Here is a 112786-nt window from a genome sequence, read left to right on the forward strand (position 1 = left end):
AGCGCTCCCAGATCCGCGCCGAGAACCAGGCCGCCCACACCCTGCGCAAAGCCGCCCGCGACGTCGCCCACACCGCCACCGGCCCCGACGGCAGCGCCCTGGCCGCCCTGCTCACCGCCCTCGTCTGGGCCACCATCGTCGCCGCCCGCTGGCACGAGGCGAAGGGCCACGCCCACCAGGTCGAAGCCGCCCGCCAGACCCTCCACCACCTGAAGACCGCAGCCGATGACGCCCTCGCGCCCGTCGTCGACAGCCTCGCGGCCCGTCAGCCGAGCGACCAGGTCTGCCGCACCGTCGCCCACGACGTCCGCGCCGCCATCCCCGACCACGCCGACCGCATCCTGGCCGATTCCGCCTGGCCGGCCCTCGCCACCGTCCTGGCCGATGCCGAGGCCGGCGGCCACAAACCCCACCAGCTACTCAAGGAAGCAGCCGCTCAGCGCGAACTGACCACCGCCCGCCAACCCGCCCGCGTGCTGATCACCCGTATTCAACACACCAGCCGCCACCCCGCCCCCAACCCACGTGCTGAAGCCGCCCGGCGACGCACCACCAGGGGAGGGGCTAGTAGTCAGCAGTCCCCCGTCGCCCAGCTGCCCACCACTCCCGTGGCGTTGCCTAGCCGTCCGCGACGATGACCCCTGAGGGTGGGTAGGCATGAGAGAGCGGGGGCGTGAGTTCAACTCACGCCCCCGCTCAGTTCTTCAAATCAGTCCTGGATGCGGGCCCTCAGCCAGCGCTCGGCGACCGGTGCACTCATCGTGTAGAAGAACTCCGACTTGAGACCCGGCTCGCTGCTAGGGGCCTCAGTCCAGGTCATCGGCCAGTTGCGACGCATGTAGTGCTTGCGTACGGCCCGAGTGAATGCCGCGAGGTTGCCCTGCAGGCTCTTCTTCTCCATGTCCAGGTGGCGCGCGAGCGACGTGTAGCTCACCCGCGTGTCGGGCTCTTTCGCCAGAAGGTCGAGGACACGGGTGACCGCTTGCACCGAACTCAGCGGTTCGATCATCAGGCGGCGGAAGTCATCCACGGTCCATTCGACTACCGGAAGCGGGTCGCCATCCTGCAAGCCAATCGGCGGAACCGTGGAGACAGGGGGAGTAGCAACCGTGGCCCCCGTCAGCTCGGCAAGGTACGCGTACACCTGCGTGACGTACTGGCTCGGTACGGGTACAGAGACGAACTGAGTCTGGGTTTCATGAGCCATGAATCCTCCCCAAGCATGTCCGCTAGTCCTGACGTCTGGCGGTAGAGCCGACTCTGGCACATCAACAGTTCTCACGTCTAGCGGTTACTGTCGGCTTCTCATGCTTCATGTCGGGAGAGGTCCGATTACGGCTGTTCTCTGACGCTCAACGCGACAGAGGAGGCCGGGCCAGTCAGTAGGTTGGCGTCGCACACGATGAGGTCAGTGGTGGAGCGCAGCGTCCAGGTGTTGCTGAACCGGCTCGAAGAGGCCATACGGCACGTACTCCAGGATCTCGCCATGGGCGACCCAAGCCAGTTCGGCCAGCTCCTCGGTGTCCGCGACGTACGCGGTTCCGCCCAGCACCTCGCAGGCCGTGTACGACATCAGCCGGCCCGTCTTCGGGTGGACCCGCTCGCCGAGCAGCTTTACGGCCGCCACGGTCAGTCCGGTCTCTTCCTGGGTCTCCCGCACAGCGGCTTCCTCGCGAGCTTCACCGGGCTCGACCTCTCCAGCCGGGAACTGCCAGGAGAGCTGACCCTCGCTGACCCGGCGGCGCACCATCAGCACACGCCCCTCGTGCACGACGATGGCAGCGGCGATGCCCGGCTGCTCGTCCGTGTTCTGCTGCGTCACGTCTGCTCCTCCAGTGCGGCCAGGATGGGGGTGAAGATCGTATCGACGGGGATGAAGCGGGGCACCGCGTTTCTGGGCACCCACATGACGTCGATGTTCTCGGCCGCGTCGCTGTTCGTGGCCTCTCCGGCGAGGTACTCGCACAGGAAGTACTCGCACAGCACGCCGGTCACGGGGTGGAGCCGGTTCCCCAGGTGCTGCCGGACCGCGCAGTGGACACCCGTCTCGTCCAAGGTCTCCCGTACGGTGGCGGTTTCGGCCTTGCCGCCCGGCTTGATGACCCCGGCCGGGAACTGCCACGTGATTCCAGCAGCGTCGTCGTCCCGCCGGCACACCAGTAGGACATCGCTGTCTCGGACGACCACCGCGATGGCCACCCGCAGCGCCTGCGCGCCTGGCGGCGTCGAGTCGGCTGGGGCCTGATCCTTCGCCAGCAGGAGCGCAAAACGTTGTCGCGCAGCCGGAGGGGCCTGCTCATAAGCAGTGTCGAGGAGCTGCTGCATCTCCCGGCGAGGCACGACGGACGCGTCGGAGTGCCATGCGGCCACAGTCCTAACAGCGATGCCCAGGTGGGCGGCGAACTGTTCGTTGCCGAGCCGTAGGGCGGATTGCAGCAGGCAGGCGTAACGGCCGCTCCAGCGCTCGATCACGTCCACAAGACCGCCCCCTCGTTGCCGCTCCGCTGCAGGAATCCACACGTCGAAAGTGCACTCCCACTGCACTGGCACTTCATGGTCGCGTGAGAAGAGCCCCGGAAGAATCGAAGTCACCAGGAGCCAAGGAACCTGCCGAAGGTTTCAGCCTCTGGGACGCGCATGAGAGGCGCGATAGTGCCAGACGACCACAAGGAGATCCTAGGTGCGCACCCCCAGCAGATAGCGGATAAAGAGAAGTTGGCCGAATCGAGCCTCTCGGTCGGCTGATCAACCACGCCATGGCCAGCAATTGCCCGCCCGAGGCATTGCTCGCACGCCCGAACCGCTCTGCCAGCGCCGGTAACCTCAGCAGATGACGGCTGATTGCTCGTCATGTTCGGTTGCTAGCAAGGCGAAAGGGAGTCAATGGCCGAGGCACAGGCACACACTGTCGAGCGCACGCTCGTCCTGCTCAAGCCCGATGCGCTGGCGCGTGGCCTGGCAGGAAGGATCATCACTCGATTCGAGGATGCCGCACTGAAGATCGTCGGCACCAAGATGAAGTGGATGGACGAGGAGTTCACCCGCCAGCACTACTTCGACCTGGAGGAACGGCTCGGCTCGGAGGTCTACAACCTCACGGCCACCTTCATGCAGCAGGGGCCCGTCATCGCCCTGGTGCTGGAGGGCTACGACGCCATCGCCACCGTCCGCAAGATCGTCGGCAGCACTTACCCGAACCAGGCGCCGGCCGGCACGGTGCGGGGCGACTTCTCGCACTACAGCGCCGCGGCCAGCATCGCCTCGGGCAAGGCGGTCGCAAATCTCGTGCATGCCTCCGGCAACGCGGAGGAGGCGAAGCAGGAGGTGGAGCTGTGGTTCGACAAGGACGAGCTGCAGGACTACAAGACGCTGGCCGAGATCTACACGTATTGACAGCGGGTCGCGGCGTCACCGCAGGGACGCCGGGGCGTTGATCACCACTGGGGCACGACCGTCTGATTCGAGAGGGCACCATGACCAACCCGACCCGCCTGGCCTCCACCGACGAGCTGGAGTCGGTCTTCCAGCGTGAGCTGGCGACCGACCGGTGGGCAGCTACCGAGACCGCCTATGCCCTGGCCGTGCGCCACCGCGACCTGGGCGACTGGCCCGCGTCGCGTGAGTGGGCCCAGCAGTGCCTGCGTCTACTGGAGGGCTTCCCCAGCGAGACGGAGGAGCAGGTCGCCACCAGTCGCACGTCGGTCGGAGGCGTCCAGCTCCCGACCTACCTGCACTCGGGAGTCGTCGAGGAGCGTTTCGGCGCCCTCGGCTGACACCCTGCCGATCCTGCCTGGGTGATGCGGCCCGGCACTCGCATCGGCCGCATCACCCAACGCTCGACCACCCATCCCCATAGCGATCGCCGACCGGACAGCCCCAGCACGGCTGGGTCCGGCTGGCTTCGCCATGCCTGAAACGAGGAGGCAGCAGCCCCGTGGCTGTCGAGATCGAGATGCGCGCCCGCTTCCCCAAGGAGGTCCACGACCAGCTCGTCGCCCGCCTGAAGGCGGACGGGGAGGACCTGGGCCCGGACGACAAGCATATTTACTTCTACGTCCTCCCGGACCAGCTCCTGAAGGTCACCGACAACACCGCCGCCGACACGGCCAAGATCACCCTCAAGGGGAGCAGGATCGGGCAGGGCGCGGCCTTCGAGGAGACCGAGTTCGCCATCGCCCGCGACGACGTCGCGGCCGCGGTGAAGCTGTTCAACGCCCTCGGCTTCGAGGCGGCCATGCACGAGGCGTTCAACTTCCGGCACAACTACCGCTTCGACGGCGTGGAGATCGCGGTCAAGTGGAGCGAGGCATGGGGCTACCACGCCGAGTTCGAGGTCCTGCTGGAGGACGGCGCCTCGGACGCGACCCGCGCCGAGGCCGAAGCCAAGATCACGAACGTCGCCATGGCCCTCGGCGTGGCCCTGATGACGGAGCAGGAACTGGCCGACTTCACCGCCGCCTTCGAGGCCGCCGAGAAGGCGCGCAAGGAGCGCGAACAGCAGGCCGCTCCGATCCGGTAGGGCACATCACCGCGGAGACCACCAAGGGGGTGGGCACGAATGAGCACGACCCCGTTGACCGCAAGTCTGATCGACCTTGCTGCCCGAGGGCAGCTCCCGCTTCACCAGCACATGGACCACGACACCATCGCGTGGATCGACGACAACAGGCCCGACCTCCCGCCGGCGCCGAAGCCGGTCCTGCTCCCGCAGCCGAAGGAGCTGCTCGCGCACGGCGGACTGCCCACCCAGTGGTGGGCCGACCCCCGCCTGTACACGTCGCTCCACGGCGTTCGGCACACCATGAGGACGGCGGCACTCGCCGCCGTCCTCGCCGAGGCAAACGGGCTGGACGACACCGACACCGCCACGGCTATGATCGCCGCCGCCGTACATGACTGCCAGCGGCGCCACGACAAGGACGACCGAGGGCATGGCAACCGCGCGGCTATCTGGCTCGCTGCGAACGCCGATGCCGTCTGGGGTCACTTCGGCCTCACCGCCACTCCACGGCGGATCGTGCAGGCGGCCACCGCCGTCCGGCTGCACGACGTCCCGTACGAGGCGTTCACCGCCGACGACCAGGCCGACCACGCCCGAGCCGAGCGCATCACCGACGTGGTCAAGGCCGCCGACGCCTTGGACCGCTATCGCCTGCCGAAACTCAAGTGGTGGCCGGACGCCCGTTACGTCCGCGAACCCGCCTTCGACCAGATGCGCAGCCTCGCCTTCGACCTGGTCCTCGTCTCGGAGCGTGCCTACCTCGCCGGCGCCAGTGGCACCGCAGCCGTGCGCTACGCCTTCGCTGAGAAGGGTCTGCTCTGACGATGGACTTTCTCGACGCCTACCACCTGTGGGCCGACGCCCACGCCTTCTTCGACTCCACCCTCGTCCGCAGCCCCGCCGCCCACACTGACACGCTCGCCGTCCAGACGGCGGCCTGGGACACGCGGCTCGCCGAGGAGCCCCCGAACGGCTGGCTGCTGCGGCGCAACGCCCTCTTCGAGACCCTGAGCGGCAACGGCAAGCTGCACCTGCTGCACGTCACCCACGCCCTGGAGGAGATCAGCCGTCAGGGGGTCCTCTACCCGTCGGGCGGCTGCCTCGTCGGGAGCATCTACTGCGCACCGCTCACCGCGACCGAGCAGGGCTTCCGGATGCACAACCTGGGCTCATACGTACTGACCAAGGAAGCGCCGGCGTTCTTGGCCCGACTCGGCGTCACCGACCGCGCCCCGACCCCGCTGATCTTCGAGATCGACACCCCGCCGCAGGCATACCGCGGGCTCGCCGGCGTGGACTACCTGCGCCTGGGCCTCATCCACCTGCAGATCTACAGCCATCTCGAATACCTGCTCAGCAAGAACGAGCGCTACCACTTACGTGAGACCGTCGTCGGCAGGGTCAAGAACTCGGCCGCCTTCCTCGCCACGGCGTCGGCTGTGACGTACCAGGGCAGCCGGGTCGACGCCGAGCCATTCCTCCAGCTGCTCGACGAGACGATCCCGCGCCTGCCGATCCTCGGCTACCTGTACTTCGAGGCGCTCGCGGAATACCTCATGCTCCACTCGATGTCGCCCCACACTCAGCGCCTGGCCGAGCTCGGCGAGCTGAACAACTGGCTGTACAAGGAGATGCTGTTCGCAGCCTTCCCCGCCATGGCCGGCAAGTTCGATCTCGCAAGATTCCGGCCCTGCCCGAACGAGCTGGCCGCGCTCATCCACCAGGTTGACCCGACCATCGACACCGACCACGCGAGTGCCTACATGGTCGAACGGATCAGCTACCTCGTCGCTGCCCGCCTCTTCGCGCCCGGCAACGCCCCCGAAGCGTGGCACCACACGCGCTGGGAGTTCGACTCGCTGGCCACTCAGCTCGGCCCCTTGCTGGGCCACCTGATCCACCGGGAACTGCGTTCGTTCGGCCGCTACCCCGACTTCTACTTCTACTTCGACCAGCACAAGGCGCTGCAAGCCTGGAACTACTGGAACCACATGGACATCGTCGCCCCGTTCAACGGCACGATGCCCAAGGGCGAGATCGGCATCAACCCGGCCTACCCCAACCTCGACTACCGCGTCTGGCGCGCCGAGCAGGACGATGTCGGCCACCTCCACCCGGCCGAAGAACTCTCGCTGACCATCGCTCCGCGGCTGGTGGACATCAAGTACACCCTCATGCGCAACAACCAGTGGACCGCCGCCCCCGCGCCCAGCGTCGCCTGATCACCACTGCCGCTATCCGCGGCCCCCCTCACCTCGCAACCTCACACGCAGGAGATCCGTGATGAGTCCCTCCGGCATGCCCTCCGCCGACCTCCTCGGCGAGCAGATCCACGCGATCCTCGCCGACCCTGCCACCACCCACGGGCTCGCCCGCACCCTCCGGGCTGCCGCCAAGGAGATCGAACTCCACCGCTACCACCACGCCAGCCGACGCGCCTGCCCCAACGGCTGGATCGACGACAAGCCCGCCAAGGTCCAGATCGGCGGCGGGGCGCATCGCATCGACGGCTTCTTCAACATCGACCTCGTGCCGCCGGCCGACCTTCTCTGGGACATCCGCGAGGGCATCCCCCTCCAGGACCGCAGCACCCACGAGATCTTCTCCGAGCACTTCCTTGAGCACATCGACTACCCGCGCTCGGCCAAGCACTACGTCCGAGAGGCCCACCGCGTACTCGTGCCGGGCGGACGGATCATCACCGGCGTTCCCGACGCCGCCTTCGCCCTGAACCAGTACCCCGGCCCCCTCGACACCACCGACGAGACGATCGACCGCTGGTACTCCAAGCGCGACTGCCGCCGCGACATCAACACCCGCCTCGACCTCGTCAACCTGGTCTTCCGCGACCAGGACGACGACCCCACGTACACCCCGCACCTGTGGGCCTACGACCACGAGAAGCTCGTCCAGCTCTTCACCGAGGCCGACTTCACCACCGTCGAACCCTGGACGTTCGACCCCACCATGGCCAACCCGAAGCGCCGCTGGGGCAGCGTCTACGTCGTCGCCACGAAGTAGCCCCCTCAAGCAGCCCGCGAGTCCGGGACGCACCGTTGCCTGACTCGGACTCGCGGGCCTCCACCTACGCCACGACGCCCCGCACCCGCCCGGCCATACCGCCGAGGGAGCCACCCACGTGAACCAAGTCCCGTCGCCCGTCAGTGAACTGATCCTCGCCGCCACGCCCAACGCCGTTGCCTGGGCCCGCCGCCACACCGTCGACACCCTCCAACGCTGGCACTTCCCTAATGAGGGCATTGAAGTCGCCCGACTCATCGTCTCGGAGCTGGCCACCAACGCGATTCAGCACGCGCAACCGGCGGATACGTCCGGATTCACCGACCTCGGCGCGATCACGCTCATGCTCTGGCCTACCGACTACGGCTTCATCCTCGCGGTCAGTGACCCCGACCCGCGACCGCCGGCACCTCGCCCACATGACGCCAGCGCCAGCGGGGGCCGCGGGCTCATCCTCATCCAAACCATGGCAAGCCGCTGGGGCTACTCCCCCACCCAGCCATACCCTGGCAAGATCGTCTGGGCAGAGGTTCCCGCTCGCCCCAGCAGCACCCTCGATGAGACCAGCATCGACGGTCGGCAAGCCGCCCCGATGCTCATCGGGCGAGTCCTGACCGGCCTGCGCGAGCTGTAGTTGACACGAGCTCATAAGGTGGAATCCGTCACCAAACGAGGGAGTGCCAGCATGGACCCGATCACCGCGGCGGCCCTCGCCGCGCTGGCTGGCGGTCTCGGCGGCGAAGCCGGACGTCAGGCGTGGCAAGGACTCACCGCGCTAGTACGACGTCCGTTCGGCCGAGCCGCGACACAGGGAGCACAAAACAACGGGATACCCGAGGTCAGCTCCGGCGAACTGGAAGTCTCCGCGCTGGAGGGAGACCCTGCCGACCCCATGCGCGCGCAGGCACTGGCCACCGCCCTCGGCGTACGAGCAGCCCTGGATGGGGAGTTCCGCATACTGCTCGACGAATGGTGGCAGCGAGCACAGACCAACTCGTCGGGCAGCGAGGTGCACAACAGCATCAGCGGCGGCACCCAAAGTGGCCCCGTGCTCCAAGGCCGGGACTTCTCAAGCCTCACCTTCAACATGGCGACACCCACCACGACGGCCTCCTCCGACACGGACTGACCGGAAGAGGTCTCGCCGAAGCTCGCAATCGCACGTCGCCGGGTCGGGTAACCGGGTCGAGTCGGCCGACGCACGTCGCCTGGAGCGCCATGAGCGTGTCAGTTGCTGACTGAAGCTCGGCTTCGCTCTTGTCCGAGACTGCCACAGAGGCCGTGATCACATGCGTGGTTTCGTGCCCAGATGCCCGCGGAAGCACGAAGGTGTCGCCCTTGAAGCCAGTGTCGATGTCGGTGTCGGCTTCCCTCGAATCCCGGAACAAATCGTCATTGAGCGAACCCACCACAGCAGGGTGTTCCTGATTGATCCACCCGGGGGAATCATTCAGGCTGCGCGTTCAGCCAAGCCTCAATAAACATCGCCGCCTCCTTTTGTTCGACCGCAGACCGCTCCAGATCTTCTTCCCATTCAACGCTGCGAAACAACCCGATCTGCCGCCATTCATCCAACGGCGCTTCGAGGTCTTCACCATTCGCCTCATCGAGAGCGCGCTTTGCCGCACTGTAAACCAACCGCAGCTCTGACCCGACGACATGGTATTCATCGTGTTGCGGGAGAAGCCGTTCATGCAAGGGCAAGTTCCTGTCTACCTCGACATATCCGTGGTAACTGGTAACCGATTCACGCATCGCCGCGTGCAGGTCCGCCGCCTGCTCCTCACTGAGCCCAGAAACGGTAGCGGCGGCAAGGTTGCATGATCGAATCAGAGTGGTAAGACCAGGCACCGTGAGAGACTTCCAGAGTGAGGGTTCCCGGGCAAGGAAATGAGCGGCGAAGTCAGCGGGCGCAACACCATCACCGTCGAAGAATAGACTCGCGACGGCCATACCCAGATCACGCCGATACTCGGGGACTACTCTCGAAACCTGAGTCAGCACATCTCGATCAATCTGCCCGGGCAGCACCTCATCTTCATCAAATAGCAGAACGATACTTTTACGGATCACGGTTCCCCTTCCCTGCAATTGATCCCCATAGAGCTGCGACAGCTCCGACTTTGACAGTTCGTTGCGAAAATCTTCCAATGCCAAACCGGGCGGATCCGGCAAAACGGATCTCTTCATATGGTCAAACTGGGCCTGCATCAAGGTCTCCGGCCGCCCAAACACAAGCGCGGAGATTCGAATGTGCCCCTCTTCCGATACCGACGCCACAGTTCCAAGACCAGAGAAGACCAGCGGCCTCCGAGCAGCTTCGTGGAGCGTTGTATTAGCGGTCGACGTCGTCAGCCAACGCGGGTCGAAGGTGATGACTGCCTTCCTTGCGCCAACGGAGAAGATGAGATGGGGATCCTTGGTCAGGACTCCAGTCGGCTCCTTCAGTGGAACCTTGGGCGCGTTTCTGCAGCGCATAGCGCTTTCGAAGGAGACCAGAAGGCCGCGATGCACCTTCTCTGCCGTGCGCTCGCAGAGCGTCACCGCCTCCGCGTCCCACGTCTCGAACAAGGGGCGAACGATCCGGACGAACTCCCCGGGCGCCATCCCCTGCACGCCAAATGGTCTCGTGGTGTCGAGTCCGGCTCTCCTTGCCGCAGCCGCCACCGCGTTGCCCTGCGTGAGCATCGCTATCCGTGGCAAGTTGACCAAGTCGACGCTGGAGAACCGAGCTCGCCAGATCTGTGACGACCTGCGCAGTTCCTCGGCGAGGGCCTCGTCGGTAGCCTCGGCTGCCGACGACGGGCCCGTCATCGTGATGTTCACGTCACCATGGATCGCCCCTGCTTGGATGGCCGGTCCAGCTACCTGCCCAGAGAGGTCGTTTCTGACACTAAACGGTTTCGGGAAGACGCCCTCTCCGCCCCCTACTTGCTCCACCGCTACTACCCCGCTCATTCTCACGCCGCGCGATCAGCCCACCTTGCAGGCAGTAAACACCATCTTCCGCACTCGCAAAGGGTGTTCAAGACGGCCCGAAACGCGGCTGGCCTGGCAGGAGCCAGGCCGCTCGTAGCGGCTGCGGAGCAGCGGGATGCTCCCACCTCGGCGCCGAAGACAAAGCAAGCCAATCTCGTATCCTCCGCCAGCCTCACCAGCCACGATGTCGAAGGGCCCCGCTGCTTTCAGCAGAGCCCTTCGATGTTGAAGGTTGCAGTTGCCGAGATCAGACGGCGGGAGCGGCGCGTCCGGGCGGGTCCAGCGGAGTCGGCTGATCGTGATGGTCTGGCTCCCCGGAGCGCACCCCCGCTCCGTCGCTCCTGATGGCTTTCCAGCCAGTGAGCCTTTTCAGTGTGGCCACTGATCGGGTGACGCGGGTGAGGTGGGCGAGGGCGCAACGCACAGGGCTCCCGTGCCGTTGAGGGAGGTGTTCGAAGTCTCAACCCATCGGCGCAGGAGCCCTGTTGGTTCCGTATCCTGCCGCACTCGACCTGCCTCACGCCCTGGTCGAGTGGGTCACGATGCTCATCGTCACCCGCGAGGGTGACAGACGGTGCAAACTCCCACCGCACCGGCGAGCGCTCGTCGCTCTGGTGTACCTGCGCCATCACGACACCCTCGCCCGCACCGCGGCCGGCTTCGGGATATCCGTCGGCACCGCACACGCCTATGTCACCGCGGTGACCGGCCTCCTCGCCGACAGGGCGCCGGGCCTCCTCAAGGTGCTGCGTGAGCAGGATCCGGACTTCGTCCTGCTGGACGGGACCCTCGCCGAATGCGACCGTGTCGGCGACAGCCGAGGCGACTACTCGGCCAAGCATCGTCGGCACGGCGTGAACGTCCAGGTCGTCACCGATCCGGTCGGCGAGGTGTTGTGGGATCTCGCCCGCGCTGCCGGGCCGCACCCATGACCTGACCGCGGCCCGCAACCACCGCATCATCCGGATCTGTGAGCGACAAGGTGTCCCGATCCTCGCCGACCGCGCCTACACCGGCGCCGGCCCCTGGGTCACCACCGGCCTCAGACGCCCGCCCGGCGGAGAACTCACCCTCACCCAGCGCACCGTCAACCGCGCTCTCGCCCAGGCCCGAGCACCAGTCGAACGCGGCATGGCGCGACTGAAGTCCTGGCAGATCTTCCGCAGATCCCGCATCAGCCCCAACCGCATGACCGTCATCGCCAGAGCCGTCCTCACCCTGGAGAGGCAACGCTGAAAAAGCTCAGTGTCCGTTAGTGCCAACTCGCTCGCTCGTTGCTGTAGACCAACAGGGTGCGATTGATGTTGCTTCGTGGCAGCCGCAAAACCTCCAAAGAGGCATCGACGAATCGGCTGGTATCGATGAACTCCATAAGGAGCTGATAGACAGCGTTGCCGTGCACAGTCATGCTGCTGTGCTCGCCTCTGACGCTGATCACGCCTGTGGTGCCGTCGAAAACGCCACCAGGGACCGGGAGCAGCATCTGGGTGCTGCATCCACGTCGCTGGAATCGCTCTGCCACCTGATCCGCAGACATGAACACTTGAAGTGCCAGGTAGTCGCAGATCAAGGCAGCTCGATGGTTGGCCGGCCACGGATAAATGCCCCAGGGAGCGACTGCCGGGTCACGGGCCGCGGAGTCCGGGCTGCTCGCCGTCAGTCGGTGCAATCCATCCTGCAGACCGATGTGACGGTCCAGGAGAAGATCCCTACGTGCGGCGAATACGTTCCAAAGCGCCTGAGGCGACTGCGCGTTCCTGGCCACGGTCAGCAGGTGGACGATACCAATGATCCGATCGCGGATACGAGCACTTGCGAACCCCTGTCGCTCGGCATGATCAAGGAGCGGCACCAAAGCCCTGGCATCAGTCCGGTGCTGGGCAGTGGCTCGCCACAGCGTGGCGGCTTCCTCATCCGGCAGCGGTTGACCTCCTTCAACGGCTGCAAGGAGTCGCTCGGCCCGCTTGATTTGCTTCGCGGCCTTGGTTTGGGCGCTCCGCGTATTGCCGGACTTGACCTCCTGCAAGTGTCTTCGGCCGGCGGCATCCACCTCAGTGACATCAAGGACTCGTATGACCGACGTCAGATCATGGAAAAGCGCGAAGTTCCCGCTCTTTCGCTTGATGTCGGTGATCCGCCCGAGCTCGTACCCCAGCCCTGCCTTGTTCACGAACGGGCCAGGCGGGTCATTGCGGGAGAGCGCGATCAGCACGCGCCGGTCGTACCCGTAGACACGCCAAGCCAAGGAGTCACCAACAGAGCGCAACTGTCGGATCACGCGCTCGGCGACTCGGCGCTCCAGCACCCATTCATCGGGGTCGGAGCAAGCAGGATCACACCGCAGATGCCACGACGGCAGCGCAAATGCAGTTGGCGCCCCATCTGTCACAGGGGACCAGTCCGGTTGTTTGCGCGACTTGAGCCGGCCTAGTGCTCGCCCGATGCTGAAGGCCGCCATCTGGGCTCGATAGGAGAAGCGGAACAGTTCTGCCTGGACGTCGTAGAGGTCATCCGCGGTAGAGCTGGAGTCGAGGCCCTCCAACAGATCAGTTACAACAGCCAGATTGCGTAGATGCTCAGGGTGAAGCATCACCTGATCTATTTCGCTTGGTTGCATCCCATGCAACGGCATATCCCACGCCAATGCTGACCCCTTCAACTGCTCTCATATTCTCCTGCACCTAATGGGCAGTAGATCACGGAGGTCCGACATGATGGACACATCCCGCAGCAACAGCTCGCGTAGAGCCCTCAGTGCTCGGAGTAGTGCAGGAACTGCCAGGTCAACATGGCTAGGGCGAGCGTCTGCACAATGGAGACAACCAGGAGCAAAGGATGGACGCTTCGGGAACTCCAGAAGGCGATCACGCAGGTCATCGGCAATGCCAGGTAGGTAAATAGATCGAAAGCAGTTTGCAGTCGCTTACGCGTGGTCCGGCTCGCGTCATCGCGGTGGTACGCCTCCCAGCCGAACACAGCGCCGCGGGCACCGCTGAGCTCAGCCAACCGCGGCCCCAGCTGGTCGCGGATGTAGCGGCCGATCGCCGAGATCTTCTCGTCGTTGACCAGGTATGTCCAGCCCAGGACCAGGCAGATCACCGGGACAGCGAGCAACAGCTGAGCGCGTCTATTCTGGACAGTGATCGTCAGAACCGCGGTGGAAGCCGCCAGCGTGAAGTAGAGCAGGTTGTCCCGGAATCCGATCCGAGCCTTCTGCTCCTCCTTGATGCGGTCGTACTCGGCCAGGAGCAGTCTGCTCTCAGTGACGTCCTCTGCCGCCATGACATCCCCCCTCGAATGAACTCTCTAGAACCGCATATTCGTCCAACCTCGCCGTCCTTGAACAGGGTTGTCAGACCCGAGGGCTACGCTGTGAGCCGGGTCGCAGGAGCTTCGGCTGCACGACCGCTCGAGTAGGCATGCCAGTCTTCGTGAGGTGCTAAGTGCGTTCACCCAGCGGAAAGATCGTCGTCTTCACCGCGCTGCCGCTGGAGTACCGCGCCGTGCGGTCACATGTCGTGGGCCTGCAGCGGATCGACCACGAGGCGGGGACGATTTTCGAGCATGGCCAGATCCCTGGGACCAACTGGGAGGTGTACCTCACTCAGGTCGGCCAGGGGAACCAGGGCGCAGCCGTTCTCACCGAGCGCGCCATCCAGATGATCCGACCAGACGCCGTCTTCTTCACGGGCATTGCTGGCGGCATGAAAGACGATCTCACGCTGGGCGATGTCGTGGTCGCGACCCGAGTCTTCGCCTATCACGGGGGCAAGCAGGAAAGCACGTTCAAGACGCGGCCCGAGACGTGGCCAGCATCGCATCGCCTTGAACAGGCAGCTCGCTTCGCTGCGTTGGACCCGCACTGGGCACACGTTCTACTGCCTGCGGGTAGGGAGGCTCCCGAAGTCCACTTCAAGCCGATCGCCGCCGGCGAGGTAGTCGTCAACGCCAGAGCGTCCGCGCTGCAGGACCTCTTGGACGAGCACTACAACGGCGTTGCCGCGATCGAAACGGAAGGGGCGGGCTTCGCAGGCGCGGCATCCTTGGCCGACCAGGTTCCGGCGCTTGTCATCCGTGGAATCAGTGACTGGGCTGATGGCAGCAAGCAGCAGACAGACGCAGGCGGTTTTCAGCTCGTCGCCGCCGATAACGCTGCGGCCATGACAATCGCCGTAGTCAAGGCTCTGCCCTCTCCTGAAACAAGTAAGGCCGAGCTGCCGTCTCCACGCTCCAATGTTGTCGACGCAGCTCCCATCATCAGCAGCCCCGTAGGGCAACAGCTCAAAGAGCCGATGTCGGTTGCCTGGCGCACGAAGCTGCTACCTCCATGGTCAAGTCAGGGTTCCACACTTGAAGTTCACCTGATCGCGGAGGACGGACTCCGGCTACCCATGCGCCAGATGAACCAGCTCAAGGACAAGCTTGTATCCCTGGGACGGTCGGAGGCATTTTTCACAGCCACCGAGGAGGTGTCCAGCGTGCTCGAAGATGAATTTGCCGCTGCGTACGCCCATGATCCGATGAATGGCCGCAGCGTTGGTCTCCTGATCACTCGGTCCGGACAGCGGAGCTGCTGGGAGTCGCTACCCCGTTCCCCGAGACTGCACATGCCGGTACTCGACCCAAAACACACCCAAGAGCGTGTTGCTGACCTACTTCGGCTTCTGTTGTGCCTCCATGACGACGCGCCACATACCCGATTCGCACCCGCACTAGCCATCGATCCCGCTGACGTATTGACCGTGATGAGCCTGGACGCGGCGATGGGTTCCAGCAGCGCGACTCTGGCACGCAGCGGACGCGGGGGCGCCGTGCAAATCCCGCCCGACGAGGTATGGGACGCCGCGAATGCCGACGCCGCCGTACCAACGATCGCCGAGGAGCTCACCCTGAGGCTTATGCAGCATTTCTGACGCCCCCGCGATCTCCAGAAAATGCCGCGCCGGTCTCTCGGAGTGCCAATTACGCTCGGCTTCAGGAGCTGGGCATGCTGAGCTCGCCGTTGGACAACTCGTTCCGCATCAGCTCCCCGTAACTCCGACTCTCCCGCTCCAGGTGGAACATCGCCTCCTCCTTGCTCGTCCTCTCCCTCGCCACGTACACCTCGGCAGCAGCCACCCGGGCTCTGAGCGACTGCCGCTCCAGGAACTCAACCAGTTCGGCAGCACTTGCCTCCGGGTGCAGCTCCAACCAGGCGTCGGCCAACTGATGGCCGAACGCAAGCGTCATGGCATTGGTGATGACTGCGTGATCTTGGGCTGCATTTCGACGAGACACAAGCCCACCATCCCAACGGGAGAGGGCTAGCGCAGCCCCCTTCGCACCAGATGGACAGGTGAACTTCAGGCTGGCCCACGAGCGTCTTCGCCTGCACGAACAGACAGGCGATCGCCCTCTGTGCTGCGGTCTCAGTTCTGGTCTCGTTCGCACCCGTCCGGCGCAGTCCACACGGGACCATCGCGCACACTCCACCGCAGGTCAGGACGCCCACGACCCGCGCCGGACCCCCATACGAACATTTGGAAAGCGTGTTGGGGGCAACCCCTCACGAGTTCGAATCTCGTATCCTCCGCCAAGTGCCTCACCGGGCACTAAGAGGTCCTAACAAAGGCGTTGGACGTGTCGGTGGGTGATGAGGCAGGTGGCAACGCCGAGGAAGGCCTCGTGGATGTCGTCGCGTCGTTCCCACCGGATGCGCAGGCGGCGGAAGCCGTGGAGCCAGGCGATGGTGCGTTCGACGACCCAGCGGTGAATGCCCAGGCCGGAGCCGTGCGGGACACCACGGCGGGCGATCACGGGTTTGATGCCTTGGGCCCATACGAGGCGGCGGTACTTGTCGTGGTCGTAGCCGCGGTCGCCGAGCAGGCTGTCAGGACGTCTTCGTGGCCGGCCGACGAGTCCGGGGATCGAGGGCACCTTGGCCAGCAGGGGCATCAGCTGGGTGACGTCGTTGCGGTTTCCGCCGGTCAGCGACACCGCGAGTGGGATGCCCTGCCCGTCGACGAGGACATGGTGCTTGCTGCCCGGCCGTGCACGGTCGACCGGGCTCGGCCCGCTTTTGGGCCCCGGCGAGCGGCCCGGACATGGCTGGAGTCGATCACCGCCCGGGACCAGTCGAGCTGCTTCGCCGTCTGCAGCTTCGTCAGCAGGACGACGTGCAGCCGGTCCCACACGCCGGCCTCGTTCCAGGCCGCCAGGCGCCGCCAGCACGTCATCCCGGAGCCGAAGCCCAGCTCCTGGGGCAGGTATTCCCACTGGATTCCGGTGTGCAGCACGAACAGGATTCCGCACAAAGCCTGCCGGTCCGGCACCCTTGGCCGGCCCGCGACCAGCTTCGGCCCCGGCTTCGGCAGCAACGGCTCGATCAGCAACCACAGTTCGTCCGACACGATCCACGGACGCGACTCCCTCTTCCCCACAAAGAGACCAACGAGCATCCAAGCCGACAGTCACACCACAAGCGGCTTCTGTTAGGACCTCTAAGTCGAAGGGCCCCACTGCTTGCAGTGGGGCCCTTCGACGTATGTGGTTGCAGTTTTGGTTGCAGTTCTCGGCTACCGCCCGTTGAGGACCGTCCGGCACACGTTGCAGTACATGGCGGCGTTCGGCCCATTGCGCCGCATCAGCTGGCCGCAGCCGGCACACAGCCCGAGCTCCCACAGCCGGCACCCCAGTGCGGCGGAGGCGGCAGCACGCTCGACGGCGGTGATCCGAGCCGAGTCACAGGAGCGCTGGACCGGTATGCGGGGCAGCGTGAAACCGCCGGTCGGCTGATCGAGATCACGCAGAGGCCGTCCGTCACTGACGAACCAGCCCTCTTCTCCAGCTCGGCAGGCGCGGTCGACTCCGGGATCAACTCTCCGCATCCTGAGCCCGACTGGTTCAGCGACCCTAGTAAGGGTGCTTACACCAAGAGTATGGTCTCCAGTATGGCGACGAAAAAAGTCACGGTGACGATCCCCGAAGATCTCCTCGACGAGATCCGCGCCGACGCGGCTGAGCGGGGACTTTCGGCGTATGTAGCTGAAGCGCTGCGGTTCAAGCGCGATCGGGACCGGCTGCTGGAGCTGGTCGACTGGCTGCAGGAGGAACACGGGCCGGTCACCGAGGACGAGCACGCAGCAGCCCTCGCGGAACTGGACGATCTCGACGCCGAGCACGACCGCCGCCGCACCGCCGGAGGTCACGATGCCGGAGAAGCAGCGTGAAAAAGGGCGCCGGTGATCACAGGCAACGGCCACTGCGCGTCTTCGTACTCGACTGCGAAGCCCTGTCCCTGGCCGTGCGCGGCGACCGCAAGATGATCGCGTGGCTCGACCTCGCGGCCGGAGGCGAGGCCGAAGTGGTGACGTCTCCCATGACACTGGTCGAGACGTACGACGGCAGGACCACCGAGCAGCGCTGGGACTGGGTGCTCTCCCGACTCAAGGTCGCCGACATCGGAAAGGACGAGGCCCGCCAGGCCCGGCGTCTCCTGGCCGATGCCAAGCTGCACGGCCACAAGTACGCGATCGATGCCGTGCTCGCTGTCATCGCACGCCAGCAGAAAGGGCAGGTCACAGTCTTCACCTCGGACGTAGACGACCTGGAGAAGCTCCTCCCGGACACCATCGTCGTCAAGAAGGTATGACACGGCGCCCTGGTCTCAGTTCTGGTCTCAGTTCTGGTCTCAGTTCTGGTCTCATTCGGCCCCGTCCAGCACCGTCCACCACCTGCCCAGCGCCCTGCCCGGCTTGCCGGTCACGGATTCGAGGATCCTCTTAAGATCGCAGCCATGACGAGTCCCATGGCGCCCGACGATCGCATTGGCGATCGTGAGGCTTTCGGCGCCTTCCTGGCGCGTCTTCGTGCGGACCACGCGGCCAACGGCCAGCAATGGGAGAACCCGACGCTGGACAGGTTCTTGGAAGCCCTGGAAGCCTGGGTTGCAGGTTCTCCGGGGTGGTATCGGAACTTCGGGCACGATCTGCCACCCGAAGGCGACTGGACGTTCTTCGCCCGTGCCCTGACTGCCGCTCGGATCTACGAATAGCCCTGGCGCCCTACGACGTGTGTGGCCCCGGCTCGTGCGGAACGCCGGGGCCGCACAGTCTCACGCCAGGGAGAACTTCTGGGCGCCCGAGCCGTTGCAGTCCCAGATCTGCAGGCGGGTGCCGTTGGCGGTGGCGCCGGACGGGGAGTCGACGCAGCGGCCCGTGGTCGGGTTGGAGAGGGAGCCGTCTGCGTTGGGGACCCAGTTCTGGTAGCCGCCGCCGTTGCACGTGGCCAGCTGGAGCTTGGTGCCGGCCGCGTTCACGCCACCGGCGATGTCCAGGCACTTGCCCAGCGTGCGCAGGGTCTGGCCGTTCCAGGTCCACTTCTGGTCGAGGGAGGTGGCCTGCTGGCAGTCCCAGAGCTGGACGGCGGTGCCGTCGCCGCCGGTGTCGTCGCCCGCCACGTCCACGCACGTGCCGCCGGGGCCGTAGATCGGAGTGCCGATGGCGAACTGCTGGGCGCCGGAGCCGTTGCAGTCCCAGATCTGGAGGCGGGTGCCGTTGGCGGTGGCGCCGGAGGGGGAGTCGACGCAGCGGCCCGACGTCGGGTTCCGTAGGGTGCCGTCGGTCTGCCGTACCCAGTTCTGGTAGCCGCCGTTGTTGCACGTGGCGAGTTGCAGCTTCGTGCCTGCGGCGCTGTTGCCCCCGGCGATGTCCAGGCACTTGCCGAGGGTCTGCAGGGTCTGGCCGCTCCAGGTCCAGTGCTGGTCCTTGGCCGCCTGCTGACAGTCCCAGAGCTGGACCGCGGTGCCGTCGCCGCCGGTGTCGTCACCGGACACGTCCACGCACTTGCCGCCGGGGCCCGTGATGGTCTGGCCGGTCGCCGAACCGCCGCCACCGCCCCCGGAACCGGGGCCCTTGTTGTACACGGCCACCGAGTCGATCACCAGCTTGCCACCGGAGACCGTGGCCGCGTTCGGGCCGCCGCCGAAGGCGTCCGGGAAGCCGCCGCCGATGGCCAGGTCGTAGATGATGAAGAAGGGGTGGTCGACCGCGTCCGCCCAGGTCGTCGCGTCCACCTGGTTGGCGTTGACGGTGAAGAAGTTGTTCCCGTCGAGGTAGAACCGGATCTGCTCCGGCGACACCGAACGGTCGATCTCGGCCGCGTAGTCGTGGAAGCCGGTCTGGCAGCCGGAGCAGGCGCGTTCGCCGGAGCCTATGCCGGTCGACTCGTTGCACGGCCCGCCGGGGTTCACCCCGCAGTGGAGGGTGCTGAAGACCGAGCTGCGGCCGTTGATGTCCTCCATGATGTCGATCTCGCCCGACTTGGGCCAGGTCACACCGGAGCGCAGCGGGGCGCCGAGCATCCAGAACGCCGGCCAGTAGCCCGCGCCGTTGGCGGTGGTGACGTTGGGCTGCTGGAGGACGGACTCGATGCGTACGACGCCGCCCGCATCGGCGCCGAAGCCCGCCGACTGGGTCTCCACACGCCCGGACGTCCAGCCGGAGCGGGGGTCCGACCCGGAGTGCAGGGCCTGGAGCACCAGGTGGCCCTGGCCGTCGTAGTAGACGTTCGACGTGCTGTTGGTCATGGTCTCGATCTCACCGGTGCCGAAACTGCTGCCCGGCCCGGTGTCGTACTTCCACAGGTTCTGGTCGATGCCGGTGCCGGAGGCACCATTGAAGTCGTCGCTCCAGGTGAGGGTGAAGCCCGACGGCGTCGGGGGCACCGCCGCCTGGGCGTCCAGTGACGCGACGGCGGTGGTCGCCGTCATGACCGCGACGACAGACACCAGGTTGAGCACTCTCCGCCATCCGCCGCGCCGCGGCTTGGCACATCTCGGGCGCATCTGTCCGACCTCCGTGGGGAAGGGGCGTGCTTGCGTGGGGGTCCGCTGTGACCTCTTCGGCGGGGCCCACCGGGCATGTGACGCCGGGGCGCGTCGGGCTGCCCGGCGGGAACGAGCGCCCACCGAGTGTCATGTACACAGCTTGTCCACGGGGCCGGTGTGGGACAAGGCTGTTGACAGGTCTAGTCCTTCGACTTTGCGAACTGCCGTCGCCGAGCCTGGGTGGCGGCGCGACTACATGCCCTCAGCCGGTGGCGACCCGGCGGCGCCTCCAGGTCAGAACCGCCTCGACACCGATCGTCAGAAGCAGCAGCACGACGCAGCATCCGAGACCGATCACTCCGTCCGCGATCACGAAGGCCGGACGCAGGTCCACGCACGCGAGAGCCGCCCGGCAGCCGATGGGCCGCGGGTCCGACGGCGGCCCCGCCGACTGCCGGGCGATGACGACGCAGAGCACGGAGACGACGGCCGCGGTGGAGAGCACGATCCGCCGGACCCGCCGGCTTCCCCACCACGACAGGAGCCAGCACACGACGATCAACGCAGGCAGGGCGAACACGTAAACGAGGATCACGCCCACGCCCCATCGCTCCGCGGCATCAAGGTCAGGCCGGTCCGCCGTTGGGATGCGTGGTTGCCCATGACGATCAACGTACCGTCGGGTGGCTGACGTTGGACAGATCAGGACGCGACGAGGCGGCTGGTGAAGCCGCCGCCCGAGCGGCGCCGGGCGCGGGAGCGCGAGCGCGACGCTGGGTGAAGTGTCCTGGGGCGCCACTCGCAGGGTGGCGCCCCGGGCTTGCAGCCGCTTCGGCGATTTTGCGAGCCCGTGCGGGCGGTGACCTCTGCCCCCGCGTCCACGTGGCACATGTGAGCTTCGTCCAGGGGAAGTTGGACTCGCCGTCCCTCCCGCGAAACGCGTTAAGGTCGCGCGCATGAGTGGGGACCTCCAGACGCAGAGCACCGCCGAAGGCGCAGGCCGCACCTGTCTGAGGTGTGACACCTCGTTGCGGGAGCGGCGGATACCCCGCCTGTTCTGCTCGCCCGGGCACGCGGCCCAGGGAGCGGTCGCGGCGGTGCTCTTTCTCTTCGCGGCGGAGCGGTTCGGGCTGCGCTTCGTCCTGCGTGTCGTGCGTGCGGCCCTCTATGTCACGCACCTGCGTGAGTGGTTCGGCTTTCAGGGCTGAGCCGGGCCGGGTCCCCCATGGGCCGTACGCCGGTTCCGTTCAGTGGCGTACGGAGGGGCGCGGCCAGGTCAGTTTCTCCAGGGCGCGGCCCACCGATTCGCAGCCCTGGACGAAGTCGCGCGCCGCTTGGGGAGTGACCACGGCGGTGCCGTGCACGGTGGTGTTGCGCAGACGGCGGAGGTCATTCAGTACGTCGGTCCAGCTCTGGGGCAGGCCCGCCTGGTGCAGCAGCTGTGGCAACTCGCTCTGGGGTACTCGTCCCGATGCCGGGCGGCGGGGCCGCACGTCCGGGTACAGGGTGAGGATCTCCTCGGCGAGCGTCTGCAGGGCGTTCCAGGCGGAGACGATCGCTCCGGTGGGGGAGATGTCGATGACGTCGTCCGGCTGGTCGATCGCCGACCGGAGGACGGGCAGTCGGCGGCGCACCGCGTCGCCGGGAGACTCCACGGACGATCTCCGCGCGGGTTCGGGCTCCGGCCATGGCCAGGGCCAATTCACCGGCCCCGGCTCGGACCCCGCCCCGGGTGCCGGATCACGGTCGGGCTCCGACTCGGACCTCTGCCCGGGCACCGGACCGGGCACCGGCTCAGGCACCGGCTCAGGTTCCTGGTCAGGCCCCGCCCCGTACCCCCACCCCGGGAGCGGCAACGGCCCCGCACCCGGCGCGGGCCCTCCCGCACGCGGTAGCCCCCCGAACACGTCGCCGGTCGGCGCCGACCCCGCCGCCGCCACTTCCGCGCGGTCGCGCACGCGTCGTACCTCGTTCTGGAACTCCAGTGCGCCGGCCGGAGTCTCCACACGGCTCAGCCGTCCGATGGCCTCACCGACGCGCTCGCGCCACGCCCAGAACAGCGCCAGCGTGACCGAGGGCCAGATGAGGACCTGTATGTACTTGAGAACCAGTTCGGCAACATCCACACACGTATAGTGACGCCCCATCAGGATCGCGCGCCAGGCGATCAAGGGCACGGTGAAGAGGCAAATCACCGCGAGGGTACGCGCATTGGACCAAGATCCCGGCGTCGAATTGGACCTCGCGGCCGGGACGATCGCGCCCATAGCCTCGCCGCATGACCACTTACGCGCCAACACCCCAGCCACCGACCCGAGTCGACTTCTACTTCGACCCCGCCTGCCCGTTCGCCTGGATCACCTCGCGGTGGATTCTCGAAGTGGAGCCGTTGCGCGATCTCGATGTGCGGTTTCACGTCATGAGCCTGTATCTGCACAACGAGGGGAACGAACTGCCGGGCTGGTACCGGGATTTGGTCGACCGTTCCCTCGGGCCCGTCCGTGTCGCCGTCGCGGCGGCGGAGGCGCACGGTGCGGGCGTGCTGCGGGAGTTGTACACCGCCCTCGGCACCCGCATCCACGGCAAGGGGAACAAGGACTTCGACGCCGTGACGGTCGAGGCGCTGGCCGAGCTCGGGCTGCCCGCGGAGCTCGCGGAGGCGGCCCGGAGCACGAAGTACGACGATGCCCTGCGGCGCGGCCACGACGCGGGGAAGGACCCGGCGGCCGGCGGTTACGTGGGGACGCCCACCCTGCACATCGACGGTACGGCCTTCTTCGGGCCCGTGCTGAACAGCATCCCGCGTGGGGAGGAAGCGGCTCGGATCTTCGACGCGGTGCGGACGCTCGCCGCGCACCCGGACTTCTTCGAGCTGAAGCGGGAGCGGACGGGAAGCCTCAGGTTCGACTAGGCGCCCAGTCGTCGTACCCCCTCCGTCACCCCCGCCACCACCTCCTCCGGCGGTACGTCCCGCAGCCCCCGCGTCCGTGCCGTCAGCGGCAGTTCGACCTGCACCCCGCCCTCCCGGGTCAGGTTCACCGGGTTGCGGGGGTGGAGGCCGCGCAGGCCCGGCGGGATCTCCGTCAGGTCCGTCACCGCCGTGAACGACGGTGTCAGGGTGCGCAGCGCCGCCGCCAGGACCTCCGCCGCCTCCCGGTTGGTGCCGCCCAGGAAGATCGAGTCGGGAGCCGTCGGCCTCAGATGGCCGTGCAGGGAGATCGTCAGGGACACAGCGGAAACAAAGGTTTCCAGCGTCCGCGACGGCGCCTCCGCCAGGAGGTGGGACGAGATGTGGACCCGGGGAGTCGCGGGCTGCGTGAAGGTCAGGCACGTCGCCCCCGAACGCGCCGCCACCTCCTCCGCCAGTTCCGCCGTACCGCCCTCCACGCCGCCGTGCAGCGCCAGCAGGCCCAGGCGGGAGGGGCGGCGGGTCAGGCGGAGCACGAAATCCGCGCCGTCCAGCCGCAGCCGCTCGGTCGTCGTCTCCTCCGGTGCGTCCATCGCTCCCCGTACGTCCTCCGGTGCGTCCATCGCCCCCGTACGTCCTCCGGGTGCGTCCATCGGCCCCCGTACGTCCTCCGGCACCTGCCTCAACGACCCACCCGCACGGACCGCTCCACCGTCACCTGATCCAACTCCGACACCCGCACCGTCGCCTTCATCGTCCACGTACCCGGCATCGGCACGCTGAAGGTGTTCGCCGCCCAGTAGCCGCCCCGGTTCGTGACCTTGGTGTCCAGCGGGCCGATGTCGCGGCTGGGGAGGGTGAGGGTGACGCGCAGCTCGGGGACCGAGGCCAGGCCGCCGTCCGGGCCGTAGACGACCGCCTGGACGGAGTTGGGGCCGACCCGGCCGGGGTCCAGGGTGATCTGGACCTGGCCGCGGCCGCCGGGGGTGCCGGTGTCGAAGGGGATCGTGGTGACCAGGGCGGAGGGGATGCCGACGGTGTCCGTCCCGGCACCGGCCGCCGTCGCCTCCTCGGCCGCGCGGCCCGGCAGCGTACTGGTCAGCAGCGTCGTCAGGACCAGGACCACCACCGCCACGGCCGCCTCCGCCAGCACCGAGCGCCGCAGATACGTCAGCGTGAGAGAAGGGGAGACCGGCTCGGGAGCCGGGGAGACCGCCGGTGCCCCCGCACCCTCCAGCACCCGCACCGGCGCCGCCGCCACCGGCCGCGCCAGACTCGCCGTCCACACCCGCGACCACGCCGCCGCCAGGAGCAGCAGCGTCACCGCCGCCAGCTTGGCGAGCAGGATGCGGCCGTACGACGTGCCGGTGAGCGCCTGCCAGGAGCCGAGGCCGCGCCAGGACTGGTAGGTGCCGGTGACGACCAGGACGACGACCGAGGTCAGGGCCACGCGGGAGAAGCGGGTGACCACGCGCGGGGGCAGCGTCTCGGTGTCCTTCGCGCGGCGCAGACACAGCAGCAGGGCGGCCAGACCGCCGAGCCAGACCGCCGTGGCCAGCAGGTGCAGCGTGTTGGAGGCGAGGGCGAGCGGGACCTGGATGCCCGCAGAGGCGTGTTCGGCCGCCGACCAGGTGAGGGCGAGGGCCACGGAGAGCAGTACGGCCGCTGCCAGGGCCGCCCGGCGCGGTACCCGGCGGCGCCAGTGGCGCGGGGTCAGGGCGCCCGCCGCCGCGATCAGCAGCAACAGCAGCCGGAGCAGGAGCAGTTCACCCGGGCGCGTGGTCACCGTGTGGGCGAGGGTGGAGAAGGCGTTCGCCGGGGACGTGCCCTCCTCGTACGGGCCGCGCAGCAGGAGCAGCGCGAGCGTCGTACCCAGCAGGGTCCACGCGCCCGCCAGCAGCAGCGGGCGCAGCTGCCCACGGCTCGGCGGGCGGCAGTACACCGCGAACGCGGCCGCGCCCAGCAGCAGCGCCACCGCCAGGTACGCGAGGTAGCGGGCGATGTTGTAGAGGCCGGTGGTGGTGGGGTTCTCGGTGGGGTCGGGGACCGTGGTGACCGGGGTGGCCGTGCGCTCGCCGACCGAGAAGGTGAGGGCGCCGGAGACCGGGTGGCTGTCGGCCGAGACCACCCGCCAGGCCACCGTGTACGTGCCCTTGCCGAGGCGGGCGGGCAGGCTGAGGCGCGCGGTGTCGGAGCGGCCGGGGGCGTGGTCGGCCTCGCCGGTGCGCAGGCGGTGGTTGCGGGGGTCGTAGACCCGGAAGGAGTCGGTCAGCAGGCCGACCGACTCGCTGAAGGTGAGCGTCAGCTCGCGCGGCGCCCGCTGGAGAACCGTTCCGTCGGCCGGGTTCGAGCCCCGCAGCGTGGCGTGCGCGGAGGCGGGTACGGCGGCGCCGAGGACGAGCAGGACCAGGGCGGCACAGGCGGTGAGCGCCCCGCGCAGTACGCCGTACGGCGCCATGATCCACAAGGCTCCGCGCCGCCGCCGCTCCCGCTCCTCACCGCGCACGTCGTCCGCCCTCCGTGTCCCGCGCGTGACCGTGTGTCCCGCGTGTCCCGTTACGTACGGACGCCGGTGGCGCCGCGCTCACACCGTAACGGTGCCGCCTCCGGCGGCGAACGCCGTCTCCCGGCTCAGGAACGCCAGTTGGGCCCGTTTCTCGGGGAGGTACACGTCCGGGAGGTCGATCTCGGGCAGGACGACCTCGGGTCCGGTGGTGAAGCCCTGACGGGCGAAGCGGGCGATGGCCTTGGTGTTGCGCACGTCCGGGTCGACCACCACGCGCTCGCGGTCGAGCGCGACCAGGACGTACGACGCCATCGCGGTCAGCAGGGCGGAGGTCCAGCCGGGGCGGCGGCCCTCCGTTCCGGCGGGGGCGAGCAGGAGGTGGACGCCGATGTCGCCGGGGCGGACCTCGTACACCTCGCTCACCCGGTCGGCGGTGGGCTCGTAGGTCTGGAGCAGGGCGACGGGTTCGTCGTCCTTGGTGACGAGGTGGGCGTGGTGGGTGTCGAGACCGGCCATGTGGGCGTAGATCTCCGCCACTTGGTCCTTGGTGAGGCCGTTCATGCCCCAGAACGCGGCGCGTTCCCCGCTGACCCAGGCGTGGATCACCTCGGCGTCGGCCGCCGGGTCCAGCGGGCGGATGCGGACGGTGCCGAAGCCGGGGACGGCCAGCTCGAAGGCGTTCTGGTCAGACATCGAAGTCCTCGTCGTCTTCCGTGTGTTCGAGGGTGAGGAGGGTCCAGTCGGTGACCACGGGGGCCAGTTCTCCCTTGAGCCACAAGGGGAGTTGGTCGCGATGGTGGGTGCTTCCGGGCACGCCGTCCGCGCCGAGGGGGACGACCCAGCGGCTGTTGGCACGGTCGGCCAGGTCCCAGACGTAGCGGGCGGCGGGGCCCCGGGCCGCGAGGTCGGTGATGCCGGGGACGGCGGAGGTGCACAGCACGCAGTCGTGGTCACCGGCGAGACCCGGCTCGTCGTACGGCGCGCCGGGCAGCGCGCGCCAGGGGGCGAGGCGGTGGGTGTCGGCCCAGGTCCCGGCGGGGGGTGCGGCGGCCACCTCCTCCAGTGCGGCGCGTACGGCGTCGTCGCGGTCGATGCCGTACAACTCCTCGGCGTGCAGGAGGTGTTCGAGGGCGTAGCCGATGCGCGCGGTGAGGGACATCCAGGGGAGCAGCACCTCGGGATAGGCGGGCGGTTCGGTGAGGGCGGCGAGGGCCGGGTGGGCGGCGAGGCGGCGGACGACCGCCGAGCGCAGTGCCGCGTACGCCGCCGCGTCGGGGCTGTCGGCCGCCATGTGCCGGTCCCAGGCGAGGAGTTGATCGCGCAGCGCGGTCGCCTCGGGGGTGAGCCCTTCGAGTGCGGCGGCGCGGCCGAGGAGGGCGCCGGTCGAGCCCAGGTAGGTGTCGGTGTGGACGCGGGGCAGCCCGGCGGCGGACCAGACGCGGTGCTCCTGGAGCAGGGCGTGGATGCGGTCGGCGCGGTGGGGTGCGGCGAACTCGACGCCGAGCGGGGTGGCGAGACCGCGCTGATTGGCCATCACCGCTACGCCGTCGGCGAGTTGGGCGCGCGGGGTCTCCAGCCAGCCCTCCCACTCGTGTCCGGGCTCCCAAGCAGGCACCAGACGGCGCCGGTTGGCCTCGGAGCGCGCCGGTACGCGGCCCGCGACCCGGTGCAGCAGTCCGCCCTCGGTGTCGGCGGCCTGGACGACGTTGACCGGCTCGGCCCAGGCGTCCAGGGCGCCGTCCACGTCGTCCACGGTGCGGGCGCGCAGCAGCGGGAGCAGGGCGCCGAAGCCGAGGTCCTCGGTGACGCGGGGCGGATAACGCAGGGCGAGGGCGGTGGCCAACTCGGGCTCGGGGGAGCCTGATTCGAGCCCTTCCGGGCCGCCCGCGATCACCGGGCCGCGCTCGGTCTCGATGACCTCGATCTCCACCGGGGCCTCGCCGGCCACCTCGACCGACTCGGTGTGCCGGGCGGCGCGGTGCCACTCACCGTCGGGGCCGAGGGCCTGGACGCCCGCGCCGGTGCGGCGCAGCCGCTCGCGGTAGAGGTCCTGGTAGTCGGCCATGGCGTTGGTGATGGCCCACGCGACCGTGCCGGTGTGGCCGAAGTGGGCGATGCCGGGCACGCCCGGGACGGCGATGCCGACGACGTCGAACTCGGGGCAGGACAGGTGGATCTGCTGGTAGACGCCGGGGTCCTCGATGAAGCGGTGCGGGTCTCCGGCGATCAGCGGGAGGCCCGTGTCGGTGCGCGTGCCCGCGAGGAGCCAGCCGTTGCTGCCGGAGGTGCCGGGGCCGTCGATGGCGAACAGGCCGACCGCGTCGGGGCCGAGGTGCCGTATCGCCTCCTCGCGCCAGAGCTTGGCCGGGAAACCGGCGAACAGGATGTGGGTGGAGAGCCAGATACCGAGCGGGGTCCAGGGCTCCCAGCGGCCGGGTTCGAGACCGGTGCGCTCGAACTCCGGTGTGCGCGCGGCGCCTTCGGGCAGGCCCGCGTTGACCCCCTCCACATACGCGCGCACCCAGTCGGCCGTCTCCGGGTCACGTCTCTCCAGCGCGGCGAAACAGCGTCTCGCGGTGTCGTCGAGGCGGGCGCGGCGGGCGAACACGTCCCAGGACAGCGCGGCGGCGCCGAGGAAGGAGGCCGAGGTGCCCCGGGCGCGGTGGCGTTCCGTCTCCAGCTGCCAGGCGCGGTCGCGGGCGGTCACCCGGCCCTGGGCACGGGCGAGTTCGCGCGCGCTCGTGGCCCGCAGATGGGGAATGCCCCAGGCGTCGCGGTAGGTCTCGGTGGTCACCCTGGAGCACCCCTTCGTTTTAGGTTAGCCTTGCCTAACCTGATTGCCAGGTGAGGGAATCGTACGCGAGGGGTGGAGTGGCGATGGGCCAGGGGCGAGGCTGGGAGGGAGCGGTCCTCAAGCTGCTGCGGGCGAAGGACTTCACCTTCACGGTCACCGGTGCCGAGGACGTGACCCCGCACTACCGGCGGCTGCGGCTGACCGACGGCGGCCTGCTCGCCGCGACCGGCGTCCACCCCACCATGTGGGTCCGCCTCTGGTTCTCCGACCACGGCCGCCCCCACCAGCGGGCCTACACCCTGGTCGACCCCGACCCGGAGACCGGCACCTTCGCCCTGGAGTTCGCCCTGCACGACGGCTGCGCCTCGGACTGGGCGCGGGCCGCGAAGGCGGGCGACACCATCGAGGCGACCGTCCAGGGCACGGGGTTCGAGCATCCGGACCCGGCCCCCTCCCACCTCGCGATCATCGGCGACACGGCGTCCCTGCCAGCGATCAACTCGCTGCTGAGCGAACTGGGTTCGGCCCCGGCGACCGTCTGGTTCGAGGGGACGCGCGACGGCCTCCCCTCCACCGCCGACCCCGGCCGCCACCGGTTCCACGCGGTCCCGCGCCGGGACGGGGGTGCCCACCTGGTCGAGCGGGTCCGCGCCGAACTGCCCGAGGTCCTCTCCGCCACGGAGAACCCGTACGTCTGGATCGCCTGCGACACGAGGACGACCCGCGCCCTCGGTGCGTACGTCCGCAGGGAACTGGGCCTGCCGAAGACCCGGGTGCACGCGCTGGGGTACTGGCGCGCCGACTGAGACGGCGGACCGGCCTCCCGCGCGGGATCATCGGTCCATGGACGTCACCCTGCACCTCGCCCAGGACCCGGCCGCCGACGCGCTGCTCGGCCGCAGTCCGCTCGCCGCGCTCGTAGGCATGCTGCTCGACCAGCAGATCCCGATGGAGTGGGCGTTCAAGGGCCCCGAGACCATCGCGCGACGCATGGGCGCCGACGACCTCGACGCACACGACATCGCCGCCCGCGACCCGGAGATCTTCGCCGCGCTCCTCTCCGAGAAGCCGGCCGTGCACCGCTACCCCGGCTCGATGGCCAAGCGCGTCCAGACCCTCTGCCAGTACCTGGTCGAGCACTACGACGGCGACGCCGAGGCGGTGTGGCAGGGCGTGGACACCGGCGCCGCCCTCCTGAAGCGCCTGGAGGACCTCCCCGGCTTCGGCAAGCAGAAGGCCCAGATCTTCCTCGCCCTCCTCGGCAAACAGCTCGGCGTACGCCCCACCGGCTGGCGCGAGGCCGCCGGCGCCTACGGCGAAGCGAAGTCCTACCGCTCCGTCGCCGACATCACCGGCCCCGACTCACTCGCGAAGGTCCGCGCCCACAAGCAGGAAATGAAGGCGGCGGCCAAGGCCGCGAAGGCGGCGAAGAGCGGGAAGTAGCCCTGGGCGTGCCGGGTGGCGGGCCCCGGCCGGACCGGGCCAGGACGTGCGATGTGCCCGGCTGCGCGGCACTCCCGAGTGGCGGATACGCCCGCCGGGTCCAAGCATGGAACTTGACCTCCCCCCTCGTGAACGAGGGGGATTCCTACAGCTCGCGCCGCAGGGATTTCTGCTTCGACACCGACCGCCCGCCCGGAGAACTCCGTTGAGGTCTTACACCGGCTCCACAGACTGTCACCGCCAGCCCGGCGGCCAGAAGGTTGCGTGCCGCGTTCACGTCCCGGTCGTGGGTCGTGCCGCACTCGCACGTCCAGGTACGGACGTGCAGCGGCATCCTGTCGGCCAAGGCGCCGCAGTGGGAGCACAGCCTGGACGAGGGGAAGAAGCGATCCACCGCGATCACTTCCCGCCCGTACCAGTGGGCCTTGTACTCCAGCATGTTCCGGAACTCTCTCCAGGCCGCGTCGCTGATGGCTCGGGCCAGGCCCCGGTTCTTGACCATGCCGCGCACGGCCAGGTCCTCGATCACGATCGTTTGGTTCTCACGGACGAGTCGAGTGGTGAGCTTGTGCAGGGCATCCCGGCGCCGGTCGGCGATCCTGGCGTACACCTTGGCGACCTTGTGCCGGGCCTTGACCCTGTTGGCTCCGTCGCCCTTGGCTTTCTTCGCCAGGACCCTCTGCGCCTTGGTGAGCCGGGCACGATCCTCGCGCTCATACCTCGGGTTGGTGATCTTCTCCCCGGTCGAGAGGGTCAGCAGGTGGTCCAGGCCGACGTCCACCCCGACCGCGCTGTCAGCGGCCGGGAGCGGCTTCACTCCGGGGTCGTCGCACAGCATCGAGACGAACCAGCGCCCCGCCGCATCCTGAGAGACGGTCACGGTGGACGGCCGCGACCCCTCGGGAAGGGGACGCGACCACACGATGTCCAACGGCTCCGCCATCTTCGCCAGCGTCAGCTTCCCCGCGCGGAAGCGGAACCCGCTGGTGGTGTACTCGGCGGACTTCCGGGACTTCTTCCGCGACTTGAATCTCGGATACTTCGCCCGCTTGCCGAAGAAGTTCGTGAATGCCGCCTGCAAGTGCCGCAGACACTGCTGGAGCGGGACCGCCGACACGTCGCTGAGGTAGGCCAGTTCCTCGGTCTTCTTCCACGCCGTCAGCATCGCGGACGTCTCGTTGTAGCCGACCCGTTCCTGCCGTGCCCACGCCTCGGTGCGGGTCGCCAGCGCCAGGTTGTAGACCTTCCGCACGCACCCGAACGTGCGCGACAGCTCAGCTGCCTGCGCACAGGTCGGACGGAAGCGGTACTTGAACGCCCGCTTCACACACGTCGCGCTCACGCTCACAAACTAGTGAGGCCGCGACGTGAGACCAAGCCTGCTGGTCAGCGCGCGACTTTTCACCCTGCCGGCGAAATCCCGCTCCCTGCTCTGCTCCGCAGGAGTCCGTTTCTTCCCCGTAAGCGGGAGGTACCCGTACGCCGCTCTGAAGGGCGGAGTACTCACGGAGGAGTCCAATGACCGAGTCACCGAGCGACGGCCCCACCAGGGGTCACGCCTACGACGACGCGAAGGGCCCCGCGGGCCCGACACCGAGTGGGGCACCGCGTACCGAGGAGGCGCCCCGTCCCGAGCAGGGCGGGCATGCCGAGCCGGAGGCGCCGTTCGAGGGGCCCCTGCACGCACTGTCCCAGGCCGCGTGGCAGGTCGTCCTGCTCACCGGCATCGCCTCGCTGATCCTGGGCATCCTGGTGCTGGTCTGGCCGGGTGCCACGCTGCTGGCGGTGGGGGTGCTGTTCGGCGTCTACCTCCTGGTCAGCGGTGTCTTCCAGCTGGTCTCCGCCTTCGGCACGCACAAGAAGACCTCGCTGCGGGTGCTGGCCTTCATCAGCGGTGGTCTGTCGATCGTGCTGGGTCTGTTCTGCTTCCGCGGACCCATGCAGTCGATCCTGCTGCTCGCGCTGTTCATCGGCATCGGCTGGCTGATCCGGGGCGTCACCCAGACCATGGCCGCCATCTCCGACTCCCACATGCCCGCCCGCGGCTGGCACATCTTCCTGGGCATCGTCACCTTCATCGCCGGCATCGTCCTGATCGACTCCCCGTTCGAGTCCATCGCCGTGCTGACCCTGGTCGGCGGCTGGTGGCTGATCGTGGTGGGCATCGTCGAGATCATCACGTCGTTCAGCATCCGGAGCCGGGCGAAGAAGATCCCCAAGACGGTGTGACCCGGCCGACCGGTCCCGGCTTCGGCGGAGTGCGCGGGGCGAGGCCGTCAACCTCGCCCCGCGCCCGTACGCCGTGCGGGCGGATCTGCCCCGCTTCCGGATGAGCCTCGGGTGCCACATGGGCAGATGACCCTCCGTGAGCACCGCAGGAGACCGAGTCCGCAGCCTTCACCCGCTGTTGCGGGTCCTTCTGCTGCTGCTCGTCCTGCTGGTGCCGCATGTGGAGGTCACGGCGCAGGCGGCGCCCGCCACGGGCACGGTCGTCGCGGAGTGTGAGCACGACGTCCCCGTCACACCGTCCCGGAACACCGGCCGGACCGTACGACGGCCCGACACCCTCGCTCCCCTGCCCGCCCCGGACACGGCACCGATCGGCACACGCACCCGCCCCGCGCCCACTGTCCCCTCCCCCGCACCCCGGCCGCGCACGGTCGTCCTGCGCTGCTGACAGAACCGCCCGTCACCCGAGGACCGTTCTGTCAGCACGACGCGAGGAACACAGCCATGCCCATCGACCCGTACGCAATCCTGCGCGCCCTGCTGCGCGCGGAGGCCCGGCGCAGCACGCGGCCCCGGCCGGACAGCGAGGCACCCCAGCAGCCGCAGCGCCCGCCGGAGGAGGACCGCCGCTGACACCGAGGACGGCGGGGGCGGCCTACCGCCTCCGCCGAGCCGTACCGAACAGCGACCGCGTGATCTCCCGGCCCAGCTGTGTGCCGACCGAGCGGGCCAGGGACTTGAACATCCCGCTCCCGACGACCTGTTCGACCAGCGAGGGCTCCTCGGCCGGTGCCTTCTTCCGGCCGCCACCCCTGGCCGCCGGACGCTCCTCGGGTACAGCCTCCGCCTCCCGCGCGCTCAGCTTCTCGAACGCCGACTCCCTGTCCACAGCCTGTGCATAACGTTCGTGGAGCGGGGACTCCCGCACCGCGCGGTCCAGCTCCGCCGCGTCCACCGGCCCCATCAGGGACTCGGGGGCGCGCAGCCGGGTGGCCGCGACCGGGGTCGGGGCGCCGGTCTCGCTGAGCACGGTGATCACCGCTTCCCCCGTGCCGAGCCCGGTGAGCAGCTCCTCCAGGTCGTACGGCGAGTCGGGGAAGGTCTTCACCGTCGCCCTCAGCGCCTTCTGGTCGTCCGGCGTGAAGGCGCGCAACGCGTGCTGGACGCGGTTGCCGAGCTGGCCGAGCACGTCGGAAGGGACGTCCTTCGGTGTCTGGGTGACGAAGAAGACGCCGACGCCCTTGGAACGGATCAGCCGCACGGTCTGGGTGATGGCGTCGAGGAACGCGTCCGAGGCGTCGTGGAACAGCAGATGCGCCTCGTCGAAGAAGAACACCAGCTTCGGCTTGTCCAGGTCACCGGCCTCGGGCAGGTCGTGGAAGAGGTCGGCGAGCAGCCACATCAGGAAGGTGGAGAAGAGGACCGGCTTGTCCTGGACGGCGGCCAGTTCCAGGACGGAGACGACACCGCGCCCGTCCGGCGCCGTCCGCAGCAGCTCGGCCGTGTCGAACTCGGGCTCCCCGAAGAAGTCCGCCATGCCCTGCGCCTCGAACGCGGTCAGGGAGCGCAGGATGACCCCGGCGGTGGCGGTGGACAGGCCGCCGATGCCCTTCAGTTCGGGCTTGCCCTCGTCGGAGGTGAGGAAGGTGACGACCGCGCGGAGGTCCTTGAGGTCGATCAGCTCCAGGCCCTTGGTGTCGGCGTAGTGGAAGATCAGGCCGAGGGACTGCTCCTGGGTGCGATTCAGCCCGAGCACCTTGGACAGCAGGACGGGCCCGAAGCTGGTGACCGTGGCACGGACGGGGATGCCGTGGCCGATCCCGCCGAGCGCCAGGAACTCCACGGGGAAGCCGGCCGGTGTCCACTCCTGTCCCGTCTCGGCGGCGCGCGTGGCGACCCGGTCGCCGCCGGGGCCCGGCCGGGAGATCCCGGAGAGATCGCCCTTCACGTCCGCGAGGAACACCGGCACGCCCTGTGCCGAGAGTTGTTCCGCGATCAGCTGGAGCGTCTTGGTCTTGCCGGTGCCGGTGGCGCCCGCGACCAGCCCGTGCCGGTTGAGCATCGGCAGCGGGACGCGCACCTGAGCGGCGGGGTGGCAGGCGCCGTCCCACAGCAGGGCGCCCAGGTCGAGAGCGGGGCCGGTGAAGGCGTACCCGGCCGCGATCCGCTGGGCCGCCTCGGCAAGTGCCGCGCCACCGGCCGCCGTTCCGCCACTCGCCGTTCCGTCGCTCGCCGTTCGGTCACCCGCCGTTCCGCCGCCGGTCTCCGGATCGGTCATCTCAGGCCCCTGTCCCCGCTGGTTCTGTCCCCGACGGTCTCCGGTATGCCACCTTTGTCATGCCTTGCCATGACGTGCCGTGGCTTTTTCAGCGTCGCACTACGCCGCCATGGCTGCGCCCGGAACGTCTGGGCCGGTAGGCTTTCCGTGTGATCTTCAAGCGCATCGGAAACGGCCGGCCGTACCCCGACCACGGCCGGGAGAGCACCCGGCAGTGGGCGGACGTCGCGCCGCGCCCGGTCCGCCTCGATCAGCTCGTGACCACCAAGCAGCAGCTCGACCTCGAGACGCTGCTGGCCGAGGACTCGACCTTCTACGGGGACCTCTTCGCGCATGTCGTGAAGTGGCAGGGCGACCTCTATCTGGAGGACGGCCTGCACCGCGCGGTCCGCGCCGCCCTGCAGCAGCGTCAGGTGCTGCACGCGCGCGTGCTCGAGCTCGGCTGAGCCGCCCCGGCGAACTCGGCTGAGCCGCCCCGACGGCCGTACGCGGTACTGCTGTTAGCCCATTTGGGTCGGGCTGTACTCCGTCTGCTGATCATCTAATAGGCATCGCAGCCCAGGCGCACTACGCTGCGCCTCATGAGTATGCTGACTCCCCCCGGCATGGGCGGCAAGTACCGGATCACGGGGGAGACATACCCTCGGATGCGCCCGCCCCGGCGGCGGGGCAGGCTCGTCGCCGCCGCCGTGGGGTCCGTCGCCGCACTGGGCCTGGTCGGCTGGGGCACGCTCCAGCTCGTCGACGTCTTCACGGGCAACCGGCACACCTCGGACGCCGCGTCCGCGGCCTGCCTCAAGAAGGCGAGCCCGGTCCCGGTCAAGGCGCTGCCCAAGCCCGGCACGATCACGGTGAACGTCTACAACGCCACCACGCGCGCGGGCCTTGCCAAGCAGACCGCCGACGAGCTGAAGAAGCGCGGCTTCAAGATCGGCGACGTGGGCAACGCGGGCAAGGACTTCGACAAGAAGGTCAAGGGCACCGGCGTCCTGCTCGGACCCGCCACCGCCCTCGACACCTCGCTCCCGGTGCTCGGCACGCAGCTGACCGGCGCCGAGCGCCGTACCGACGCGGCCCGCAAGAACGCCACCCTCGACCTGATCATCGGGGACGGCTTCAAGACCCTGGACCAGCGCACGGCCGCCGACCAGGCGGTGGTCAAGCTGACCGAACCCGCGCAGACGGCGGCCGTGGTGAAGAAGGACAAGAAGAACTGCTGATCCCGGCCGGGGACGGCCGGGACACGGGGTACTACTCGGCGGCGCCGTAGAGGCGGTCGCCCGCGTCGCCCAGGCCCGGGATGATGTAGCCGTGCTCGTTCAGGTGGTCGTCGACGGCCGCCGTGACGACGGTCACCGGCGTTCCCGCCAGCTCGCGCTCCATGACCTCGACGCCCTCCGGGGCGGCGAGCAGGACGACGGCGGTGACGTCGTCGGCGCCGCGCTTGATCAGCTCCTGGATCGCGGCGACCAGGGTGCCGCCGGTGGCCAGCATCGGGTCCAGGACGTAGACCTGGCGGCCCGAGAGGTCCTCCGGCATCCGCGTGGCGTACGTGGACGCCTCCAGCGTCTCCTCGTTGCGGACCATGCCCATGAAGCCCACCTCGGCGGTCGGCAGCAGCCGGACCATGCCGTCCAGCATGCCGAGTCCGGCGCGCAGGATCGGCACCACCAGCGGACGCGGCCGGGCGAGCTTCACACCGGTGGTCCGCGCGACCGGCGTCTGGATGTCGACGGCCTCGGTACGCACGTCCCGCGTGGCCTCGTACGCGAGCAGGGTGACCAGCTCGTCGGCGAGACGGCGGAAGGTGGCGGAGTCGGTGCGCTGGTCGCGCAGCGTGGTGAGCTTGTGAGCGACCAGAGGGTGGTCGACGACGTGGAGACGCATGTCTCTAACAGTAACCGCGCCCCGTGCGAGTCCCCCACCGCACCGAATCGGCACCCCCTCCGCATCCCGGCCGCGCGGCGCCGGGGCGACCCGGACACGCCACGCCACGTGGGTGCGAACGTTCCGTCGGCGGGCCCGCGCGGCGTACGGTCCTGTGTGCAGGGCCGCGGGAAACGCCCCGGTGAGCCCGGTCGCGTACGCCCCCGCCGTGACGGGAGGGCGGGCGTGCGTGGGTGCCCGGAAAGCCGCGTACCATCCGCAGGTGGCGGCGACGGGCGTGCTGGTGGGTCCACACGGACGCACGATCAAAACAGCAAGACACAGGGAGCCGAAGACGTCCCCTGACGGACTTGTTTCTGCCACGATTCCCAGTGGGCGGACCCCGGGGCGACAACCCCTCCCGCCCAGACACCTCCGCCGGGGGGACCGCCAACCGGCACGCCTATGACCAGTGGGAGAGTCACGGTGTACTTCGCCGCACTGCTCGCGCGCACCGAAGACGGGTGGGAAGCGAGCGACACGGAGCTCGACGATGTGGAGACCCTGTCCGATCTGGCCGACCTGGCCCGCGAGTCCTCGCCCGAGGAGGACACGGTCCTGGTCCTGATCGAGCAGGAGGACTCCTGGTTCGGCGTCGTCCGCGTGGACGGCGAGGAGGACCCCCGTATCTACGTCTCGGACGCGGCCGCCGCCGCCCGCAGCGCGTACGGCGAGCTGCTGCTCACCGACGAGCTGCTGGGCCGCGAACCGGGCGCGGACGACGGCCCCGACCTGGACTCGCTCGACCTCGACGGCACGGAGGACGGCGAGAGCGAGGAGGACGACGACGAGGACACCCCGTCCGCCGACGCCGTCCCGCACAGCCCCGTGGGCGACCGCGAGATCCTCGACGACCTCGGCATCGGGGAGAAGGAGCTGCGCGCTCTCTCCGCCGACGACGCGCTCGGCACGATCGCCGAGGCGCTGGGCGCCTCGGAGGTGCTGGAGACCGTGCGCTGACCGCCCCCGAAGAGACACGGGGCGCGCCCGACCCGGTGCGCGCTCCCTGGCAGTCCGCGATGCGGCTCGCCCTGGCCGAGGCCGAGCGGGCCGCGCTCGGCGGGGACGTCCCCGTCGGCGCCGTCGTGCTGTCCCCGGACGGCACGACGGTGCTCGCCACCGGGCACAACGAGCGCGAGGCCACTGGCGACCCCACGGCGCACGCGGAGATCCTCGCGCTGCGCCGGGCCGCCCGGGTGCTCGGCGAGTGGCGGCTGACCGGCTGCACGCTCGTCGTCACCCTGGAGCCCTGCACGATGTGCGGGGGCGCCCTTCAGCAGTCCCGGCTCGACCGGGTGGTCTACGGCGCCCGCGACGACAAGGCGGGCGCGGCCGGATCGCTGTGGGACGTGCTGCGCGACCGGCGTCTCAACCACCGCCCCGAGGTCATCGAGGGCGTCCTGGCCGACGACTGCGGGCGGCTGCTCACGGAGTTCTTCCGGGGCCGCTGACCCGGCCCCGAGAACCGATTTCAGACCATGCCCCACCTTGCTGTAAGGTCTCCCTCGGTAGCGTGTCCGAGCGGCCGAAGGAGCTCGCCTCGAAAGCGAGTGTGGCGCAAGTCACCGAGGGTTCAAATCCCTCCGCTACCGCCGAAGAAGGGCCCCGTCGTGAGACGGGGCCCTTCGTGCATCCCGCCCCGGGCGCCAAATCCCAAGGGCGGACGGTCCGTTGATCCCCAAAAAAGATCGTGACGGATACACTCGCCGCCCGGAGCAGGGGCCCACGGGGGCCGAGGGACAGGGGAGGCCGCGGTGGCGGTGAACGCGAAGAAGATCATCGTGTACGCACTCGTGGTCTTCGCGCTGTACGTGATCATCACGGACCCGGCCAAGGCGGCCGGTTACGTCCAGATAGTCTTCGAGGGCATATCGGACGCGGCCGGGTCCATCGGTGACTTCATGACCTGGGCCGCCAACGGCGGAAAGAGCTGAGGTACATCCCATGATCCGGCACCTGGTCCTCTTCAGGCTCAACGACGGTGTCGAGCGCGACGACCCGCGGGTGGTGGCCGGCGCCGCCGCCTTCGAGGAGCTGGGCGGGCTGATCCCGGAGCTGCGCTCCTGGGAGTGCGGCTGGAACCTCTCCGACCGCCCCATCGCCTACGACTTCGCGATCAACTCCTCGGTCGAGGACACCGCCGCGCTGCAGCGCTACATCGACCACCCCGCGCACCAGGCGGGCGTCGCCCTGTGGCGGGAGTTCGCCACGTGGGTGATCGCCGACTACGAGTTCTGAGGCGCCCCACCGGCTCCTCGCCCCGGCCCTCCGCCACCGACGGCGGAGGGCTTTTCGGCGTTTCCGGACACCCGAGTTGACCAGTTTCGAGGCCAACACGACGTTATGCGGTGCTTGCACACAGTGCACATGTCTTGTGATGCTATGACCGCTTTTGACGGATGATTGACCGATGAAGAGGTGGCGTTGACCGTGTCGGCCAGTTCTGCGCCGCCCCAGGCGGAAGCGCCCGCCCCCGCCCCGGCACCCCCCGAACAGCCCGCACCCGAGAAGCGCCGCGGCGCCGACACCCGCGCCCTCACCCAGGTCCTCTTCGCCCAGCTGAAGGACCTGACCCCGGGCACCCCGGAGCACACCCGGATCCGGGGCGCCCTCATCGAGGCCAACCTCCCCCTGGTGCGCTACGCCGCCGCCCGCTTCCGCTCCCGCAACGAGCCCATGGAGGACGTGGTCCAGGTCGGCACCATCGGCCTGATCAACGCCATCGACCGCTTCGACCCCGAGCGGGGCGTGCAGTTCCCGACCTTCGCGATGCCGACCGTGGTCGGCGAGATCAAGCGGTACTTCCGGGACAACGTCCGCACCGTCCACGTACCGCGCCGGCTGCACGAGCTGTGGGTGCAGGTGAACAGCGCGACCGAGGACCTCACCACCGCCATGGGCCGCTCCCCCTCCACCGCCGAGATCGCCGAGCGGCTGCGGATCAGCGAGGAGGAGGTGCTGTCCTGCATCGAGGCCGGGCGGTCGTACCACGCCACCTCGCTGGAGGCGGCCCAGGAGGGCGACGGGATGCCCGGCCTGCTCGACCGCATCGGCTACGAGGACCCGGCGCTCGACGGCGTGGAGCACCGCGACCTGGTCCGCCACCTCCTCGTCCAGCTTCCCGAACGGGAACAGCGCATCCTCCTGCTCCGCTACTACAGCAACCTCACCCAGTCGCAGATCAGCGCCGAGCTCGGTGTCTCCCAGATGCACGTCTCGCGACTGCTCGCGCGCAGCTTCCAGCGGCTCAGATCCGCCAACCGGATCGAGGCATGACCGGCGCACGGGAGCACAAACCCGAAAACCGCAGGTAGCACGCGTTCGCAAGCGAGAGCGAATGATCACCGTCCGGAGCGAATCACGCATCCGGTCCGATGCCGACAGTTGTGCCTCGAAAGCCCGTCAGACCGCCTTCTTCCAGGGGCGATTGACGTCTCACGTGTCGACATGTCACTTCAGCGCGTTGCCGACATGTGACATTCTGCGGGAAGCGCGTTTGCCGAGGCTCCGGCTCCGGTATTCAGGTGAAGGTCGCGTTGCCTCCAGGCATCGCGCCGACCGTCCCGCGACCCAAAGGGGGTGGCATGTCCGCAGAACAGGGCAGCTCGAAGGTGCTCACGCCCACGAAGAGCGAGGCAGCGCCCAAGAAGCTCGACGCTCTCGACGTCCTCGACACCTTCGAGGGCACCACGGCTCTCGACGCCGCGCCCGCGGCGGCGGCCGCCCCGGCCCCCGTCCCGGAGACGGCGGGCCTCGACACCCGCACCCTCTCCCGCTCCCTGTTCCTGCGGCTGGCCGCGCTCTCCGAGGACAGCCCCGAGCGCGCCTACGTCCGCGACACCCTGATCGAGCTGAACCTCCCGCTCGTGCGGTACGCGGCGGCCCGGTTCCGCTCGCGCAACGAGCCGATGGAGGACATCGTCCAGGTCGGCACCATCGGCCTGATCAAGGCGATCGACCGCTTCGACTGCGAACGGGGCGTGGAGTTCCCGACGTTCGCGATGCCGACGGTCGTGGGCGAGATCAAGCGCTTCTTCCGCGACACCTCGTGGTCGGTGCGGGTGCCGCGCCGGCTCCAGGAGCTGCGCCTGGCGCTGACCAAGGCCAGCGACGAGCTGTCCCAGCGCCTGGACCGCTCCCCGACCGTGCCGGAACTCGCGGCCGCGCTCGGGGTCTCCGAGGAGGACGTGGTCGACGGCCTCGCCGTGGGCAACGCCTACACGGCGTCCTCGCTGGACTCCCCGGCCCCCGAGGACGACGGCGGCGAGGGCTCCCTCGCCGACCGCCTGGGGTACGAGGACACGGCCCTGGAGGGCGTGGAGTACCGGGAGTCGCTGAAGCCGCTGCTGGCCAAGCTGCCGCCGCGCGAGCGCCGGATCATCATGCTGCGCTTCTTCGCGAACATGACGCAGTCGCAGATCGGCGAGGAGGTCGGGATCTCCCAGATGCACGTGTCCCGGCTGCTCACCCGCACCCTCTCCCAGCTGCGGGAGGGCCTGGTCGCCGACTGAGGCGGCCGGGGACAAGACGGCGGCGTGGAGCAGTCGCTCCACGCCGATTCCGCCGAAAATGTGAACCGGAAGGGCTCCTGCCGGAGCCCGTCCGTTACTTGAGCGCCAGCCACGCCACCGCGGCGACGACGACCACGGCCACGACGACGCCGATGATCAGACCGACGCGCGGACCGGACGAGGTCGCCTGCTGCTGGACGGGCGGGGGAGCGTCGTCGACGAACGCGCGGAACATCTGGGTGCTGCCGGCGGGGTCGTAATTGCCCTGCGGGCCCTGGGTGTTAGCCATGGGCCGAGACACTAGCGAATCCCCGGTTGCGGCCCAAGTGCGGGGCCACCGGGACAGACGCGGGCACGTCACCCGCAGCCACCTGCATATTTACGATCGCAATACTTGCCTTTGCCAAGTTTTTGCGCCGAACCGCCCCCGCTTATTTGCCTGTGGCAACCAAGCACTCTTATGGTTGCCCCAAGCAACGAATACGGGAGGTGTGATGGCCGAGCAGGCGCAGTTCGAGGAACTGGCACGTCAGCTCAGTGCCGTCGGCGCCGTGAAACGCGACATGGGGCGCATCCTGCCCCCGGGCTGCCCAGCCGGCTCGGTCGCCGTGCTGACGCTGCTCGGCCGCCACGGAGCCATGCGCATGAGCAGACTCGCCGAGCTGCTCGCCGTGGACATGTCGGTCACGAGCCGGCATGTCGCGCACGTCGTGGACCGCGGCTGGATCGAACGGTCGCCGGACCCCGCCGACAAGCGCTCGCGCATCCTGCGCCTGACGCCGGCCGGAGCACGGCAGCTCGAGGAGCTGTCGCTGCGGACCAGCCGGCTGCTGGCCGAGCGGCTGAGCGACTGGACCGACGACGAGGTCGGCCAGCTGATCCGGCTGATGACCCGGCTGCGCGCGTCCTTCGGGGACTGCCGCAGCGGGCTGCCGAGACAGGGCGCCCCCGTAGTCGAAGAGACCACCCGTACACCCGCTCATATGTAAAGGAAGCCCATGGCAACAACCACACCGGCCGGTGTGCGGGCTCACGCCAAGCACGGGGGAGGCGCCGACCAGGCCCCGATGACGCACCGGCAGATCATGGAGGCGCTCTCCGGACTGCTGCTCGGCATGTTCGTGGCGATCCTGTCGTCCACGATCGTCTCCAACGCCCTGCCGCACATCATCGGAGACCTCGGCGGCGGCCAGTCCGCCTACACCTGGGTCGTCACCGCCGCCCTGCTGTCGATGACCGCGGCCACGCCCCTGTGGGGCAAGCTGGCCGACCTGTACAGCAAGAAGGCGCTCGTCCAGATAGCCCTGGTCATCTATGTCGTCGCCTCCATGGCGGCGGGCCTGTCGCAGAACCCCGGCATGCTGATCGCCTGCCGCGTGGTGCAGGGCATCGGCGTCGGCGGTCTGTCCGCCCTGGCGCAGATCGTCATGGCGGCGATGATCTCCCCGCGCGAGCGCGGCCGTTACTCCGGCTACCTCGGCGCGACCTTCGCGGTCGCGACCGTCGGCGGCCCACTGCTCGGCGGTGTCATCACCGACACCTCCTGGCTGGGCTGGCGCTGGTGCTTCTACGTCGGCGTCCCCTTCGCCGTCATCGCGCTGATCGTGCTGCAGAAGACCCTGCACCTGCCCGTCGTGAAGCGGGACGTCAAGGTCGACTGGGGCGGCGCGTTCCTGATCTCGGCGGCCGTCTCGCTGCTGCTGGTCTGGGTCACCTTCGCCGGTGACAAGTACGACTGGGTCTCCTGGCAGACCTACGCGATGGTCGGCGGCTCGATCGTGCTCGGCGCGCTGTTCGTGCTCGTGGAGGCCAAGGCGAGCGAGCCGATCATCCCGCTGCGGCTGTTCAAGAACCGCACCATCACGCTCGCCTCGCTCGCCTCGCTGTTCGTCGGCGTCGCGATGTTCAGCGGCACCGTGTTCTTCAGCCAGTACTTCCAGCTGGCCCGCGACAAGTCCCCGACCATGTCGGGCGTGCTGACCATTCCGATGATCGGCGGCCTGTTCATCTCCTCGACCGTCTCGGGGCAGTTCATCACCCGCACCGGGCGCTGGAAGGCGTGGCTGGTCAGCGGTGGCGTCCTGGTCACGGCGGGCCTGCTGCTGCTCGGCGGCATCCGGTACGACACGGACTACTGGAAGATGGCCATCTTCATGGCCCTGCTGGGTCTCGGCATCGGCATGATGATGCAGAACCTGGTGCTCGCCACGCAGAACCAGGTGTCCCCCGCGGACCTCGGCTCCGCCAGCTCCACGGTCACCTTCTTCCGCTCCCTCGGCGGCGCGGTGGGCGTCTCGGCGCTCGGCGCGGTGATGGCCCACCGGATCACGCACTACGTCAAGGACGGCATCTCCGCGCTCAGCCCGAAGTACCAGGCCGCGCTGGCCGGTTCCGGCTCGACCGACACCATCCCGGACATGAACAAGCTGCCCGCGCCGCTGCGCACGCTCATGGAGAGCGCGTACGGCCACGGCATCGCGGACGTGTTCTTCATCGCCGGTCTCCTCGCGGCGGTCGCCTTCCTGATCACGCTGTTCATCAAGGAGGTCCCGTTGCGGACCAAGGGCGCGCTGGCGCAGAGCGCCGAGTCCGAGGCCCCGATCGACCCGGCCGCCGCTCCGGTGGTCGCCGAGTCCCAGGAGGTCCCGGTGCTGGTGGGCGCCATCGGCGGGGCCGATGCGCAGGCCGACGGCACGGCTCCGGCCGCGGTCACGACGACCACTGCCGCCGCCTCCGTCGCCGAGTCCCAGCCGGGCACCGGTACGGGCACCCCGGTCGGCGGGCATGTCCGGGGCGCGGAGAGCGCGCCGGTCCCGCAGGCCGCCGTCACGCTGATCTCGCTGACCGGGCGCCAGCTCGGCCGCGCGGTCGCCCAGGCCGACGGTTCCTACGCGCTCAGCGCGCCGGGCACCGGCTCGTACGTCCTCATCGCCTCCGCCGACGGCTACCAGCCGCAGGCCGCCACCGTCGTGGTGGGCGAGGAGCCGCTGACCTACGACATCCTGCTCAGCGGCACCAGCGGCCTGACCGGTGTGGTCCGGGCGGCCGGGAACGCGCTGCCGGTCAGGGACGCGATGGTCGTCGTCACCGATGTGCGCGGGGACCTGCTGGCCTCCGCCGTCACCGGTGAGCAGGGCGAGTTCGGCTTCACCGACCTGGTGCCGGGCCCGGTCACCGTCGCGGTCAACGCGCTCGGCTACCGGCCGCGTGCGCTGCCCGTCGAGGTCGCGGCCACCGGCGTCACCCGCGTCGAGGCCGAGCTGGACACCGGCGCGCTGCTGCGCGGTGTCGTACGGGCCCCGCACGGGGCGCTGGCCGACGCCCGCGTCACGCTCGTCGACCAGGCGGGCAACGTGGTCGGCACCGCCACCACCGGGGCGGACGGCGCGTACGCCTTCACCGACCTGGACGCGGGCGACTACACGGTCATCGCGACCGGGTACCCGCCGGTGGCCACCGCGCTCACCGTCTCCGGCACCGGGGCCGACGGGCACGACATCGAACTCGCCCACCCGGGCGAGTAGTTCACCGGCCGGCCCGTGGCATGCGTCACGGGCCGGCCGCTTTGATCGACACGCGCGAGCACCGCGCAGGGAGAAGAAGAACGGGATGGCACTGACCGCGAGAATCCGCACCCGCGACGGCTGGGCCGTGTCGCACGCGGTCGTCACGGTGACCGACATGACCGGCACGCAGGTGCTGCGGGCCGAGGCCGACGCCGACGGCGCCGTGCACGACACGACCGTGCTGGCCCCGGGTCCGTACACCGTGATCGTGACCGCCGTGGGGTACGCGCCCGCCGCCTCCAGTGCCTTCGTCACCGCGAGCGGGCGGGCCGAGGCGGGCACGGTGACGCTGGCCCGGCAGGGCGGCACCGAGCTGCCGCCGCCCGGACCCTGGACCATCGACCCGGTGCACTCCACCGTCGGCGCCGTCGCCCAGCACCTGGGGATCTCCAGCGTGCGGGGCCGGTTCACGGAGTTCGGCGGGAGCATCGAGATCGCCCCGGACGACCTGGCCAAGTCCCGGGTGGAGGCGGTGATCCGGGCCGAGTCCATCGACACCGGCAACACGATGCGCGACACCCATCTGCGCTCCGCCGACTTCCTGGACGTGGAGCACCACCCGGAGCTGACCTACCGCTCCTCGGGCATCACCCAGGCGGGCCCCGACCGCTGGACCGTGCACGGCGAGCTGTCGATGCGCGGGGTGCTGCGGCCGGTCGACCTGGACCTCGCCTACCTCGGCACCGGCGCCGACCCGTGGGGCGGCACCCGCGCCGCGTTCCGCGCGACGGCCGAGCTGCACCGCGACGACTTCGCGATGAACTACAACCAGATCCTCCAGGCGGGCATCGCCGCCATCGGCACCACCCTCCGCGTGGAACTCGACATCCAGGCGGTCCAGGGGGACACACTGCCCGCGCTCTGACGCGACGCGCCTTCGACCCGGCGCACGAATCCGACACGGCCCGGCCGGGGCGCACCCCGGCCGGGCCGCTGTAGTCCTAGGCTGCCGCCATGCCGAATATCGCGACGAACACCCGCGTGACGCTCGACGAGCTGCTGGACTTCGTACGCCCCCGCCACCGCGGGATCCTGCTCACCCGGCGTGCCGACGGCGGGCCCCAGGGGTCCCCGCTGACCTGCGGGGTGGACGACTCGGGGCGGATCGTGGCCGCCACCTATCCCGAGCGCGCCAAGACCCGGAACATCCGGAAGGACCCCCGGGTCAGTGTGATCGTGCTGAGCGACGACTGGAACGGCCCCTGGGTCCAGGTCGACGGCACCGCCGAGGTCATCGACGCACCGGACTCCCTCGAACCGCTGGTGGAGTACTACCGCAACATCGCGGGCGAGCACCCCGACTGGGACGAGTACCGGCAGGCCATGATCCGCCAGGGCAAGTCCGTGATCCGGGTGACGCCGGAGCGGTGGGGTCCGGTGGCGACGGGCGGGTTCCCGGCGCGGCTGGTGGAGGGCGACTAGCTCTCGCCGCTCAGCCGCGTGCGACCATCGCCTCGATGCCCGCGATCAGCAGGTCCAGGGCGAAGGTGAAGTCGCGGTCCATCATCTCCGCGACCGTGTCGCCGCCGCGTGCCGCCATCAGTTCGCCGGCCTCCTGGAACATCTCGGCGGTGCCGGGGACTTCGGAGACGGTGGCCATGGCCTGCGCGAAGTACTCGTCGGGGCTCAGGCCGGTGGCGGCGATGCGGGCGAAGAAGTGGCCCTCGATGGTGCCGAAGCCGTAGACGAACTGGAAGACGGCCGAGATCGCCCCCGTCACCCCGTGCGCGGGCAGGCCCGCCCGGCGCACCGCGAGGCGGATGCCCTGGGAGAAGGCGAGCGAGTTCGGGCCGATGTTGAGATAGCGGCCCGCGAGCGGGGACAGCCAGGGGTGGCGCACCAGCAACGAGCGGTAGGCGGTGGCCAGTTCGCGCAGCTGGTCGCGCCAGTCGGCGCCGGTGTCCTCGAAGTCGGGCAGCGGCAGCTCGCCGAAGGCCGCGTCCAGGGCGAGTTCGAGCAGGTCGTCCTTGGTGTCGACGTACCAGTACAGGGACATGGCAGTGACGTTCAGCTCGGCGGCGAGGCGCCGCATGGAGAACTTCTCCAGTCCCTCGGCGTCCAGCAGCCGTACCGACGCGGTGGTGATCCGCTCCCGGTCGAGCCCCGAGGGCTGGCCCGCGCGGGTGCCGCGCCGCTCCTTGCCGCCGAGCCACACACTGTCCCGCGCCGACCGCTCCGCCTTCACCATCGGCGCATCCTCCTCGTCGCTCTCCCGGTCACCGGTCACGATGCCAGACCCGTCGCCCGGCCCTCCGGCCGCATACCCACATCCTCCGCCCCTCAGGCCGCCGTGCGCTCCGCGCGCCGCAGCAGCCCCGCCGCCAGGAACCCGCCCGCGAGCACCGCGGCCGCGCCCACCAGCTGTCCTTCGCCGAGCCCGGCCGACAGCGAACGCCCCGAGACCACGGCGGAGCTGAGCACCGCGCCGAGGACGGCCACCCCGAGCCCGTTGCCGAACTCGGCGAGCGTGCCGTTGATCCCGGCGCCGACGCCCGCCTTGTCCGGCGGGATCGCGCTCATGATGGCGTGCGCCATGGCCGGGTTGGCGAGCGCGCACCCGGCGCCGATCAGCACGAGCCCGAGCAGTGTGCCGCCGTACCCGGCGGAGGCCAGCTCGGCGATGGAGACGAGACCGGCCGCCATCAGCACCATGCCCAGGGCTATGGCCACCGGCGTGCCCAGCTTTCCGGCCCACTTCGCGGACAGGCCCGAGAAGTTGAGCGCCACGACGGTCAGGGCGAGCGGCGCGGTGCGCACCCCGGCCTCCAGCGGGCCGTAGCCGAGCACGAACTGGAGGTGCTGGGTGAGGAGGAACAGCGCGCCGCCCATGCCGAAGGTGATGAGCACGACCCCGGCGACCGCGCCGGTGAACCTGCGGTCGCGGAAGAAGTGCGGGTCGAGCATCGGCTCGGGGACCCGGCTCTCCCAGTACGCGAAGAGGGCCAGGACGAGCACGGCCCCGGCCGCCGTGGCGAGGACGCGGGGAGAGGTCCAGCCGTGGTGCGGGCCGGAGATGACCGCGAACACCAGGGCGGCCATGCCGACGGTGGACAGCAGCGCGCCGAGCAGGTCGGGACGGCCGCCGCGCGCCTCGGCGGGCACCGCCTTCGACTCGGGCACGAGGGCCGCGACCGCGATCAGGCCGAGCACGGCGACCGGGATGTTGATCAGGAAGATCGCGCCCCACCAGAAGTGGTCCAGGACGAAGCCGCCGATCAGCGGGCCGACCGCGAAGCCGAGCGAGTTGACCGCCGCCCAGATGCCGATCGCCCTGGGCTGTTCCGCGGGCGTGAAGATCTGCATGACGACCGCGAGCGTGGTGGTGATCAGCAGCGCGCCGCCGACGCCCATCCCGGCCCGCGCGGCGATCAACTGGCCGGTGCTGTCGGCGAGTCCGGCCACCAGCGAGCCGGTGCCGAACACCGCGAGCCCGGCGAGCAGCATCTTCTTGCGGCCGAAGCGGTCGGCCGCGCTGCCCGCCGTGAGCAGCAGGCCCGACTGGACCAGCGAGTACGCGTTGATCATCCACTGGATGTCGGCGGTGCCCGCGTGCAGCAGGCGGGTGAGCGAGGGGATGGCCACGTTCAGCACCGTGTTGTCCAGCAGCACGGTGAGCTGGGCCAGGCAGATGACGCCGAGGATCAGCCAGCGGCGGGAGTGTCCCTCGGGTGCCCGGGGAGCGGGGGGTGCCTGGGGCGTCCGGGGTGCGGGCGGCTCGGGGGAGGCGGACATACTGTACACCGTATAGCGGGCGCTATACGGTGTACAGCGGAATTGCCTCCGCGGTGCCGGGGTCAGCTCTTCTTCGGCCGGGTCAGGTCGTAGAAGGTGGCCGAATCGACCGTCACCTTCGTGAAGTTGGCCTCGACCCAGGTGGAGATGGCGGACGCGGTGCCGCTGCCGCCGCGACCACCCTCACCGCCACCCATGCCCATACCGCCGCCCATGCCGCCGCCCGCGATGAAGTAGTGGATCCTGCCGTCGGTCACGTACTTCTTGAACTGGGCGAGCGTCGGGGACGGGTCGGTGCCGTTGAAGCCGCCGATGGCCATCACCGGATCGCCGGTGGCGAGCTGGTAGCTCGCGGCGTTCTGCGAGCCGGTGGAGGCGGCGACCCAGGTGTAGGCGTCGGCGTCCGTCTCCAGGAGCTTCTTGGCCTTGGCGGAGACCTTGGCGCCGTCGAGCAGGCCGCCCATGCCCCCGCCCATCCGGCCGCCCTCGCCCATCGAGAGGCCGCCCGGGAAGCCGGTGCCGCCCCGCTGGCCCTGCGCCGAACCGTTGCCGTTCTGGCCGGGCATGCCGCCACCGGGGAAGCCGTTGCCGTTCTGGCCGCCACCCGGCATTCCGCCGCCGCCCGGGAAGCCGCCGCCGTTCGGCGCGCCCTGGCCGTTTCCGCCGGGCATCCCCTGCCGGTTGCCGCCCGCTCCCGCCATGCCCTCGCCGAAGGCACCGAGGCCACCGCGCCGGCCGCCGAAGCCCATCATGCTCGCGCCCGCCGGACCCGCCGTCGGAATGGAGCCCGTGTGGGCCGAGTCGACCGTGCTCAGCGTGAACGCCGTGGGACCGGCGAGCGCCGCCGCCAGGCCGAGCCCGGCCGCGCCGAGGGCGAGCGGGCGGCCCACCCGGGCGACGAAGACCAGACCGAGCGCGGCCACGAGCGCGCCGACCAGCACCAGCCACTTCAGCCAGGGCAGATAGTCGGGCGTGCGGTTGAGCAGTACGTATCCCCACGCGCCCCCGGCCACCGAGGCGGCGGCCAGGACGAGAGCGGACCAGGTCTCCTTGCGCCGCTCCCACAGCAGCCCGGCGCCCATGCCGGTCACCGCGCCGAGGTACGGGGTGAGGGCGACCGTGTAGTACTGGTGGAAGATGCCCGCCATGTAGCTGAAGACCACCATCGTGATCAGCAGCGAGCCGCCCCAGACCAGGAACGAGGCGCGGGTGACGGACGTGCGCTTCAGCTTGCGCGTCGCCCACAGGCCCGCGACCAGCAGGATCAGCGCGGCCGGGAGCAGCCAGGAGACCTGGCTGCCGACCTCGGAGCCGAACATCCGGTCCCAGCCGGTCGTACCCCAGGCGCCGCCCCCGCCGGGGCCGCCCCGGCCACCGCCGCCGACGCTGCCGGTCTCCTCGCCGTTGAGGCGGCCGAGGCCGTTGTAGCCGAAGGTCAGCTCCAGGAAGCTGTTGTTCTGCGAACCGCCGATGTACGGGCGGGAGGACGCGGGCCACAGCTCGACCACCGCGACCCACCAGCCGCCCGAGACGACGAGCGCGCCGGTCGCGAGGGCGAGCTGCCCGAGCCGCTTACGCAGGGGCGTGGGCCCGCAGACGGCGTAGACCAGCGCCAGCGGCGGCAGGATCAGGAACGCCTGGAGCGTCTTGGCGAGGAACGCGAAGCCGATCGCGACACCCGCCCACACCAGCCACTTCGTCCGCCCGTCCTCCACCGCGCGGACGACGAAGTAGCAGGCCAGCGCCATCAGCAGGGCCAGCATCGCGTCCGGGTTGTCGAACCGGAACATCAGCGCCGCGACCGGGGTCAGCGCGAGCACCGCGCCCGCGATCAGACCGGAGGCCGGGCTGAACCGGCGCCGTACGGACGCGTACACGACCGCCACCGCGCCGACGCCCATGAGGACCTCGGGCAGGAGGAGCGCCCAGGTGTTGAGCCCGAAGATCCGGACCGACAGCTCCATCGGCCACAGGAACGCCGAGGGCTTGTCGACGGTGATGGCGTTGCCCGCGTCCAGCGAGCCGAAGAAGAACGCCTTCCAGGACTTGCTGCCCGCCTGCACGGCCGCCGCGTAGAAGGAGTTGGAGTAGCCGTTGGAGCCGAGGTTCCAGAGGTAGAGCAGGAAGGTCGCGGCCAGCAGGCCGAGGAAGGCAGGGCGCGCCCAGGCCGGGTCCTCGGGCCGGCCGCGCCACGCCCTGCGGGCGAACGGGGGCCGGGGGGCGCCGGGTTCGGATGCCGGGGCGGGCACCTCCGGCGGGGTGAGCCGGTCGTACTGCGTGGTCATCGGGTGTCCCCCGGTCGGGTGGTGGTCGAGTGCGGGGCGGTCTGGTCGTCGTACGGGGTCGGTGGGGCGTACGGGGTGTGGGGGTCGTAGGTGGTCTGGGTGGCATACGCGGCGTGCGGGGCGTGGGACTGCTCCGGGGCGTACGGCGGCTGGGCGTCGTAGCCGCCGTACTCGTGCCGCGCCGCGAGGCGGTGCGGGAGCGGCTCGGCCGGGGTGAACGGCTCGAAGGGCGCGCTCTGTTCGGTGGGCGGGGCCGGCCGCGGTGCCTGCTCGGAGCGGTCCGGGAAGACCCAGGCGCGGAAGAGGAGGAAGCGCAGGACGGTGGCCGCGAGGTTGGCGGCGATGAGGACCGCGAGTTCGGTGGAGTGCGCGGGGTGCGTGGTGGCCGCGCTCAGGGCGGCCAGGGAGCCGCTGGTCAGGGCGAGCCCGATGGCGAAGACGACCAGGCCCTGCGCCTGGTGCCGTACGGCCCCGCCCCGGCCGCGCACGCCGAAGGTGAGGCGGCGGTTGGCGGCGGTGTTGGCGAGTGCGGAGAGCAGCAGGGCGACGGCGTTGGCCACCTGGGAGCCGGAGAACTGCCGGAAGACGCTGTAGAGCAGCAGATAGAACAGCGTGGACAGGCCGCCGACCACGCAGAAGCCGACCAGCTGGCGGGCAAGCCCGCGGGGCACGTCGGAGATCTCGCGGTCGCGCGGGTCGTCGCCGAAGGGGCGGGCGAGGCGGTCCAGCGGGAGCGAGCCGGTGGCGAGCGCGCGGCCGACGCGCCAGACGCCCTTGAGGTCGTCGGTCGCGGTGCGCACGATGTGCACGGTCGAGTCCGGGTCGTCGACCCAGTCCACCGGCACCTCGTGGATGCGCAGCCCGGCCCGCTCGGCCAGCACCAGCATCTCGGTGTCGAAGAACCAGCCGGTGTCCTGCACCAGCGGCAGCAGGATCTGGGCGACGTCGCGCCTTATGGCCTTGAAGCCGCACTGCGCGTCGGAGAAGCGGGCCTGGAGCGAGCCGCGCAGGATCAAGTTGTAGCCACGGCTGATGAACTCCCGCTTGGGGCCGCGCACGACCCGGGAGGCCCGGCTGAGCCGGGAGCCGATCGCGAGGTCGGAGTGGCCGGAGATCAGCGGGGCCACCAGCGGGAGCAGGGCGTTGAGGTCGGTGGACAGGTCGACGTCCATGTAGGCGAGGACCGGCGCGTCGGAGGCGGACCACACTGTCCGCAGGGCGCGGCCCCGGCCCTTCTGCTCAAGGCGGTGGACGGACACTTCGGGGAGGGCGGCGGCGAGGCGGGCCGCGACGAGCGGGGTGGTGTCGGTGGACGCGTTGTCCGCGACGGTGATGCGGAAGCCGTACGGGAAGGTGCGGGTCAGGTGCTCGTGCAGCCTGAGCACGCACGGTTCGAGGTCCTTCTCCTCGTTGTAGACCGGGATGACTACGTCCAGGACCGGCGTGCCCGCGGCGTCGGCGGGGAGGTGCTCCCGCGCCGGCAGGGTGCCGGGAGAAGAGTCGCTTCGCATGGAAGTGACTCTTGTCAGGCGCCCTGTCGCGCAGGTGTGGTGACGCTGTGGTCCGACTGTGAGTGAGGCCATTGTTCCGGTTGACCCGGCGTCAGGGGCAGTCGAACGGTGAACACCGTGCGGCCCGGGACGCTCTCCACGTGCACGTCACCGCCGTGCGCGAGGACGACGGCCCGCACGATGGCGAGGCCCAGGCCGGTGGAGCCGGTGGCGCGCGAGCGCGCCGAGTCGCCCCGCGCGAACCGTTCGAAGACGTGCGGCAGCAGCTCGGGCGGGATGCCCTGGCCGTTGTCCTCGACGTCCACGCACATCCAGGCGCCCTGCCGGCGCACCCGCGCGGTGATCGTGGTGCCCGGCGGGGTGTGCTTGCGGGCGTTGCCCAGCAGGTTGACCAGCACCTGGTGCAGCCGGGCGGCGTCTCCGGTCACGAGCGCGGGCTCGTCGGGCAGGTCGAGCCGCCAGTTGTGGCCGAGCCCGGCCGCGCGCGCGTCGCTGACGGTGTCCACGACCAGCGGGATCAGGTCGGCCGGCTCGAACTGGAGCGGACGGCCCGCGTCCAGCCGGGCGAGCAGCAGCAGGTCCTCCACGAGCAGTGTCATCCGCCCCGCCTCGGACTCGATCCGGCCCAGCGCGTGCCGGGTGTCCGGGCCGACGGGTTCGCGGCCGCGCCGGGTCAGCTCGGCGTAGCCGCGTATCGAGGCGAGCGGGGTGCGCAGCTCGTGGCTGGCGTCGGCGACGAACTGCCGTACCCGCGTCTCGCTCTCCTGGCGGGCGTGCAGGGCGCCGTGCACATGGTCGAGCATCCGGTTGAGCGCGACGCCGACCCGGCCGACCTCGGTCTGCGGGTCGCACTCGGACTCCGGGACACGCTCGCTGAGGTTCACCTCGCCGCTGTGCAGCGGGAGTTCGGAGACCCGGGTGGCGGTGGCGGCGACCTTGCGCAGCGGGCGGGTGGCCACGCCGACGATGACCGCCCCGGCCAGCGAGGCGGCGACGAGTCCGGCGAACGTGACACAGACCTCGACCAGGATCAGGGTGTCCACGGTGTCGTCGGCGTCGGCGGTCGGCAGGGCGACGTAGAACTGGTCCGTGCCGTTGCTGCCCGTGGTGAACCGTACGAGGTAGTCGCCGAGTCCCGGCAGGTGCACGGTGTGCGGACTGTGGTCCCGGGACACCGTGGACAGCGCCGTGACCTGTTCGTCGGTGAGCGCTGTCGCGCGCATCTGGTACCTGTTGAGGGTGTCGCTGTGCTCCACGGTCCGGGCGGCGACGACCACCTGGCCGTCCCGCACGAACCCGGCGACGGTCCCGCGGCGCGTCGGTCCCGTGGTGAGCAGCGTGCGGACCTTCTGGCCCGGGGTCGACATGTCCCCCGCGGTACCGGCTCCGTTCCCCGGATCGGTGTCCCCGATGCCGGGGAGCTGGAACGGGCGGAAACCCGCGCGCTGGGCGACCTCCCGCACCTGGCCGTCCAGCTGGTCGTACAGATGCTCGTGCAGGGCCAGCGTGGTCACCGTGCCGATCACCGCGGCCACCACGGCGATCAGCGCCACGGACGCGAAGACGAGCCGGGTCCGCAGCGTGCGCGGCCGCGCCGTCAGGCGACCGCCGGTCCCTCGCGGCCGCCGACGCCCGCTCATGACACGGCGGCCATGACCGCTCATGACACGGCGGGCTTGATCAGGTAACCCGCGCCGCGCCGGGTGTGGATCATCGGCTCCCGGCCCGCGTCGATCTTCCGGCGCAGATACGAGATGTACAGCTCGACCACGTTGGCCTGCCCACCGAAGTCGTACGACCAGACCCGGTCCAGTATCTGCGCCTTGCTGAGCACCCGGCGCGGGTTGCGCATGAGGAAGCGCAGCAGCTCGAACTCGGTCGCGGTGAGGTGGATGGAGTCGCCGCCCCGCATCACCTCGTGGCTGTCCTCGTCCAGGGTCAGGTCGCCGACCACCAGCATGGAGTCCGACCTCCGGTCGGCGGCCCCGGAGCGGCGGATCAACCCGCGCAGCCGGGCCACGACCTCCTCCAGGCTGAACGGCTTGGTCACGTAGTCGTCGCCGCCCGCCGTGAGGCCGGCGATCCGGTCCTCCACCGCGTCCTTGGCGGTGAGGAACAGCACGGGCACGTCGGGCAGTTCACGGCGCAGCCTGCTCAGCACGGTCAGGCCGTCCATGTCCGGCAGCATCATGTCCAGGACCACGGCATCGGGCCGGAACTCCCGCGCGGTGCGCAGCGCGCCCTGACCGTCCCCCGCGCTCCTGATCTGCCAGCCCTCGTACCGCAGGGCCATGCTCAGCAGTTCGGTGATGGACAGCTCGTCGTCCACCACCAGCACACGGACGGGGCTCCCGTCCGGCCTCAGCAGTTCGGTGCGCCCCTGGGGCGAGGTCGTGGTCATGGCGGAACCATGTCCGCGGCCTCTGAGAAGAGACTTTCGGGAATCTGTGATTTCACTGAGAAATGCGCGAGGGGTGATCGGAAAGGGGCCGATCGGGGGGTTGTTTGGGAAATGGGTGGGGAACGCTTGGGTGATTCATGGGGGATTGCCGTGCCCGTTCGGCGCAGGGCGGGGCAGGACGGCACCCGTCAGAAGAGGCCGTCCTGGCGGTTGGCCGACCCGGACGTGAACTTCCTTACCGGGATGATCGGTTCGCCGCTGTGCGACGGCTGTGGCGTGACGAGGTCCCAGCCGGTCATCAGCCGTGTGTCGAGGACGACGACTCCATGACCGGCGACAGCGAGGTGCAGATCGGGTCCGGCGACGGCGACGAGTTCACCGGCGAGGGTGCCGCCGGGGATCAGTTCGCGCACGTCGGCGAAGGCGGGTTCGGCCTGCTGGATGCCGAACGCCTCGATGTGGTCGACGACTTGGCAGGGAGCGGGGTCGAGGGACTCGGGCCAGGCGGGCAGAGCGCGGGCCCGAGCATGCAACTCACTCACTTCTCGCGCACGTTCGATGCCCGTCTGCGGCAACTGCGCCCGTACGGCGCGCTTCTCGGCGTACGGCACGCGGTCCGGCACGTTCAGCGCGGCGCGCAGCAGCTCCTCGGTGCGGCGGGCCGCCATCAGGGGACCGGTACCGAGCCAGCTGAAACAGACGGCGCCCTGTTCGAGCAGGCGCGCGGAACCCCGTTCGGCGGCCGTGATGCCGACCTTGGTCATGCCGGGGCCGAACCAGGCCAGATAGACACGGTACGGACGCGGATCGTCGGCCAGCGTGTCGGCGGCCACCGAATGCGCCCGGTCCAGCCGTGCGCACTCCTCGCACCGGGCACCGGTGCTCCGCCCCGACACCGCCGCCCGCAACGGGCAGTCGTTCCCGCGTGCGCCTACGCACCGGCGCGTCGTGCCCTCCGCCACGGCGAAGGCGACCCGCTTCCCCCGGGTCAGCGGGCTGCGCCGTCCGCCGTCCCACACCAGCGCGGGGCCCTCCGGGGTCCAGCGGAGGCCGGAGCATCTCCATACGCGTGCGGTAGCTGTCATCACGGTCGAGGGTAGGAGACGGCACCGACAGCACGGGCGCGCACCGGGTCACGGCAGCACGTACACCGGCACGCCGTCCCCCGCGTTCCCCGCCTGCCGCACGCACCCCCGCACAGCGTCGGTGACGACGAGATTCCGGGCCCGCCAGGTCGCGTGCCGACCCCGCGGACCGCCGCCGCGTCCGCGTGGCCGCCGTACCGGACGCGGTGAGCCGGGTCGGGGGGGAGTACGCCTGCCGCTACGAGAACCTCACGGCCCTCTTCGCGGCGTACTCCCCCGCCGGACTCGGCGTCCTCACCGACGTCAGTGGCGCCACCGCTCGTCGAGGGCGATCACCCGCAGCCGCTCCATGCCCAGCTCGGGGGCGGGACGGGTGACGGGGCCCGCCTCGGCGTAGGAGTTGATCTCCCGCACCAGGACGCGCAGGCCGTCGGGGCGCAGCGTGTCGACCTGCCAGACGGCTGCCTTGCCGCCCTTCTCGGAGTGGCTCCGGGTCATCTTGACCTTGGTCCCGTCCTTCAGGACCCCGCTGTCGCAGACGAGGGGACCGCCATCGCAGCCCATGCGCCTGGCCAGCAGCTCGGCCCGGTTCGGCTGGACGTCCACCTCGAACATGGTCTTCCCGGCGCCGTCGTCGTGCACCAACTGCACCATGCCGGGGGAGCTGTTCACGTCCGAGACGTGCCCCTTCGGCAGCAGGGCGGTGAGCACCGAGGTCATCCGGTCGGCGGAGGGCATCCCCTCCTCCCTCGGACCCGGTTCCGCACTGTCCTGGGCCGGAAGGGAGGCGATGGCCGTGCGCCAGGCCGGGCTCCGGACGATCTCACCGAGCTGGTCGAGGGAGAGCCCCGGCTCGACGCCCGTCGCGGACTCCTTCTCGCCGCCCCCGCCGAACTCCTCCAGGGACAGCTGTACGCCGTCGCCGGTGATGTACTCCACGTACCAACGCCGCTGCCCGCCGGGGCTGCTCGGATAGGTGAAGGACTTGGTGGAGTTCAGCACGGAGCCGTCGGGGAACCGCTTCGTCGTGCACGTGTCGTACGGCCGCACCTCGACGGGCATGCAGCCGCCCGCCTGCTGCCGGGAGATCATGATGTCGAGCGCGGTCGACGCACCCCCCGCGTCGGTGTGGACGAGCTTGGCCGAGAGGGCGTCGGGCGTTCGCGTGCCCGACACCTGCGAGACGGTGCCGCTCTTCGGCATCAGGCTCCGCAGCGTGGCCGCCACGTCGTTCCCGCTGACGGACGGCACCGGGCTGCCGGGGGCGGAGGCGGGAGCGGCGGGCCCGATCGACGCCGGAACCGCCGCCGGTGTTCCGGCGCCCCCGAGGACCCCGGCGCCCACCAGCGCCCCACCGAGCGCGGCCACCGTCAGCACGGCACCGCCCCCCACCTGCGCGGCCCGCCACATCCGCCGTCGGCGCCCGCGCTGGGCGGCGCGCTCCAGCAGGCCGGGGGGCAGCGGGGGAAGGGTGTGGGCGGCGTCGTCCAGCGCGGCGGGCAGCCGCCGCTCGAACGCGTCGTTGGCGTCTGTGGGCATGACGAATCTCCGTTTCCTGTGCGGGTACGACGGTGAGGGGGCGCGAGGCCCCGGACGATGACGGGTCTGGTTTCTGGTGACGGCTGACAGGTGCCGCCTGACGGGTCTACCGGAGTGCCAGCTCGGCCAGTTGGTCGCCGAGTACGGCACGCAGCCGTCGCAGCGCGCGCAGGCTCTGCGTCCGGACCGCGCCCGGCGAGACCCTGAGGACCTCGGCGGTCTCCTCCACCGACCGGTCCTCCCAGTACCGCAGCACCAGCACGGCACGGTCCTTGGCCGACAGCCGGGCCAGCCCCTCCAGCAGGGTCAGCCTCAGCTCCGCGTCGTCGGAGCGGCCCACCCGTTCGGGCATCCATTCACTGGGCCGCTCGGAGGAACTGCGCTTGCGGCGGTACGAGAGGAACGTGCGGGTGAGCACGGTGTTGGCGTAGGCCACCGGCGAGCTGTCCCGGTTGATCCGCCGCCACGAGCAGTACATCTTCGCCAGCGTCTCCTGCACCAGGTCCTCGGCCAGATGCCAGTCACCCCCGGTCAGCAGACACGCGGTACGGAACAGATGCGCCCCCCGCGCCGCCGCGAACTCCTGGTACTCCCGCCCCGCTCTGCCAACCATGGCACCCTTCCGTGATCCGAAGTCACCCTTTACACGCGATGGGGGGTGGGGACGTTACAGAGGTGCCGTCAGTACCGGCGGACGAGGCCGGCCGCGCCCTGGCCGGTACGGGCGGCGTGGCGGAGCACGCGCAGGGGGCCGTCCAGGAGGGCCTCGGCGTCGTGGTCGGGATCGTCCCCCAGGCCGGTCATCCACCGGTGGATCCGCTCGGCCACGTCACGCCGCCGGGTTCCGGTCAGGGCGAGGGCCTCCTCGGCCGCGGGAAGCCGGGCGCGCACCTCCTCGGCGGACAGCAGGAAGTCCCCGAACCAGCCCGGCAGCCGCAACATCGCATCGGGGCCGAGGGCGTAGGCCAGGGCCGAGAAGGGACTCGCCTTGCGCGCCACGGCGGCGAACAGCCCCTCCTCCCCCTGGGGCGGGAACGCGTCCATGACGGCGTCGCCCAGCGCCTCCACCGGATCGGAGTCGTCCTGGCAGCCGTCGAAGAACGCGCTCAGCCGGAAGGCGTCCTCACCGGCGACCCAACTGCCGGGCTCGGACTCGGAGGCGCTGAACAAGGACTCCGGGACCGTGCTCCGCCACCAGGCCAGTTCCCCGGGCACGTGGGCGTACGACGGCATCGGTGTCGGCGGCGAGGCCCGAACCGCCGCGCGCAACAGCTCGCTCAACTCCGCATCGGGCACCGTCCCGATGACCCACGCACCCATGACGCCCAACTCCGCCCCCATTTCCGGTTCAGCCCCGGATCCTGATCACGAAGTACGGCAAACGCAAGAGGCCCCGGATCTCTCCGGGGCCTCTTCACTGTGCACTCGGCAGGATTCGAACCTGCAACCTTCTGATCCGTAGTCAGATGCTCTATCCGTTAAGCTACGAGTGCTTGTTCTTTTGTTTTTGTCTTCCGTTCCGGCCCTTTCGGCCCGTCCCGGCGACAGGAAGAACATTACATGACTGCCGCCGTCATGTGAAATCCGATCCGATCACCCCCTCTGACCTGCAGAAACGCCAATCCGGGGTGAGGCGGGACAGGTCGGCCCCGGCAGTCGGACGCGGGACGGAATCATGGAAACGCGATCAGGAAACCTGATCAGGAAACGCCGAAGCCCCGGTCCTGGGGACCGGGGCTTCGGGATGGTGCGGAGGCGGAGGGATTTGAACCCTCGATGGGCTTTAAGACCCAAACCGCATTAGCAGTGCGGCGCCATAGACCGGACTAGGCGACGCCTCCAGCACAACCGATCACACGCGAGCGCGCGATTGGTGCGTGCAGATGATGACACAGGCGAGCGCCGCGTCACCAATCGACCCCCACGGTACTAGGCGCGGGGGCCGCAGGGCAAAGGGCTTCTCTGGCGTGGCGGAGGAGAGGGGGAGAAGAGAAGGGGAAGGGGAGGAGGAAGGGCGGGGGAGAAGTCGGGGCCCGGCGGCCGGGGGCGTGGGTGGGCACATGTTCGGGGTCACTTCCTCGTGGGACCTCCCCCGTATCCGGCGCCGCGAGCGCGACCGCTGCCCTTAGACTCCCTCGCGTGACACCCCCGCGGGCCGGTTGGCAAGATGGCCCGAGCGGTAGGCAAGGTGCGGTAACAGGGAGGAAGCGTCTCGTGAGCAGCAGGCCATCCCGAGGCGCTGCTCGCCTCGCAGCCATACTCGACGCGCTGCCCGACGCGTTGCTCCTGGTCAACGCCAACGGGACCGTCGTCAACGCCAACACCATCGCCCTGGAGACCTTCGAGTCCCCCGGCACGGCGCTCGTCGGGCGCGGCCTGCTCGATCTGCTGCCGCAGTTCGACTCCAAGCTGATCCCCGGCTCCATGCGCCGCCCCGACCACATGGACCCGCGCGGCCGCACGAAGCCGACGCGGATGGTCGCCCGGCGCACCGACGGCACCGAGTTCCCGGTCGAGGTCACCAGCGCGAACCTGGAGAACGGGCAGCAGGCGTACGACGGTTCCGGCTACACCGGTGACGAGCTGCTGATGCTCGTCGTACGGGACCTGTCCGGGACCGTGGACACCGAGGCCGAGCTGGCGCGTTCGCAGCGGCAGACCGAGATGATCCTGCGGGCGGCCTCCGAGGGCGTCGTCGGTACGGACACCGACGGGCGGATCGTGCTGGTCAACCCGGCCGCCGCGCAGATCCTCGGCTACCGCGCGGGCGAGCTGGGCGGCAAGGAGCTGCACAACCTCGTCCTGCACTCGCGGGCCGACGGCTCCCCCTTCCCGTATGCCGAGTCCCCCCTCGCCGACACCCTGCGCTCCGGGCGCAAGCACCGGGTGCGCGGGCAGGTGCTGTGGGCCAAGAACGGCGACGAGGTCTCGGTCGACCTGACCACCGCGCCCGTGCGCGACGGGGACCAGCTGGTCGGCGCCGTCATGACCTTCACCGACCGGCGCGCCTACGAGACGCTCTCGGTGGAGAAGTCCGCGCTGGAGAAGGCGCACGCCGAGGAGCTGGAGAAGCTCTCCGAGGAGCACGCCTCCGACCTGACCGCGCTGCGCCAGAAGCACGTGGCCGAGCTGGAGGAGCTGAGCGAGGACCGGGACACCAGGCTCGCCGAGCTGCGCGAGGAGCGCGACACCGAGCTGGCCGGGCTGCGCGAGAAGCACGAGGAGGAGCTGGCGGCGGGCGAGGAGCGGTACGCGGCCCTCGCCGAGCGCGAGAAGGACCGCCACGAGGCCCTCGCCGCCCGGCACGAGCAGCTGCTCACCCTGCTCGACGGCTCCCTGCGCGGCCCCCTCGACGAGCTGCGCCGCGAACTGGCCGCCCTCGCCGCCGACGACGCCGGGCAGCTGTGGCCCGAGGCCAACCAGGTCCTCCACCACCTGTCCGCCGGCTACGCCCGCATCACCGCCCTCATCGACAACGTCCTCTCCTACCAGCGCCTGGACTCCGGCACCGAGGACATCACCCGTACGAAGGTGATGCTCGACGCCGTGGTCGCCGCCGGTGTGGACGGCGCCGTCGAGCTGATCGGTCCCGGCCGCGTGCAGTTCGCCGTGCACGCCCCGCCCATCGAGGCCGAGGTCGACCCGCAGCGGCTCGCCACCGCGCTCGCCCACCTCGTGGCGGACGTCGCGGGCGTGGACGCCACCGGCAACGCGCCCGTCTCGGCGGGCGGTTACCTGGACAACACGGTCGTGGTCGCCGCCGCCCAGCGCGGCGAGGTCGCCCGGATCGAGGTGCGCGGCCCGTACGCCGGGGGCGACGCGGTGCACGAGCCGATCGTGCGCGGGATCGTCCGCGCGCACGGCGGTGTGCTCCAGACCCACGAGGTTCCGGGCATGAGCGGCAGCGCGTACGTCCTGGAGGTGCCGCTCGGCGGTGGCGCCGGGACGGTCGCCCTGCGGCTCCCGGCCGTCCAGGAGGACGTGGCCGAGGAGACCCCGGCTCCGGAGGCGCAGGACGCGGGGCGCCGGGTCCGGCGGTCCTCCACCGACGCCTTCCTCGACAGCGACCTGTCCGCCGCCGGTCCGGTGAGCGGCGACGGACCCGCCCCCGCGCCGACCGGACGGCGCCGCAGGCGCGGTGCCCCGGCCCAGGAGGAGGGCGGACCGGCCGCGCTGGAGACCGCGCAGGCGGCGTCCGGCGGTACGGGACGGCGGCGCGGACGGCCCGCCGACGGCAGTGCGGGTGCCGGTGCCGGTGCTGATGCCGGTCAGGACGCGGTGGCCGAGGGTGCCGTGATGACGGCGGCCGAGCACGCCGCCGGGACGGCCGCCGTGGCCTCGGGGCTCGGTGCCGCCGTTCCGCCGCAGGGCGTTCCCGCCTCCGGCGGCCGCGAGGAACAGCCGGCCCTGCCGCCCGCGCTGCCCGCCGCCCCCGACCCGAGGGTGGCCGAGGCCGTACAGCCGACCGGACGGCGCCGGCGTGCGCTGGGCAGCGCTCCGGAAGCGGCCGATGCCGCGCCGGAGGCCGCCGACCAGGGGCCGCGCCCCGTCTTCGCCCTGCCACCCGCCGAGGCCGACCGCACGCCCGAGATCCCTGCCGGGATGCCCGCGCTGGCTCCGGCTCCGGTTCCGTCTCCGGTTTCGGCTGACGAGGGGCGGCACGACGCCGTCTCCGTCGACGACGCCGACGATCACACTCCGCCCCAGCCGCACCCCACGACCTCGCCCACCGGACGCCGCCGCCGCGCGGTGGCCCAGCCGAGCGAGCCGACGCGGGAGGCGCAGGGCATGGCAACGGTCGCCCCGCAGGCTCAGCCGGGCGCGGTGCCGGGTGCGCCGGGGGTTCCGGCGCAGGCGCCCGCCCCGGGTGGGGTGCCGGTGCCCGGTCAGCCGGTACCGGCCGGGGGGCAGCCCGCCGCTGTGGCGGGACAGGCCGTTCCGGTTCCCGGGCAGGCCGTACCCGTACCTGGTCAGGCGGTTTCGGTCCCCGGTCAGGCAGTCGCCGTACCCGGACAGGCTCCCGGCACCGCCGTACCGGCGCCCGGACAGCCCGTACCCGTGCCCGGACAGGCCGTCGCCCTCCCGGCTCAGGCACCCGGCGCTCCCGTGGCCGCCCCCGGTCAGCCGCTGCCGGTTCCCGGACAGGTCGCGCCGATCCCGGCCCAGGCCATCCCCGCTCAGGCCCCGGCCAGCGCCGAAGCCGCCGCGCAGGCGGCCCCGCAGCCCGGTCCCCAGCCGCTCCCCGCCGAGGCCGCCGCGCCCGCGTTCCCGCAGCCGTGGCCCGATGACGACGAGGACGACACGGCCGGGGCGGGCGTGCCCGCGCCGAAGGCGTCCGCGTTGCCGCCGCGTGCGGCGCAGCCGTTGCCTGCGGAGGCGCCCGGCGCGCCCGCGTACGACCCCACCTCCACCCAGGGGCACGCGATCAGCGTGCGGACGCTGGGCCAGGGCGTGCCGTTCGTCCGCCAGGCCGCGCAGGTGCAGCAGGCGCCGCAGCCCGGCGCCACCCCGCCCCCGCACGGGACGAACGGCGGTGGCAGGCGCCGCAAGCTGGGGACGCCCCCGGCCGCGCGCCCCGAGGCGCAGCCGGAGCAGCCCGGCAGGCCGCAACCGGCCGGAGAAGCCGTACCCGCGCAGCCGTCCATGGCCGGGCAGGTCAGGCTCGCCCCCGGTACCGAGGGCATCGGGCGCTCGTACGCCATAGGGGCACCGGACGCGAACGCCGCCGAGGGGCCCGAGCCGCTGGACGGTCCCGGCGGTGCCGTCGAGGTCGCGGACACCCCGCGCCCGCAGCCGCTGGACGACGAGCTGCCCCCGGAGCCGCTGGACAATCCGCGCAGGCTGCTGGTGTGGCCCGCGCCGGACACCACGACCCAGCAGGCGCTGAGCGACCGTGGTTACCGTCCCGTCGTGGTGCACTCGCGCGAGGAGGTGGACGCGCAGATCGCCGCGTTCCCGGCCGCGCTGTTCGTGGACCCGCTGACCGGCCCGATCACGCGTACGGCGCTGCAGTCGCTGCGCCAGGCGGCGGTCGCCGCCGAGGTGCCGGTGCTGGTGACGGCCGGGCTCGGCCAGGCGAGCCGCGAGGCGGCGTACGGCGCCGATCCGGCCGTACTCCTCAAGGCGCTGGCGCCGCGCGACAGTGAGCAGCATCCGCCGCGGGTGCTGCTGGTCGAGGAGCACGCGGAGATCGCGCTGGCGCTGACCGCGACGCTGGAGCGGCGCGGGATGCAGGTGGCGCGGGCGGCGAGCGACGGCGACGCGGTGACGCTGGCCGGGCAGTTCCGGCCGAACCTCGTCGTCATGGATCTGCTGCAGATGCAGCGGCAGCAGGCCGGGATCGTGGACTGGCTGCGGACGAACGGGCAGCTCACCCGTACCCCGCTGGTCGTCTACACCGCGACCGTCGACCCCGGCGACCTGCCCCGGCTGGGCTCGGGCGAGTCGGTGCTGTTCCTCGCCGAGCGCGCGACCACCGACGAGGTGCAGTCGCGGATCGTGGATCTGCTGGCGCGGATCGGCACGAACTAGCGGTACCAGCCGGCCGTAGCCGTAAGGGAAAAACCGTACGGGCCCCACCACTCGGTGGGGCCCGATCCCGTAAGGGGCCGGCGGTCAGGCCAGCTTGGTCACGTCCAGCTTGCCCAGCCGGTGGGCCTCGCGGATCTTCTTCTTGTCGAACTTGCCGACGCTGGTCTTCGGGACCGTCTCCACGATGGTCCAGCGCTCGGGCAGCTGCCAGCGGGCGACCCCGGCCTCCTCGGAGAGGAAGGCCCGCAGTGCCTCGAAGCCGACCTGGGCGCCTTCCTTCAACACGACGGTGGCGAGCGGGCGTTCGCCCCACTTGTCGTCGGGCACGGCGACCACGGCCGCCTCGGCGACGTCCGGGTGGGACATCAGCGCGTTCTCCAGGTCGACCGAGGAGATCCACTCGCCGCCGGACTTGATGACGTCCTTGGCGCGGTCGGTGAGGGTGAGGAAGCCCTCCGGGGAGATGATGCCGACGTCGCCGGTCTTCAGCCAGCCGTCCTCGCTGAACTTGTCGGCGGGGCGCAGGGGTTCGGCGTCGGGGCCGTTGTAGTAGGCGCCCGCGATCCAGGGGCCGCGCACCTCCAGCTCGCCCGCCGACTCGCCGTCCCAGGGCAGGCGTTCGCCGTCGGGGCCGGTGAGGCGGGCCTCGACGCCCGCCGGGAAGCGGCCCTGCGTGACGCGGTAGCCGAACTCCTCGTCGGTGCCGATCGCGTGGGCCGGCGGACGGGCCACCGTGCCGAGCGGCGAGGTCTCCGTCATGCCCCAGGCGTGGCAGACCCGCATCCCCAGCTCGTCGAACGCCTCCATCAGGGAGGGCGGACACGCCGCGCCGCCGATGGTGACCTGGCCGAGGGAGGAGACGTCACGGGGCTTGGCGCGCAGCTCGGCGAGGAGTCCCTGCCAGATGGTGGGGACGGCGGCCGCGTGCGTGGGGCGCTCGGACTCGATCATCTCGGCGAGCGGGGCGGGCTGGAGGAAGCGGTCGGGCATCAGCATGTTGACGCCGGACATGAAGGTGGCGTGCGGCAGGCCCCACGCGTTCACATGGAACTGCGGGACCACGACGAGCGTGGTGTCCGAGTCGGTGAGGCTCATCGACTCGGCCATGTTGACCTGCATGGAGTGCAGGTAGATCGAACGGTGGCTGTAGATCACGCCCTTGGGGTCGCCGGTGGTGCCGGAGGTGTAGCACATGGCGGCGGCCCGGCGTTCGTCCAGCTCGGGCCAGTCGTAGCTGTCCGGGCGCCCGTCGAGCAGCTCCTCGTACTCGTGCACGCGCGCGGTGGCGCCCGCCAGCGGGGCGCGGTCGCCGGGGCCCACGACGACGATGTGCTCCACGGTGGGGAGTTGGGGCAGCAGGGGCGCGAGCAGCGGGATCAGCGAGCCGTTGACGATGATCACGCGGTCGGCGGCGTGGTTGACGATCCACACCAACTGCTCTGCCGGAAGGCGGAGGTTGAGGGTGTGCAGGACGGCGCCCATGGAGGGGATCGCGAAGTACGCCTCGACGTGCTCGCTGTTGTTCCACATCAGGGTGGCCACGCGCTCGTCGCCCTCCACCCCCAGCTCGTCCCGCAGGGCGTGCGCCAGCCGGGCCGACCGGGCGCCGATCTCGGCGAAGGTGCGGCGGTGCGGCTCGCCCTCCCCGGTCCAGGTGATGACCCGCGACGATCCGTGGACGGTCGACCCGTGGGTGAGAATCCTCGAGATCAGCAGCGGTACGTCCTGCATGGTGCTCAGCACGGCGGGCGTCCTCCCCGGCAACATTGCCTAAGCGGAAGTAGAGTCGCGCTGATTCTGCGCACATACCGCGCGGTATGTCACTAGGGGGGCCGAAACTCGCCGGTGGGCGGGGGCGAGAGGGGCTCAGGGTGACACCCCCGGACCCCCTTCCCGCCCCGGCCGGATCAGACCCCCGCGTCCGACCCGTCCCGGCGTACGACCCCCAGCTCCGGGTCCTCGCGCAGCTTGCCGAGCGCACGCGACACCGCCGACTTGACCGTGCCCACGGAGACGCCGAGCAGGTCGGCGGTCTGGGCCTCGCTCAGGTCCTCGTAGTAGCGCAGGACGACCATCGCGCGCTGGCGGGCGGGGAGTTTGGCGATCGCGCGCCACATCGCGTCGTGCAGCGCCTGCCGTTCGGCCGGGTCGGCGCCGCCCGCGAGCGGCTCCGGCTCGGGCAGCTCGTCGCAGACGAACTCGTCCACCTTGCGCCTGCGCCACTGCGAGGTCCGCGTGTTGAGCAGGGCGCGCCGCACATAGCCGTCGAGCGCCCGGTGGTCCTCGATCCGCTCCCAGGCGGCGTACGTCTTGGCGAGCGCGGTCTGGAGCAGGTCCTCGGCGTCGTTCGGGTTGGTGGTCAGCGAGCGGGCGGTGCGCAGCAGCACGGGGCGCCTGGCGCGGACGTAGGAGGAGAACGACGAGTACGTGGTCGCCGCGGTACGGAGCCTGGGGTGCGGAAGGGTCTGCCGCGCTGGTGCGGCGGCGGCCGAGGCGCTGGTGCAGACGGGTGCGGTCATGACTCCACGCTAGGAGCGAGGGTGCCTTCGGCGGATCGGCCGCAGGTCCCGAAGCGGGGTCCGCCTCAGGTCGGAGGGCCGGGCGCGCCCCCACCTCCTGTGGGTGGAGTACGGCTCTGCCCGGCCTGAGGGTTGACCCTGAGGGGACCGGCCGGGACGGACCCACGGGGTCGGGCGGGACGGACCCGAAGGGCGGCCGAGGCAGACCCCGAGGCCCTCTGGCGATCATCGAACATGCGTACGACTATCGTTCCATGGCCACCTTCCGCCGGCAGGTCACCACCCTGGCCCTCGCCCACGCCCTCTCGGCCGCCGAACGCGGCCTGGCCGTCCTCCCCCTGTCCCGGACCAAGCTCCCGGCGCTGCGCTCGCCCCACCGCGCCGACCCCGTGCGTCCGCCCTGCCACGGCGAGTGCGGCCGCCCCGGCCACGGCGTCCACGACGCCTCCACCGACCCCGCCCGCATCCGCGAACTGTTCGCCGCCGCGCCCTGGGCCACCGGCTACGGCATCGCCTGCGGCCTGCCCCCGCACCACCTCGTCGGCGTCGACCTGGACACCAAGCCCGGCACCGACGCCCCGGCCGCGCTGCGCGCCCTGGGCCTCAGGTTCCGGTTCGCCGTCCCCGAGACGGTCGTCGTCCTCACCCCGAGCGGCGGCCGCCACCTCTGGCTCACCGCCCCGCCGGACACCGTCGTACCCAACTCCGCGAGCCGCGTCGCCCCCGGCATCGACATCCGGGGCGCCGGGGGCTACCTGGTCGGCCCCGGCTCCCGCACCGCCCACGGCGTCTACGTCACGGCCCCCGGCACCGCCCGCCTGCGCCCGGCGCCCTGCCCGCGCAACCTGCTGCGCCTGCTCGTACCGCCACCCCGCCCGCCCCGCCGCACGACCCGGCCTTCCCCCGGCGACGGCCGGGGCCTGCTCCACTTCGTCCTGACCGCCCACGAGGGCCAGCGCAACACCCGCCTCTTCTGGGCCGCCTGCCGCGCCCACGAGTCCGGCCTCGGCCCCGCCCTGACCGTCCCCCTCCTCGAAGCGGCCCTGGCCACGGGCCTGCCGGAGCCGGAGGCGCGCGCGACGATCGCGTCGGCGGCGCGAGTGGCGGGGCGGGAGTCCTGACACCCCCGGTCGCGCCTCACGCCGACGCGTCCACCGCCGCCCGCACGAACTCCCGCACCCGCTCACTGGTGTTGTCCGCCCGCCACACCGGCCCCCGCCGGATCGGCGGGGCGTCGTGCAGTGGGACGTACGCGAGGTCCGGGCGCGGGTAGTACCGGCGGGCGTGCTCGCCCACGGGGAGGACACCCCGGCCCATCGCGACCAGCGTCAGCATCTCGGAGAAGGTGCGCCCGGCGGGGCCCTTCGGCACCGGGCGGCCCGAGGGCGTCCGCTCCGGTGTGCGGTCCCGTTTGAAGGCGGCGGAGGTGACCTCGGGGTACTGCACCACCGGGTGGTCGGCGAGGACTTCGACGGACACCGACTCCTCCCGCGCGAGCGGATGCTCGGCGGCGACGGCGAGCATCCGCCGCTCCGTGAGCAGGGCGGGCCCGCAGGCCATGCCGTCGAAGGGGTACGCGGCGACGAGCACGTCCACCGAGCCGTCGAGCAGGCTCGCGCGGGAGTCGGACAGCTGCGCCTCCCGTACGGTCACCCGGCACTCCGGGTGCCGCTCCCCGAACAGCGTGACCGCCTTCAGCAGCGTGGGGGCCGTCCACTCGCCGAGGAAGGCGACCCGGAACTCACCGGTGATCCCGCGGCTGGCGTCGGCGGCCCTGCGCAGCGCCTCGGCCATCCCGGCGGCGAGCGGGGCGAGGTCGTCGGCCAGCCGCCGCCCGGCCGGGGTGAGCCGCACGCTCCGGCTGGTCCGCTCGAACAGCGGGCCGCCGACCCGCCGCTCCACCTTCCTGATCACTTGGCTGACCCGCCCGGTCGTCACCCCGAGCCGCTCGGCGGTGCGGCCGAAGTGCAGCTCCTCCGCGAGCGCCAGGAAGGCTTCCAGTTCGATCCGTTCCAGCATGAGGTCCCCCGTTCGTTGAGCCAGGCTCAACGACCGTAGACCGATCCGCGCTTGATGGTCACCGCGCCCCGGCGGATCGTGGAACACACGTCCCTACGGTCTTCCTCCGGAGGAAAACATGCCCGAGCTGCACGTCAAAGCCTTCGACCACCTCGTCCTCAACGTCGCCGACGTCGAGCGCTCCCTCGGCTTCTACACCGGGTTCCTCGGTCTCGAGCCGGTGAACGTGGACGCGTGGCGGGCGGGAAAGGCGCCGTTCCCCTCCGTCCGGGTCGCACCGGAGACGATCATCGACGTGGTCGGCAAGCCCCGGGGCGAGTCCAACGTGGACCACATCTGTCTCACCGTGGACCCGCTGGACTGGGACGAGTTCCTGGAGTCCGCCCAGGTGAACGTCCTGGAGGGGCCGGTCCAGCGGGACGGCGCCCGGGGCACGGCCACCTCCGTCTACGTCCAGGACCCGGACGGCAACACGGTGGAGCTGCGCTGGTACCCCCAGGACGCCTGACCTCTTCTCCGTAGGCTTCTCCGTAGGCGCGCTTTCTTCGTGGGCGCGCTTTCTTCGTGGGCGCGCTTCAGTAATCGCTGTTCATGGCGGTGTGCACCTCGGCGAGGGTGGTGTCGGCGACATCCCGGGCCCGCTCGTTGCCCTCGCGCAGAACGCGGCGGAGCAGCGCGCGGTCGCGCGCGTACTCGGCGCGGCGGGCACGAATCGGCGCCAGGTACTCGTTGACCGACTCGGTCACCACCCTCTTCAGCTCGGCGGCCCCCCGCGAGCCGATCTCACCGGCGATCCGCTCCGGGGTACGGCCCTGGCACAGCGCCGCCAGCAGAAGCAGCGAGGCGACCTCGGGGCGCCCCTCCGGGTCGTAGTGGATGTGCCGCTCGGCGTCCGTCTTCGCGCCCCTGATCAGCCGGGCGGTGTCGTCCGGGCTCGCGGCGAGCGCGATCGCGTTGCCCCGGCTCTTGCTCATCTTGGTGCCGTCCGTGCCGAGCAGCACGGGCGCGCGGGACAGCAGCGCCTCCGGCTCGGGGAAGACGGGCCCGCCGTCGCCGTACCGCTCGTTGAAGCGGCGCGCGACGGTCCGGGTCAGCTCCAGATGCGGCAGCTGGTCCCGGCCGACCGGGACCAGGTTGGCCTTGCAGAACAGGATGTCGGCCGCCTGGTGGACGGGGTACGTGAACATCAGGCCGCTCACCGCCGCCTGCCGTGAGTGCGCGATCTCGTCCTTGACCGTGGGGTTCCGGCCCAGCTCGGCCACGGAGACCAGGCTGAGGAAGGGCAGCAGCAGCTGGTTGAGCGCCGGAACGGCACTGTGCGTGAAGATCGTGCTCCGCGCCGGGTCCACCCCCACGGCGAGATGGTCGAGGACCAGCTCCTCGACATGCCCGGTGAGATCGTCCGCCACGTCCCGGTCGGTCAGCACCTGGTAGTCCGCGATGATCACGAACGTCTCGACGCCCATGTCCTGCAGCCGCACCCGGTTGTGCAGCGTGCCGAAGTAGTGCCCCAGATGCAGCCGCCCGGTGGGCCGGTCCCCGGTCAGAATCCGGAACCGCCCCGGCTCCTCGGCGATCCGCTCCTCCAGGGTGGTGGTGCGCGTGATGGTGTCCACGGAATCTCTGTTCACGGGGTCTCCTGGTCGTCACTTGCGCCGCCGGAAAGGCACGCACCCCAGGTCCGGGAACACAGAAAGGGGCCGTCCGTCCGAACGGCCCCTGCCATGTGGTCATGCGTAGAACGCGGCCGCTCCTAGAAGGAGCGCCACCAGCTACGACACGACGAAAAACGCATGGGCACACGATAACGCCGACCCACGACGCGGCAACCGGAATACCGCCCCGCCCCAGCTTCCCCGCTCCGGTGCCTCACGCCCCCACCCCCAGGAACCGCAGCACAGCCAGCACCCTCCGGTGATCCGCGTCGGCCCGGGGAAGGTCCAGCTTGGCGAGGATGTTGTTGATGTGCTTGGCCACCGCGCTCTCGCTGACCACGAGTTGGGCGGCGATACCCGCGTTGGAGCGGCCCTCGGCCATCAGGGCGAGGACGTCGCGCTCGCGGACCGTCAGCCGGTCCAGCGGGTCGCTCCGGCGGCGGACGAGGAGCTGGGCGACGACCTGGGGATCGAGGGCGGTGCCACCGTCCGCCACGCGTCGCAGCGCCTCGATGAACTCCTCGACGTCCGCGACGCGTTGCTTGAGGAGGTAGCCGACTCCGCTGGTGTGGGTGCCCAGCAGATCGGCGGCGTAGCGCTCCTCGACGTACTGGGAGAGGAGCAGGACGGCGGTCGAGGGGTGGGAACGGCGGATCGACAGGGCGGCCCGCACGCCCTCGTCGGCGAAGCCGGGCGGCATACGGACGTCCACCAGGGCGAGATCGGGATCGTGTTCCTCCACCGCGTCCAGGAGGCCCTGCGCGTCGCCCACTTCGGCAGCCACCTCGAAGCCGGCCATCTCCACCACCTTGACCAGCCCGATCCGCAGCAGCACGGAGTCCTCGGCGATCACGGCGCGTCTCAACTCGGGCACGGCAGCTCCACGTTCATCATGGTCGGGCCCCCCACGGGGCTGCTCATCCGGAACGTGCCGTCCACCGACCGCACGCGCTGGGTGAGCCCGGTGAGGCCGCTCCCCTTGGCGGGATCGGCGCCGCCCGAACCGTCGTCGGAGATCACCAGCCGCAGTATTCCGCCCAACCGGGTGACCGTCACCTCCGCCCGGGTCGCCTCGCGGGCGTGCTTGGCGATGTTCGTCAGCGCCTCGGAGACGACGAAGTACGCGACCGTCTCGACCGCCGGGGGCAGCCGCCGGGGCAGATCCACGCGGAGCCGTACGGGCAGCGGGACGCGTGCCGCGAGTCCCGACAGGGCGGCGTCCAGGCCGAGTTCGTCCAGGACGGCCGGGTGCAGTCCGCGCACCAGGCTGCTCAGTTCCTCGATCGCCTCCTTCGCCTCCCGGTGCGCCGCGTCGATCACCTCCCGCGCCTCGGGCGGCAGTTCGGTCAGCGTGGCTCTGGCAATCCCCAGGTTCAGTGCCAGGGACACCAGGCGCTGCTGGGCTCCGTCGTGCAAGTCCCGTTCGATGCGCCGCCGTTCAGCGTTCGCGGCGTCCACCGCACCGGCCCGGCTCGCGGTGAGGTCCTCGACCCGTCGTGCCAGGTCCTCCTCCCGGCTGCGGCCGAGCAGCGTGGGCATCACCTGGCTCTCCAGGCGCACGAGAGCGGCGGCGGTGCCCGGCACAGCGGCCAGTGCGAGCAGCCCCGCCACGGAGACGTACACCGCCTGCACGGAGTAGCCGAGGTGCTCGACCCGCCACTCCCAGGGCAGGGCGTACACCCACGCCCAGGTCAACGACGCTGTCACGGAGGCCAACAGCAGTCCCAGCAGCAGGACTTCGAGGCTGCCGAAGAGCGTCCCGGCGAGGCAGTGGTACCCGAGTTGGCGCCACGGCCGCCGCCACCCCGGACGGGGGATGTCGATCCCGAGCAGGCGGCGGAAACGTCCGCGCTGCGCGACGGTCAGCACCGGCACGGAACCCGCCGTCAGCATCAGCGCGAACGTCAGAATCACCGGCGCCGTGCTGTCCCGCCCGGCGACGATCTCCCACACGAGGCCGGACACCATGAACAGCAGGAACCCCATGAAGAGGTGCAGCGGCGCCCCCAGAGCGAGGAAGGACACGTCGCGGACCAGGCGGGTGAGGGCGCGCCGTGTCCGGGGCGGGATTCTCATGGCGCCACCGTAGGCCCCGTGCACCGGGCCCAACATCCAACTTCCGCCCGTATCAACGGTGTAGCCAGTGCCACCCCAGGACGGACAGCGGTGTTACCGACTCGGGCCGACGCGAACCGGAGGCTGGATCACGAGCCCGACGGCCGGGTTCACGACACCGGAAGAGACCTCCGCCATGCCCCTCGGTCACGCGCTCCACCACGGCATCCACCCCTGCGGCTCCGCCCGCCCCGCCTCCTGGCACGGCCGCGTCCTGACCGGCACGGGGCTGGCCCTGCTGCCCTGGCTCGGCTACCTCGCCGGCACCCTGCCACCCGCCGAGGCCGCCGCCTGGGTCGCCCTCGACGCCCTGGAGGCCGCCGCGCTGATCACCGCGGGCAGCCGCCTGCTGCGCGCCGACCCCAGGCATCGTCTGCCCTCCGCCGCCGCGGCAGTCCTCCTCCTCGCCGACGCCTGCCTCGACCTGGCCACCGCGGCCCCCGGCCCGGACCTGGCCACCGCCGCCGCCATGGCGCTCTGCGCGGAACTCCCCCTCGCGGCCCTGTGCGCGACCCTCGCCGCCCGCCGCAGGTCCCGGTAAACGGAAGGGGTGCCCCTCACCGAGGGGCACCCCTTCTGACGCGTCTCTAGGACCTCTGCGGAGGCGGTGGGATTTGAACCCACGGTGACATCGCTGCCACGACGGTTTTCAAGACCGTTCCCTTCGGCCGCTCGGGCACGCCTCCCCGCGCCGCCCACCTGGGGCGGAGCGGGGTACAGCGTACCGGGATCGGGCGGTGGAGGGGGCGGTGGGCGTCAGTTGTCGCCGACGCGGGAGCCGAGGGTGAGGTCGACCGTGTGGTCCTGGCCGCCGCGCTTGTAGGTGACCGTGACCTTGTCGCCGGGCTTGTGGGTCCAGATCTCGCCGATCAGGGTCGGGCCGCTGTCGATGACGGAGCCGTCGAGCTTGGTGATGACGTCGCCCGGCTTCAGGCCGGCCTTGGCGGCGGGACCGCCCGTCTCGACCGCGGCGGCGCCGCCCGCGCCCTGGTCGGTGATCTTCGCGCCGTCGGTGGACTCCTCCAGGGAGACGGAGGCGCCGATCTTGGCGTACACCGGCTTGCCGGTCTTGATCAGCTGCTGGGCGACGTACTTGGCCTGGTTGATCGGGATGGCGAAGCCGAGGCCGATCGAGCCGGACTGGCCGGAGCCGAAGCCGCCGCTGTTGGTCGACTGGATCGCGGAGTTGATGCCGATCACCGCACCGGCGGCGCTCAGCAGCGGACCGCCGGAGTTGCCCGGGTTGATCGACGCGTCGGTCTGCAGGGCGCTCATGTACGACGCCTTGCTGCTGGAACTGCCGTCGCTGGAGGCCACCGGACGGTTCTTCGCGCTGATGATGCCGGTGGTGACCGTGTTGGACAGGCCGAAGGGCGCGCCGATGGCGATCGTCTCGTCGCCCACGGCCACCTTGTCCGAGTCGCCCAGGGCGAGCGGCTTGAGGTCCGAGGGGGCGTTCTTCAGCTTGACCACGGCGACGTCGTAGCCCTGCGCGTGCCCGACGATCTCCGCGTCGTACTTCCGGCCGTCCGGGAAGGTGGCCGTCAGCTTGCCGCCGTCGACCGCGTCGGCCACCACGTGGTTGTTGGTGACGATGTGGCCCTGGGTGTCGAAGACGAACCCGGTGCCGGTGCCGCCCTCGCCGTTGCTGCTCTCCGCCTCGATGGTGACCGTGCTCGGCAGCGCCCGGGACGCGACGCCCGCGATGGTGCCCGCCGAGCGCTTGACCTGCGAGGCTCCGCTGTCGTTGGCGGAGACGGTGGTGGAGCCCTGGCTGTCGTTGTCCTTGGCCAGCGTGTAGCCGATGCCACCGCCGATGCCGCCCGCGACCAGCGCGGCCACCAGGACGGCGGCGATCAGCCCGCCGCGCCCGGAGCTCTTGGGGGCCGGCGGCTGGTACGACGCGCCCCAGCCGCCGCCCGTGCCACCGGCGCCGCCCGCGTCGCCGTGGGCGGGCGGGGGCGGCCAGGTGCCGTCGGGGGCGGACGTGCCGTAGGGGTGGTGCGGGGCGGGGCCCTGGCCGTGGGCCTGGGGGCCCTCGGCGGATGCCGGTCCCGGAGCCTGCCCGGCGGCGCCGGGCAGGCCCTGGGGCAGCGGCGGCAGCGGAGTCGTCGGTGCTCCGCCGTCGGATGCGGCGCCCTGCGCGGAAGCAGTGGGAGCGTCCACCGGCACGGGAGGTGCGGACGGGGCCGGGGGTACCGCGTTGCCCTCGTTCTCGGTGCTCACAGCTCTTCTCCTCGCTCCACGGCTGTCGTAGTCGGTCGCACTCGCTCGTGCCGTTCCTGTTGTATGTACGCAGCTTTTCCCACGAGCCGTCAGAGCACCATAAGCGGGGGCTGTGGGTCCGGTGACAACCTTTACACAGGACATCTCCGGCAATACTTATATATGCATTAATTACAGCGCATCGGCGCGCGCGTCACGGGGAGCGTTCCCGCCTCCCGTCACACGTCGTGTCGGTGGCACGATGACGGCGTGACCCACGCATCACAGCACTCCATCCAGGTCGTCGCGCACCGGGGAGCCTCCGAGGACGCGCCCGAACACACCCTGGCCGCCTACCGCAAGGCGATCGAGGACGGCGCGGACGCCCTCGAATGCGATGTACGCCTCACCGCCGACGGCCATCTGGTCTGTGTGCACGACCGGCGGGTCAACCGCACCTCCAACGGCCGGGGCGCGGTCTCCGCCCTGGAGCTCGCCGACCTCGCGGCCCTGGACTTCGGTTCCTGGAAGGGGCGCGGCTCCGGGCGCGGCCGGGACGAGGAGCCCGACTGGGAGCACCGGCCCGAGGACCGCGAGGCGACCTCCGTCCTCACCCTGGAACGGCTCCTGGAACTGGTCGCGGACGCGGGGCGGCCGGTGCAGCTGGCCATCGAGACCAAGCACCCCACGCGCTGGGCGGGCCAGGTCGAGGAACGGCTGCTGATACTGCTGAAGCGGTTCGGCCTGGACGCGCCGGAGCACCCCGCCGACTCCCCGGTGCGCGTCATGAGCTTCTCCGCGCGCTCCCTGCACCGGGTGCGGGCGGCCGCGCCGAACCTGCCGACCGTGTACCTCGCCCAGTTCGTCTCGCCCCGGCTGCGCGACGGCCGGCTGCCCGAGGGCGTGGGCATCGCCGGGCCCTCGATCCGCATCCTGCGCAGCCACCCGGCATATGTCGAACGGCTGAAACAGGCCGGTCACCAGGTCCATGTGTGGACCGTGAACGAGCCCGAGGACGTGGACCTGTGCGTCCGGCTCGGCGTGGACGCCATCATCACCAACCGCCCGCGCGCGGTCCTCGGCAGGCTGGGCCGACTCGGCTGAGCACACGGCTTCCGGCGCCGAGCACACGGCTTCCGGCCCGGTACGGGCCAAGAGTCCCGTAAGGACCGGCGCGCGGCCCTTGACCCGGGAGCGGCGGTGGAGCATCCTCCGTTTCCCGGCCACACCACCGATATCCGGCCACCCGGCCATAGGGAGTACAAGGGAGTGCTCCGGCGCGTTCGGTGCGTGTGCGGACGTTGCGAATGCGTCGCCGGAACAAGACTGACCGGTTTCCGGTACAGGCCAAGGGGGCATCCACACCGTGGCGTGGGGCGAAGGAGGTCTCGGGGGTGGCGTTGGTGGTGGCACAGGAGGTGCCCACGTCGTCGAGCATGGCCGTACCCCATGGCCCTGCGGGCGTGGGCAAGGCGAGGCACCGGATGCGTGCGCAACTGCGCGGCGGCGGTGTGTCGGAATCGGTCATCGACGACGCCGTGCTGATTCTGTCCGAACTGCTGAGCAACGCGTACCGGCACGGACGCCCGCTGGGCGGCGCCCCGGCCGGGACCGGCTCGGTGCGGGCGGCCTGGCGGGTGGACGCGCGGGGACGGCTCATCGTGGAGGTCACGGACGGCGGCGGCCCGACCCGCCCGGCTCCGGCGAGCCCCTCGGTCACCGCGCACGGCGGCCGGGGACTGAGCATCATCGACGCGCTCGCCGACGACTGGGGCGTCCGGGACGAGATCCCCGGTGAGATGACGGTCTGGGTGATCGTCCACGCCGACGTGCACGATCCCGACGCACGCTGCGGACACAACGCTTTCGCTACGCGCGTCACGGCCGTTCCGGCGCTCCCCGGGCTGGACGGACTGGACTTCGCGGACATGTTCGACGCCCTGGACTGACGGCCCCGGGACGGCCCGGAACTCCGGGCCGCCGAGGGTTGTCCACAGGTCCGGGCCCGTCGTGGCGCGAACGGCTAGGCTCCCCGCGTACGAGACAGAGCCGTAACCGGGAGAAGCCCACGATGGCCAAGAAGCGACCCCAGACCAAGGCCAAGCGCCCGCAGCCGAGCGGGGCCCGCTCCGCCGACGGACAGATTCCGGTCGTCGGCGCCCGGGAAGCCTGCCCCTGCGGCAGCGGCCGGCGCTACAAGGCGTGCCACGGCCGGGCCGCCGCGCACGCGGTGACCGAGCTGGTGCAGCGCCCCTTCGAGGGACTGGGCGGCGAGTGCGACTGGGTGGCGCTGCGCGAGCTGGTCCCGGCCGCCACCGCCGCGCTGACCCTGCGGGACGGCCTGCCCGAGGGCGTCCCCTCCGTCACGCTGGCCACCGTGCTCCCGATGGCGTGGCCCGCGCTGCGCCGCGACGACGGCTCGGTGCTGATCGGCCTGCAGAACGACACGGCCTCCGGCGACATCAGCCGCGACCTGGCCGACACGCTGCTGCGCGCGCTGGAGGCGGAGCCCGGCACCCCGGTCGAGGCCCGCCGCGCCCCCGCCGACGGCCCCCGGCTGCAGGACCTGCTGGACGAGACCGCGCCGTTCGAGCCGGTCGTGCACACCGGCTTCGAGTTCTGGGTGCCGGACGCGGAGAACGCGAGCACGGAGGTCACCGCCTCCCTGGAGCGCGCCAACGCGGCCGCGATCCCCACGGTGAAGCTGACCGGTGTCGACGCCGCCTACTGGTGCGAGACCCCGGAGAAGAACCACCTGCGCTGGGTCATGCCGTACCCGGAGGAGCACCTGCTCGACGCGCTGGCGCGGTTGCACGCGGCCGGACAGTCCACCCTCGGCGAGGGCACCCGCCTGGTCGGCTCCTTCCGCGCCCACGGTCTGACCGTCCCGGTGTGGGACCTGCCCAGCGGGGTCGGCGCCGAGGACATGGAGAAGCCCGCCGCCGAGTTCGCCGAGCGTCTCGCCGCCGCCCTCGCGGTCACCGAGCCGCTCACGCCGGAGGAGCGCCGGGCCCGCGGCGGCCTGACGAACCGGCAGGTCACGCTCAGCTGAGAACGGCGGGACGGCGGTGACCGCGGAGGGTGACGCCTGTCACAACTCCCGGTTCTGACAAGGCAATCGGTGGCCGAATGGCCGAGCCGGAATTTGCGAACCGCCGATCTCTTGTTACCGTTCCAGTAGCCCGGTTGCTGGTGCATCCCCCGTCGCCAGCAACCGGGCCTTTCCATGCCCGCGCACCGGCGCGCACCGTCGACGCACACTGCCGACGCGACACCAACTCCCTTGCTAGCCAGGGAAGTTGCTGCCCGCCCGCAACATCAGCGGCGCGGCATCGCCCCGCCCGGCGAACTCCGCGACGGCCGTGAAGGCACCCGGTGCGCCCCGGGTGCGCAGACGCGGGGTCTCGCAGGTGGCGGGCTCGTCGCCACCGCCGGCGGCGCAGCGCGTCAGCACGGTCCGGCCGCCGGGGCCCAGCAGGCTCAGCAGGGCGTCCACCGCGTCGCCGCTGGTGTTGCGGTAGTAGGTGCGGGCCCAGCTCTCGCCGCCCCGGGTCAGCACACAGGTCTGCGCCTCGACGCCGTCCGGCGCGGAGAGTTCGGGACCGCAGCGGACGGCGGTGGCCTCCCCGATCCCCAGGGAACGGGGACGTTCCCGCCCGGCTACGGCGGCCTCCGGAGCGGACAGGACGGCAGCGGGCGTAGGGACGGCGGACGCGGAGGAGCCAGGCGCACCGGCAACGGTCGTACCGGCGGCGGCCGTACGACCCCCGGACGCACCGCCCGAGGGTTCCGGCCCGCCCGTCTGCCCCGCCGACGCCGCGCCCAGGGGCAGCAGCACCGCGACCGCCGCGAGACCCGCGAGGGTCAGCAGACGCAGCCGGGCGGGGGCCCGGCCATCGGGGCCGGCGGGGATTCGCAGCATGGGCGGAACATAACGAGCCCGGAAGGACATCCGGGCCCGCTCCCGCCCGACACCCCTACAACTCGGGCGCGCTCACACCCGTACGAGTGAGGGCCTCGACGACCGTGGGCACCACGGCCTCCACGTCGGGCACCCAGGGCCGCGCCGAGCCGGGCAGCGGGGCGCGCTCCCAGCGGACGGCACCCTGGCCGGTCTCGGAGGGGGGCAGGGCGAGATAGCCGCCCTCGCCGTGGAAGCGGAGCGAGGCGGGCACATGGTCCTGCGCGTAGAGGAGTTCGCCCAGCTGCTCCATGGAGTACGGCCGCACCAGGATCGCCCAGCGGACCGGAGTGGCGATCACCGGGCCGAGCCGCATCCCGCGCCGGTCGAGCAGGGTGAGGGCACGGGCGGCCGCGAGCGCGGGCAGGCTGACCGCGCACGGGGCCTGGCCACCGGTGGCCAGGACGATCGGCGCGGCGGGCCGCCTGGTCCACCACCAGCGCACCATGCGGGCGTCGGTGCTGGCCGCGAGCAGGCCGGGGTCGAAGGGGTGGGCTCCCGGCACCGTGCAGTCGGGGTCGGGGCAGGAGCAGCGGGCGGGGCCGCCGGAGTCCGGCGCCACACCCGGGAGTACCGGCCACCGCCACTCGGTCGCGAAGGTCAGGGCCGCGCCGAGCAGATCCGGCCCGGACTCGTCCCGCCCGGGCAGCCGCCCGCGTCGCCTTCCGAGGATCTCGCGCATGAGCGCTCGTTCCTTTCCGTTGCACCGCTGGGCAACACCGTTGCACCGCTGGCAACACCGTGGAATCACATCATGTGTCGATCACTTCACTGTGCGTACCTTGTGGCGCATCACGCCCCCGCGCGCGGCGGGAAGAGCCCCCCAGGGGGTCGAGCGTCGGCCGCGTCCGTGGTGCGTCCAGCAGGAGTACGGCTGCGGCGCGGGGGTGGCGAAGCCTGGCGTTTTACCGTCGCGCGTGTTTCTCTCCGCCTCCGCCACGGGAGGATGGGGCTCGGCCGTCGGTGGTTATGACGCCCGGGTCCGCCGCCAGGTTCCGGGCCCTTGCCCAACCGCCCCTGGCCTTCTCCGAGTACGTACCCATCACGACCGCTGTGACGCTCCGTGGAGCAGGGCCAGTCGACCGCAGAGGAGCCTTACCCGAGGCAGTTTCAAGCCAACTTGCCAGTAAGGCAAGGGCATCGAAGGAAAAGCACGTCAGACGCATGGACACCAGGAATACCGGCAGGACAATGCTGGACATCCCCTCACGAGTCCGTGTACATGTGGAGACACTGCCAGCGGCGCAGAATGACATGGGGGTTCGCGATGCTTTTCAGCACAACGCACCAGCCCGGAAGTCGGACGCCATGACCGCCCCGCACCCCGCGAAAGTGGCCGGAATCGATCCCACTGTTCCCACTCCCGCCCACACTGTCGCGCCCGTGTCTCCCGCCCCGGACGCCGGTCCCGTCCCGGACACCGCGCCCGCCGCACCCGCCGTCACCGTCCCCCACGCGCCCGCCCCCGGCACCCTGCTCCAGGACCGCCTCGCGGGCTGGGTCTCGGACCTCACCACCCTCCAGGAGCTGACCGAGCGCCTGTGCCGCACGGCCGGCCTCGACGCCGCCCTGGAGGAACTGCTGCGCGCCGGTGCCGCCCTGGTCGGCGCCCGCCGCGGCCTGGTCGTCCTGGAACCCGGCGACGGACCCGGCCCGCGCACCACCCGCGGACTCGGGCTCGGCCGCGCCGACATCGGCCACCTGGAGACCGTCCCGCACGGCCCCCTCCACACCGCGCTCGACGGCGAGAGCATCCGCGCCGACCTGTTCGCCGAGGACGGTCTCGACCCCCGCCACCGCGAGGTGGCCACCCGCCTCGGCTACGCCGCCTGCTACGCGCTCCCGCTCGCGTCCGAGCCGGGAAGCGGCCTCGGCACCGCCGTCTGGTTCTACGACGAACCGGCCGCGCCCGACGAACACCACCGGCATCTGATCGGGCGGTACGTCCGGCACGCCGCCGCCCACCTCGCCCTGCTCCTGGAGGTGGAGCGCACCCGCGCGTGCGCGGCGACCATCACCGAGGAGCTGCTGCCCTCGCGGCTGCCCCGGGTACCCGGCGTCCAGCTCGCCGTCCGGCACCGCACCGGGCCGCGTGGCGGCGGCGACTGGTACGACGCCCTGCCGCTGCCCGACGCCGCGCTCGGCCTCTCCGTCGGCTCCGTCACCGGCTCCGGGCCCGGCGCGGTCGCCGCCATGGGCCGGCTGCGCGCCTCGCTGCGGGCCTACGCCGTGATGGAGGGCGAGGACCCGGTCGCCGTCCTGTCCGACCTGGAGCTGCTGCTGCGGCTGACCGAGCCCGCCCGCTCCGCCACCGCGCTGTTCGCCTACTGCGAGCCCGCCCTGCGCAAGATCACCCTGGCCGGGGCCGGACACAGCCCGCCGCTGATCGTCGGCGAGCGGCGCACCGAGTTCGCCGAGACCTCGGTCTCCGCGCCGCTCGGGATGCTCGCCTGCTGGGAGGCGCCCAGCCTGGAGTTCCACGCCGAGCCCGGCGAGACGCTCCTCCTCTACACCGACGGACTGCTGCACCGCACCGGCGAGGCCATGGACCGCGCCTTCGCCCGGCTGCACGCGGCCGCCGCGAGCGTCCCGCGCACGCTGCGCGGCGACCCCGGCGCCCTCGCCGACCACGTACTGCGCACGGTCCTGCCCGACGGCCCCGACCCGGGGGACGCCGGGGAGGACGTGGTCCTGCTGGCGGCCCGCTTCGACTGAGCCGGCGCCCGCCGCGACCGCGTGCGACCGCCCGCGCGCCCGGTCCCGACGCCCCGGTCCGTCCCGGTACGACCGTACGATGAGGGTGGTTCCCAGCTCGGGCATGGTCGCGGACCTCGCGAGCCCGGGGGGACCACGTGCCGTACGGAGGAGGATCACGTGTCCGACGAGCTCAACCCGGAAACCCCGGAGTCCGAGGCCGAGGAGCCCATCAAGCAGCGGAAGAACGGCCTGTACCCGGGCGTCTCCGACGAGCTGGCCGAGAACATGCGCGGCGGCTGGGCCGACACCGAACTGCGGGACCTGAAGCCGGTCGCCCAGGCCGCCGAGACCGCGCGCCGTCGCGCCGCGCTGTCCGCCCGCTTCCCGGGTGAGCGCCTGGTGATCCCGGCGGGCAACCTCAAGACGCGCTCGAACGACACGGAGTACGCCTTCCGCGCCGCGACCGAGTACGCGTACCTGACCGGCAACCAGACCGAGGACGGCGTCCTCGTCCTGGAGCCCACCGCCGGCGGCCACCGCGAGACCGTCTACCTGCTGCCGCGCTCCGACCGCGAGAACGGCGAGTTCTGGCTCTCCGGCCAGGGCGAGCTGTGGGTCGGCCGCCGCCACTCCCTCACCGAGTCCGAGGCGCTGTACGGCATCCCCGCCTCCGACGTGCGCAAGCTGGCCGACACGCTGCGCGAGGCCACCGGCCCGGTGCGCGTCGTGCGCGGCCACGACGCCGGGATCGAGGCGGCCCTGACCGACAAGGTCACCGCCGAGCGCGACGAGGAGCTGCGGGTCTTCCTCTCCGAGGCTCGTCTCGTCAAGGACGACTTCGAGATCGGCGAGCTGCAGAAGGCCGTCGACTCCACCGTGCGCGGCTTCGAGGACGTGGTGAAGGTCCTCGACAAGGCCGAGGCCACCTCCGAGCGCTACATCGAGGGCACCTTCTTCCTCCGCGCGCGCGTCGAGGGCAACGACATCGGCTACGGCTCCATCTGCGCCTCCGGCCCGCACGCCTGCACCCTGCACTGGGTGCGCAACGACGGCCCGGTCCGCTCCGGCGACCTGCTCCTGCTGGACGCGGGCGTGGAGACCCACACCCTCTACACCGCCGACGTCACGCGCACCCTGCCGGTGAACGGCACGTACAGCGACATCCAGCGCAAGATCTACGACGCGGTGTACGAGGCCCAGGAGGCGGGCATCGCCGCCGTGCAGCCGGGCGCCAAGTTCCGCGACTTCCACGACGCCGCCCAGCGCGTGCTCACCGCGAAGCTGGTCGAGTGGGGTCTGGTCGAGGGTCCGGTCGAGCGCGTCCTGGAGCTGGGCCTCCAGCGCCGCTGGACCCTGCACGGCACCGGTCACATGCTCGGTATGGACGTGCACGACTGCGCGGTCGCCCGCACCGAGACCTACGTCGACGGCACCCTGGAGCCCGGCATGGTCCTCACCGTCGAGCCCGGTCTGTACTTCCAGGCCGACGACCTGACGGTCCCGGAGGAGTACCGGGGCATCGGCGTGCGCATCGAGGACGACATCCTCGTGACCGCGGACGGCAACCGGAATCTCTCGGCGGGGCTGCCGCGCAGCTCTGACGAGGTCGAGGCGTGGATGGCTTCGCTCAAGGGCTGACCTCCGACGGACGGCCGGGTACCCGAGCGGGGTGCCCGGCCGTTTCGTGTGCGGGCGCGTCGTGGCTGGTCGCGCAGTTCCCCGCGCCCCCAAAAGCGGCTCGTCGGCCGGTCGGCTACAACGCCGCGGGCACGTTGTCGTGCAATACGCGCTGGAAGAGGCGGCAGTCCCGCCAGGCGCCGTTGATGTGCAGGTACTTCGGGGCCAGTCCGATCGGCGCGAACCCGCACTTCTCCAGGACCCGTTGCGAGCCGGTGTTGTCGGTCAGCGTGGACGCCTCGACGCGGTGCAGGCCGAGCCGGTCGCGGGCGAGGTCGCAGACCCGTTCCAGGGCGGCGCTGGCCAGCCCCCGGTTCTGCCGGTCGGCGGCCACCCAGTAGCCGACGCTCGCGCTGCAGAAGGGGCCCCGGGAGATGCCGGACAGGGTGATCGCCCCCGCGATCCGGCCGTCCGGCGTCTCGATGATCCACGGTGCCACGGTTCCGTCCGCGTAACTCCGCAGCAGCCCCTCGATCCGCTCGGCCTGGCCGTCCGCGGTGAAGAAGGAGTCGGGCCTGACCGGCTCCCAGGGCGCGAGGTGGGCACGGTTGTCGGTATAGGCGGCGGCCAGCCCCGGGGCGTCCCCATGGGCGAGGGTACGCAGGGTGAATCCACCCGTTATTTCCTGGTTTTGAATGAGTTCCGCAGACATGCGCGCACCCTAGCCGCGCGGACGCCGCACGGAACCCCTCATGCCGTAAGCAGGGAAGGATCTTTCTTCCACTTGAGAACCTTGTCGAAGCTCACGACCGTGCCGCCCCGGCCCGCACCCGTCCCGATGTGGACATGATCGGCCAGCGCGCTGATCAGACACAGCCCCCGGCCACCCTCGGCGTCCGCCCGCGACGGACGGACATCGGGCACCGCCCCGAACCCCGGTCCCGAATCGGCCACTTCGATCCGGCACTTCTCGCCGTCGAGGTAGGCGGTCACCCGGTACGCCTCCGAACCCCCGCCGCGCGCGCCGTCACCGCCATGCTCGACCGCGTTCGCGCATGCCTCGCTCAGGGCCACCGACAGGTCGTAGGAGACGTCCGGGTCGACGCCCGCCGTCTCCATCGTGCCGATCAGGAGCCTGCGGGCGAGCGGCACGCTCGCGGCCTCGCGTCGCAAGTGGACGGACCACCAGATGCTCATGCTCCAGCCTCCCGGCCGCGGCTCGACATACCGTTACCTATTGCCGCCGCTCCGCGTGCGTAAGCCCTTCCGGAGCGTGAGGTCGCCCATAGGGTCGATGCGCACGGGGACGAATCGGTGTATGGCCCCGGGCGCCCCACGCGTGTCCTCTCCGTATTGCCCTTCGCTTCCCCTTCGCCGAATCCGGCCACCTGGCGTACGGGGCCCGGGGGCGCAGTGCGATGATGAGCCCCGCCATGACTGCCCCCCAGCCGCGCACGACGCGCCCCGGACCCCGGGTCCGGCTTCTGCGGGCCGCGGTGTTCGCCGCGGTCTGTGTCGTGCTGGCCGCGGCCGGGCACACGCTGGCCTCCTGCGCGACCGTCCCGCTGTGGACGCTCGGCGCGGGGTTCGCGGGCTCGCTGCTGCTCATGGCGCCGCTCGCCGGACGGGCGCGCTCGCTGCCCGCCATCGCCGGACTCCTCGCACTCGGCCAGACCGCGCTGCACACGCTGTTCGGACTGGGGCAGCACGTCTCCACGGTCGCCTCGGGCGCCACGGGTGCGATGGGCTCGATGGGGTCCATGCACATGAGCGGCATGGGGTCCATGGGGTCCATGGGCGCGACGGCCCCGAGCCAGGACGTGCTCGTCGAGCAGGCCACCCGCCTGTTGTGCGGCTCCACCCCCGCGACGCTCAGCCCCGGCCGGGCCTATCAGCTGCTGCTCGACGCGCATCTGATCGACCCGTCGGGGCATCTCCTGGGCACCCCGGCGGCCACCACCGCCCCGCACGCCCACGACGTGACCGGCTTCTCCGCCGCGTCGCTGCCCTCGCTGCCGATGCTCCTCGGACACGTCCTCGCGGCCGTGGCCGTCGGCTGGCTGCTGCGCCGGGGCGACCTGGCCGTGCTGCGGCTGATCGAACTGTCGGCCCACGGCGTCGCCGAGGCCGCGCTCGTACGGTCCCTGCGCGCGGCGTTCGCGCTCGCCCGTGCCCTGTGCGCCGGGCTGCTGCCCGCCACCGGGACCGGCCCGCGCCCCCTGCGCGCCGACCGCGACGAGCCGCCCGCTCCGCGCACCACCGCGCTCCAGCACTCCGTGATCCGGCGCGGCCCGCCCGCCGCCGCGTTCCGCCTCGCCGCCTGACGCGACGCGACCACCGCTCCCCGGCAACCGGCCCACCGGCACCGGACGGAGAGGGGCCGCCGTCTCGCGGCACGCGCGTGCGCGCGTCGGACCGACCGCACGCGCACCCCTCTACGTCATCGGATCTCGCTCAGAGTGGAGTGCTCTGCCATGCAGGTTTCCCGTACCACCACCCGGATCGCCGCCGCCGGCGCCGTCGCCGCCACCGCCGTCCTCGCCCTGTCGGCCCCCGCCTTCGCGCACGTCTCCGTGCAGCCCGAGGGCGTCGCGGCCAAGGGCGGTTACGCGGTCGTCGACTTCAAGGTCCCCAACGAGCGCGACAACGCCTCGACCACCAAGCTCGAGGTGAACCTCCCCGCCGACCACCCGATCGCCTCGGTCATGCCGCAGCCGGTGCCGGGCTGGACCGTGAAGGTCACCAAGTCCAAGCTCGCCAAGCCGCTCACCATGCACGGCGAGAAGATCGACGAGGCCGTCACCAAGGTCACCTGGACCGCCGACGGCAAGGGCATCGAGCCCGGCTACTTCCAGAAGTTCCCGCTCTCCCTGGGCGCGCTGCCCGAGGACACCGACCAGCTCGTCTTCAAGGCGCTGCAGACGTACTCCAACAAGGAGGTCGTCCGCTGGATCGAGGTGCAGCAGAAGGGCGCGGAGGAGCCGGAGAACCCGGCCCCGACGCTGGAGCTGACCGCCGCCGGCGACGACCACCACGGCACCCAGGCCGCCGCCCCCGGCACGGCCGGTGCCGCGTCCGACGACAAGGGTGACGACAAGACCGAGCAGACGGCCGCCGCCACCGACAAGAGCGGCGGCTCCGACACCACCGCCCGTGTCCTCGGCATCGTCGGCATCGTCGTCGGCGCGGCCGGCGTCGCCTACGGCGTCCTCGCGGGCCGTCGCCGCACCGCCTGACCCACCCGTCCGCGCGCACCGGGGCCGTACCGCCCGTACGGCCCCGGTGCGCGGCGGAGTCACCACATCTGGGATGTTTTCGTATGCCTTCCATGCCCGACCCGCGCCCCTCGTCGTTTCTCTCCTCTCGCGGGAAGACCCTCGCCGCGGCCGCCCTGCTTACCGTCGCCGCGTTCGGCCTGACCGCCTGCGGCTCCGGTGACGACGCCAAGTCGCCCATCTCGGTGATCTCCGAGGAGACCGACTCCGGCAAGGCCGCCACCGTCCTCGACCAGCCCTTCGAGAAGCCGGACCTGGTCCTCACCGACACCCACGGCAAGAAGTACGACCTGCGCGCCGAGACCAAGGGCCACCCGACCCTCGTCTACTTCGGCTACACCCACTGCCCCGACGTGTGCCCCACGACGATGAGCAACATCGCCGTCGCCATGAAGGCACTGCCCAAGGCCGAGCAGGACAAGCTCCGCGTCGTCTTCGTCACCACCGACCCCGGCCGCGACACGCCGGCCGAACTGGGCAAGTGGCTCAACGGGATCGACCCCCGCTTCGTCGGCCTCACCGGCGACTTCGCCACCATCCAGGCGGGCGCCCGCACCCTCGGCATCTCCGTGGAGCCGACCACCAAGGACAAGAACGGCAAGCCCGTCTCGGTGCACGGCACCCAGGTCATCGCCTTCTCCCCCCAGACCGACGGGGGTTACGTCCTCTACGGCGAGGACGCCACGGTCGACGACTACACCAAGGACCTGCCCAAGCTGGTCCGGGGAGCGAAGCCGTGAGGCGTTCCCTGCTGCCCGCCGCCCTCGCCGCGCTGGCCGGGGCGCTCGCCCTCACCGGCTGCGGCTCGGACTCCGGCGGGCGTCCCGAACTGTCCGCCGGTGCCGCCTACATGCCCCAGCCGGTCTCGGCCGACATGGCCGCCGGGTTCCTCACCGTCACCAACAAGGGCGGCGGGGCCGACGAACTGACCTCCGTCACCAGCGACATCGCCGGTGAGGTCACCATGCACAGCACCAGCGGCGGCGCCATGACGGAGAAGACCTCCTTCGCCGTCCCGGCCCACGGCCGCCTGGTGTTCAGGAGCGGGGCCGACCACCTCATGTTCGAGGGCCTCAAGCGCAAGCCGCGCGAGGGCCAGCGGGTCACGGTGAGACTCGGCTTCGCCCACTCCAAGCCGCTCACCGTCGAGATGCCGGTGCGGTCCGCCACGTACATCCCGTCGACCGGCAACTAGGGAGGGACCAACTTGACGCGGACCATCACCCCTCGGCTGCGCCCTCTGGTGCTGCTGCTTCTCGCCGTCACCGCCGTGCTGTTCGCGGGCGCCGCGCCCGCCTCCGCGCACGCCGCGCTGACCGGCAGCGACCCCGCCCAGGGCGTGGTGGTCGACAAGGCGCCCACGCAGGTGTCGCTCACCTTCTCCGAGCAGGTCGCGATGGGCGACGACTCCGTGCGGGTGCTCGACCCCAAGGGCAAGCCCGTCCAGCAGGGCAAGCCCGACAACGTCAGCGGCACCACCTACGCGGTCCAGCTCAAGGACGGCCTGGCCAAGGGCACCTACACGGTGACCTACCAGGTCGTCTCGGCCGACAGCCATCCCGTCGCCGGCGCCTACACCTTCTCCATCGGGGCGCCCTCCCAGACCGTCGTCTCCGGCACCGCCACGGTCGGCGGCGGCGCGGTCGGCACGCTGTACGCGGTCGGGCGGTACGCGTCGTACGCCGGGTACATCGTCCTGGTCGGCGGGGCCGCCTTCGTGCTGGCCTGCTGGCGGCGCGGCGCGGGCGTACGGGCGCTGCAGCGGCTGGTGGTCGGCGGCTGGGTGACACTCACCGGCGCCACACTGTGGCTGCTGCTCCTACGCGGCTCGTACACCACCTCGGGCAAGCTCGGGGACGTCTTCGACCTGGCCCTGCTCGGCCAGGTGCTCCAGACCAAGGCCGGTGCCGCGCTGGTCTCCCGGCTGCTGCTGCTCGCCGCCGCCGCGCTCTTCGTGGCGGTGCTCTTCGGGGCGTACGCCCGGGGGGACGAGGACCCGGAGAACCCGGAGGACGCGGCCGCCGAGGAGAGCGGCGTCGGCGAGGAGGCCACCGCCGAGGAGGGCGAGGAGAAGCGGGACCTCGGCTTCGGGCTCGCCCTCGGCGGCCTGCTCGTCGCGGCCGGGCTCGCGGCGAGCTGGGCCATGGCCGAGCACGCCTCCACCGGTCTCCAGCCGGGCATCGCCATACCGGTCGACATCGTCCATCTGCTGGCCGTCGCCGCCTGGCTCGGCGGGCTGACCGCCCTCCTGGTCGCCCTCTACCGGGCCCCGGCGGACACCCCGGTCGAGCCGTCCGCCGTACGCCGCTTCTCCCGGCTCGCCTTCGGCTCGGTGCTCGCCCTGGTCGCCACCGGCGTCTACCAGTCCTGGCGCCAGCTCGGCTCCTGGTCGGCCTTCACCGAGACCCGGTACGGACAGCTGCTGCTGGTGAAGATCGGCCTGGTGGCCGTCATGGTCGCCCTCGCGGGGATCTCCCGGCGGTGGACGGGACGGCTGACGGAATACCCGGCGGCCGAGGCGGAGGGGGAGCCCTCCGAGGCAGAGGACGAGGCTTCCGTGCCCGCCACCGCCACCGCCGCCGTCGCCGTCCAGACCAAGGAATCCGCGGAAGGCACCGCGTCCTCCGCCACGGGCAGCACCGAGCGTGCCGCCCAGCTCGCCCGGCAGCGCAGTGCCGTCGAGGACGCCCGGCGCAAGCGGCTGCGGGACGCCGACCCCAACCGGTCCGGGCTGCGCCGCTCGGTGCTCACGGAGGCGGCCGTCGCCGTCGTCCTGCTCGCCGTCACCACCGCGCTCACCCAGACCGAGCCGGGCCGCACCGAGCAGGAGGCCAAGGCCGCGGGCGCGTCCGTCAGCAGTTCCTCGGACTCCGACACCTCGGGCGCGCTGACCCTGGACATGGCCTTCGACACCGGCGGCACGAACGGCAAGGGCCTGGTCCGGATCGACCTCGACCCCGCGCGGGTCGGCGGCAACGAGATGCACGTCTACGTCCAGCGCCCCGACGGCCGCCCCTACGACGTCCCCGAGGTGAAGGTCGCCCTCACCCAGGAGGCTCAGAAGATCGGCCCCCTCTCCGTGAAGACGGAACACATCACGAACGGCCACTGGGCCGCCACCGGAGTGCAGATCCCCGTGGCCGGTGACTGGAAGGTCGCCGTGACCGTGCGCACCTCCGACATCGACCAGGCGACCGTCTCCAAGAACGCGCAGATCGGCTGAACCGCACCATGCCCGACCCGTCCGTCCCCCAGACCCACCAGGCCCCCGACACCCCGGCACCGGAACAGTCCGGCGCCCGGGGCGTCTCCCGGCGCACCCTGCTCGGCACCGCCGGTGCCACCGGTCTCGTCCTCGGCGCGGCGGGTGCCACCGTCGGGTACGCCGCCGCGCCCGCCCCCGCCGCTCCGCTCACCTCCCTCGGTTCGGACCGAGCGATGTTCCACGTGAAACATCAGCCCGGAATCACCGAGGGGCTCCAGGCGCGCGGCCATCTCATCGCCTTCGATCTGGCGCCCGGCGCGGGCCGCAAGGAGGCCGCGGCCCTGCTGCGCCGCTGGTCGACGACGGCCGAGCGGCTGATGGCGGGCGAGCCCGCGCCGCACGACGACACCGATGTGGCCCGCGACTCCGGGCCCGCCTCGCTGACCGTCACCTTCGGCTTCGGGCACTCCTTCTTCGCCCGCACCGGCCTGGAGAAACAGCGACCGGCCGCACTGGACCCGCTGCCCGCCTTCTCCTCCGACCAGCTCGACAAGGCGCGCAGCGACGGCGATCTGTGGGTGCAGATCGGCGCGAACGACTCCCTGGTCGCCTTCCACGCCCTGCGCGCCCTCCAGAAGGAGGCGGGCGGCGCGGCCCGTATCCGCTGGCAGATGAACGGCTTCAACCGCTCGCCCGGCGCCACCGCGCACCCCATGACGGCCCGCAACCTCATGGGCCAGATCGACGGCACCCGCAACCCCAAGCCCGCCGAGCCCGACTTCGACGAGCGGATCTTCGTGCCCGCCTCGGGGGAGCCCGCCTGGATGGCGAACGGCTCCTACGCGGTCGTCCGCCGTATCCGGATGCTGCTCGACGACTGGGAGAAGCTGTCACTCAAGGCCCAGGAGGCGGTCATCGGGCGCCGCAAGTCCGACGGGGCCCCGCTGTCCGGGGGCGACGGGACGACACCGATGGACCTGGAGAAGACCGACGCCCAGGGCGCGTACCTGGTGCCGGTCAACGCGCACGCCAGGATCACCCGGCCCGACCGCAACGGCGGCGCGGCCATGCTGCGGCGGCCCTTCTCCTTCCACGACGGCTTCGACGCGGACGGCACGCCCGACGCCGGGCTGCTGTTCATCTGCTGGCAGGCGGACCCGCTGCGCGGCTTCGTCCCGGTGCAGCGCAAGCTCGACCGGGGGGACGCGCTCTCCACCTATCTGCGGCACGAGTCGAGCGGCCTGTTCGCGGTGCCGGGCGGCGCGGCGAAGGGCGAGTACGTGGGGCAGCGGCTGCTGGAGGGGTGACCAGCCGGAGCACCGTGGCCACCCGTGCGAGTGGCCGCCGTGAGACGCCCGAGCCTGGTGCCCGCGCGGCCATTAGGGTGAGGTCATGCCAGCGAGCTATGCGTATCTCGGTCCCGAAGGCACCTTCACCGAAGTCGCCCTGCGCACGCTTCCGGAGGCGGCCACCCGTGAGCTGATCCCCTATGTGTCGGTGCAGTCCGCGCTGGACGCGGTGCGCAACGGCGAGGCCGAGGCGGCCTTCGTGCCGATCGAGAACTCCGTCGAGGGCGGCATCACCACCACCCTGGACGAGCTGGTCGCCGGGGACCCGCTGATGATCTACCGCGAGGTGCTGCTGTCGATCACCTTCGCGCTGCTGGTCCGCCCCGGCACGAAGCTGGCCGACATCAAGACGGTCACCGCCCACCCGGCCGCCCAGCCGCAGGTCCGCAACTGGCTGCGCACCCACCTCCCGGACGCCCTCTGGGAGTCCGCCGCCTCTAACGCGGACGGCGCCCGGCTGGTCCAGGAGGGCCGGTACGACGCGGCCTTCGCGGGCGAGTTCGCGGCGGCCCGGTACGGCCTGGTCCCGCTGGAGACGGGCATCCACGACGCGGAGAACGCGCAGACCAGGTTCGTGCTGGTCGGCCGCCCGGCCCGGCCCGCCGCACCGACCGGCGCCGACAAGACCTCGGTGGTGCTCTGGCAGCGGGACGACCACCCGGGCGCCCTGCGCGACCTTCTGGGTGAGTTCGCGGGGCGCGGGATCAACCTGATGCTGCTCCAGTCGCGTCCGACCGGGGAAGGTATCGGGAATTATTGTTTCTGCATCGACGCCGAGGGGCACATCTCCGACCGGCGCATGGCCGAGGCGCTGATGGGCCTGAAGCGGATCTGTCTCCAGGTGCGTTTCCTCGGTTCCTATCCCCGGGCGGACATCAGGCCCGGGGAGGCCAGGCCGACCCCGCCGGGCACGTCGGACCAGGAGTTCCTGGCGGCGTCCGACTGGGTGGCGGGCTGCCAGGACGGCCGGTTCTAGCCGCCTCCGCGTTGTCCACAGAAGTTATCCACAGGTCAGCTTCTCGACCTGGGGACAAGTCGACAACAACAGGCCCCACGGTCGACAAATCGCCCTAGCCGGTCCAAGACGCGTCATCCTTATGTAGATCGGTTTTCGTCTACCCGTTTCCTTCGATTCACCTTTTGAGGCGACCTATCTACGCCCGAAAGTGGGTGTCATGGGTGTTTGAACCGGTAATTCTTCGAACCCGCACCCAGTTCCGGAGTGATCAATTCCAAAATCCACAACTCTTTCGCACAGCCTGTGGATAACTCGATCCCCGCTGTGGATTCCTGTGGACAACGGCATCCGCCAAGTACCGCCCGCCACAAGGGAGTCCGGGCAGGCCGGGGCACTCCGGACGATCTCCGCGCGGCGGAACCGGGAAGTGATTCCCGGCCCGTCCCCCCGCACCGGTAGCCTTGGCTCCGTGATTGACCTTCGCCTGCTTCGTGAGGACCCCGACCGTGTGCGCGCGTCCCAGCGCGCCCGTGGAGAGGATGTCGCGCTCGTCGACTCCCTCCTCTCTGCCGACGAGCGGCGCAGGTCCTCCGGCGTCCGCTTCGACGAGCTGCGCGCCGAGCAGAAGCAGCTCGGCAAGCTGATCCCCAAGGCCGCTCCCGAGGAGCGGGCCGAGCTGCTCAAGCGCGCCGAGCAGCTGAAGGCGGACGTGAAGACCGCCGACGCCGAGCGCGACGCGGCCGACACCGAGACCCAGGAGCTGCTGCTCCGGCTCGGCAACCTCGTCCACCCCGGCGTGCCCGTCGGCGGCGAGGAGGACTTCGTCACGCTGGAGACGCACGGCACGATCCGCGACTTCGGCGCCGAGGGCTTCGCGCCCAAGGACCACCTGGAGCTCGGCCAGCTCCTCGGCGCGATCGACACCGAGCGCGGCGCCAAGGTTTCCGGCTCCCGCTTCTACTTCCTCACCGGCGTCGGCGCCCTCCTGGAGCTGGCCCTGGTGAACGCGGCCATGGCGCAGGCCACCGCTGCGGGCTTCACGCCGATGCTCACCCCCGCGCTGGTGCGCCCCCAGTCCATGGCGGGCACCGGCTTCCTCGGCCAGGCCGCGCAGGACGTGTACCACCTGGACAAGGACGACCTGTACCTGGTCGGCACCTCCGAGGTGGCGCTCGCCGCGTACCACATGGACGAGATCATCGACGCCGACAAGCTGCCGCTGCGGTACGCGGGCTTCTCCCCGTGCTTCCGCCGCGAGGCCGGCTCGCACGGCAAGGACACCCGGGGCATCTTCCGCGTCCACCAGTTCGACAAGGTCGAGATGTTCTCGTACGTCGACCCGGCGGACTCCGAGGCCGAGCACCAGCGCCTGCTGGAGTGGGAGAAGCAGTGGCTGACCTCGCTCGAGCTGCCGTTCCGCGTGATCGACGTGGCCACCGGTGACCTCGGCTCCTCCGCGGCCCGCAAGTTCGACTGCGAGGCGTGGATCCCGACCCAGGGCAAGTACCGCGAGCTGACCTCGACCTCGGACTGCACCGAGTTCCAGTCCCGCCGCCTGTCGATCCGGATGCGCGACGGCAAGCAGGTCAAGCCGCTGGCCACGCTCAACGGCACGCTGTGCGCCGTACCGCGCACCATCGTGGCGATCCTGGAGAACCACCAGCAGGCCGACGGCTCGGTCCGCGTCCCCGAGGTGCTGCGTCCGTACCTCGGCGGTCGTGAGGTGCTGGAGCCGACCGCCAAGTGAGCGACGGACTCCCCTACCGGCTGATCGCCACCGACCTCGACGGCACGCTGCTGCGCGGCGACGGCACCATCTCGCCGCGCACCCGCGAGGCGCTCGTCGCCGCCGCGGAGGCGGGCGCCGCGCACATCGTCGTCACCGGCCGTGCCGTCCCCTGGACCCGGCACATCCTGGACGACCTCGGCTACGAGGGCCTGGCCGTCTGCGGCCAGGGCGCCCAGGTCTACGACGCGGGGCAGCACCGTCTGCTGACCTCGGTCACCCTGGACCGGAAGATCGCGGGCGTGGCGCTGGCGAAGATCGAGGCGGAGGTCGGTCCGCTGTACATCGCCGCCAGCCGGGACGGGCTGGACGGCGATGTGCTGGTCGGCCCCGGCTACGCGGTCACCGGCACCCTGCCGAGCACGCCGTTCACCGACGTGTCCGACCTGTGGGCCGCCCCGCTGAACAAGATCTACATCCAGCACCCGCGGCTGAGCAGCGACGAGCTGGCCGAGGCCGCGCAGGGCGCTGCGGGCGGCTTCGTCACCGTCGTCATGGCGGGCGAGGGCATCGTCGAACTGCTGCCGCTCGGCCTGTCCAAGGCCACCGGCCTCTCCCTGGCAGCCCGCCGCCTCGGCCTGAAGGCGGCCGACACGATCGCCTTCGGCGACATGCCGAACGACATCCCCATGTTCGGCTGGGCCGCCCACGGCGTCGCCATGGGCAACGCCCACGAGGACCTGCGCGCGGTGGCCGACGAGGTGACGGCCTCCAACGACGAGGACGGCATCGCGGTCGTCCTGGAGCGGTTGCTCGACGAGCGAGCCTGAACCCTGTCGGGCGGGACCAGGACGGTCCCGCCCGACAGGGTGCGGTCATGCGGAGGATGCACGGATCGAACGTGCGCGGGCTTTGACACCCGACCACGGCTTAGCAAGCCGGTGCCTTGCCACTCGGCCAATCCTCCGGGTGGGCGGCCCACGCGAGAGCGACTTCGCGTGCTCGAAGCGGCCGCCCCGGGCGGCTCCCTGTAAGGAACGGGCTCGACGGTGGGGTAACTACACCGGAGTCCGCCTCGGGCCACCCTGTGGGGAGTCGGACGTACTGCCGTGCAGAGGCATCGTCCGGCTCCTCTCCCGGTTCGGGTGCGCCGGGACGTTCCCGGCGGGGGCAACACCTACTGTGCCCCGGCCCGGAGCGAAGGTGCCACCGAATTAACGGACCGAAGGTGCCACCGGATCAACGGCGCTACCGGCGGCGCCACCTGCGCCGGCGGGCCCGGCTGAAGAACCAGCCCGCGGGCGGTTCGTCCGAGCGCCAAGGCTGCGGCTCGGGCCGCTCCGCGCGCCAGCGGGCGGCGAGCATCCGGGCCCGGGCGGACGGCTCGACGGTGTCGGCGTCCCGGACGAAGTCCTCGTCGAGGACCACGTCGTCCCACGAGCCGGGGCCGTCCCGTCCCGGCTCGTCGTCCTGCGGTGTCCGCTCGGTCATCCGCGCACCCCCGTGCCGTGTCTCAGCGTGCTTCCAGTGTGCCGGGGCAGGAGTGAAGGCCCCGTCAAAGCGCCGGGGCCTTCCTCTTGTTCCTCGCCCTTGTTCCTCGCCCGCTTATTCCTCGCCCGCCAGCGTCAGCGACCGCAGCTTCCACCCCGCGAACCAGGTGGCCGCGACGGTCACCACGATCAGCAGCACGGTGGCCGTCGGCAGCCCCACGTCGGAGGTGATCAGGTCCCCGCCCGCGACCTTGTGGGCGACCGCGAGCGACCACTGCTGGACGCTCAGGGTGCGCGCACCGGACACCAGGGAGCCGAACAGCGCCTCCCAGACCAGCGCGTAGACGAGCCCGAAGACCACCGCGTGCCGCGAGACGGTGCCGAGCAGCAGGAACAGCGCCGAGTAGGCGATGGAGGAGACCAGCGCGGCGATCGTGTAGGCGACGGCGATGTTCTGGCCGTTGCCGTTCAGGATCAGGCCCGCGATCAGGGTCGGGACGGCGGAGAACACCATGGTGACCGCGATGGCGACGATCAGCTTGGTGAAGATGATCGTCGGCCGCTTGAGCGGCTTGGACAGCAGATAGACCACGGAGCCGTCGTCGATCTCCGGTCCGATGGCGCCCGTGCCCGCGATGACGCCGATGATGGGCACCATGGTCGCGAGCGCGAACCCGCCGAGGACGTCGGCGGTCACCTGGTCGTCGGCGCCGGTCAGGGCACGGACGATCGCGGAGATGACGATCAGGAGCAGCGGCAGCACGCCGAGCACGAGGGCCCGGCGGCGGCCGAGCAGGGCCCGGTAGGTGAGCCGGGCGACGGTGGGGTCGTACATCTTGGCCTCCTACGCCGCGACCAGATACGAGAACACGGACTCCAGGGACTCGTCCGACGGCGAGACCGTGTGCAGCCGGATACCCAGGTCACGGGCGACCTTCGGCAGCAGCGTGGTGAAGCGGCCGAAGTCGACGGCCTGGACGAGCAGCGCGTCCTCGGACGTGTCGACCTCGATGCCGGCCGTGGACGCGTCCGCGATGAGCGCGGCCGCGAGGGCCCGGTCGTCGCTGGAGCGCACCAGGTAGCGGTGCGGCCGGTCGGTCATCAGACGGCGGATGCGGCGGAAGTCGCCGCTGGCCGCGTGCCGTCCGGCGACGACGACCTCGATGTGCCGGGCGAGCTGCTCGACCTCCTCCAGGATGTGCGAGGAGAAGAGCACGGTGCGGCCCTCGTCGCCCATGGTGCGCAGCAGGTCCATGAGCTGCATCCGCTGGCGCGGGTCCATGCCGTTGAACGGCTCGTCGAGCAGCAGCAGCGAGGGGTCGTGGACGAGCGCGGAGGCCATCTTCACGCGCTGCCGCATGCCCTTGGAGTACGTGGAGATCTTCCGGTCCTGCGCGTGCTCCATCTCGACCGTGGCCAGGGCGCGCTGCGCCTCCTTGTCGCCGAGGCCGTGCAGTTCGGCGTTGGCGACCACGAACTCGCGCCCGGTGAGGAAGTCGTACATCGCCTCCCGCTCGGGTACGACGCCGATCTCCCGGTAGACGGACTCGTTGCGCCACACCGGGCGGCCGTCCAGGGTGATCGAGCCGGTGGAGGGGGCGAGGAAGCCGCCCATCATGTTGATGAGGGTGGACTTGCCCGCGCCGTTGGGACCGAGCAGACCGGTGACACCGGGGCCGATCGTCATGGTGATGTCGTTGACGGCGACCACGTTGCCGAACCAGCGGGAGACGTGGTCGATGCTGAGGGTCGTCACAGGCTCACCTTCTTGTAGCGGCGCAACAGGAGGCCGTAGCACGCGGCGATCAGACCGAGGACGACGATCAGGTAGACGAAGCCCTCGCCGGTGGACGGGCCGACACCGCTGGGGAACGACGACGCGCCGCCGAGCAGGGCCGACTGGATGCCGTCGATCAGGGTGACCGGGGAGAACAGCCCGATCCACGGCACCGCGCCGCTGTTGCCCTGGGCGTCGGCGATGGCCTGGAGCGTGGAGACCGCGCCGTAGGAGATCGTCATGACGGCGATGACGGCGGCGATGCCGAAGCCGCGGCGCGGGGTGACGGAGGCGATGACCAGGCCGATCCCGGCGAACAGCAGGGAGAGCAGGGCCACCGCGACCACTCCTTGGCCGAACTTCTCGCTCTGGTGGGCCACCCCCATCTTGGCGAGCAGCGCGCCCACGTAGAGCACGAGCAGCGGGCCGCCGGTGAGGATGAACAGGGCCGAGGCGAGCGCCGCGAACTTCGCGAGCACGTAGTCGGCGGTCTCGATCGGCCGCGAGAAGTACAGCGGCACGGTCTTGAAGCGCAGGTCGCGCGAGACCGACTGCGGTGCCTGCGAGGCCACGTACAGGCTGATGACGGCCTGCATGATGATCGCGTACCGGCTGTAGGGGACCGGCAGTTCGTGCGCCTTGGTGGTCACCGCGACGGCGACCATGATGGCCGCGGGCACGCAGATCACCGCGAACAGCAGCATGGGCAGCACCTTGGACTTGGCCGAGCGGCCGAGGCCGTAGGCGCCGCGCAGGGACTGCGAGTAGAGCGAGAGTCGGGCGTAGGCGCGGCCGAGGCGGGGGCCGTCGTAGCCGCGGTAGCCGATGTCGTGGATGCGGGTCTGGTCGCCGGAGGGCGAACCCGCCGACTCGGTGACGGGGTGCTGGGTGGGGTGCTCAACCGCCATGGCCGGCGGCCTCCTTCCGCTGCTCGTCGGCGGTGGTGAACACCTCGGAGATGCGGTGCCTGCGCTGTTCCATGCGCACCAGGCCGAGTCCGAGGTCCGCGACGACGTCGCGCACCAGGTCGTACGTCTCGTCGCCGCTCGCGGTCACCAGGACGATGTGTCCGGCGCCGGGCAGGCCGCCGCCCTCGTCCTCGGTGTCGAGGCCGCGCTTGCCGAGGGCCTCGCGCAGGGCGCGGGTGCCGTCGGGGTGGGTGTCGCTGTCGGTGACCTCGATCGCGAGGGTCGTCGTGGTCTGGGTGAAGTCGGTGGTGGAGCTGGACCGCAGCAGCTTGCCGCCGTCGACGACGACCACGTGGTCGCAGGTGCGCTCCAGCTCGCCGAGCAGGTGCGAGGTGACCAGGACGGAGATGCCGAAGTCGGTGTGGACGCGGCGGATCAGGCCGAGCATCTCGTCACGGCCGACCGGGTCGAGGCCGTTGGTCGGCTCGTCCAGGAAGACGAGGCGCGGGTCGTGCACCAGCGCCTGGGCGAGCTTGACCCGCTGTTTCATGCCGGTCGAGTAGCCGCCGATGGGGCGGTACCGCTCCTCGTAGAGGCCGACATGGCGCAGGGTGTCCGCGGTGCGCTCGCGCGCGGCGGCGGCCGGCAGTCCGGACATGCGGGCCATGTGCACGACGAACTCGGTGGCCGAGACGTCGGGCGGCAGGCAGTCGTGCTCCGGCATGTACCCGACCCGCTCCCGGATGGCGGCGCCCTCGGTCGCCACGTCGAGGCCGAGCACGGTGGCACGGCCCTCCGAGGCGGGGGACAGACCCAGGAGGATCTTGATCAGGGTGGACTTGCCGGCGCCGTTGGCACCGACGAGTCCGGTCACACCGGGTCCGATGTCCACGGACAGCCGGTCGAGAGCGGTCACCCGTGGGTACCGCTTGCTCAGGCTCTCGGTCGCGATCACAGTCACGTCCCCGACGGTAGTGACGCGGGCCACGCCGGTCGTCAGACCTCAGAGCCGTCTTGGAGTCAGTCTCGGGTAGTACGGGGCCCTAGGGGACCGTGCGGGAGACGGGTCCCGGGGGCCGGTGGGCCGGGATCCCTAGGGGTTGCCCCGGTGATCTCCCCTATTGACGCCGCCTCTAACAACTGCGAGATTCAGCGGGGTCGGGAGTGCGGCGCCGGGCGGAGGAGACGTGATGCTGGAAGGTGCGCGCGAGATGCTGGAGGGTGTGCGCGAGCGCCGGATCAGGACCGGCGGGATCGAGCTGTGCGTGGCCGAGCTCGGCGATCCCGCACGGCCGACGGTGGTGCTGGTGCACGGCTACCCGGACAGCAAGGAGGTCTGGTCGGAGGTCGCCGCCCGGCTCTCCCGCGGTTTCCACGTGGTGCTGTACGACGTCCGGGGCCACGGCCGCTCGACCGCGCCGAAGCCGCTGCGCGGCGGCTTCACGCTGGCCAAGCTGACCGACGACTTCCTGGCCGTCGCGGACGCGGTGAGCCCGGACCGGCCGGTCCATCTCGTGGGCCACGACTGGGGATCGGTGCAGTCCTGGGAGTTCGTGACGGTCGCCCGCACCCGGGGCCGTATCGCCTCCTTCACCTCCATGTCGGGGCCGTCCCTGGATCACTTCGGGCACTGGATCAACGCGCGCGTGAAGCGCCCGACGCCTCGCAGGATCGGCCAACTCCTCGGCCAGGGCGCCAAGTCCTGGTACGTGTACCTGCTGCACACCCCCGTGCTGCCCGAACTCGCCTGGCGCGGCCCGCTCGGCAGGCGCTGGCCGGGGATCCTCCAGCGGGCGGAGAAGGTCCCGGCCGACGGCTACCCGACCGGCTCCCTGCCCTCGGACGCGGCCAACGGCGCCTGGCTCTACCGGGACAACGTCCGTGCCCGGCTGCGCAAACCGCGCCCGGACGCCCACGCGCATGTGCCGGTGCAGCTGATCACGCCCGAGGGCGACGCGTTCCTCTCCCCGCAGCTCTACGACGACTTGGAGCAGTGGGTGCCCCGGCTGGTCCGGCGCGTACTCCCGGCCAAGCACTGGATTCCGCGCACCCGCCCCGATCAACTCTCCCTGTGGATCACCGAATTCGTGGAATCGGTCGAGGAGGGCGGCCCGGCTGCCGTGCCCGACGGCCGCCATGGTGACCGTTTCGCCGGGCAGTTGGCGCTGATCACCGGTGCGGGCGACGGCATCGGCCGGGCCACGGCGTTCGCCTTCGCGGCGGCCGGCGCGCGCGTGGTGGCCGTGGACCGCGACCCGGAAGCGGCCGCCCGCACGGCCGAACTCGCCCTGTCACTGGGGGCGTCGGGGGCATGGGCGGAGTCGGTGGACGTCTCCGACGAACAGGCCGTGGAGAAGCTGGCCGGGAGAGTGCACAGCGAACACGGTGTGGTGGACGTGCTGGTGAACAGCGCGGGCGTCGACCTCCCGGACTCCCTTCTCACCGCCTCCACCGACGACTGGCGGGCGGCGCTGAAGGCCAACTTGTTCGGCACACTGCACAGTTGCCGTCTCTTCGGGGCGCACATGGTGGAGCGCGGGCAGGGCGGCCACGTCGTCAATGTCGGTTCGACCGTGACGGATCTTTCGGATCGCCTGCGCGCCGAACTGTCCGTGCACGACATTGGAGTTACGGCCGCCCCTACAGCTCCCGGCGTCAACTGGCCGTCGGAGAAGGCCGCGAGCTCGATCCTCGACGCCGTGGCACAGAACAAGCCAACTGTCGCGAAAAGGGCGTCAGTTGTCCACAGGATCACCAACTTCCTTGTGGATAAGTGAACTTAACTGTGGATCAAACCTCAGAATGAAAATCGAGTGCGTGACCTACGTCTCTTCATGTAAATCAGGGAATCGGGAAAGAAGGTAACCAGACCAAACAGGAAAGGGGGAATGTAAGGAAATATGGATGACAGACGCACTGTAAAGCTGTCGAAGTACCTCGCGAAGCACCTGCGCCATCAGCCCGAGCGCATCGGACTCACGCTGGACGCGGGCGGCTGGGTCGAGATCGACGCCCTCATGACGGCGGCCGCCGCGCACGGCTTCCGGTTCACGCGCGAGGAACTCGACCATGTCGTGGCCGTCAACGACAAGAAGCGCTACGCGGTCGACGGCACCCGCATCCGCGCCAGCCAGGGCCACACCGTGGACGTCGACCTGGGGCTTCCCCCGGCCACCCCGCCGCCGTACCTGTACCACGGCACCGTCGCCCGCGCCCTGGACGCGATCCGCACGGAGGGGCTGCGGCCCATGAGCCGCCACGACGTCCATCTCTCGGCCGACCGCGAGACGGCCACCCGGGTCGGCTCCCGGCGCGGCCGCCCGGTCGTCCTCCCGGTGGACGCCGCCGCCATGCACCGCGACGGCCATGTCTTCCGCGTCAGCGCGAACGGGGTCTGGCTGACGGAGGCGGTCCCGGCGCGGTATCTGCGGTTCACCGAGGCGCGCTGACCGGGCCCGGGGCGCTTTCACGGGCGTCCGGGCCCTGTTCACGGGCCACGTAGGCTCGACGCCATGAGTCTGCGTCTGAGCACCGTGATCCTTCCCGTCGACCGCTGGAACGAGGGCGGCCGTGCCAAGTGGCAGCGCGCGGAGGACCTGGGCTTCCACGCCGCGTACACCTACGACCACCTGTCGTGGCGCGCCTTCCGCGACGGCCCCTGGTTCGGTGCGGTGCCCACGCTGACCGCGGCGGCGGCCACGACCTCGCGGCTGCGGCTGGGCACGCTCGTCACCTCCCCCAACTTCCGGCACCCGGTGACCCTCGCCAAGGACCTGATCTCCCTGGACGACGTCTCCGACGGCCGGATCACCCTCGGCATCGGCGCGGGCGGCATCGGGTTCGACGCGACCGCGCTCGGCCAGGAGCCGTGGACGCCGCGTGAGCGCGCCGACCGGTTCGCGGAGTTCGTGGCCCTGCTCGACCGGCTGCTCAGCGAGGACGCGGTCACCGAGGAGGGCCGGTTCTACTCGGCCGTCGAGGCCCGCAACATCCCCGGCTGTGTGCAGCGGCCCCGGCTGCCCTTCGCGGTGGCGGCCACCGGCCCGCGCGGCCTGCGCCTGGCGGCGCGGTACGGGCAGGCGTGGGTGACCACGGGCGACCCGAAGCTGTACGAGAACGGCACCCCCGAGCAGTCGGTCGAGGCGCTGCGCGGCCAGCTGGCCAGGCTGGGCGAGGCGTGCGCGGAGGCCGGCCGGGACGTGGCCGAGCTGGACAAGATCCTGCTCACCGGCTTCACCCCCGACCGCAGTGGGCCGCTCCAGTCGCTGGACGCGTTCGTGGACTTCGCGGGCCGCCACCGGGAGCTGGGCTTCTCCGAGATCGTCGTCCACTGGCCCGTCCCGGACTCCGACTTCGCCGCCGACCAGAAGGTCTTCGAGCGGATCGCGATGGAGGCGGCCGCGCAGCTGGGCTGACGGGAGTGGTCCGGCGGGGTGGGCCGGCGAGGCTGGGCTGGGCCGGCGGGGCAGAACCGGAGTGGCGGGCGGGGCAGCGGGGCTGGACCGGCAAGGACGGGCCGACGAAGCGGACGGGAGAGTCGGCCCGACAGGCATCAGCCGTGGCCGGATGTGACCCGATCTGACCCCAACCGCGCCTCATATGTGCGGAGTCCCGCACGACCGTGCGCGCATATGCGCGAGAATGGCCGGGTGACCTCAGCGACCAGACAGCCGGGGACGCCCCCGGTATCACCCGCGTTCCCGGCCCCGCTCGGACAAGGAGGCACCGTAGGCCCGCCGCCCCGGCTGATCGCCACCGACCTCGACGGCACCCTGCTGCGCGACGACAAGACGGTCTCCGCGCGGACCGTCGCCGCGCTCGCCGCGGCCGAGGAGGCGGGGGTGGAGGTCTTCTTCGTCACCGGCCGCCCGGCCCGCTGGATGGACGTGGTCGCCGATCACGTCCACGGCCACGGCCTCGCGATCTGCGGCAACGGCGCCGCCGTGGTCGACCTGCACGGCGGCCCCGGCGCCCATCGGTTCGTCTCGGTGCGCGAGCTGACCCGGCAGAGCGCGCTCGACGCGGTGGGGCTGCTGCGCGAGGCGGCACCGGGCACGGTGTTCGCCGTCGAGCAGACCTACGGCTTCCACCAGGAGCCCGCGTATCCCAAGCTGCACATGGAGATCCCGGACAACCTGCTGCCCGCCGAGGAGCTGCTCGCGCCGGACGGCCCGGACGCCGACCAGCCCGTCCTCAAGATCCTCGCCTACCACCCGGAGCTGGACCCGGACGCGTTCCTCACCACGGCCCGTATCGCGATCGGCGGCCACGCCAACGTCACCCGCTCCAGCCCCAGCGCGCTCCTCGAACTGAGCGGCGCCGGGGTCTCCAAGGCCAGCACCCTGGCGCTGTGCTGCGCCGAGCGGGGCATCTCGCCCGAGGAGGTCGTCGCCTTCGGCGACATGCCCAACGACCTGGAGATGCTGACCTGGGCCGGGCGCTCCTACGCGATGGGCAACGCCCACCCCGACGTCCTCGCCGCGGCCACCGGCCGTACGGTCGCCAACACCGAGGACGGGGTGGCGGTCGTGATCGAGCGGCTGCTCGCCGACCGCCTCTGACCATCCCCTAGGGGGTGTCTCCTCGATCTTCGCGGGCCCGCGGTGCCTGGCACGGCACCTCGCCGCACGGCCGAATCGCCCAAGTACGTCCAGTACGAGGCCGACTCGACCGCACGCCGAGGCACCGCACCAGACGCCGCGGGCTGATCCACGAAGATCGAGGAGACACCCCCTAGCCGGCCACCACCAGCGTCTCCGCCTCGGCCTCGCGCCGCGCCATCGCGCGCAGCGGGCCGTCGGCGGAGACCAGCTCCGCGTACGGGCCGCGCTGCACGACCCGGCCCGCGTCCAGCACGAGGACCTCGTCCACCGCGTCGAGACCGGCGAGCCGGTGCGTGATCAGCAGGGTGGTCCGGCCCTCGGTGGCGGCCAGCAGGTCCGCCGTGAGCGCGTCGGCAGTCGGCAGGTCCAGGTGCTCGGCGGGCTCGTCCAGCACCAGCACCGGGAAGTCCGCGAGCAGGGCCCGCGCCAGCGCGAGCCGCTGCCGCTGGCCCCCGGAGAGCCGGGCGCCGTGCTCTCCGACCAGCGTGTCCAGGCCCTCGGGCAGCTCGTCCACCCAGTCGAGGAGGCGGGCCCGCAGCAGGACGTCGCGCAGTTCGGCCTCGGTCGCGTCCTTCCGCGCCAGCAGCAGGTTCTCCCGCACGGTGCTGTCGAAGAGGTGGGCGTCCTGGGCACACAGCCCGACCAGCCTGCGCACGTCGTCGCCGTCCAGCTCGTCCGCCGCGACACCGGCCAGCGTGTAGCTGCCCGCGCGCGGGTCGAGGAAGCGCAGCAGCACCTGGGCGAGGGTGGTCTTGCCCGAGCCCGACGGTCCGACCACGGCGATCCGGCGGCCCTGCTCCAGCGTGAGGTCGAGTCCGGCGAACGCGTCGCCGTGCTGTCCCTCGTACCGGGCGCTGAGGTCGCGCACCACGACCGGGAACGGCGAGGCGGGGGCCTGCCGGGGCTCCTCCGGCTCGCGCACGGGCACCGGGGCGTCCAGGACCTCGTACACGCGCTCCGCGCTGCGCCGCACCCGCTGCCGGTAGCGCGCGGCGAGCGGCAGCCCGAGAACGGCCTCGAAGGCGGCCAGGGGGGTGAGGACGATGACGGCCATCGCGACGCCGTGCAGGCGGCCCGAGGCGACCCCGGTGGCGCCGACCAGCGCGGCGGCGGCGACGGTGAGTCCGCAGATCAGCGCGGTCAGTCCGTCACCGAGGGCGGTGATCCCGGCCGCGCGCGAAGCGATCTTCGTGAGCGTGCCGTCCGCGCGCCGGGCCGCGTCCGTACGGGCGGGCAGCGCACCGGCCACGGTCAGCTCGGCGGTGCCGGTGAGCACGTCGGTCACGCGGGTCGACAGCTCGCCCCGCGCCGGGGCGAGGCGGCGCTCGGTGCGCCGGGCGACCGACGCGGTGAGCAGGGGCACGCCCACGCCCGCGAGGAGCAGGCCCGCCGCCAGGACGGCCCCGGCCTCGGGCAGCAGCCACGCTGTGAAGCCGACCGAGGCGGCGGAGACGACGACCGCGACACCGGTGGGCATCAGCCAGCGCAGCCAGTAGTCCTGGAAGGCGTCCACGTCGCTGACCAGTCGGCTGAGCAGGTCGCCGCGCCGGGTGGTCCGCAGCCCGGCGGGCGCCAGCCGCTCCAGGCGCCGGTAGACGGCGACCCGGGTGTCGGCGAGCATCCGCAGCACCGCGTCGTGCGAGACCAGCCGCTCGGTGTACCGGAAGACGGCCCGCCCGATGCCGAAGAACCGCGTCGCGGTCACGGCCACCAGCAGATAGAGCACCGGCGGTTCCTGCGAGGCCCGCGAGATCAGCCAGCCGGAGGTCGCCATCAGGCCGACCGCGCAGCCGAGCGCCAGGCTGCCGAGGACCAGGGCGAAGGCGAGGCGACCGTAGCGGGGCGCGGCCAGTGCCCGGACCCGGGCCAGGACGTGCCTCGGGCGGCTGCCGTTCGCCGTCGCGGGCGGGACCGGCATGCCGTCCGCGTCGAGCGGCCCGCTGTCCGGCAGGTCCGCGAGGGTGGTGGCGGCCGCGGCGGGCTCGGGCACATGGGCGTCGAGCGCGGTGGCGGCCAGTTCCGGAGGGATCACCTCGGCCATGACGGGAGCGGCCTCGGAGGGGGCCGGGGCCGCCAGCCGGACCACCCGGTCGGCCACTTCGAGGAGCGCGGGCCGGTGCACGACCAGGAGGACCGTGCGGCCCACGGCGAGCCGCCGGACCGCCGCCACGACGTCCGCCTCCGTGGCGCCGTCCAGGGCGGCCGTGGGCTCGTCCAGGAGCAGTACGGGCCGGTCCGCGAGGAAGGCGCGGGCGAGCGCGAGCCGCTGGCGCTGACCGGCGGACAGCCCCGCCCCGTCCTCGCCCAGCACCGTCTCGGCACCTGCGGGCAGCGCGTCGACGAAGTCCAGGGCACCCGCGTCCGCGAGGGCCTGGCGCACGGCCGCGTCGTCGGCGTCGGGGCGGGCCAGCCGGACGTTCTCGGTGATGGTGCCCGCGTAGACGTGCGGCCGCTGCGGCACCCAGGCGATCCGTGAGCGCCACTGCTCGAGGTCGAGGTCCGCGAGATCCGCCCCGCCGATCCGGACCTGCCCCGCGGTGGGGCGTACGAAGCCGAGCAGGACGTTGAGCAGGGTGGTCTTGCCGGCGCCGCTGGGGCCGACCAGCGCGACGGTCTCCCCGGGTTCGACGGCGAAGGACACGTCGGCCACGGCGTCCGTCGAGCGGCCCGGGTAGCGGACGGTCACGGAGTCGAAGGAGAGCGCGCCCTCGGGCACCCGGCCGGTGCCGGACGCCGGGACGGGGGTCTCCAGCACGGCGAAGATCTCCTCCGCCGCTGCCAGGCCCTCGGCCGCCGCGTGGTACTGGGCTCCGACCTGGCGCAGCGGGAGGTACGCCTCGGGCGCCAGCACCAGAATGACCAGGCCGATGTACAGGTCCATGCTGCCGTGCACCAGGCGCATACCGATGGTCACGGCGACCAGGGCGACCGAGAGCGTGGCCAGCAGTTCCAGGGCGAAGGACGAGATGAAGGCGATCCGTAGGGTCCGCATGGTGGCCTGGCGGTATTCGCCGGTGATCCGGCGGATGGACTCGGCCTGCGCCTTGGCCCGGTTGAAGACCTTCAGCGTGGGCAGCCCCGCCACCACGTCCAGGAAGTGGCCGGAGAGCCGGGACAGCAGCCCCCACTGCCGGTCCATCCGGTACTGGGTGGCCCAGCCGATCAGCATCATGAAGATCGGGATGAGCGGCAGGGTGATGACGATGATCGCCGCCGACACCCAGTCCTCGGTGACGATCCGCGCCAGGACGGCCACGGGCACGACCACCGCGAGCCCCAGCTGCGGAAGGTAGCGCGAGAAGTAGTCGTCGAGGGCGTCGACCCCGCGCGTGGCCAGCGTGACCAGCGAACCGGTGCGCTGGCCGCTCAGCCACCCGGGGCCGAGCGTGGCGGCCCGCTCGACCAGCCGCTCCCGCAGCTCCGACTTCACCGCCGCGCTGGCCCGGTGGGCCGCCAGCTCGGTGAGCCAGGAGACCAGCGCCCGCCCACAGGCGACGGCGACCAGCAACCCGAGGGGTGTGACCAGCTCGGAAGCGGTCTTGCCCTGCTGGAAGGCGCCCACCACGACTTCGGCGATGAGCATCGCCTGGGCGATGACCAGCCCGGCGCCGAGTGCGCCCAGGACAACGACCGCCACCAGGAAGAGACGCGTGGCGCCCGCATAGCGCAGGAGGCGGGGATCGATCGGTTTCACGTGAAACGTGTCCTTCAGTCCCGAGAGTGTGTTTCACGTGAAACATACCCTTGGGACGCTCAGTGTGCGGTGTCGGCGATGTGTTGCGTACCGATGCGCTTACGGAACACCCAGTAGGTCCAGCCCTGGTAGAGCAGCACGAGCGGCGTGGCGATCACGGCGCACCAGGTCATGATCCGCAGGGTGTACGGGCTCGAAGAGGCGTTGGTGACGGTCAGGCTCCAGTCTCCGTCGAGCGTGGACGGCATGACGTTCGGGAAGAGCGACAGGAAGAGCATCGCGACGACCGCCACGATGGTCACCCCGGACAGCGCGAACGCCCATCCCTCCCGTCCCGCACCGGTGGCCACGAGGGCTGCCGTCAGCGCGGCGACCGTGACGATCAGCGCCGCGAGGCTGGAGACGTCACCGCTGTGGGCCTGCGTCCACAGCAGGAAGCCGAGCGCAGGCACAGCGGTGACGAGACCGGCCCGCAGGGCCAGCCGACGCGCCCGTACCCGGATGTCCCCGACCGTCTTGAGCGCCGCGAAGACCGCGCCGTGGAAGATGAACAGCGTGAGCGTCACCACACCGCCGAGCAGTGCGTAGGGGTGGAAGAGATCCCCGAGGCCGCCGACGTACTCGAAGTGCCGGTCGATCTTCACCCCGTACGCGATGTTGCCGAAGGTCACGCCCCAGAGGAAGGCCGGGAGCAGCGAGGTCCAGAAGATCGCCCACTCCCAGTTGCGCTGCCAGTTCTCCTCGGGTCGCTTGGCCCGGTACTCGAAGGCGACGCCCCGGACGATCAGACAGACCAGGATCACCAGCAGGGGCAGATAGAAGCCGGAGAAGAGGGTGGCGTACCACTCCGGGAAGGCGGCGAAGGTCGCACCGCCCGCCGTGAGCAGCCACACCTCGTTGCCGTCCCAGACGGGACCGATGGTGTTGATCAGCACCCGGCGCTCGGCCCGGTCGTGGGCGAGGAGCCGGGTGAGGATGCCGATCCCGAAGTCGAACCCCTCCAGGAAGAAGTAGCCGGTCCACAGGACGGCGATCAGGACGAACCAGATGTCGTGAAGATGCATGACTGTTCCCCCGGCCTAGTACGAGAAGGCCATCGGCTTGTCGGCGTCACGGAGATCGCCGCCAATCCTGGTGGGCGGGTTGAGGTCGGCCTCGGTCAGCTCGGGCGGACCGGCCTTGGCGTACTTGGCGAGCAGCCGGACCTCGATGACGGCGAGGATCGCGTAGAGCGCGGTGAAGACGGCCATCGAGATGACGACCTCGGCCTGGGAGACGCCGGGGGAGACCGAGTGGCGGGTCTGCAGGACGCCGTAGACGGCCCAGGGCTGGCGGCCGGTCTCGGTGAAGATCCAACCCCAGGAGTTGGCGATCAGCGGGAAGGCCAGTGTCCAGACGGCGATGCGCCAGAACCAGGTGCCGAGCTTCGGGCCGAGCGCCTTGTGGGGGAGGAGGACCAGGTGCGGCACCTCGTCCTCGCCGACCCGGAGATGCTGGGGGAGCAGGAACTTCTTGCGGGTCAGCCAGAGTCCGGCGATCCCGAGGGTGAAGGAGAACATGCCGAAGCCGATCATCCAGCGGAAGCCCCAGAAGGCGACCGGGATGTTGGGCCGGTAGTCACCGGGCCCGAACCGCTGCTGCTCGGCCTTGTTCACGTCGTTGATGCCGGGCACGTAGGACGAGAAGTCGTCGTTGGCGAGGAAGGACAGCAGGCCGGGGATCTCGATGGCGACGGTGTTGTGGCCCTTCTGCACGTCGCCGTAGGCGAAGATCGAGAAGGGGGCGGGCTTCTGACCGTCCCACAGGGCCTCGGCGGCGGCCATCTTCATCGGCTGCTGCTTGAACATGACCTTGCCGAGCACGTCTCCGCTGACCGCGGTGAGCAGTCCAGCGACGACCACGGTGACCAGACCGAGGCGCAGCGAGGTCTTCATCACGCGGATGTGCCTGCGGCGGGCCAGATGGTAGGCGGCGATGCCCACCATGAAGGCGCCACCGGTCAGGAAGGCCGCGGCCAGGGTGTGGAACGCCTGGCTGAGCGCGGTGTTCTGGAAGAGCACGGCCCCGAAGTCGGTCAGCTCCGCACGGCCCTTGGCCTTGTCGATCCGGTAGCCGACGGGGTGCTGCATCCAGGAGTTGGCCGCGAGGATGAAGTACGCCGACAGGATCGTGCCGAGCGAGACCATCCATATGCAGGCCAGGTGGATCTTCTTGGGGAGCTTGTCCCAGCCGAAGATCCACAGTCCGATGAAGGTGGACTCGAAGAAGAAGGCGATCAGGGCCTCGAAGGCGAGCGGGGCGCCGAAGATGTCACCGACGAAGCGCGAGTAGGCCGACCAGTTCATGCCGAACTGGAACTCCTGCACGATGCCGGTGACGACACCCATGGCTATGTTGATCAGGAAGAGCTTGCCCCAGAACTTCGTCGCCCTGAGGTACACCTCCTTCCCCGTGCGCACCCATGCCGTCTGGAGCCCCGCGGTGAGGGCGGCCAGGGAGATCGTGAGCGGAACGAAGAGAAAGTGGTAGACGGTGGTGATGCCGAACTGCCAGCGCGCCAGGGTCTCCGGCGCCAGAGCCAGTTCCACGTCGTCACTCTCCTAACTCCACCGTGACACACGGTGGGGTTTGCCCTTTTTGTCTAGTGCATATGGGGCTATTGGGACCGCGCTTGTGAAAGCGTTCACATTCACAAGCCATTATGACGTACGCGCCTTCGATATCCGATAGGGGGTCAGCCACCAATACGACAGCCCCTCCTGGCACCGGACGCGCCAACGGCTGGGGCCCCGCACACGGCGGGGCCCACAGGAACGCTTCGGTACCGCTTACGGCGATCCGCTCAGTCCTTCTCGCGGAACGCCTCCGCCACCTTCAGGAAGATGTCGTTCGCCTCGGTCTCCCCGATCGTCACCCGGACTCCCTCGCCCGCGAACGGCCGGACCACCACACCGTGCCGCTCGCACGCCTCGGCGAACTCCGCGGTGCGCTCCCCCAGCCGCAGCCACACGAAGTTCGCCTGGCTCTCCGGCACGGTCCAGCCCTGGGCGCGCAGCGCCTCCGACACGCGCTGGCGCTCGCACACCAGCGAGCCCACCCGGCCCAGCAGTTCGTCCTCCGCCTGCAGCGAGGCGATCGCCGCCTCCTGCGCGATCTGGCTGACCCCGAACGGCACCGCCGTCTTGCGCAGCGCCGCCGCCACCGGCTCGTGGGCGATCGCGAAGCCGACCCGCAGCCCGGCGAGGCCGTACGCCTTGGAGAAGGTGCGCAGCACGCAGACGTTCGGCCGCTCCCGGTACAGCTCGACCCCGTCGGGCACCTCCGGGTCGCGGATGAACTCCCGGTACGCCTCGTCCAGCACCACCAGCACATTGGCGGGCACCCGGTCGAGGAACCGTTCCAGCTCGGCGCGCCGGACCACCGTGCCGGTCGGGTTGTTGGGGTTGCACACGAAGATCAGCCGCGTCCGGTCGGTGATCGCGTCGGCCATCGCGTCCAGGTCGTGCACATCGCCGTCCGTCAGCGGCACCCGGACCGACCGGGCACCGCTGATCTGCGTGATGATCGGGTACGCCTCGAAGGAGCGCCAGGCGTAGATCACCTCGTCGCCGGGCCCGCTGGTCGCCTGGACCAACTGCTGGGCCACGCCCACCGAGCCGGTGCCCGTGGCGATGTGGGACACCGGGACACCGAAGCGCTCGGCCAGCTCGCTCATGAGCGCGGTGCAGGCCATGTCCGGGTAGCGGTTGAACTCGGCGACGGCGGCGGTGACCCGCTCCATGACGCCGGGCAGCGGGGGATAGGGGTTCTCGTTGGAGGAGAGCTTGTAGGCGGCCTGACCGCCGACCGCGGCGGGCCTGCCCGGCTTGTAGGTGGGGATACCCTCCAGCTCGGCGCGCAGCTTGGGGCTCGTCTCGCTCACCGCAGTCCTCCTCGCGACCACCGGCGGACCGTCGATGCCGCCGGCTTCCAATACTCCTCACCTTAAGAGGATTCGGCGCGGTTGCGTACCTTCGCGACGCGGGCTCCGTCGGCCGCGCGGGGCGTCCGGACCGGGGCTCTCCCTGGGGGGCGCACCGTACGTCTGGCCGTGCGCCGGTGGCTCGCGCCGTGGCGCGCATCCCTCGTGCAGGTGAGTTGAGACCTCTTCGAAACATCGGGCAGTCGGCAGGTCCACACGCGTGGATAAGTCACGTCTCGCCATCGAATCGATCAACTACCTTGTTTTCCTATGCAGTTATGTACTGACGACCATGCAGAAACGTGCCTGTCAACGCGTGCATATGCGTCCGCACTACCCCACCGCCTGAGCCCTACTATCGGCACGCCATGACAGCAGCAGGGAAGCACCAGGTGAGCCGCGCGGAAACCTCACGACGAGGCAGCCGACCGAGCCGGGCGGGCATCAGAGACGTGGCCGCCGCCGCCGGGGTCTCCATCACGACCGTCTCCGACGCCCTCAACGGCAAGGGTCGGCTCCCGGATGCCACCCGGCGCCATGTCCGCGAGGTGGCCGACCGGCTGGGCTATCGCCCGTCGGCCGCCGCCCGCACCCTCCGTACGGGCAAGTCCGGCCTCATCGGCCTGACCGTGACCACGTACGGGGATGAACCTTTCACCTTCACCGAGTTCGCGTACTTCGCCGAGATGGCCCGGGCGGCCACCTCCGCCGCGCTCGCCCGTGGCTACGCGCTCGTCATCCTCCCGGCCACCTCGCGCCACGACGTGTGGTCCAACGTGGCCCTCGACGGCACGGTCGTCATCGACCCCTCCGACCAGGACCCGGTCGTCAGCGAACTGGTCCGGCAGGGCTTACCGGTCGTCTCCGACGGCCGCCCGGCGGGATCGCTCCCCGTCACCGCCTGGGTCGACAACGACCACGAGGCCGCCGTCCTCGGCATCCTCGACCATCTCGCCGCCGCGGGCGCCCGCCGGATCGGCCTGCTCACCGGCACCACGACGGACACGTACACCCATCTGTCGACCACCGCCTATCTGCGCTGGTGCGAGCGCGTCGGCCAGGACCCGGTGTACGAGGCGTACCCGGCACACGACCCGTGCGCGGGCGCCGTCGCCGCCGACCGGCTCCTCGCCCGCCCCGACCGGCCGGACGCCGTCTACGGCCTCTTCGACCCCAACGGCACCGACCTCCTGGCCGCCGCCCGCCGCTACGGCCTGCGCGTCCCCGACGACCTGCTGCTGGTGTGCTGCAGCGAGTCCACGGTGTACGCGACCACCGAGCCGCCCATCACCACCCTCTCCCTCAAGCCCCGCCGCATCGGCACGGCCGTGGTCCAGCTCCTCATCGACGCCATCGAGGGAGTCGACTCCGACCACCCGGTCGAACAGGTCATACCGACGGAACTGATCGTGCGCACCTCGTCGCAGCGGCGCCCCCCGCGGACGACGGTGAGCCCGCCCCGAACGCCGGAGAAGGGGTAGCCGGTCCTCGGCGTGGCCCGGCCGACCCGCCCGGCGGGCCCACGCCGACAACCGGTCGAACTCATGCCCAATCGGCGTGAAAGCCACGATGAACTGGCGTCTTGTTCGGATTCACCACCCCTGGGTCGTCACATGGCGCGACGCTCATTCCTATGATGGGCCCACGACACCGCGGGCCGCTGCGACCAGGCAGTCCGAAGCGGTGCAGCTGCGGCGCGATGGTGGAGGGGTCTGATGACTCAGGGGGCCGGTCAGGGGACCGAGGTGGAGCGCACGGAGACGGTGCGCGACTTCCGGGTGCCCGCGTACGTCCATGAGACCGGTCCGTATCCGCATCCCGGCAACGTGGTCCCGGCCGACGAGGACTTCCCCGACGGCTACACGCCCACCCAGCGCGACCTGCCCGTCATCCAGCGCGGCGACACCATCCAGCTCCCCGTCGACCCGGACGCCGCGCACGCGCCCCGGGAGAACGCGGGCCCCGGCCCGCTGTACGTCGTCGGCGACGTCCACGGCTATCTGGACGAGCTGCTCGCCGCCCTGCGCGAGCAGGGACTGATCGACGACGCGGGCCAGTGGTGCGCGGGCACCGCCCGGCTCTGGTTCCTCGGCGACTTCACCGACCGGGGTCCGGACGGCATCGGCGTGATCGACCTGGTGATGCGGCTGTCCGCCGAGGCGGCCGCCGCCGGCGGCTACTGCAAGGCCCTCATGGGCAACCACGAACTGCTGCTCCTGGGCGCCAAGCGGTTCGGCGACACCCCGGTCCACTCCAGCGCGGGCACGGCCACCTTCCAGGCCGCCTGGCTGCTCAACGGCGGCCAGAAGACCGACATGGACCGCCTCCAGGACCACCATCTCCAGTGGATGGCACGCCTCGACGCCGTCGAGTCGGCCGACGGCTATCTGCTGCTCCACTCGGACACCACCGCCTATCTCGACTACGGCGACTCGATCGAGGCCGTCAACGACACGGTCCGCGAGACCCTGACGCGCAACAGCGTGGACGAGGTCTGGGAC

At 71.0% G+C, this 112786-nt stretch carries 104 protein-coding genes, 5 tRNA genes and 3 pseudogenes (2 of these 112 only partly in view); 59 read left to right on the forward strand and 53 right to left on the reverse strand.

The genetic code is table 11. The annotated features are described in order from the left end of the window. A protein-coding gene (locus AB0E91_RS09215) for a relaxase/mobilization nuclease domain-containing protein (RefSeq protein WP_361777567.1) crosses the window boundary here: on the forward strand, positions 1-638 show its 3' end. 1066 nt of this gene lie to the left of the window's left edge; only the last 638 of its 1704 coding nucleotides appear in the window; the start codon falls outside the window, past its left edge; it ends in the stop codon at positions 636-638. A 71-nt stretch (positions 639-709) separates the two neighbouring features. Here the strand turns inward: AB0E91_RS09215 and AB0E91_RS09220 are convergent, their stop codons facing one another. From AB0E91_RS09220 to AB0E91_RS09230, 3 genes are all read right to left on the reverse strand, one after another. Beyond that, a complete protein-coding gene (locus tag AB0E91_RS09220) occupies positions 710-1207 on the reverse strand; it encodes a hypothetical protein (protein WP_361777570.1) in 498 nt (165 codons plus the stop codon). A gap of 201 nt (positions 1208-1408) precedes the next feature. After that, positions 1409-1822 carry an NUDIX hydrolase gene (locus AB0E91_RS09225; protein WP_361777573.1) on the reverse strand — a complete coding sequence of 138 codons (414 nt, stop codon included), beginning with the start codon at positions 1820-1822 and terminating at the stop codon, positions 1409-1411. After that, on the reverse strand, positions 1819-2478 hold the full coding sequence (locus tag AB0E91_RS09230; RefSeq protein ID WP_361777576.1) for an NUDIX hydrolase: 660 nt from the start codon (positions 2476-2478) through the stop codon (positions 1819-1821). Before AB0E91_RS09230 ends, AB0E91_RS09225 begins: the two co-directional genes overlap by 4 nt. Positions 2479-2883: 405 nt before the next feature. On the opposite strand from AB0E91_RS09230, the gene AB0E91_RS09235 reads away from it, so the two are divergent. The 8 genes from AB0E91_RS09235 (at position 2884) to AB0E91_RS09270 (ending at position 8651) form a co-directional block, all read left to right on the forward strand. Then, the gene (locus tag AB0E91_RS09235) at positions 2884-3393 is read left to right on the forward strand and encodes a nucleoside-diphosphate kinase (RefSeq protein WP_361777579.1); all 510 of its coding nucleotides are present in this window, start codon (positions 2884-2886) and stop codon (positions 3391-3393) included. Between the two features lie 80 nt (positions 3394-3473). Then, on the forward strand, positions 3474-3773 hold the full coding sequence (locus tag AB0E91_RS09240) for a hypothetical protein (protein WP_361777582.1): 300 nt from the start codon (positions 3474-3476) through the stop codon (positions 3771-3773). A gap of 161 nt (positions 3774-3934) precedes the next feature. Next, on the forward strand, positions 3935-4519 hold the full coding sequence (locus tag AB0E91_RS09245) for a CYTH domain-containing protein (protein WP_361777585.1): 585 nt from the start codon (positions 3935-3937) through the stop codon (positions 4517-4519). A 39-nt stretch (positions 4520-4558) separates the two neighbouring features. Beyond that, the gene (locus AB0E91_RS09250; RefSeq protein ID WP_361777588.1) at positions 4559-5323 is read left to right on the forward strand and encodes a hypothetical protein; all 765 of its coding nucleotides are present in this window, start codon (positions 4559-4561) and stop codon (positions 5321-5323) included. Between the two features lie 2 nt (positions 5324-5325). Next, a complete protein-coding gene (locus AB0E91_RS09255) occupies positions 5326-6723 on the forward strand; it encodes a hypothetical protein (RefSeq protein WP_361777591.1) in 1398 nt (465 codons plus the stop codon). 61 nt (positions 6724-6784) lie between these two features. Continuing rightward, entirely contained in the window at positions 6785-7522 is a 738-nt protein-coding gene (locus AB0E91_RS09260; protein WP_361777594.1) for a methyltransferase domain-containing protein, read from the forward strand. Between the two features lie 118 nt (positions 7523-7640). Then, the gene (locus tag AB0E91_RS09265; protein ID WP_361777597.1) at positions 7641-8156 is read left to right on the forward strand and encodes an ATP-binding protein; all 516 of its coding nucleotides are present in this window, start codon (positions 7641-7643) and stop codon (positions 8154-8156) included. Positions 8157-8207: 51 nt separating this feature from the next. After that, positions 8208-8651, forward strand: coding sequence for a hypothetical protein (locus tag AB0E91_RS09270; protein WP_361777600.1), 444 nt, complete (start codon positions 8208-8210; stop codon positions 8649-8651). 317 nt (positions 8652-8968) lie between these two features. Here the strand turns inward: AB0E91_RS09270 and AB0E91_RS09275 are convergent, their stop codons facing one another. Beyond that, the gene (locus AB0E91_RS09275; RefSeq protein ID WP_361777603.1) at positions 8969-10348 is read right to left on the reverse strand and encodes a hypothetical protein; all 1380 of its coding nucleotides are present in this window, start codon (positions 10346-10348) and stop codon (positions 8969-8971) included. Between the two features lie 638 nt (positions 10349-10986). Between AB0E91_RS09275 and AB0E91_RS09280 the strand changes: the two are divergent. Further along, a pseudogene (locus AB0E91_RS09280) lies at positions 10987-11737 on the forward strand (transposase family protein). A 16-nt stretch (positions 11738-11753) separates the two neighbouring features. Here the strand turns inward: AB0E91_RS09280 and AB0E91_RS09285 are convergent. Next, complete coding sequence (locus tag AB0E91_RS09285; RefSeq protein ID WP_361777606.1) at positions 11754-13145, reverse strand: hypothetical protein; 1392 nt, start codon at positions 13143-13145, stop codon at positions 11754-11756. 107 nt (positions 13146-13252) lie between these two features. Then, entirely contained in the window at positions 13253-13783 is a 531-nt protein-coding gene (locus AB0E91_RS09290; RefSeq protein ID WP_361777609.1) for a hypothetical protein, read from the reverse strand. Between the two features lie 161 nt (positions 13784-13944). Between AB0E91_RS09290 and AB0E91_RS09295 the strand changes: the two genes are divergently transcribed. Beyond that, the gene (locus AB0E91_RS09295) at positions 13945-15414 is read left to right on the forward strand and encodes a 5'-methylthioadenosine/S-adenosylhomocysteine nucleosidase (protein ID WP_361777612.1); all 1470 of its coding nucleotides are present in this window, start codon (positions 13945-13947) and stop codon (positions 15412-15414) included. 61 nt (positions 15415-15475) lie between these two features. On the opposite strand, the gene AB0E91_RS09300 is transcribed toward AB0E91_RS09295, so the two are convergent. Further along, positions 15476-15730: a hypothetical protein gene (locus AB0E91_RS09300; RefSeq protein WP_361777615.1), complete on the reverse strand. Its 255-nt coding sequence runs from the start codon at positions 15728-15730 to the stop codon at positions 15476-15478. Positions 15731-16102: 372 nt separating this feature from the next. Then, positions 16103-16938, reverse strand: a pseudogene (locus tag AB0E91_RS09305) (IS5 family transposase). 480 nt (positions 16939-17418) lie between these two features. On the opposite strand from AB0E91_RS09305, the gene AB0E91_RS09310 reads away from it, so the two are divergent. From AB0E91_RS09310 to AB0E91_RS09320, 3 genes are all read left to right on the forward strand, one after another. Then, a complete protein-coding gene (locus AB0E91_RS09310; protein WP_361777618.1) occupies positions 17419-17709 on the forward strand; it encodes a CopG family transcriptional regulator in 291 nt (96 codons plus the stop codon). Next, positions 17706-18131 (forward strand): PIN domain-containing protein, encoded by a 426-nt coding sequence (locus tag AB0E91_RS09315; RefSeq protein WP_361777621.1) that lies wholly within the window; start codon positions 17706-17708, stop codon positions 18129-18131. The genes AB0E91_RS09310 and AB0E91_RS09315 overlap by 4 nt, the downstream gene beginning before the upstream one ends. A gap of 144 nt (positions 18132-18275) precedes the next feature. After that, positions 18276-18533: a hypothetical protein gene (locus AB0E91_RS09320; RefSeq protein WP_361777624.1), complete on the forward strand. Its 258-nt coding sequence runs from the start codon at positions 18276-18278 to the stop codon at positions 18531-18533. A 60-nt stretch (positions 18534-18593) separates the two neighbouring features. Here the strand turns inward: AB0E91_RS09320 and AB0E91_RS09325 are convergent, their stop codons facing one another. Beyond that, entirely contained in the window at positions 18594-20249 is a 1656-nt protein-coding gene (locus tag AB0E91_RS09325) for a ricin-type beta-trefoil lectin domain protein (protein WP_361777627.1), read from the reverse strand. A gap of 319 nt (positions 20250-20568) precedes the next feature. Beyond that, a complete protein-coding gene (locus tag AB0E91_RS09330; protein ID WP_361777630.1) occupies positions 20569-20907 on the reverse strand; it encodes a hypothetical protein in 339 nt (112 codons plus the stop codon). Positions 20908-21262: 355 nt separating this feature from the next. Here AB0E91_RS09330 and AB0E91_RS09335 point away from each other — a divergent pair, with 355 nt between their 5' ends. Beyond that, entirely contained in the window at positions 21263-21514 is a 252-nt protein-coding gene (locus AB0E91_RS09335) for a hypothetical protein (RefSeq protein ID WP_361777633.1), read from the forward strand. Between the two features lie 39 nt (positions 21515-21553). Here AB0E91_RS09335 and AB0E91_RS09340 read toward each other — a convergent pair whose 3' ends face one another. Further along, on the reverse strand, positions 21554-21961 hold the full coding sequence (locus AB0E91_RS09340; RefSeq protein ID WP_361777636.1) for a hypothetical protein: 408 nt from the start codon (positions 21959-21961) through the stop codon (positions 21554-21556). A gap of 623 nt (positions 21962-22584) precedes the next feature. Between AB0E91_RS09340 and AB0E91_RS09345 the strand changes: the two genes are divergently transcribed. Next, entirely contained in the window at positions 22585-23217 is a 633-nt protein-coding gene (locus tag AB0E91_RS09345; RefSeq protein WP_361777639.1) for a DsbA family protein, read from the forward strand. Here AB0E91_RS09345 and AB0E91_RS09350 read toward each other — a convergent pair. From AB0E91_RS09350 to AB0E91_RS09365, 4 genes are all read right to left on the reverse strand, one after another. Beyond that, complete coding sequence (locus AB0E91_RS09350) at positions 23214-23837, reverse strand: poly-gamma-glutamate hydrolase family protein (RefSeq protein WP_361777642.1); 624 nt, start codon at positions 23835-23837, stop codon at positions 23214-23216. The two genes, AB0E91_RS09345 and AB0E91_RS09350, sit on opposite strands and share 4 nt — an antisense overlap. Positions 23838-23896: 59 nt before the next feature. Then, entirely contained in the window at positions 23897-25672 is a 1776-nt protein-coding gene (locus AB0E91_RS09355) for a copper resistance CopC family protein (protein ID WP_361779025.1), read from the reverse strand. 126 nt (positions 25673-25798) lie between these two features. Then, positions 25799-26413 (reverse strand): GNAT family N-acetyltransferase, encoded by a 615-nt coding sequence (locus AB0E91_RS09360; RefSeq protein WP_361777645.1) that lies wholly within the window; start codon positions 26411-26413, stop codon positions 25799-25801. Beyond that, the gene (locus tag AB0E91_RS09365) at positions 26406-28514 is read right to left on the reverse strand and encodes a penicillin acylase family protein (RefSeq protein WP_361777648.1); all 2109 of its coding nucleotides are present in this window, start codon (positions 28512-28514) and stop codon (positions 26406-26408) included. The genes AB0E91_RS09360 and AB0E91_RS09365 overlap by 8 nt, the downstream gene beginning before the upstream one ends. 83 nt (positions 28515-28597) lie before the next feature. On the opposite strand from AB0E91_RS09365, the gene AB0E91_RS09370 reads away from it, so the two are divergent. Together AB0E91_RS09370 and AB0E91_RS09375 are read left to right on the forward strand one after the other, a co-directional pair. Continuing rightward, positions 28598-29320, forward strand: coding sequence for a siderophore-interacting protein (locus AB0E91_RS09370; RefSeq protein WP_361777651.1), 723 nt, complete (start codon positions 28598-28600; stop codon positions 29318-29320). Positions 29321-29357: 37 nt separating this feature from the next. After that, on the forward strand, positions 29358-29957 hold the full coding sequence (locus AB0E91_RS09375) for an HhH-GPD-type base excision DNA repair protein (protein ID WP_361777654.1): 600 nt from the start codon (positions 29358-29360) through the stop codon (positions 29955-29957). Positions 29958-30102: 145 nt separating this feature from the next. Here the strand turns inward: AB0E91_RS09375 and AB0E91_RS09380 are convergent, their stop codons facing one another. Further along, complete coding sequence (locus tag AB0E91_RS09380; RefSeq protein ID WP_361777657.1) at positions 30103-31299, reverse strand: RNA-guided endonuclease TnpB family protein; 1197 nt, start codon at positions 31297-31299, stop codon at positions 30103-30105. Positions 31300-31475: 176 nt separating this feature from the next. Here AB0E91_RS09380 and AB0E91_RS09385 point away from each other — a divergent pair, with 176 nt between their 5' ends. The 3 genes from AB0E91_RS09385 to AB0E91_RS09395 all read left to right on the forward strand — a co-directional run bounded on the left by AB0E91_RS09385 (position 31476) and on the right by AB0E91_RS09395 (position 32819). Continuing rightward, positions 31476-32186: an HdeD family acid-resistance protein gene (locus AB0E91_RS09385; protein ID WP_361777660.1), complete on the forward strand. Its 711-nt coding sequence runs from the start codon at positions 31476-31478 to the stop codon at positions 32184-32186. Between the two features lie 136 nt (positions 32187-32322). Further along, positions 32323-32634 (forward strand): hypothetical protein, encoded by a 312-nt coding sequence (locus AB0E91_RS09390; RefSeq protein ID WP_361777663.1) that lies wholly within the window; start codon positions 32323-32325, stop codon positions 32632-32634. Positions 32635-32690: 56 nt separating this feature from the next. Continuing rightward, a complete protein-coding gene (locus AB0E91_RS09395) occupies positions 32691-32819 on the forward strand; it encodes a hypothetical protein (protein ID WP_361777666.1) in 129 nt (42 codons plus the stop codon). 22 nt (positions 32820-32841) lie between these two features. Here the strand turns inward: AB0E91_RS09395 and AB0E91_RS09400 are convergent, their stop codons facing one another. Further along, entirely contained in the window at positions 32842-34464 is a 1623-nt protein-coding gene (locus AB0E91_RS09400) for a helicase HerA-like domain-containing protein (RefSeq protein WP_361777669.1), read from the reverse strand. 149 nt (positions 34465-34613) lie between these two features. Between AB0E91_RS09400 and AB0E91_RS09405 the strand changes: the two genes are divergently transcribed. Both AB0E91_RS09405 and AB0E91_RS09410 read left to right on the forward strand, forming a co-directional pair. Then, the gene (locus AB0E91_RS09405; protein ID WP_003986294.1) at positions 34614-34910 is read left to right on the forward strand and encodes a type II toxin-antitoxin system VapB family antitoxin; all 297 of its coding nucleotides are present in this window, start codon (positions 34614-34616) and stop codon (positions 34908-34910) included. A 141-nt stretch (positions 34911-35051) separates the two neighbouring features. Continuing rightward, positions 35052-35684 carry a LytR C-terminal domain-containing protein gene (locus AB0E91_RS09410; protein WP_361779028.1) on the forward strand — a complete coding sequence of 211 codons (633 nt, stop codon included), beginning with the start codon at positions 35052-35054 and terminating at the stop codon, positions 35682-35684. A gap of 31 nt (positions 35685-35715) precedes the next feature. Here AB0E91_RS09410 and upp read toward each other — a convergent pair whose 3' ends face one another. Continuing rightward, the gene (gene upp, locus AB0E91_RS09415) at positions 35716-36351 is read right to left on the reverse strand and encodes a uracil phosphoribosyltransferase (RefSeq protein ID WP_356402289.1); all 636 of its coding nucleotides are present in this window, start codon (positions 36349-36351) and stop codon (positions 35716-35718) included. A gap of 465 nt (positions 36352-36816) precedes the next feature. On the opposite strand from upp, the gene AB0E91_RS09420 reads away from it, so the two are divergent. The 7 genes from AB0E91_RS09420 to AB0E91_RS09450 all read left to right on the forward strand — a co-directional run bounded on the left by AB0E91_RS09420 (position 36817) and on the right by AB0E91_RS09450 (position 40901). Continuing rightward, entirely contained in the window at positions 36817-37350 is a 534-nt protein-coding gene (locus AB0E91_RS09420; protein WP_361777673.1) for a hypothetical protein, read from the forward strand. Positions 37351-37409: 59 nt separating this feature from the next. After that, on the forward strand, positions 37410-37841 hold the full coding sequence (gene tadA / locus AB0E91_RS09425; protein ID WP_037801730.1) for a tRNA adenosine(34) deaminase TadA: 432 nt from the start codon (positions 37410-37412) through the stop codon (positions 37839-37841). A 56-nt stretch (positions 37842-37897) separates the two neighbouring features. Beyond that, positions 37898-37982: transfer RNA gene (locus tag AB0E91_RS09430), tRNA-Ser, on the forward strand. Positions 37983-38144: 162 nt separating this feature from the next. Continuing rightward, on the forward strand, positions 38145-38324 hold the full coding sequence (locus AB0E91_RS09435) for a hypothetical protein (protein WP_161179052.1): 180 nt from the start codon (positions 38145-38147) through the stop codon (positions 38322-38324). Between the two features lie 10 nt (positions 38325-38334). Continuing rightward, positions 38335-38628, forward strand: a complete 294-nt coding sequence (locus AB0E91_RS09440) for a Dabb family protein (RefSeq protein WP_361777677.1) — start codon at positions 38335-38337, stop codon at positions 38626-38628. 186 nt (positions 38629-38814) lie between these two features. Then, positions 38815-39666 carry an RNA polymerase sigma factor SigF gene (locus AB0E91_RS09445; protein WP_161179056.1) on the forward strand — a complete coding sequence of 284 codons (852 nt, stop codon included), beginning with the start codon at positions 38815-38817 and terminating at the stop codon, positions 39664-39666. A gap of 308 nt (positions 39667-39974) precedes the next feature. After that, positions 39975-40901, forward strand: coding sequence for an RNA polymerase sigma factor SigF (locus AB0E91_RS09450; protein WP_361777680.1), 927 nt, complete (start codon positions 39975-39977; stop codon positions 40899-40901). 94 nt (positions 40902-40995) lie between these two features. On the opposite strand, the gene AB0E91_RS09455 is transcribed toward AB0E91_RS09450, so the two are convergent. After that, a complete protein-coding gene (locus tag AB0E91_RS09455) occupies positions 40996-41190 on the reverse strand; it encodes a hypothetical protein (RefSeq protein ID WP_018547512.1) in 195 nt (64 codons plus the stop codon). Positions 41191-41395: 205 nt separating this feature from the next. Here AB0E91_RS09455 and AB0E91_RS09460 point away from each other — a divergent pair, with 205 nt between their 5' ends. The 4 genes from AB0E91_RS09460 (at position 41396) to AB0E91_RS09475 (ending at position 45889) form a co-directional block, all read left to right on the forward strand. Continuing rightward, on the forward strand, positions 41396-41890 hold the full coding sequence (locus AB0E91_RS09460; protein ID WP_361777684.1) for a MarR family transcriptional regulator: 495 nt from the start codon (positions 41396-41398) through the stop codon (positions 41888-41890). Positions 41891-41899: 9 nt separating this feature from the next. After that, positions 41900-44425, forward strand: a complete 2526-nt coding sequence (locus AB0E91_RS09465) for an MFS transporter (RefSeq protein ID WP_361777687.1) — start codon at positions 41900-41902, stop codon at positions 44423-44425. 85 nt (positions 44426-44510) lie between these two features. Then, positions 44511-45332 carry a YceI family protein gene (locus AB0E91_RS09470; protein ID WP_361777690.1) on the forward strand — a complete coding sequence of 274 codons (822 nt, stop codon included), beginning with the start codon at positions 44511-44513 and terminating at the stop codon, positions 45330-45332. 89 nt (positions 45333-45421) lie between these two features. Beyond that, entirely contained in the window at positions 45422-45889 is a 468-nt protein-coding gene (locus AB0E91_RS09475; protein ID WP_161181732.1) for a PPOX class F420-dependent oxidoreductase, read from the forward strand. A 10-nt stretch (positions 45890-45899) separates the two neighbouring features. Here AB0E91_RS09475 and AB0E91_RS09480 read toward each other — a convergent pair whose 3' ends face one another. From AB0E91_RS09480 to AB0E91_RS09510, 7 genes are all read right to left on the reverse strand, one after another. Further along, positions 45900-46655, reverse strand: coding sequence for a TetR/AcrR family transcriptional regulator (locus AB0E91_RS09480; protein WP_361779032.1), 756 nt, complete (start codon positions 46653-46655; stop codon positions 45900-45902). Between the two features lie 92 nt (positions 46656-46747). Continuing rightward, positions 46748-48199: an MFS transporter gene (locus tag AB0E91_RS09485; protein WP_361777694.1), complete on the reverse strand. Its 1452-nt coding sequence runs from the start codon at positions 48197-48199 to the stop codon at positions 46748-46750. Positions 48200-48261: 62 nt separating this feature from the next. Continuing rightward, the gene (locus AB0E91_RS09490) at positions 48262-50484 is read right to left on the reverse strand and encodes a glycosyltransferase family 39 protein (protein WP_361777697.1); all 2223 of its coding nucleotides are present in this window, start codon (positions 50482-50484) and stop codon (positions 48262-48264) included. Beyond that, complete coding sequence (locus AB0E91_RS09495; RefSeq protein WP_361777700.1) at positions 50481-51995, reverse strand: glycosyltransferase; 1515 nt, start codon at positions 51993-51995, stop codon at positions 50481-50483. The genes AB0E91_RS09490 and AB0E91_RS09495 overlap by 4 nt, the downstream gene beginning before the upstream one ends. Positions 51996-52009: 14 nt before the next feature. Then, positions 52010-53635, reverse strand: coding sequence for a HAMP domain-containing sensor histidine kinase (locus tag AB0E91_RS09500; RefSeq protein WP_361777703.1), 1626 nt, complete (start codon positions 53633-53635; stop codon positions 52010-52012). 20 nt (positions 53636-53655) lie between these two features. Then, a complete protein-coding gene (locus tag AB0E91_RS09505) occupies positions 53656-54396 on the reverse strand; it encodes a response regulator transcription factor (RefSeq protein ID WP_361777706.1) in 741 nt (246 codons plus the stop codon). A 188-nt stretch (positions 54397-54584) separates the two neighbouring features. Beyond that, positions 54585-55481, reverse strand: coding sequence for a DUF2797 domain-containing protein (locus tag AB0E91_RS09510; protein ID WP_361777709.1), 897 nt, complete (start codon positions 55479-55481; stop codon positions 54585-54587). A gap of 152 nt (positions 55482-55633) precedes the next feature. On the opposite strand from AB0E91_RS09510, the pseudogene AB0E91_RS09515 reads away from it, so the two are divergent. Then, a pseudogene (locus tag AB0E91_RS09515) lies at positions 55634-55858 on the forward strand (MarR family transcriptional regulator); the annotation flags it as partial. On the opposite strand, the gene AB0E91_RS09520 reads toward AB0E91_RS09515, so the two are convergent. The 5 genes from AB0E91_RS09520 to AB0E91_RS09540 all read right to left on the reverse strand — a co-directional run bounded on the left by AB0E91_RS09520 (position 55785) and on the right by AB0E91_RS09540 (position 58861). Then, positions 55785-57020, reverse strand: coding sequence for a hypothetical protein (locus AB0E91_RS09520; protein WP_361777712.1), 1236 nt, complete (start codon positions 57018-57020; stop codon positions 55785-55787). The pseudogene AB0E91_RS09515 and the gene AB0E91_RS09520 sit on opposite strands and share 74 nt — an antisense overlap. A 106-nt stretch (positions 57021-57126) precedes the next feature. Continuing rightward, entirely contained in the window at positions 57127-57633 is a 507-nt protein-coding gene (locus tag AB0E91_RS09525) for a SigE family RNA polymerase sigma factor (protein WP_361777715.1), read from the reverse strand. A 68-nt stretch (positions 57634-57701) separates the two neighbouring features. After that, complete coding sequence (locus AB0E91_RS09530; protein ID WP_361777718.1) at positions 57702-58340, reverse strand: hypothetical protein; 639 nt, start codon at positions 58338-58340, stop codon at positions 57702-57704. A 100-nt stretch (positions 58341-58440) separates the two neighbouring features. Beyond that, positions 58441-58513: transfer RNA gene (locus AB0E91_RS09535), tRNA-Arg, on the reverse strand. Between the two features lie 257 nt (positions 58514-58770). Next, positions 58771-58861, reverse strand: a tRNA-Ser gene (locus AB0E91_RS09540). A 373-nt stretch (positions 58862-59234) separates the two neighbouring features. Here AB0E91_RS09540 and AB0E91_RS09545 point away from each other — a divergent pair. Further along, a complete protein-coding gene (locus AB0E91_RS09545; RefSeq protein WP_361777721.1) occupies positions 59235-63551 on the forward strand; it encodes a PAS domain-containing protein in 4317 nt (1438 codons plus the stop codon). Positions 63552-63635: 84 nt separating this feature from the next. On the opposite strand, the gene AB0E91_RS09550 is transcribed toward AB0E91_RS09545, so the two are convergent. Both AB0E91_RS09550 and AB0E91_RS09555 read right to left on the reverse strand, forming a co-directional pair. Further along, positions 63636-65294 carry a long-chain fatty acid--CoA ligase gene (locus tag AB0E91_RS09550; protein ID WP_361777724.1) on the reverse strand — a complete coding sequence of 553 codons (1659 nt, stop codon included), beginning with the start codon at positions 65292-65294 and terminating at the stop codon, positions 63636-63638. Positions 65295-65458: 164 nt separating this feature from the next. Continuing rightward, on the reverse strand, positions 65459-66070 hold the full coding sequence (locus AB0E91_RS09555) for a SigE family RNA polymerase sigma factor (RefSeq protein ID WP_361777727.1): 612 nt from the start codon (positions 66068-66070) through the stop codon (positions 65459-65461). A gap of 254 nt (positions 66071-66324) precedes the next feature. On the opposite strand from AB0E91_RS09555, the gene AB0E91_RS09560 reads away from it, so the two are divergent. Further along, positions 66325-67191 (forward strand): bifunctional DNA primase/polymerase, encoded by an 867-nt coding sequence (locus AB0E91_RS09560; RefSeq protein WP_361777730.1) that lies wholly within the window; start codon positions 66325-66327, stop codon positions 67189-67191. Positions 67192-67207: 16 nt separating this feature from the next. Here the strand turns inward: AB0E91_RS09560 and AB0E91_RS09565 are convergent, their stop codons facing one another. Next, a complete protein-coding gene (locus tag AB0E91_RS09565; RefSeq protein ID WP_361777733.1) occupies positions 67208-68089 on the reverse strand; it encodes a LysR family transcriptional regulator in 882 nt (293 codons plus the stop codon). A gap of 118 nt (positions 68090-68207) precedes the next feature. On the opposite strand from AB0E91_RS09565, the gene AB0E91_RS09570 reads away from it, so the two are divergent. Then, a complete protein-coding gene (locus AB0E91_RS09570) occupies positions 68208-68597 on the forward strand; it encodes a VOC family protein (RefSeq protein WP_161179131.1) in 390 nt (129 codons plus the stop codon). A gap of 67 nt (positions 68598-68664) precedes the next feature. On the opposite strand, the gene trpS is transcribed toward AB0E91_RS09570, so the two are convergent. The 3 genes from trpS to AB0E91_RS09585 all read right to left on the reverse strand — a co-directional run bounded on the left by trpS (position 68665) and on the right by AB0E91_RS09585 (position 71820). After that, the gene (gene trpS, locus AB0E91_RS09575) at positions 68665-69720 is read right to left on the reverse strand and encodes a tryptophan--tRNA ligase (RefSeq protein ID WP_361777736.1); all 1056 of its coding nucleotides are present in this window, start codon (positions 69718-69720) and stop codon (positions 68665-68667) included. 238 nt (positions 69721-69958) lie between these two features. Then, the gene (locus tag AB0E91_RS09580) at positions 69959-70597 is read right to left on the reverse strand and encodes a response regulator transcription factor (protein ID WP_361779035.1); all 639 of its coding nucleotides are present in this window, start codon (positions 70595-70597) and stop codon (positions 69959-69961) included. Positions 70598-70605: 8 nt separating this feature from the next. Beyond that, on the reverse strand, positions 70606-71820 hold the full coding sequence (locus AB0E91_RS09585) for a sensor histidine kinase (protein WP_361777739.1): 1215 nt from the start codon (positions 71818-71820) through the stop codon (positions 70606-70608). 175 nt (positions 71821-71995) lie between these two features. Between AB0E91_RS09585 and AB0E91_RS09590 the strand changes: the two genes are divergently transcribed. Then, positions 71996-72400 carry a hypothetical protein gene (locus AB0E91_RS09590; protein ID WP_361777742.1) on the forward strand — a complete coding sequence of 135 codons (405 nt, stop codon included), beginning with the start codon at positions 71996-71998 and terminating at the stop codon, positions 72398-72400. 58 nt (positions 72401-72458) lie between these two features. Here AB0E91_RS09590 and AB0E91_RS09595 read toward each other — a convergent pair. Both AB0E91_RS09595 and AB0E91_RS09600 read right to left on the reverse strand, forming a co-directional pair. Then, positions 72459-72545, reverse strand: a tRNA-Ser gene (locus AB0E91_RS09595). Between the two features lie 70 nt (positions 72546-72615). After that, positions 72616-74085, reverse strand: coding sequence for a trypsin-like peptidase domain-containing protein (locus tag AB0E91_RS09600; protein ID WP_361777745.1), 1470 nt, complete (start codon positions 74083-74085; stop codon positions 72616-72618). 249 nt (positions 74086-74334) lie between these two features. Here AB0E91_RS09600 and AB0E91_RS09605 point away from each other — a divergent pair, with 249 nt between their 5' ends. From AB0E91_RS09605 to AB0E91_RS09615, 3 genes are all read left to right on the forward strand, one after another. Continuing rightward, positions 74335-75168 carry a glycerophosphodiester phosphodiesterase gene (locus AB0E91_RS09605; protein WP_361777748.1) on the forward strand — a complete coding sequence of 278 codons (834 nt, stop codon included), beginning with the start codon at positions 74335-74337 and terminating at the stop codon, positions 75166-75168. Positions 75169-75371: 203 nt separating this feature from the next. Next, positions 75372-76013 (forward strand): ATP-binding protein, encoded by a 642-nt coding sequence (locus AB0E91_RS09610; protein WP_361777751.1) that lies wholly within the window; start codon positions 75372-75374, stop codon positions 76011-76013. A gap of 122 nt (positions 76014-76135) precedes the next feature. Further along, positions 76136-77116 carry a DUF5926 family protein gene (locus AB0E91_RS09615; RefSeq protein ID WP_361777754.1) on the forward strand — a complete coding sequence of 327 codons (981 nt, stop codon included), beginning with the start codon at positions 76136-76138 and terminating at the stop codon, positions 77114-77116. A 234-nt stretch (positions 77117-77350) separates the two neighbouring features. Here AB0E91_RS09615 and AB0E91_RS09620 read toward each other — a convergent pair whose 3' ends face one another. Next, positions 77351-77986, reverse strand: a complete 636-nt coding sequence (locus AB0E91_RS09620; RefSeq protein ID WP_361777757.1) for a hypothetical protein — start codon at positions 77984-77986, stop codon at positions 77351-77353. A 55-nt stretch (positions 77987-78041) separates the two neighbouring features. Beyond that, positions 78042-78707: a bifunctional DNA primase/polymerase gene (locus tag AB0E91_RS09625; RefSeq protein ID WP_361777760.1), complete on the reverse strand. Its 666-nt coding sequence runs from the start codon at positions 78705-78707 to the stop codon at positions 78042-78044. Between the two features lie 509 nt (positions 78708-79216). On the opposite strand from AB0E91_RS09625, the gene AB0E91_RS09630 reads away from it, so the two are divergent. Together AB0E91_RS09630 and AB0E91_RS09635 are read left to right on the forward strand one after the other, a co-directional pair. Further along, positions 79217-80740 (forward strand): SpoIIE family protein phosphatase, encoded by a 1524-nt coding sequence (locus tag AB0E91_RS09630; protein ID WP_361779038.1) that lies wholly within the window; start codon positions 79217-79219, stop codon positions 80738-80740. A gap of 159 nt (positions 80741-80899) precedes the next feature. Further along, on the forward strand, positions 80900-82360 hold the full coding sequence (locus AB0E91_RS09635; protein ID WP_361777763.1) for an aminopeptidase P family protein: 1461 nt from the start codon (positions 80900-80902) through the stop codon (positions 82358-82360). Positions 82361-82475: 115 nt separating this feature from the next. On the opposite strand, the gene AB0E91_RS09640 is transcribed toward AB0E91_RS09635, so the two are convergent. Continuing rightward, positions 82476-83051: a GNAT family protein gene (locus tag AB0E91_RS09640; RefSeq protein WP_361777766.1), complete on the reverse strand. Its 576-nt coding sequence runs from the start codon at positions 83049-83051 to the stop codon at positions 82476-82478. 38 nt (positions 83052-83089) lie between these two features. Continuing rightward, positions 83090-83536, reverse strand: coding sequence for an ATP-binding protein (locus AB0E91_RS09645; protein ID WP_161181357.1), 447 nt, complete (start codon positions 83534-83536; stop codon positions 83090-83092). Between the two features lie 236 nt (positions 83537-83772). On the opposite strand from AB0E91_RS09645, the gene AB0E91_RS09650 reads away from it, so the two are divergent. The 9 genes from AB0E91_RS09650 (at position 83773) to AB0E91_RS09690 (ending at position 93682) form a co-directional block, all read left to right on the forward strand. Further along, a complete protein-coding gene (locus AB0E91_RS09650; RefSeq protein WP_361777770.1) occupies positions 83773-84663 on the forward strand; it encodes a hypothetical protein in 891 nt (296 codons plus the stop codon). A 150-nt stretch (positions 84664-84813) separates the two neighbouring features. Continuing rightward, the gene (locus tag AB0E91_RS09655) at positions 84814-85575 is read left to right on the forward strand and encodes a YcnI family protein (RefSeq protein ID WP_361777772.1); all 762 of its coding nucleotides are present in this window, start codon (positions 84814-84816) and stop codon (positions 85573-85575) included. A 92-nt stretch (positions 85576-85667) separates the two neighbouring features. Beyond that, entirely contained in the window at positions 85668-86354 is a 687-nt protein-coding gene (locus AB0E91_RS09660; protein WP_361777775.1) for an SCO family protein, read from the forward strand. Beyond that, a complete protein-coding gene (locus tag AB0E91_RS09665; protein WP_361777778.1) occupies positions 86351-86809 on the forward strand; it encodes a copper chaperone PCu(A)C in 459 nt (152 codons plus the stop codon). Before AB0E91_RS09660 ends, AB0E91_RS09665 begins: the two co-directional genes overlap by 4 nt. Before the next feature lie 12 nt (positions 86810-86821). Further along, entirely contained in the window at positions 86822-88837 is a 2016-nt protein-coding gene (locus AB0E91_RS09670; RefSeq protein ID WP_361777781.1) for a copper resistance protein CopC, read from the forward strand. An 8-nt stretch (positions 88838-88845) separates the two neighbouring features. Beyond that, on the forward strand, positions 88846-90126 hold the full coding sequence (gene efeB / locus AB0E91_RS09675; protein ID WP_361777784.1) for an iron uptake transporter deferrochelatase/peroxidase subunit: 1281 nt from the start codon (positions 88846-88848) through the stop codon (positions 90124-90126). Positions 90127-90211: 85 nt separating this feature from the next. Further along, positions 90212-91144 carry a prephenate dehydratase gene (gene pheA, locus AB0E91_RS09680; protein ID WP_361116947.1) on the forward strand — a complete coding sequence of 311 codons (933 nt, stop codon included), beginning with the start codon at positions 90212-90214 and terminating at the stop codon, positions 91142-91144. 451 nt (positions 91145-91595) lie between these two features. After that, a complete protein-coding gene (gene serS, locus AB0E91_RS09685; RefSeq protein ID WP_361777787.1) occupies positions 91596-92873 on the forward strand; it encodes a serine--tRNA ligase in 1278 nt (425 codons plus the stop codon). Then, positions 92870-93682, forward strand: a complete 813-nt coding sequence (locus tag AB0E91_RS09690) for a Cof-type HAD-IIB family hydrolase (RefSeq protein ID WP_361777790.1) — start codon at positions 92870-92872, stop codon at positions 93680-93682. The genes serS and AB0E91_RS09690 overlap by 4 nt, the downstream gene beginning before the upstream one ends. A gap of 50 nt (positions 93683-93732) precedes the next feature. Here the strand turns inward: AB0E91_RS09690 and AB0E91_RS09695 are convergent. The 6 genes from AB0E91_RS09695 to AB0E91_RS09720 all read right to left on the reverse strand — a co-directional run bounded on the left by AB0E91_RS09695 (position 93733) and on the right by AB0E91_RS09720 (position 97982). After that, positions 93733-93819 (reverse strand) — tRNA-Ser (locus AB0E91_RS09695). Positions 93820-94100: 281 nt separating this feature from the next. Then, positions 94101-94343, reverse strand: coding sequence for a hypothetical protein (locus AB0E91_RS09700; protein ID WP_161183411.1), 243 nt, complete (start codon positions 94341-94343; stop codon positions 94101-94103). Between the two features lie 114 nt (positions 94344-94457). Beyond that, positions 94458-95177 carry an ABC transporter permease gene (locus tag AB0E91_RS09705; RefSeq protein ID WP_361777793.1) on the reverse strand — a complete coding sequence of 240 codons (720 nt, stop codon included), beginning with the start codon at positions 95175-95177 and terminating at the stop codon, positions 94458-94460. 9 nt (positions 95178-95186) lie between these two features. Next, entirely contained in the window at positions 95187-96098 is a 912-nt protein-coding gene (locus tag AB0E91_RS09710; RefSeq protein WP_161183409.1) for an ABC transporter ATP-binding protein, read from the reverse strand. Then, positions 96095-97027 (reverse strand): ABC transporter permease subunit, encoded by a 933-nt coding sequence (locus tag AB0E91_RS09715; RefSeq protein ID WP_361777797.1) that lies wholly within the window; start codon positions 97025-97027, stop codon positions 96095-96097. Before AB0E91_RS09715 ends, AB0E91_RS09710 begins: the two co-directional genes overlap by 4 nt. Beyond that, entirely contained in the window at positions 97017-97982 is a 966-nt protein-coding gene (locus AB0E91_RS09720; RefSeq protein WP_361779041.1) for an ABC transporter ATP-binding protein, read from the reverse strand. The genes AB0E91_RS09715 and AB0E91_RS09720 overlap by 11 nt, the downstream gene beginning before the upstream one ends. Positions 97983-98217: 235 nt before the next feature. Between AB0E91_RS09720 and AB0E91_RS09725 the strand changes: the two genes are divergently transcribed. The 4 genes from AB0E91_RS09725 (at position 98218) to AB0E91_RS09740 (ending at position 102588) form a co-directional block, all read left to right on the forward strand. Next, positions 98218-99804 (forward strand): SDR family oxidoreductase, encoded by a 1587-nt coding sequence (locus AB0E91_RS09725; protein WP_361777800.1) that lies wholly within the window; start codon positions 98218-98220, stop codon positions 99802-99804. Between the two features lie 123 nt (positions 99805-99927). Beyond that, on the forward strand, positions 99928-100476 hold the full coding sequence (locus tag AB0E91_RS09730; protein ID WP_361777803.1) for an RNA 2'-phosphotransferase: 549 nt from the start codon (positions 99928-99930) through the stop codon (positions 100474-100476). Positions 100477-100539: 63 nt separating this feature from the next. Continuing rightward, a complete protein-coding gene (locus tag AB0E91_RS09735) occupies positions 100540-101442 on the forward strand; it encodes an LLM class flavin-dependent oxidoreductase (protein ID WP_361777806.1) in 903 nt (300 codons plus the stop codon). A 216-nt stretch (positions 101443-101658) separates the two neighbouring features. Continuing rightward, the gene (locus AB0E91_RS09740) at positions 101659-102588 is read left to right on the forward strand and encodes an HAD hydrolase family protein (protein ID WP_361777809.1); all 930 of its coding nucleotides are present in this window, start codon (positions 101659-101661) and stop codon (positions 102586-102588) included. A gap of 172 nt (positions 102589-102760) precedes the next feature. Here the strand turns inward: AB0E91_RS09740 and cydD are convergent, their stop codons facing one another. The 4 genes from cydD to hisC all read right to left on the reverse strand — a co-directional run bounded on the left by cydD (position 102761) and on the right by hisC (position 110246). Continuing rightward, positions 102761-106324, reverse strand: a complete 3564-nt coding sequence (gene cydD / locus AB0E91_RS09745; protein WP_361777812.1) for a thiol reductant ABC exporter subunit CydD — start codon at positions 106322-106324, stop codon at positions 102761-102763. Positions 106325-106383: 59 nt separating this feature from the next. Next, positions 106384-107388, reverse strand: coding sequence for a cytochrome d ubiquinol oxidase subunit II (cydB, locus tag AB0E91_RS09750; RefSeq protein ID WP_361777815.1), 1005 nt, complete (start codon positions 107386-107388; stop codon positions 106384-106386). A gap of 15 nt (positions 107389-107403) precedes the next feature. After that, positions 107404-108912, reverse strand: coding sequence for a cytochrome ubiquinol oxidase subunit I (locus AB0E91_RS09755; RefSeq protein ID WP_361777818.1), 1509 nt, complete (start codon positions 108910-108912; stop codon positions 107404-107406). A 254-nt stretch (positions 108913-109166) separates the two neighbouring features. After that, a complete protein-coding gene (hisC, locus tag AB0E91_RS09760) occupies positions 109167-110246 on the reverse strand; it encodes a histidinol-phosphate transaminase (protein ID WP_361777821.1) in 1080 nt (359 codons plus the stop codon). Positions 110247-110653: 407 nt separating this feature from the next. Here hisC and AB0E91_RS09765 point away from each other — a divergent pair, with 407 nt between their 5' ends. Together AB0E91_RS09765 and AB0E91_RS09770 are read left to right on the forward strand one after the other, a co-directional pair. Then, positions 110654-111766, forward strand: a complete 1113-nt coding sequence (locus AB0E91_RS09765) for a LacI family DNA-binding transcriptional regulator (protein WP_361777824.1) — start codon at positions 110654-110656, stop codon at positions 111764-111766. Positions 111767-112000: 234 nt separating this feature from the next. Continuing rightward, on the forward strand, positions 112001-112786 hold the 5' portion of the coding sequence (locus tag AB0E91_RS09770; protein ID WP_361777827.1) for a metallophosphoesterase. 279 nt of this gene lie beyond the right edge of the window; 786 of the gene's 1065 nt are visible here — the first part of the coding sequence; its start codon is at positions 112001-112003; its stop codon lies off the right edge, out of view.

This window comes from Streptomyces sp. NPDC026659 (assembly GCF_040638245.1).
Classification (GTDB): domain Bacteria; phylum Actinomycetota; class Actinomycetes; order Streptomycetales; family Streptomycetaceae; genus Streptomyces.

What these genes read in the sequence shown, in the direction of transcription:
- AB0E91_RS09220 (WP_361777570.1), bottom strand. Translation starts at nt 1,207, where the DNA reads ATGGCTCATGAAACCCAGACTCAGTTCGTCTCTGTACCCGTACCGAGC.
- AB0E91_RS09235 (WP_361777579.1), top strand. Translation starts at nt 2,884, where the DNA reads ATGGCCGAGGCACAGGCACACACTGTCGAGCGCACGCTCGTCCTGCTC.
- AB0E91_RS09240 (WP_361777582.1), top strand. Translation starts at nt 3,474, where the DNA reads ATGACCAACCCGACCCGCCTGGCCTCCACCGACGAGCTGGAGTCGGTC.
- AB0E91_RS09250 (WP_361777588.1), top strand. Translation starts at nt 4,559, where the DNA reads ATGAGCACGACCCCGTTGACCGCAAGTCTGATCGACCTTGCTGCCCGA.
- AB0E91_RS09255 (WP_361777591.1), top strand. Translation starts at nt 5,326, where the DNA reads ATGGACTTTCTCGACGCCTACCACCTGTGGGCCGACGCCCACGCCTTC.
- AB0E91_RS09260 (WP_361777594.1), top strand. Translation starts at nt 6,785, where the DNA reads ATGAGTCCCTCCGGCATGCCCTCCGCCGACCTCCTCGGCGAGCAGATC.
- AB0E91_RS09270 (WP_361777600.1), top strand. Translation starts at nt 8,208, where the DNA reads ATGGACCCGATCACCGCGGCGGCCCTCGCCGCGCTGGCTGGCGGTCTC.
- AB0E91_RS09290 (WP_361777609.1), bottom strand. Translation starts at nt 13,783, where the DNA reads ATGGCGGCAGAGGACGTCACTGAGAGCAGACTGCTCCTGGCCGAGTAC.
- AB0E91_RS09300 (WP_361777615.1), bottom strand. Translation starts at nt 15,730, where the DNA reads ATGACGCTTGCGTTCGGCCATCAGTTGGCCGACGCCTGGTTGGAGCTG.
- AB0E91_RS09310 (WP_361777618.1), top strand. Translation starts at nt 17,419, where the DNA reads ATGGTCTCCAGTATGGCGACGAAAAAAGTCACGGTGACGATCCCCGAA.
- AB0E91_RS09320 (WP_361777624.1), top strand. Translation starts at nt 18,276, where the DNA reads ATGACGAGTCCCATGGCGCCCGACGATCGCATTGGCGATCGTGAGGCT.
- AB0E91_RS09325 (WP_361777627.1), bottom strand. Translation starts at nt 20,249, where the DNA reads ATGACGGCGACCACCGCCGTCGCGTCACTGGACGCCCAGGCGGCGGTG.
- AB0E91_RS09335 (WP_361777633.1), top strand. Translation starts at nt 21,263, where the DNA reads ATGAGTGGGGACCTCCAGACGCAGAGCACCGCCGAAGGCGCAGGCCGC.
- AB0E91_RS09345 (WP_361777639.1), top strand. Translation starts at nt 22,585, where the DNA reads ATGACCACTTACGCGCCAACACCCCAGCCACCGACCCGAGTCGACTTC.
- AB0E91_RS09350 (WP_361777642.1), bottom strand. Translation starts at nt 23,837, where the DNA reads ATGGACGCACCGGAGGACGTACGGGGAGCGATGGACGCACCGGAGGAG.
- AB0E91_RS09355 (WP_361779025.1), bottom strand. Translation starts at nt 25,672, where the DNA reads ATGGCGCCGTACGGCGTACTGCGCGGGGCGCTCACCGCCTGTGCCGCC.
- AB0E91_RS09360 (WP_361777645.1), bottom strand. Translation starts at nt 26,413, where the DNA reads ATGTCTGACCAGAACGCCTTCGAGCTGGCCGTCCCCGGCTTCGGCACC.
- AB0E91_RS09370 (WP_361777651.1), top strand. Translation starts at nt 28,598, where the DNA reads ATGGGCCAGGGGCGAGGCTGGGAGGGAGCGGTCCTCAAGCTGCTGCGG.
- AB0E91_RS09375 (WP_361777654.1), top strand. Translation starts at nt 29,358, where the DNA reads ATGGACGTCACCCTGCACCTCGCCCAGGACCCGGCCGCCGACGCGCTG.
- AB0E91_RS09385 (WP_361777660.1), top strand. Translation starts at nt 31,476, where the DNA reads ATGACCGAGTCACCGAGCGACGGCCCCACCAGGGGTCACGCCTACGAC.
- AB0E91_RS09395 (WP_361777666.1), top strand. Translation starts at nt 32,691, where the DNA reads ATGCCCATCGACCCGTACGCAATCCTGCGCGCCCTGCTGCGCGCGGAG.
- AB0E91_RS09400 (WP_361777669.1), bottom strand. Translation starts at nt 34,464, where the DNA reads ATGACCGATCCGGAGACCGGCGGCGGAACGGCGGGTGACCGAACGGCG.
- AB0E91_RS09410 (WP_361779028.1), top strand. Translation starts at nt 35,052, where the DNA reads ATGCTGACTCCCCCCGGCATGGGCGGCAAGTACCGGATCACGGGGGAG.
- upp (WP_356402289.1), bottom strand. Translation starts at nt 36,351, where the DNA reads ATGCGTCTCCACGTCGTCGACCACCCTCTGGTCGCTCACAAGCTCACC.
- tadA (WP_037801730.1), top strand. Translation starts at nt 37,410, where the DNA reads ATGCGGCTCGCCCTGGCCGAGGCCGAGCGGGCCGCGCTCGGCGGGGAC.
- AB0E91_RS09440 (WP_361777677.1), top strand. Translation starts at nt 38,335, where the DNA reads ATGATCCGGCACCTGGTCCTCTTCAGGCTCAACGACGGTGTCGAGCGC.
- AB0E91_RS09450 (WP_361777680.1), top strand. Translation starts at nt 39,975, where the DNA reads ATGTCCGCAGAACAGGGCAGCTCGAAGGTGCTCACGCCCACGAAGAGC.
- AB0E91_RS09455 (WP_018547512.1), bottom strand. Translation starts at nt 41,190, where the DNA reads ATGGCTAACACCCAGGGCCCGCAGGGCAATTACGACCCCGCCGGCAGC.
- AB0E91_RS09460 (WP_361777684.1), top strand. Translation starts at nt 41,396, where the DNA reads ATGGCCGAGCAGGCGCAGTTCGAGGAACTGGCACGTCAGCTCAGTGCC.
- AB0E91_RS09465 (WP_361777687.1), top strand. Translation starts at nt 41,900, where the DNA reads ATGGCAACAACCACACCGGCCGGTGTGCGGGCTCACGCCAAGCACGGG.
- AB0E91_RS09470 (WP_361777690.1), top strand. Translation starts at nt 44,511, where the DNA reads ATGGCACTGACCGCGAGAATCCGCACCCGCGACGGCTGGGCCGTGTCG.
- AB0E91_RS09475 (WP_161181732.1), top strand. Translation starts at nt 45,422, where the DNA reads ATGCCGAATATCGCGACGAACACCCGCGTGACGCTCGACGAGCTGCTG.
- AB0E91_RS09480 (WP_361779032.1), bottom strand. Translation starts at nt 46,655, where the DNA reads ATGGTGAAGGCGGAGCGGTCGGCGCGGGACAGTGTGTGGCTCGGCGGC.
- AB0E91_RS09485 (WP_361777694.1), bottom strand. Translation starts at nt 48,199, where the DNA reads ATGTCCGCCTCCCCCGAGCCGCCCGCACCCCGGACGCCCCAGGCACCC.
- AB0E91_RS09490 (WP_361777697.1), bottom strand. Translation starts at nt 50,484, where the DNA reads ATGACCACGCAGTACGACCGGCTCACCCCGCCGGAGGTGCCCGCCCCG.
- AB0E91_RS09495 (WP_361777700.1), bottom strand. Translation starts at nt 51,995, where the DNA reads ATGCGAAGCGACTCTTCTCCCGGCACCCTGCCGGCGCGGGAGCACCTC.
- AB0E91_RS09500 (WP_361777703.1), bottom strand. Translation starts at nt 53,635, where the DNA reads ATGAGCGGGCGTCGGCGGCCGCGAGGGACCGGCGGTCGCCTGACGGCG.
- AB0E91_RS09505 (WP_361777706.1), bottom strand. Translation starts at nt 54,396, where the DNA reads ATGACCACGACCTCGCCCCAGGGGCGCACCGAACTGCTGAGGCCGGAC.
- AB0E91_RS09510 (WP_361777709.1), bottom strand. Translation starts at nt 55,481, where the DNA reads ATGACAGCTACCGCACGCGTATGGAGATGCTCCGGCCTCCGCTGGACC.
- AB0E91_RS09520 (WP_361777712.1), bottom strand. Translation starts at nt 57,020, where the DNA reads ATGCCCACAGACGCCAACGACGCGTTCGAGCGGCGGCTGCCCGCCGCG.
- AB0E91_RS09525 (WP_361777715.1), bottom strand. Translation starts at nt 57,633, where the DNA reads ATGGTTGGCAGAGCGGGGCGGGAGTACCAGGAGTTCGCGGCGGCGCGG.
- AB0E91_RS09530 (WP_361777718.1), bottom strand. Translation starts at nt 58,340, where the DNA reads ATGGGTGCGTGGGTCATCGGGACGGTGCCCGATGCGGAGTTGAGCGAG.
- AB0E91_RS09555 (WP_361777727.1), bottom strand. Translation starts at nt 66,070, where the DNA reads ATGACCGCACCCGTCTGCACCAGCGCCTCGGCCGCCGCCGCACCAGCG.
- AB0E91_RS09560 (WP_361777730.1), top strand. Translation starts at nt 66,325, where the DNA reads ATGGCCACCTTCCGCCGGCAGGTCACCACCCTGGCCCTCGCCCACGCC.
- AB0E91_RS09565 (WP_361777733.1), bottom strand. Translation starts at nt 68,089, where the DNA reads ATGCTGGAACGGATCGAACTGGAAGCCTTCCTGGCGCTCGCGGAGGAG.
- AB0E91_RS09570 (WP_161179131.1), top strand. Translation starts at nt 68,208, where the DNA reads ATGCCCGAGCTGCACGTCAAAGCCTTCGACCACCTCGTCCTCAACGTC.
- AB0E91_RS09585 (WP_361777739.1), bottom strand. Translation starts at nt 71,820, where the DNA reads ATGAGAATCCCGCCCCGGACACGGCGCGCCCTCACCCGCCTGGTCCGC.
- AB0E91_RS09590 (WP_361777742.1), top strand. Translation starts at nt 71,996, where the DNA reads ATGCCCCTCGGTCACGCGCTCCACCACGGCATCCACCCCTGCGGCTCC.
- AB0E91_RS09610 (WP_361777751.1), top strand. Translation starts at nt 75,372, where the DNA reads ATGCGTCGCCGGAACAAGACTGACCGGTTTCCGGTACAGGCCAAGGGG.
- AB0E91_RS09615 (WP_361777754.1), top strand. Translation starts at nt 76,136, where the DNA reads ATGGCCAAGAAGCGACCCCAGACCAAGGCCAAGCGCCCGCAGCCGAGC.
- AB0E91_RS09620 (WP_361777757.1), bottom strand. Translation starts at nt 77,986, where the DNA reads ATGCTGCGAATCCCCGCCGGCCCCGATGGCCGGGCCCCCGCCCGGCTG.
- AB0E91_RS09625 (WP_361777760.1), bottom strand. Translation starts at nt 78,707, where the DNA reads ATGCGCGAGATCCTCGGAAGGCGACGCGGGCGGCTGCCCGGGCGGGAC.
- AB0E91_RS09630 (WP_361779038.1), top strand. Translation starts at nt 79,217, where the DNA reads ATGCTGGACATCCCCTCACGAGTCCGTGTACATGTGGAGACACTGCCA.
- AB0E91_RS09640 (WP_361777766.1), bottom strand. Translation starts at nt 83,051, where the DNA reads ATGTCTGCGGAACTCATTCAAAACCAGGAAATAACGGGTGGATTCACC.
- AB0E91_RS09645 (WP_161181357.1), bottom strand. Translation starts at nt 83,536, where the DNA reads ATGAGCATCTGGTGGTCCGTCCACTTGCGACGCGAGGCCGCGAGCGTG.
- AB0E91_RS09650 (WP_361777770.1), top strand. Translation starts at nt 83,773, where the DNA reads ATGACTGCCCCCCAGCCGCGCACGACGCGCCCCGGACCCCGGGTCCGG.
- AB0E91_RS09655 (WP_361777772.1), top strand. Translation starts at nt 84,814, where the DNA reads ATGCAGGTTTCCCGTACCACCACCCGGATCGCCGCCGCCGGCGCCGTC.
- AB0E91_RS09660 (WP_361777775.1), top strand. Translation starts at nt 85,668, where the DNA reads ATGCCCGACCCGCGCCCCTCGTCGTTTCTCTCCTCTCGCGGGAAGACC.
- efeB (WP_361777784.1), top strand. Translation starts at nt 88,846, where the DNA reads ATGCCCGACCCGTCCGTCCCCCAGACCCACCAGGCCCCCGACACCCCG.
- pheA (WP_361116947.1), top strand. Translation starts at nt 90,212, where the DNA reads ATGCCAGCGAGCTATGCGTATCTCGGTCCCGAAGGCACCTTCACCGAA.
- AB0E91_RS09700 (WP_161183411.1), bottom strand. Translation starts at nt 94,343, where the DNA reads ATGACCGAGCGGACACCGCAGGACGACGAGCCGGGACGGGACGGCCCC.
- AB0E91_RS09705 (WP_361777793.1), bottom strand. Translation starts at nt 95,177, where the DNA reads ATGTACGACCCCACCGTCGCCCGGCTCACCTACCGGGCCCTGCTCGGC.
- AB0E91_RS09715 (WP_361777797.1), bottom strand. Translation starts at nt 97,027, where the DNA reads ATGGCGGTTGAGCACCCCACCCAGCACCCCGTCACCGAGTCGGCGGGT.
- AB0E91_RS09725 (WP_361777800.1), top strand. Translation starts at nt 98,218, where the DNA reads ATGCTGGAAGGTGCGCGCGAGATGCTGGAGGGTGTGCGCGAGCGCCGG.
- AB0E91_RS09730 (WP_361777803.1), top strand. Translation starts at nt 99,928, where the DNA reads ATGGATGACAGACGCACTGTAAAGCTGTCGAAGTACCTCGCGAAGCAC.
- AB0E91_RS09735 (WP_361777806.1), top strand. Translation starts at nt 100,540, where the DNA reads ATGAGTCTGCGTCTGAGCACCGTGATCCTTCCCGTCGACCGCTGGAAC.
- AB0E91_RS09740 (WP_361777809.1), top strand. Translation starts at nt 101,659, where the DNA reads ATGCGCGAGAATGGCCGGGTGACCTCAGCGACCAGACAGCCGGGGACG.
- cydB (WP_361777815.1), bottom strand. Translation starts at nt 107,388, where the DNA reads ATGCATCTTCACGACATCTGGTTCGTCCTGATCGCCGTCCTGTGGACC.
- AB0E91_RS09765 (WP_361777824.1), top strand. Translation starts at nt 110,654, where the DNA reads ATGACAGCAGCAGGGAAGCACCAGGTGAGCCGCGCGGAAACCTCACGA.